Consider the following 112,102-nt stretch of genomic DNA (forward strand, 5'->3'; position numbering starts at 1 on the left):
GGGCGTGAAGGGAAAGATGGAACCAGGAGCGATACGCAGACGCATCGACAGGCATGACACATCCGTCGAACCGGACCGGATCACGGGAAAGCGTTCCGGCTCAACAACTATTTCAGCAGCCTGTTAAATCAATGAACCCATCATCATGATTGTCAGCCTCATCACTGTAGAGATGCTCTTGTAGAGCCTTCAGATCAAAACTTTCGCTGACATCTCCATCAGTTTCCCCCAGACGAAGATAGTCGAGGAATTTGTGATTTTTTACTGCGGTGACCCCAATGGGTTGGCTTGCCATCATCTCTCGAAGATCTTCGTAATCCTCGGGCACATAGAGGTGGCGCGTCGCCGGCCAGGGAGTGAGCCCTGGGAGTTTTCCGACAGGATGTGGTCTGAGGAACGGACGCATTGCTTCAATACCAGGAAAGGTTCCTGGAAGTTCAAGTTCCATCTGAGCCAATTCGGCAAGGCAGTTGAGCGTGTCGTCAAATATGGTTTCCACCTGGTTGGCCAACAATGCGCTGCTGACTTTCATCCATCGCCGAACAATCTGATCAAGACTTGAATCCGGGCCCTTCTTGAAAATGTCGACATGCCCCAGCTTGTGGATGCGGAGGAGAAAAGGAGGAATCCTTTCACCCGAAGAAGGTCCAAAGTTGGGTAAAGGCGATCGAGAATTTGCCAGTGTAGTCTTTCTTTGAAATCGTCTTGATATGGATCTTTGGGATGTTTCCATAGGTTGCCCCCGGATAAAAGGGACATTCTGCGACCGGGATCGGCAAAACGCCAATCAACGACATATGGTTTTGGCTCGGCGCCCTCGCTTGTCGAAGAACCAAGAATGCGGCATCATCAAACACGTGAAGCACGGCTTCACCATCAGGTAGGGACGATTGCTACATATGTGCTACGCGCCGAAATCACCCCTTGAAAATACTTGCAAAACAATAATTTACCTCCAGTCGCACAAATCCATCATCGGCGCAACGCTCAATCGCGCGGCCTGGTGCAGGGGGGCAAAATCTCTCATGCCGCGCCATATAGGCGCTGTGCAGCCCGCTGCCAAGCCGATCTGCTTCGGAGCCGCCTTCGCGTGAGCACAGACAGCCGGGGCCAGGGGACGGGATCAAGGGAAACCGCCGCGGGGCCCCGCCCCAAGGCGGGGATACGGCTGTTTTGCTTGGGGCCGGCAGCTGGAACTGGCAGGAAGGGATCATGTGAAGGCGGGTTTGAAGCGCGTATCTGCTTTGGTGAGCCCTGAGCGCCGATCCCTGTCACACCCTTTCCTACCCGGCCAAGGATGGCAGGTAGAGCACAATCCCCGGAAAGGCGACCAACAGCGCAATTGTTACCGCATCCGCAATGAAGAAAGGCGTCACCCCCCGGAACACGTCCTGCACGCTCAGATCCTCGCGCACGCCCGCCACCACAAAGCAGTTGAGGCCGATGGGCGGGGTGATCAGGCAGAACTCGGCCATTTTCACCACCAGGATACCGAACCAGATCGCGCACATGGTGCCGCTCATGCCAAAGGCGCTGTCCGCCGCGGCAACGCTTTCACCGCCATTGAGCGCCATCACTGCCGGATAGACCACCGGCAGGGTCAAGAGCAGCATGCCAATCGCGTCCATGAACATGCCCAGCACCGCATAGGCCAAAAGGATGCAGATCAGGATCAGCATAGGCGACATTTCCAGAGAGGTGATCCAGTCCGAAAACGCCCCCGGCAGATCCGCAAAGCCGAGGAATCGCACATAGATCAGGACGCCCCAGATGATGGTGAAGATCATCACGGTGAGCTTGGCAGTTTCCAAGAGCGCCGACTTCAGCTCCGCCCATTTCATCCCTTCCTTCAGCGCATAGAGAAACACGATGAAGGCCCCGATGGCGCCGCCTTCGGTCGGGGTGCCCCAGGCATCGCCGCCAAACGGGTTGTAGACAAAGCAGATGATGATCACGACCACCAGCACGATGGGCAATGCACCGGGCAGCGCCGCAAAGCGCTGACCCCAAGTGAACCCCTTGACCGGCGGGCCGACGGATTTGAAGACCACTGCAATGCCCACAATCAGCAGGCCGTAGATTACGGCGGAAAACGCACCGGGGATGAAGCCTGCCAGCAGCAGCTTGCCCACGTCCTGCTCGACGATGATGGCGTAGATCACCAGAATGGCGGAGGGCGGGATCAGCGATGCCAGGGTGCCGCCCGCCGCCACCACACCGGCGGCAAAGCGCTTGTCATAGCCGATTGCCAGCATTTCCGGGATGGCGATCCGGGCAAAAACGGCAGAGGTCGCCACGGAAGCGCCCGACACCGCGGCAAAGCCAGCAGTGGCAAAGACGGTGGAGACCGCCAGCCCGCCAGGCAGCCAGGCGATCCAGCGTTTGGCTGCCACGAACAGGGCGCGGGTCAGGCCTGCGTAATAGGCGAGATAGCCGATCAGAATGAACGTGGGGATCAGTGACAGCGCCTGGCTGGAGACCTTTGAATGCGGCACCTGGCCAGCGGTCTTGACCGCAATGGTCAGCGCTTTGCCAAAGCGCGCCGGATCATAGCCGAACTTGGCCCAGAAGATCCAGATGAGGCCCGCAAGTCCCGCCATGCCGGCAGCAAAGGCGACCCGCATCCCCAGGACCACCATGGCCAGCAAGCCGCCCGTGACCCACAGGCCGATTTCAATCGGTTCCATCTGCCTTACCCCTGCCCGCTGCCATTTGTGTCATGGCCCTGCATCTGGTCTGCTTCAGCCGCCGCCTGCTCTGCCGCGCTCTGGATCAGCGGCACCGCCACCGGCGCCTCCAGCCCCAGCACCAGCGCCCGCCCGTAGCCCCAGACCTGCAGCAACAGCCGCAGGGCCAGCACCGCAAAGGCCACCGGCGCCAGCAGCTTGGCGGGCCAGATCGGCAGGCCAATGTCGATGGAGCTGTCGCGGCTCCAGAGCGGCGCGGCGAAGTCGAAGGAGCGCAGGAAATGCGACCAGCTGCCCCAGACCAGCGCCAGCATCAGCAGCAGAATCAGCACCACCGAGACCAGTTCGAACAGCCAAAGCGCACGGCCCCTCAGGGCGCCGATGAAAATGTCCATGCGGATGTGGCCGCCTTGGCGCTGCACATAGGCGATGCCCATGAAGGCAATCAGCGGCATGATCTGCTCGATCCAGTCGACATAGCCGGGCAAGGGCGCATTGGCCGCGTTGCGCCCACCGACCGAAACCACCGCCAGGATCATCAGGGAGAACACCGCCAAGCCGCTCAGCAGTGCCAGCAGCTGTTCCGCCTTCAGCAATCTTCTGTCCAGCCTGCTGATCAGGCTGCCATCCTCCAGCACCGCCGCGCTGCCTGCCATGCCCTGCCCCCATCATTTCCGTATCGTCAAAGACAAGAAGGGGCCGGTGCTGTTCTGCCCGGCCCCTTCCCGTTCTGTCAGGCTCAGCTGCCCGAGCGCACGTCGCTCAGGGTTTTCTGCACCAGATCATAGAGCTCCTGCGCAGGCAGGCCTTGGGCGCTCATATCCTCGATCCACTTGGCGCGGATCGGGTCGGCGGCCACCTTACGGAACTCGGCCAGCTGGTCGTCGGAGATCATCACCTTTTCGACGCCCTTCTCGGCCAGAACACCGTCCCATTTGGTCAAGAGCGCGCCGTAGTTCTCCAGGTAGTGGGCAATCGCCTCCTCGACCGAGCTGTCCAGCGCTTCGCGCTCGGCGTCGCTCAGGGCGTCATAGGCATCGGTGTTCACCACCACCGGGCAGTTCACTGTGCCGGGGTTCAGGTTCGCGGTCCACCAGTCGGCCTTGTTAATGGTGCCAAAGCTTAGATGCGCATGCTGGGCAAAGGCGACAGTGTCAACGACACCGGATTCCATCGCGTTATAGGCCTCGGTTGCGGTCACGGATGTCGGCACCGCACCCACGGCAGAGAACGCCTGGCCGATGCCGCCGGTGGCGCGCACCCGCATGTCCTTGAACTCCGCCAGCTCGTCGCGCGGCTCACCGGTGCCGACGATATTGTACTGCGGCATCGGCGAGGTCATCAGCAGCTTAGCGTTCCAGCGCGCCAGATCCGCCTGCACAGCCGGGTGGCCATAGACCGCGTGGCTGACCGCGACCTCTTCTTCCAGCGTGTTCACGCCCAGGAACGGCAGTTCCAGCACGGTGATGGTCGGGTTCTTGTCGCGGTGGTAGCCGGCGCAGAACTGCGCCATCTCGAAGGCGCCGATGGAGATACCGTCGAGGTTCTCCTTGTTCTTTGAAAGCCCGCCATAGCTGATGTTCAGGGTGAACTCGCCACCGGTTTTCTCGGAGACCAGCTCCGCCAGCTTCTCCACATGCTCGGTAAAGGCGCGGCGTTTGCCCCACAGGGACACATTCCACTCGGTGGCCGCAGCCTCCCCGGCGATGGCAAAACCCGCAGCAGCCGCCACAGCGGCAGTCAGAAATCTGTTCATGATGTAACTCTCCCGAATTGCGCCCTTGTGGCTGCCGGCAAAAGGAAATCCGGCCTGGACGCTTGTCCGTCAGGCTAGCGGCAGGGATGCGCCCTGCCAAGCCCCCCGGCTGCGAAGGTGACGCAGCGACTCGCGCGCGCCCATCAGCCCGGGATTTTTGCGGCGGAGGCACAATATGCCGCAGGCTGCCGCCCGCCCCGGCCTGCGGCAGGTCGCCGCTCCCGGGCTCTTGCAACACTATGACAGCCCAAATGCTGCCCCGCTCAATTTACAGAAAAAGCCATAAAAACAAGCGGCAGTATGCGCCTGCATGCAAATTTGTTTTCAATTTCAACCGAAGTCTTGAAATTCGTTTACAGATAAATCCTTTGATACCGGCATTTTATTCACAAATTTTCAGGCTGCGGTATTATCTGGCCCCAGGAGGAAACGGTTTGACAGCCACGGCACAGCGTTGTCGTTTGTCTTGCCAATAAAATTCTGGGAGGAAACCGAATGAACGCGTTGCACGCAGACGCTGTCTATCCGCCGTCGGATGAAACCGTTGCCCGCGCGCATGTGAATGCCGCCAAGTATCAGGAGATGTACGAGGCCTCGCTGTCCGATCCCGAAGGGTTCTGGGGCGAACAGGGCAAGCGCATCGACTGGATCAAGCCCTTCACCCAGGTGAAGGACGTGAACTACGGCTTCGGCAACGTCTCGATCAACTGGTACGCGGACGGCACCCTGAACGTGTCTGCCAACTGCATCGACCGCCACCTGGAAACCCGCGGTGACCAGACCGCGATCATCTGGGAGCCGGACAACCCGGAGGACGAGGCCCAGCATATCTCCTATAAGGAGCTGCACCGCCGCACCTGCCGGATGGCCAACATCCTGGAATCTATGGGCGTCCGCAAAGGCGACCGGGTGGTGATCTATCTGCCGATGATCCCCGAAGCGGCCTATGCCATGCTGGCCTGCGCCCGTATCGGCGCCATTCATTCCATCGTCTTTGCCGGCTTCTCCCCCGACGCGCTGGCAGCCCGCATCAACGGCTGCGACGCCAAAGTTCTGATCACCGCTGATGAGGCCCCGCGCGGCGGCCGCAACACACCGCTGAAGTCGAACGCCGATGCCGCGCTGCTGCACACCAAGGACTCCGTGAAATGCCTGGTGGTTAAGCGCACCGGCGGCCAGACCACCTGGGTCGACGGGCGCGACCACGACTACAACGAAATGGCGCTGGAAGCGGATGACTATTGCGCGCCCGCCGAGATGAACGCCGAGGATCCGCTTTTCATCCTCTACACCTCCGGCTCCACCGGCCAGCCCAAGGGCGTGGTCCACACCACCGGCGGCTACCTGACTTATGCCGCGATGACCCATGAGATCACCTTTGATTACCATGACGGCGACATCTACTGGTGCACCGCCGACGTGGGCTGGGTGACCGGCCACAGCTATATCGTCTACGGGCCGCTGGCCAATGGCGCCACCACGCTGATGTTCGAGGGCGTGCCGACCTTCCCGGACGCTTCGCGCTTCTGGCAGGTCTGCGAAAAGCACAAGGTGAACCAGTTCTACACCGCCCCCACCGCGATCCGCGCGCTGATGGGCCAGGGTCCTGAGTTCGTCGAGAAATGCGACCTGTCGTCCTTGCGCACTCTCGGCACCGTGGGTGAGCCGATCAACCCGGAAGCCTGGACCTGGTACAACGAGGTCGTCGGCAAGGGCAAATGCCCGATCGTCGACACCTGGTGGCAGACCGAGACAGGCGGCCACCTGATGACCCCGCTGCCGGGCGCCCACGCGATGAAACCGGGTGCGGCGATGAAGCCATTCTTCGGCATCCAGCCAGTGGTGCTGGACCCGCAGTCGGGCCTCGAGATCGAAGGCAACGGCGTCGAAGGCGTGCTGTGCATCAAGGACAGCTGGCCGGGCCAGATGCGCACCGTCTGGGGCGATCATGAGCGCTTCGAGAAAACCTATTTCTCCGACTACAAGGGCTACTATTTCACCGGCGACGGCTGCCGCCGCGACGAGGATGGCGATTACTGGATCACCGGCCGCGTCGATGACGTGATCAACGTCTCCGGCCACCGCATGGGCACGGCTGAGGTTGAAAGCGCACTGGTGGCCCACGCCGCCGTGGCCGAGGCTGCCGTGGTCGGCTACCCGCATGAGATCAAGGGCCAGGGCATCTACTGCTATGTGACCCTGATGAACGACCGCGAGCCATCGGACGACCTGCTGAAGGAACTGCGCACCTGGGTCCGCACTGAAATCGGCCCGATTGCCTCCCCGGACGTCATTCAATGGGCCCTGGGCCTGCCGAAAACCCGCTCGGGCAAGATCATGCGCCGTATCCTGCGCAAGATCGCCGAGAACGACTTCGGCAGCTTGGGCGACACTTCGACCCTCGCCGATCCGTCGGTGGTCGAAGACCTGATCGAAAACCGTGCGAACAAGGGGTGATTGAACAATGAATATGGCAGTCATGACCCGTCCCGCCGTTCTGATCCTGCTGGGGCCTCCGGGCGCCGGCAAGGGCACCCAGGCGCGGATGCTTGAGGAAAAATTCGGCTATGTGCAGCTGTCGACCGGCGACCTGCTGCGCGAGGCGGTTGCCGCGGGCACCCCTGCAGGCCTTGCCGCCAAAGCGGTGATGGAGGCAGGCCAGCTGGTCAGCGACGAGATCGTGATCAACATCCTGCGCGACCGCCTGGCAGAGCCCGATTGCACCAAGGGCGTGATCCTAGACGGCTTCCCCCGCACCACCGTTCAGGCCGAGGCGCTGGACGGTCTGCTGGCGGAAACCAACCAGAAGATCAACGCCGCGATCAGCCTGGAGGTGGACGACGCGGCCATGGTCGAGCGGATTTCAGGCCGCTACACCTGCGGCGGCTGCGGCGAGGGCTACCACGACAGCTTCAAACAGCCCGCCGAGGCCGGCAAATGCGACAAATGCGGCGGCACCGAAATGAAGCGCCGCGCCGATGACAATGCAGAAACCGTTGCCAGCCGGCTGGTGGCCTATCACGCGCAGACCGCGCCGCTGATTGCCTACTACGGCGGCAAGGACGTTCTGAAGACCACAGATGCCATGGGCGTTATCGACGACATCGCCCAGGACATGGCGGCCATCGTGACCGAGGCCACCAGCTAACGAACAAGAAACGGGGCCTGCGTTTAACCCGCAGGACCCCGTCCCCCGGACATTGGAATACCCATCGGCACCGCCTTGGCGGACCGGAGGAGTCATGCCTGCACGCCCGTGAACCCGGCAGCAGGCAAACGGAGAGAGTCTGCCCGGCAACCCCGCCTGGCAGGCATGGAGGAGAAGGAGGAGCCGCCATGGCGGACCATACCACAAATGCGGCAAGCACCGCCGAAGCCGACAAGGGCTATTGGGCGGCCAACGTGCGCATCATCATCGTCAGCCTGATCATCTGGGCTGTTGTTTCATTCGGCTTCGGCATCCTGCTGCGCCCGATGCTGGCAGGCATCAAGATCGGCGGCAGCGACCTGGGCTTCTGGTTCGCCCAGCAAGGCTCGATCCTGGTGTTCCTGGGGCTGATCTTTTTCTACGCGTTCCGGATGAACAAGCTGGACCGCGAATACGGCGTGGAGGAAGAATAAGATGGACCAGTTTACCATCAACCTGCTGTTTGTGGGCGCATCCTTCGCGCTTTACATCGGCATCGCGATCTGGGCCCGCGCGGGCTCCACATCTGAATTCTATGCCGCCGGCCGGGGGGTTCACCCCGTCACCAACGGCATGGCCACCGCAGCCGACTGGATGTCGGCGGCCTCCTTCATTTCGATGGCGGGCCTCATTGCCTTTACCGGCTATGACAACTCCACCTTCCTGATGGGCTGGACCGGCGGCTACGTTCTGCTGGCACTGCTGCTGGCACCCTACCTGCGCAAGTTCGGCAAATTCACCGTCTCGGAGTTCATCGGCGACCGGTTCTACTCCCCGACCGCGCGCGTGGTGGCTGTGATCTGCCTGATCGTCGCCTCGACCACTTACGTGATCGGCCAGATGACCGGCGTCGGCGTGGCCTTCGGCCGCTTCCTGGAGGTTTCCAACACCGCAGGCCTGCTGATCGGCGCCTGTGTGGTGTTCGCCTACGCCGTGTTCGGCGGCATGAAGGGCGTGACCTACACCCAGGTGGCCCAGTACTGCGTTCTGATCATGGCCTACACCATCCCGGCCATCTTCATCTCGCTGCAGCTGACCGGCAACCCGATCCCGGCGCTCGGCCTGTTCGGCGACCACGCCGCGAGCGGCGAGCCGCTGCTGGCCAAGCTGGACGCCATCGTGACCGAGCTGGGCTTCAACGAATACACCGCGCATCACGCCGATACCTTCAACATGGTGCTCTTCACCCTGTCGCTGATGATCGGCACCGCGGGTCTGCCGCACGTGATCATGCGCTTCTTCACCGTGCCGAAAGTAGCGGATGCACGCTGGTCGGCCGGCTGGGCCCTGGTGTTCATCGCGCTCCTCTACCTGACCGCTCCGGCAGTTGGTGCCATGGCCCGCCTGAACATCACTGAAATGATGTGGCCGAACGGCGGCATCGAAGGCGGCGCCGTGACCGTGCAGCAGATCGAAGAAGATCCCAAGTACGACTGGATGGCGACCTGGCAGCAGACCGGCCTCCTGGGCTGGGAAGACAAGAACGGCGATGGTGCGATCCAGTACTACAACGACAAGAACGCCGATCTGCAGGCCACCGCCGAAGCCAACGGCTGGGCCGGTAATGAGCTGACCAACTTCAACCGCGACATCCTGGTTCTGGCAAACCCTGAGATTGCCAATCTGCCGGGCTGGGTGATTGGTCTGGTGGCCGCAGGCGGCCTGGCGGCTGCGCTGTCCACCGCTGCTGGCCTGCTGCTGGCGATCTCCTCGGCTGTGTCGCACGACCTGATCAAGGGCTCGATCAATCCGAACATCTCGGAAAAAGGCGAGCTGCTGTCGGCCCGTGTCGCAATGGCCGTAGCCATCGCGGTGGCAACCTACCTGGGTCTGAACCCGCCGGGCTTTGCCGCACAGACCGTGGCGCTGGCGTTCGGCCTGGCAGCCGCCTCGATCTTCCCGGCGCTGATGATGGGCATCTTCACCAAGGTGAACAACAAAGGCGCCGTGGCCGGTATGCTGGCAGGCCTGATCGTGACCCTGGTCTACATCTTCCTGCACAAGGGCTGGCTGTTCATCCCGGGCACCAACTCCTTCACCGATGCGGATCCGCTGCTGGGCACCATCAAATCCACCTCCTTTGGTGCAGTTGGCGCGATGGTGAACTTCGCAGTTGCCTTCATCGTCTCCAAGTCGAGCGCGGCCATCCCGGCCGAGATCGAAGAGCTGGTGGAAAGCGTCCGCATCCCGCGCGGCGCAGGCGCGGCACAGGACCACTGACCCCCCCTGGGCGGGCTGCCTCCCAGCGGCCCGCCTCTTCCCTCATGGTCCCGTACGGTGTTTCACTGACGGGGCCATTTTTTTCCTGATCTCATGCAGGTATCCCCATGCCCCTCTCTGAAGCCGCGCTGCTCCGCTTCCTGACATCGGTCCACCCTTACGACAGCCTGGAACCCGCGCTGCTGCAGGAGCTGGCACCCAAGTTCCGCCAGATCGAGGCCGCTGCCGGCAATCCAATCTATGCGCTGAACGAGGAGCTGCAGGGCCTCTACCTGGTCCACACCGGCGAGGTGGAAGTGACCGACGAAAACGGCATTCCCGTTTCCATCCTCGGCCCCCGCAACTCCTTCGGCGAACGCGGCCTGACCCGCGGCGGCAAGGCGGCAACCTCCGCCCGAACCACCACAGACACAATCCTGCTGCTGCTGCCCAAGGCAGACTTCCACGCCCTGATGGCCAACCAGCCGAAAGTGGCGAAATTCTTCGACCGCCGCCGCCCCGGCAGCCGTGAGGACAGCAGCCTCGCCACCACGCGGGTAGAAACCATCATGGCGCGCGATCCCGTCACCTGCTCCAGCGGCCTCACCTGCCAGGGTGCGGCGCAGCTGATGCGCGACCGCCGCATCTCCTCCATCTGCGTAACCGACGGGGACAGCCTGCAAGGCATCCTGACCACCCGCGACCTCACGGCCAAGATCCTCGCCGCCGGCAAACCCATCTCCACCCCGGTCAGCACGGTGATGACCCCGAACCCGCTGACGCTTGCACCCTCCGCCATCGGCTCCGACGTGCTGCACATGATGATGGAGCATGGCATCGGCCACATCCCGGTGGTGGAGGCAGGCAGGCTCGCGGGCATAGTGACCCAAACCGACCTCACCCGGTTTCAGGCCGTCAGCTCCGGCGAGATGGTCTCCAGCATCGCCCGCGCCGGGTCAGCTGAGGAGATGGCAAAAGTCACCGCCGAAATCCCCCGCCTGCTGGTGCAGCTGGTGGCGGGCGGCAACCGGCATGAGGTTGTGACACGGCTGATCACAGACATCGCCGACACCGTCACCCGCCGCCTGCTGGCGCTGGCCGAGGAGCAACTGGGCGCACCGCCCGTGCCCTACCTGTGGCTGGCCTGCGGCTCGCAAGGGCGGCGCGAGCAGACCGGCGTCTCCGACCAGGACAACTGCCTGATCCTGTCCGATGACCTGAAGCCGGAAGACAACGCCTATTTCGAACAGCTTGCGGCGTTTGTCTGCGACGGGCTGAACACCTGCGGCTACGTCTATTGCCCCGGCGACATGATGGCCTCCAACCCGCGCTGGCGGCAGCCGCTGCGCGTCTGGCGCGACTATTTCCGCGGCTGGATCGCCAAGCCGAATCCTGAGGCACAGATGCTGGCCTCGGTGATGTTCGACCTGCGCCCGATCGGCGGCGATGCCGCGCTGTTTGCGGACCTGCAGCAGGAAACCCTGAAGGCCGCCAGCGCCAATTCGATCTTTACTGCGCATATGACCGCCAACTCGCTGAAGCACACGCCGCCGCTGGGGCTGTTGCGTGGGCTGGCCACCATCCGCTCAGGCGAGCACCGCAATACGCTGGATATGAAACACAACGGCGTGGTGCCGGTGGTTGACCTGGGGCGCATCTACGCGCTGCAGGGGCAGCTGGCCGAGGTCAACACCCGCGCCCGGCTGGAGGCGGCAGAGGCCGCGGGCGTGCTGAGCCCCTCAGGCGCCCGCGACCTCATGGACGCCTATGACCTGATCGCCCAGACCCGCCTGGAACACCAGGCGGCGCAGATCCGCGGCACTCAGGCACCGGACAACTACCTCGCGCCTTCGGATCTTTCGGATTTTGAGCGAAGTCATCTGCGCGACGCCTTTGTTGTTGTAAAGACGATGCAATCGGCAGCCGGGCACGGCAAAGGCATGTTAAGCTGACACCTGCGTTCTGCCGTTGGCGCCGGAGCCTCCGGCGGGAATATTTTGAGAAAGATGAAAAGGCCTGGGGTCTTCGGGGAGTTGGGATGTTTCTGGAACTGATTGCGGTGATCTTTGCGGGCATTGCCACGGCGGGCGTGGTGATGCTGTTGAACCGGACGCTCAAGGGCCGCCTGCCGCGCTGGATGGCACCCGTGGCAGCCGGACTGGCCATGATCGGCGTGACAATCGCGTCTGAGTACGGCTGGTACAGCCGCACCAAGGCCGCCCTGCCCGAAGGCGTGGCCGTGGCGGAAACCATCGAGAACCGCAGCCTCTACCGCCCCTGGACGCAGGTGGTGCCCTACGTGGACCGTTTCGCCGCAGTGGATACCGCCACGATGAAAAGCCACAGCGCGCATCCGCAGGTGTTTCTGGCGGATCTCTATTTCTTCGGCCGCTGGGCGCCGGTCAGTAAACAGGCCGCGGTGCTGGACTGCGGCAAGTGGCGCCGCGCGCTGGCCGGAGGCACAGCCGCTTTTTCCGGCGACGGGCTGCCCAAGGGGCTGGACTGGGTCGCGGCAGAATCCGATGATGCCATTCTGACCACCGCCTGCGGAGGATAGCCATGCACACACGCCTGTCACTGCGGCTGCGGATCTTCCTGTTCTTCTGCCTGCTGGCGTTTGGCGGTATCGCCGTGACCGCAGGCGCGCTCTGGGCCGGCTACAGCCGCGCAGAGCAGCCAGAGCTGTCAGATGCCTTCATCTTTTCCGGCCTGCTCAGCACGTTTGCCATTCTCGGCCTCTGCGCCGGTGTCTGGCTGCTGTTCGACGAAAACGTCGCCAAGCCGATCGAGCGGTTGGCCGCAGGCATGCGCGCCCGTGCCCACGCCGGCGTGAGCAAGGACCTGGACACCCATGGCGCCCGCTACCTGGGCGACCTCGCCGCTGCGGCGCAGGGGCTGGCAGGCCAGCTGGGCGCCTCAGCCCTGAACGCGGCAGAGGCGATCGCCCGCGAAACCGAGCATCTGGAAGCTGAGAAGACCCGGCTGGCGGCATTGCTGACCGACATCCCCATCGCCACCGTAATGGCCAGCCCGGCGCATCAGATCGTGCTTTATGACGGCCAGGCCGCCGCGGTGCTGGCGCAGGAGGCTCCGCCGCGCCTGAACGCGCCGCTGTCCGACTATCTGGACCTGACCGGGCTGGAGGCCGCTTACGGCCGCCTGGTGCGCAGCGGCATGGAAGTGCAGGCCGAGGTGAAAAGCGCCAGCGGAACCCAGGTGTTCGACCTGCTCCTGAAACCGCTTGGCGGCGCTCCGGGCTATATCATCCTGTTCGAAGGCGCCCATGCGGGCCTCGCACCTGAAGACGCCCGCCCGCTGACCTATGATTTTGCGCTGCTCGACACAGAGCACGCGGACCTGGACACCCGCAGGCTCAGCTCCCTCAGCTATGTGGTGTTCGATACCGAGACCACCGGCCTGCTGCCGCACAAGGACGAGATCGTTCAGATCGGTGCCCTGCGGGTTGTGCGCAGCCGGATCATCGAAGGCGAAACCTTTGAGACCCTGGTGAACCCCGGCCGCCCTATCCCCGCGGCCTCCTCCAAGGTGCATGGCATCACCGATGCCATGGTGCGCGGACGCCCCGGAATTGCCAGCGCGGCCCGCCATTTCCACCGCTTTGCCTCAGACGCGGTGATCGTGGCCCACAACGCCCCCTTCGACATGGCCTTCCTGCACCGCCACGCCAAACGCACCGGCGTCACCTGGGACCAGCCGGTGCTGGACACGGTATTGCTGAGCGCGGTGCTGTTCGGCGCCTCGCAGGAACACACGCTGGATGCCTTGTGCGACCGGCTGGATGTCACTATCCCGCCGGCCCTGCGCCATACCGCCATGGGCGATGCCCGCGCCACGGCTGAGGTCTTCTGCAAGATGCTGCCGATGCTGGAGGCGCGCGGGCTCAATACCTTTGGTGCGGTGCTTGAGGAAACCCGCAGGCACGGCCGCCTCATTGAAGACATGAACTAGGTAGACAATCGCGGCCATGCGTGGCAGGTCACTGCCCGGAACGAACAAAAGGCGCGCGAGATGGCCGACACCAGCTTTATTCCCGGGCCGGACACCGCCCGGGCCTACCGCGATGCGCTCGGCTGCTTCGGCACCGGGGTGACGGTTGTCACCACTCAGACCCCGCGCGGCCCGCTGGCCATCACCGTCAACAGCTTCACCTCGGTTTCGCTGGAGCCGCCCCTGATGCTGTGGTGCCCGGCCAAGGCCTCGCTGCGCCACGATGCCTTTGTCGCAGCAGAGAACTTTGCAATCCATGTGATGGCGGAGGATCAGCTGCCGCTGGCCAAGCACTTTGCCGCCTTCGGCGAGGATTTCACCGCAGCGGACTGGCAGCCCAATGAACTGGGCGCACCCGCGCTGGAGGGGGTGATCGCCCGTTTCGATTGCCGCCGCCACGCAGCCCATCCGGCAGGCGACCACACTATTGTCATCGGTGAAGTGGCCCGCGTGACCACCCGCCCCGGCAAGGGGCTGATCTTCAAACGCGGCCAGTATGGCGGGTTTCTGGAACAGGGCTGATGACCGTATCGGCAAAGGGCAGACCGGCGCCGGCGGCAGCAACCGGCTCAGCCGGGCTGTTTTCCTTGTCACTCCCGGCGGCCGCGGGGGCAGCCGTCTGCCCGCCGTCTCCGGCCAGCAGGTGCGGCAGCACCGCATAAGCCGTCAGGTCCATACCCGGCGTCATGCTCAGCGCCCGTTGCGGGCAGATCGACACACACAAACCGCATTGCGTGCACAGCGATTCCACGAAGCTCAGTGCGCCGCAGTTCTCCGTCAGGCTCAGCGCATCTGACGGGCAAACCCAGACACAGCTGTTGCAGCTGTTGCACAGGTCCTCATCCAAGCTGACAGAACCGTAAGGCGCCTGATCCGGCAGCTCTGCTTGGCCGGTGCTGGCAGGCAGCAGCGCGGCGGCACTGGCCCGCGCCGTATCCCGGCGGCTGCCCACCGCCAGCACCTCGGGGGCAACGGACGGAAACGGCAGCAGCCGTGCCGCCAGCCGCCGGTCCAGCCCCGCCGCACCGTTGAACAGCAGGATCCGGCCTAAGCCGCCCAGTGCCCGCACCAGATCCACTTCCAGCCGCTGCGGATCCCGCCCCTGCAGCGCCGAACAGGCCTGCAGGTAAATCACATCAAAGCCTGAGGCCAGCGCATGCAGCAGATCGGCATGGGTGATCTTTTCCAGCTTGCAGACAGAAACCGGCACGACATCGCTGTGCTCTTCGCCAGCTTCCGCCAGCCCCGGCGGCTCCAGCTCGTAGAGAACCAGAATCTGCGCCCGTCCAGTCGCCAGTTTCCGCACATGCGCCTCCTTGCACAGCGCCATCAGCGGCAAGGCAGTGCTTCGGCAGCCCACATCCAGCAGGGCAAACCGCCCCTTGACTGAATACTTGGACCGGCATTCGGCGGCATCGGCCGGGGAACAAAGACACAAGTGCTGCTGAGCCTTGCCAGCAGGCCTCCCCCGTTCAGAGATACGTCCGCACATCTCTCCCATGAGGTCACGCTAACACAAATTTGAACAACTCTAGGCTGCATTTTGCCTATCGTGCAATTTTGTTGCAAATTTAACCAATTTAGAGGCAATGAATGCAAAACCCCGCCGGAACACATCCGGCGGGGTTGTGAAGGATTATCCGGCGCTGCGGCTTACTTCAGTGCAGCGTCAGTGATGGCATGGGTCCAAGCGCCTTCCGGCTCCTTGGTGATCACCGGGTCCGAACCGCCGCCCATCAGCGTCGACACGGTCCGCTGGTAGTCCGCTTCATCCAGTGCGCCGTTGCTGCCAGCAGTCAGCTTGGCAATTTCACCCATCATCCGTTTCTGGTGGGTCTCGGTCTGGGCACCGGAGGCATCGTTGTCGAGCACGATCTCTGCCGCCTCGTCCGGGTTTTCCTCGGCGTATTTCCAACCCTTCATTGAGGCCCGCACGAAGCGCTCCATCTTGCCGGTAAAGGCTTCATCGCTCAGGTTCTCTTCCAGCACATACAGGCCGTCTTCCAGTGTCGCGACGCCCTGGTCCTCATACTTGAAGGTGATCAGCTCATCCGGGGACACGCCCGCATCGATGACCTGCCAGTATTCATTATAGGTCATGGTCGAAATGCAGTCCGCCTGCCGCTGCAGCAGCGGATCGACGTTGAAGCCCTGCTTCAGCACTTCCACACCGCTCTCGCCCTTGCCCTCGGTGGAGATGCCCAGCTGGCTCATCCAGCTCATGAAGGGAAACTCGTTGCCGAAGAACCAGACACCCAGAGTGCGGTTGGCCAGATCGGCAGGCGCGGCAATGCCCGTATCCTTCCAGCATGTCAGCATCATGCCGGAGGATTTGAACGGCTGCGCGATATTCACCAGCGGCAAGCCCTTTTCCCGCGCGGCCAGTGCAGCAGGCATCCATTCCACCGTCACATCGGCGCCGCCGCCGGCAATCACCTGGGTCGGCGCGATATCGGGGCCGCCCGGCAGGATGGTGACATTCAGGTCCTCTTCCTCATAGAACCCCTTGTCCAGCGCCACGTAATACCCCGCGAACTGCGCCTGGGTCACCCATTTCAGCTGCAGCGTCACGTCATCCGCAGCCTGCGCCGCCCCCGCAGCCCCCATCATCAGCGCTGCCGCCGTCATCAGATGTTTCATGTCTCGTTCTCCCTATTGATTATGATGTGAAGCTTGCCCGGGTTTGACCATTCGTTCAAAGTTTTTTCTTTATGAGGCCAGCCTTTGCCGGCACCCCGCGCAAGATTTCCGCAAAAACCGCCCCGCAGCCGGCGGGACGGTTCAACTTTCAGCCCCGCTGCGACGGGTGCCAGAAGGTAAAGCTTTTCTCGATCAGCGCCACCAGCCCATAGAAGGCCGACCCGGCCAGCGCGGCCACCACGATCTCGGCCCAGACCATGTCCAGCGCCAGCTGGCCGACGCTGGTCGAAATGCGGAACCCCATGCCGACGGTGGGCGAGCCAAAGAACTCCGCAACAATCGCTCCGATCAGCGCCAGGGTGGTCGAGATCTTCAATCCATTGAAGACAAAGGGCAGCGCCGCCGGCAGCCGCAGCTTGAAAAACGCCTGCCAGTATGTCGCCGCATAGGTCTGCATCAGATCGCGCTGCATGGCCGAGGTCTCGCGCAGCCCTGCCACGGTGTTCACCAGCATCGGAAAGAACACCATGACGACGACCACAGCCGCCTTGGAGTGCCAGTCGAACCCGAACCACATCACCAGGATCGGCGCGGTGCCGACAATCGGCAGCGCCGCCACGAAGTTCCCGACAGGCAAAAGGCCGCGCCGCAGGAAATCGCTGCGGTCCACCAGAATAGCCGTCAGAAATGCCGCGCCGCAGCCGATCACATAGCCGCCAAGCGCGCCTTTCAGGATGGTCTGGGCAAAGTCCTCCCACAGGATCGGCAGGCTGGAGGCAAAACGCGCGGCAATGACCGTGGGCGCAGGCAGGATCACCAGCGACACCGCCAGCCCGCGCACCAGCAGTTCCCAGACCACCAGCACGGTGATGCCGAAGATGGCCGGCACCAGCAGCTGCACCGCGCGGGTCTTCGCAGCCGGACTGTTCGCCAGCCGGCTGTTCAGCCACCACCCGAAACACCAGACCAAACCGGCAAGCACCACCATCACCATGACTGGATCCCCCTGTTCATCTGGCCGAAAATATCCCGGGTGAGCCGCAGCGCGGCGAGGGCAGAGCCCTCACTCCAAACAACACCCATCATGCCCGCACCCCCATCCGGTTCAGCACCAGCTTTTCAATCAGCCCCAAAAGCGCCACCAGCGCCGCAGCCAGGATCGCCGCGGCAAACAGCGCCGACCAGATCTGAACGGTCTGCCCGTAATAGCTGCCCGCCAAGAGCCGCGCGCCAAGGCCTGCAACCGCCCCGGTCGGCAGCTCACCCACGATGGCCCCTACCAGCGAGGCGGCGATGCCGATCTTCAGCGACGCAAACAGGTAAGGCATCGAGGACGGCAGCCGCAGCTTCCAGAACCCCTGGTTGGTGTTGGCGTTGTAGGTTTTCAGAAGATCCAGCTGCATCGCATCCGGCGCCCGCAGCCCCTTCACCATGCCAACAACTACCGGGAAGAAGCTGAGATAGGCTGAGATCACCGCCTTCGGGATAATCCCCTGCACCCCGATGGAATAGAGCACCACGATGATCATCGGCGCCAGCGCGATGATCGGGATGGTCTGGCTGACAATCGCCCAAGGCATCACCGACATGTCCATGACGCGGGAATGCACGATGCCCACCGCCAGCAGAATGCCCAGCCCGGTGCCGATGGCAAACCCCAGCAAAGTGGCGCTCAGCGTCACCTGCGCGTGATAGATCAGGCTGCGCTTGGAGGTGATTTTCTTCTCCACCGTGGTCTCCCACAATTCCACCGCCACCTGATGCGGCGCGGGCAGACGGGGGCGTTCCTGCACCCAGGTGTCGCCGATGGCAAATGTGTTATTCACCACCAGCCCGATCTCACCCCTGTCCCGGCGTTCCTTGGCGGTGGCGGGGGTGACTTCCATCCCTGCCCGTTCCGCCTGATCCAGCACGCCCTTGATGTTCATCGGCACGCAGGCTGCATACCAGAAGGCGATGATGGCAGCGAGCACAGTCAGGACGGCAACAAGGCTCTTCATGGCCCCGCCCTCCTTGATCGGCAGCCGCCCGGTGCACAGGGGGTGTACAGGGGGTGCACAGATGCCACCCCCCAATTCCGGCGGGTCCGGCTGGCAAACTCAATCATCGCCATGCCCCGCTCGCAGCCCCTCGCGTACCCGGTGGGCGATCTCGATGAACTCCGGGCTGTCGCGGATGTCCAGCGGCCGTTCCTTGGGAAGCGTGCTGTCAATCACGTCGTGAATCCGTCCCGGCCGCGGCGACATCACCACGATCTTGGTGGAGAGATACACCGCCTCGGGGATCGAATGGGTGACAAAGCCGATGGTCTTGTTGGTCCGCGCCCACAGCTTCAAAAGTTGCTCGTTCAGATGGTCGCGCACAATCTCATCCAGCGCCCCGAAGGGTTCGTCCATCAACAGGATGTCAGCGTCAAACGCCAGTGCCCGCGCGATGGAGGCCCGCTGCTGCATGCCGCCCGAAAGCTGCCAGGGAAACTTGCCGCCAAAGCCTGACAATTCAACAAGTTCCAGGACTTGGTTAACGCGCCTTTCCTGCTCGGCCTTGGAGTATCCCATGATCTCCAGCGGCAGCTTGATGTTCTTGGCGATGGTCCGCCACGGGTAGAGCCCCGCCGCCTGGAACACATAGCCATAAGCACGGTTACGGCGCGCCTCATCCGGGGTCATGCCGTTGACAGAGATACTTCCGCCAGTTGGTTGCTCAAGTGCCGCCATCACTCTGAGAAAGGTTGTCTTCCCGCAGCCGGACGGCCCGATGAAGCTGACAAAATCCCCTTTGTTAATGGTCAGATTGATGTCTTTCAGAGCATGAACCGGTCCATCATTTGTCTCAAATGTCAGATTGAGATTTCGCGCTTCGACGACGGCGGTTTGTTCTTTCATGTCATACATCGAACATACTTCCGATCAAGGTCTCCACGGCTTGCTTGGCCGTGTTCAAAGAAAGACCGGCACTGGCTTGCAAGTGTTTGATCGCGCTCACGTTATTTCCTTCCCTTAGCAGTGCCAGACACTCCTCCAGAATGTCTGCCGGCACCGCCCTCAGTACTTCAGATTGGGCCTGCGCCTGAGCTATCACAGCCGCGTCGCAGGCCCGGTCTGCCTTCTGCATCACACGCCTGTCGCCGGGATGCCGCTGCGCTCAACGGGGCGCGGCGCGGTCAGCTCTTTCCAGGTCGACAGCGCCTTGTTCACCGTGGTGTTGGCCTCACGCTCGACAAATTTGCCGTGGCCCTCCTGGCAGCGGATCTCGCCGTCATGCACCGCCACATGGCCGCGGGTCAGGGTAAAGCGCGGCAAGCCCTTCACCTCATGGCCCTCGAACACATTGTAGTCGATGGAGGATTGCTGGGTGCCTGCCGAGATGGTCTTGGTCTTGGCCGGGTCCCAGACCACCAGATCTGCATCCGCACCAACCAGAACCGCACCTTTTTTCGGGTAACAATTCAATATCTTGGCGATATTGGTCGAGGTGACGGCAACAAATTCATTCGGCGTGATCCGGCCAGTTTCCACACCATGTGTCCACAGCATCGGCATCCGGTCTTCCAGTCCGCCGGTGCCGTTCGGGATCTTGGTGAAATCCCCGACGCCAAAACGTTTCTGCTCGGTGGTAAAGGCGCAGTGGTCGGTTGCCACCACCGACAGCGAGCCCGATTGCAGACCGGCCCACAAGCTGTCCTGATGCTGCTTATTGCGGAACGGCGGCGACATCACCCGGCGGGCGGCGTGGTCCCAGTCCTTGTTGAAATACTCGCTCTCATCGAGCGTAAGATGCTGGATCAGCGGCTCGCCCCAGACCCGCTTGCCCTGCATCCGGGCGCGGCGGATGGCCTCGTGGCTGTCCTCGCAGGAAGTGTGAACGACATACAGCGGCACACCGGCCATATCGGCAATCATGATGGCGCGGTTGGTCGCCTCGCCCTCCACCTGCGGCGGCCGGGAATAGGCGTGTGCTTCGGGGCCATTATTACCTTCTGCCAAGAGCTTAGCCGACAGTTCCGCCACCACATCGCCGTTCTCGGCATGCACCATGGCGATGCCGCCCAGTTCCGCCAGCCGCTGGAACGACGCATAAAGCTCGTCGTCATTCACCATCAGCGCGCCTTTGTAGGCCATGAAATGCTTGAAGGTGTTGATGCCGCGCTCCTGGATCACGGTCTTGATGTCGTCGAAAACCTGCTCGCCCCACCAGGTGACCGCCATGTGGAAGGAATAGTCGCAGTTGGCGCGGGTCGATTTGTTGTCCCAGCGCTTCAGCGCGTCCAGCAGGCTCTCGCCCGGGTTGGGCAGCGCAAAGTCCACAACCATTGTTGTGCCGCCTGCAAGGCCCGCGCGGGTACCGCTCTCGAAATCATCTGAACTGTAGGTGCCCATAAAAGGCATCTCCAAGTGCGTATGGGGGTCAATCCCGCCTGGCATTACATAACAGCCGGTGGCGTCGAGCTCCTCGTCGCCTGTCAGATTCGGGCCGATCTGGGTGATCACCCCGTTTTCAATAAGCACATCAGCCTTATAGGTCAGGTCGGCGGTCACGATGGTGCCGTTCCGGATGACTTTACTCATGATTATAACTCCCTGAATCGGGGCGCATTTTCACGCCTCCATTTATTCATTAAGAACAAGCTCCCTTGTTCATCTGGCCGGAAATATCCCGGGGGAGCGGCCCAAGGGGCCGCGGGGGCAGCGCCCCCTATTCAACGATCTCCGCTGTCTCAACCACAGCATGAAACAGAACATTGGCGCCCGCCTCAGCCCAGTCCTTGCTGATCTCCTCTGCCTCGTTGTGGCTGAGACCGTCAACGCAAGGGCACATCACCATTGCGGTCGGCGCCACCCGGTTGATCCAGCAGGCGTCATGGCCCGCGCCGGAGATGATATCGAGATGCGAATAGCCCAGCCGGTCCGCCGCATCGCGCACTGCGCCGACACAGCTTTGGTCAAAGGCAACCGGATCAAACCCGCCCACCTTCTCGAATTCAATCCCGACACCCATCGCTTCGGCAATCTGGCTGCCCTTGTCCCGGAGCTGATTTTCCATGTCGGTGATCACGTCCAGGTCCGGACTGCGAAAATCAACGGTAAAGACCACTTTGCCCGGGATCACGTTGCGAGAATTCGGGTAAACATCAATATGGCCCGCTGCACCCACCGCATGCGGGGCGTGGCTCCAGGCGATCTCGTCCACCGTTTCCAGAATCCGTGCCATCGCCAGTCCGGCATTGCGGCGCATCGGCATCGGGGTTGAGCCGGTATGCGCATCCTTGCCTGTGATCGTGACCTGGGTCCAGCTGAGGCCCTGGCCATGCGTAACAACGCCAATATCCTTGCCCTCGGCCTCCAGTATCGGTCCCTGTTCAATATGCAGCTCAAAGAACGCGTGCATCTTACGGGCCCCAACCTCCTCTTCGCCGCGCCAGCCGATGCGCTTCAGTTCATCACCGAATTTCTTGCCCTCCGCATCTTCACGCTCATAGGCCCAGTCCTGGGTGTGTATGCCCGCAAACACGCCTGATGACAGCATGGCCGGCGCATAGCGGGTGCCTTCCTCATTGGTGAAGTTGGTGGCCACAATCGGATGCTTGGTCTTGATGTTCATGTCGTTGAGCGAGCGGATCAGCTCCAGCCCCGCCAGCACCCCCAGAACCCCGTCGTATTTGCCGCCGGTGGGCTGGGTATCGAGATGCGAGCCGACATAAACCGGCAGCGCATCCGGGTCGGTGCCCGCGCGCACCGCAAACATGTTGCCCATCTGGTCCAGCCCCATGGTGCAGCTCGCCTCCTCGCACCATTTCTGGAACAAAGCGCGGCCCTCACCGTCCTCGTCCGTCAGCGTCTGGCGGTTGTTGCCGCCTGCCACGCCAGGGCCGATTTTGGCCATCTCCATCAGGCTGTCCCACAGCCTGTCACCATCAATCTTCAGATTCTGTCCAAGCGACGTCATCAATAGCTTCCTTCCCTGTGCGCCCGTCTGTGCAGGCTTTTCCGGCTTGGCGCCGTGTTAGGTGGCTTGTGCGTGCCGGTCCCATCAATACTCAGGCTGTTAACCGCCAAGCCTTGATTTGACCAACTGGTCAAACTCACGCTATCACGGGTTCACCACCAGTCAAGAAATTGCCGCGTGGCTCTTGAAAAAATCGGTGCTTTTGCCGGAAATAGGTAAAATTCCGCGCTTCCGCTGGCGGCTGCGGCAAAAACAGACAAGGACAGCCATGCCCTCAGACCGCGCGCCCACACGCATTCAGAGAAAGAATCGCGCCGCCATTCTGGAGGCCGCACTGGATGTGTTCTCCAGCCATGGCTTCCGCGGCTCCACCGTGGACCAGATTGCCAAGGCGGCGGGGCTCAGCAAGCCGAACCTGCTCTATTACTTCCCCTCCAAGGAGGCGATCTTCAACGAGCTGATGGCGGGGCTTCTGGACACTTGGCTGGACCCGCTCAGGGCGCTTGACCCGGATGGGGAGCCGCTGGAAGAGATCCTTGCCTATGTGCAGCGCAAGCTGCAGATGAGCCGCGATTACCCGCGCGAAAGCCGGCTTTATGCCAATGAAATCGTGCAGGGCGCGCCGCGGCTGCATGACGTGATCGCGGCGGATCTGAATGTTCTGGTCGAGGAAAAGGCGCATCTCTTGCAGGGCTGGATGGACGCCGGACGGATCAACCGCGCGCACCCCAAGCATCTCTTGTTTTCGATCTGGTCGCTGACCCAGCATTATGCGGATTTTGACGCACAGGTCCGGACACTGATGGGGGATGAAGATCCCTTCGACGCCGCACCGCAATACCTGGAAACCCTGTACCGGCGGATGCTTACGCCCAATATCTGAGCCAATTCTGCCCCACCCCGAAACACTCCCGCGCCCGCAAGGTCCATCAGCAAGGCTGATGCCCTCTTAACGGCCTTGGGCCCGGCACCGCGCAAAGCGCGGTGCCGGGCCCAACGGGAGGTGGTCTCCTGCAAAGGAGGCCGGCGACGGGCGGGAGAGGCCCGCTGCCGGCCATCCGGGCCGGCAGTTTATTCCGCCGCTGTGGCCGACGGGTTGTTCGGATGCGTGGTCCAGTTTGCGTAATCGCCGGAAACAACTTCCCCCGTGCGCTCATCGATCTGGCCCGCGGGAACTTCGACCATAGTGATGCAGTTTTCCACGGGGCAGACGTTCACACAAAGGTTGCAGGCAACGCATTCGTCGTCCTTCACCGTGAACACCCGGTCCTCGCTCATCGCAATCGCCTGGTGCGAGGTGTCCTCGCAGGCCGCAAAGCAGCGGCCGCATTTGATGCAGTCGTCTTGGCTGATCTTGGCCTTGGTCACATAGTTCAGATCCAGATACTGCCAGTCGGTCACATTCGGCACCGCCATGCCGATGAAGTCCTGGGTGGAGGTGTAACCCTTCTCATCCATCCAATTGGACAGACCGGAGATCATCTCCTTCACCACGTTGAAACCATAGGTCATTGCCGCGGTGCAGACCTGCACGTTGCCAGCCCCCATTGCCATGAACTCTGCAGCGTCGCGCCAGGTGGTGACACCGCCTATGGCAGAAATCGGCAGACCGCGGGTCTGCGCATCGCGGGAAATCTCAGCAACCATGTTCAGCGCAATCGGCTTCACCGCCGGGCCGCAATAGCCCCCATGGGTGCCCTTGCCGCCGATGGTCGGCTCAGGCGCCATGCTGTCGAGGTCCACCGAAGTGATCGAATTGATGGTGTTGATCAGGCTGACCGCATCCGCATTGCCCGCATTTGCCGCCCGCGCCGGGTGGCGAATGTCGGTGATATTCGGTGTCAGCTTCACGATCACCGGCTTGGAGTAGTACTTCTTGCACCACTCGGTGACCATCTGGATGTATTCCGGCACCTGCCCGACCGCAGATCCCATGCCGCGTTCGGCCATGCCATGCGGGCAGCCGAAGTTCAGTTCGATCCCGTCAGCGCCGGTGGCTTCCACCTGCGGCAGGATGTCTTTCCAGGCCTGCTCCTCGCAGGGCACCATGATCGAGACGATCACGGCGCGGTCCGGGTAGTCCTTCTTGACCCGGGTGATCTCCTCCAGGTTTGTCTGCAAAGGCCGGTCGGTGATCAGCTCGATGTTGTTAAGCCCCAGGAGGCGGCGGTCAGCCCCCCAGATCGCGCCGTAACGCGGGCCGTTCACATTGACCACCGGCGGTCCTTCGGAACCCAAGGTCTTCCAGACCACACCACCCCAGCCGGCCTCAAAGGCACGGCGGACGTTGTATTCCTTGTCGGTCGGCGGCGCGGAGGCCAGCCAGAACGGGTTGGGGGATTTGATCCCCAGAAATTCTGTTGTCAAATCAGCCATTTGATCTCTCCTCTTAAGGCTAGCTTAGGTGCAGCAGACCTGCACCCGAACTGGCTCAGCCCATCAGGCTGGAGTGAATGTCCATTGCAGCATCGCGGCCTTCGGCCACGGCGGTCACGGTGAGGTCCTCGCCGCCAGAGGCACAGTCGCCACCGGCCCAGACTCCGGCCATCGAGGTGCGCCCGGTTTCTGAGACCTTGATTTTGCGGCCCTCAAGCTCGAGCGCATCCGGCTGACCCTCCAGCGTCTGGCCGATCGCCTTGAACACCTGATCCGCTGCCAAGCGCACAGTCTCGCCGGTGCCGGACACCTTGCCGTCCGTGACATCAGTATACTCCAGCTCGATCTCTGCCGCGGCGCCATTTCCAAGCACGGCCTTGGGCATGACGTTGAACATCAGCTTGACGCCCTTGGAGGCTGCCAGATCCTGTTCAAAGCGGCTCGCGCCCATCTCCTCGCGGCTGCGGCGGTAGGCTATGGTCACGTTTTCAGCGCCCAGCAGCTTGGATTGCACCGCGGCGTCCACTGCAGTCATGCCGCCGCCGATCACCACCACATTGCGGCCCACCGGCAGCGCGGTCAGATCCTCGGCCTGGCGCAGCTCAGCAATGAACTCCACCGCGTCGCGCACGCCGTCCTTGTCTTCGCCCGGCGCACGCAGCGCGTTGACGCCGGCAAGCCCGATGGACAGGAACACCGCGTCATAAGCAGAGGTCAAACCGTCCAGAGACAGCTCCGCGCCGAGCTTCCTGCCGTAATCCATTGTAATGCCGCCGATCTGCAGCAGCCAGTCGACCTCCCGCGCGGCAAAATCATTGGTGGATTTATAGGCGGCAATGCCGAATTCATTGAGGCCGCCCGCTTTGGACCTGGCATCGTAAACCACAACGTCGTGGCCCAGCATTGCAAGCCGGTGCGCGGCTGCAAGGCCCGCCGGACCAGCGCCAACAACTGCGACCTTCTTGCCAGTGGAGGCCGCACGCGTGAAGGGATGCTCCCCTTTTTCCATCAGCGTGTCAGTTGCGTAGCGCTGCAAGCGGCCGATTTCGACGGGCTTGCCCTCTGCGGTTTCGCGCACACAAACTTCCTCGCACAAGGTTTCGGTCGGGCAAACCCGGGCACACATACCGCCAAGAATGTTCTGCTCCAGAATGGTCCTGGCCGCGCTTTCGGGGTGGCCTGCCTGGATCTCCCGGATGAACTGGGGAATGTCGATGCTGGTCGGACAGGCTGTCATGCAGGGCGCGTCGTAGCAAAAATAGCAGCGGTCAGCCGCCACGGCTGCTTCATGCGCGTCATAGGCTGGATGCAGGTCCGAGAAATTCTCAGCAATGCCGGCAGCGTCAAGCCGCGCTGCCTGAATGCCGGATGCCTGATGGCTGGTCGCCATTGGGTGTCTCCCTGATTTTCTGTTGTTCTTGCTATCAGAGTGCCACAGTCTGATTTTTTATCAACTGGTAAAATTTTTCTGCGGGCAAAAAAATTGCCGCCCCTGGAGGAACGGCCTGCAACAGATTGGAAAAGCGTGTTTTTGCCTGGAGGTAATTCGGCCAAATTGCGCCTGAAGCCTCACCAAGACGAGCCGAAACTGGGGTTTCCCGCCTCAAAAGCGCCTTTGGTCAGGCCTTTCGGCAGCCGTGCAGACCCATGAAAGCATCGCTCCGGCTCCCCGCGAAATCTCAGGATGGCAGCACTGCTGTGGCTTCGATTTCCACTTTGGCTTCATCTTCGACCAGGGCGGAAACCACCACCATGGTCATGGCCGGGAAGTGATAGCCCATCACCGCGCGGTAGGCTTTCCCGACCTCCGACTGGTGGGCCAGGTACTCTGCCTTGTCCGTCACATACCAGGTGAGCCTGGTTATATCTTCGGCTGTCCCGCCTGCCGTTTCGACGACGTCCAGAATGTTGCGCAGGGCCTGGCTCATTTGCCCGATGAAGTCCTGAGCCTCAAACACCTGATCTGCGGTCCAGCCGATCTGGCCGCCGACATACAGCTGCCGGCCTTCCGCCACCATGCCATTGGCATAACCTTTTGCGGGCTTCCACCCTTCGGGATGCACGCTGATGGCCGGCATGGCTGAACTCCTTGACTGATGACTGCCTGGGCCGACCATAGCTCCGCATCAGCATTTATTTCAAGCTTAAAATTTATTCTGGATACCCTGAAAAAACAAAAGCCGCGCAGGCCCAGGACGTGCGCGGCTTGGCATTTCAAAACGGAACCGCGGCTTACATGCCAAGCGCTTCCTTGTACATTTCCAGCACCGCCTCTTCTTCAGCGATGTCGTTTTCATCCCGCTTGCGCAGGGCGATTATCTTGCGCATCACCTTGGTGTCGTAACCGCGCCCTTTGGCCTCGGCCATCACCTCTTTCTGCTGCTCGGCAATGGTTTTCTTCTCTTCGTCGAGCCGCTCGAACCGCTCGATGAACTGGCGCAGTTCGCCAGCGGTCACGCGGTAGTTTTCGCTCTTTTCGTCTTCTGTAATGTCCATCTGCGGCTCCGTCGGCAAAGGCTGTCAGTTGCTGTCGGAGCAAGGGGATAGCGCTCTGCCCGCCGCGCTGCAAGCCGGGAAAGCGGCGGAGGTGGCGCGAGCGGCGGAAACCGGCAACGGTCCCGTCCAATCGCTGCCGGAACACTTGCACCTGGAAATCGCATCGGCTACGCGCATCGCAGCACGAAACCCTGCAGGAGCACATATATGTTCGACATGATTGTCTGGACCGGCGCCGCCGTATCCGTTGCCGGCCTGCTGGGATTGATTTGGTGCATCCTCAAGGTCGCACGCGCCCGGCGCCAGAAACTGGACGACGAGGCGCTGCGCGCCGTGGTGCAATCGGTGCTGCCCTACAATCTGGGCGCGCTGCTTCTTTCGGTGCTTGGGCTGATGCTGGTGATGGTGGGCATCTTTCTGGGCTGACGCCCCAGATGCCCCTGCCCCTTCGTCCGGTTAGACCGGCACGTTGTCAAACATATCCTCAACAGCCTCTTCGCACAGAGTTGCCTCAAGGCGGCGCAGGCGGCCCGGGACCTCAGCGCCGGTCTTGCGCATGTAGTCCAGCAGACGGATGAATTCCGGCCGCATGGCCAGCCGGGCAGCGCCGCTTTCCTTGCGGATCCGGGTTTCCAGGCTCTCGACGGTGCTGAGCAGATCTTCACGTGTCATAGCAGTCCTCCCTGTGTCATGATGAGGTTATCCCGGTATTTCACAACAGGCATATGAATACCCGTGCCATTTGAGCGTGCTGCCGCTTATTTGCGCAGATTTACCGGTCCTCGGGTGGTTTTTACGGCCTCATGGCAGCGCAGATAGCCTACCGCAGCGCAGCATCCCGGCGCCTTGACTTGAATCAGATGCAAGCGATGATTCAGTAGCCTTTCAATCCCGCCCGCAGGCAGGCTTGAAACATATTCTTAAATCGTTATATGAATTGCAAACCCAAGGGAGAGCTCCTGATGACCCCCGCCGTCAAAGCCTTTTTCGACGAAGCCACCAACACTGTCTCTTACGTGGTGCGTGAACCGGAGGGATCCGCCTGCGCCATCATCGATTCGGTCCTGGACTACGACCAGGCTGCGGGGCGCACCTGCACCGCATCTGCAGATGCGGTCATCACTTGGATCAAGTCTGAGAACCTGCGTGCTGAGTGGATCCTGGAGAGCCATGTGCATGCCGATCACCTGTCTGCGGCACCATATTTGCAGGAACAGCTGGGCGGTAAGATAGGCATAGGCGAGCAGATCACCGTGGTGCAGGACACTTTCGGCAAAGTGTTCAACGAAGGTACCACGTTTCAGCGCGATGGCAGCCAATTCGACCAGCTGTTCCGCGAGGGCGACAGTTTCATGATCGGGCAGATGCGCGGCGAGGTTCTGCACACGCCCGGCCATACGCCGGCCTGCCTCACTTATGTGATCGGCGATGCGGCCTTTGTCGGCGACACGCTGTTCATGCCGGACTTTGGCACCGCCCGCTGTGATTTCCCCGGCGGCTCCTCTTCGGATCTATACAATTCCATCCAGAAGATCCTGGCGCTGCCCGATGAAACCCGTGTGTTTGTCGGCCACGACTACAAGGCACCGGGGCGTGATGACTATGCATGGGAGACCACTGTTGGCGAGCAGAAGGCGCTGAACGTGCATGTGGGCTCGGGCCGCAGCATCGAGGAGTTTGTTGAGATGCGCGATGCCCGGGACGCGACGCTGGGCATGCCGCGCCTGATTCTGCCGTCGCTGCAGGTCAACATGCGCGCAGGCCAGATGCCGGAGCCGGACGACCAGGGCGATGTGTTCCTGAAGATCCCGGTCAACAAGATTTAGACGGGCAAGGCGGAGCAGGAAAATGGAAGCGGATTGGATCTGGGGTCTGGGCGGCGGGCTGCTGATTGGGCTTGCCGGCGCGGTGTTCCTTCTGGGCAACGGACGCATCATGGGCGCCAGCGGTATCCTGGGCGGACTGCTGGATGGCAGCGGGCGGTCCAATGCAGCAGAGCGCATCACCTTCATTGGCGGCGTCGTACTGGTACCGCTTCTGATCGCATTTTCTACGGGACACGCACCGGAAACCCATGTCACGAACAATGCAGCGGTGCAGATTGGCGCGGGGCTGCTGGTAGGCATCGGCACACGCATTGCCAATGGCTGCACCTCCGGCCACGGCGTCTGCGGCATCTCCCGCTTGTCCCTGCGCGGCATCGCGGCAACTGGCGTCTTCATGCTGGCCGGAATTCTCACGCTGGCGGTTCTGCGCCAGCTTATGGGAGTGATCTGATGCTGCGTATTCTTTTGGCACTTTGCGCTGGCGGGCTGTTCGGCACCGGCCTTATGCTGTCGGGAATGACTGACACAGCCAAGGTACAAGGCTGGCTGGATATCTTCGGCAATTGGGACCCCACCCTGGCCTTCGTAATGGGCGGCGCGCTCATACCGATGACCGTGGCTTGGCGGCTGACTGCCGGGCGCAGGCCTACGGCAGGCGGCAGCTTCCCTGCCGCGCCGCACAAGGAACTGGACCGGCGGCTGATCCTGGGTTCTGTGCTGTTCGGCGCCGGCTGGGGCCTCGCAGGCCTTTGCCCCGGTCCCGCCATGGCGTCACTCAGCTACAACGGCTGGCAGGGCTTGGTTTTCTTTGCCGCAATGGCCTGCGGCATGATGGCCGCGCCCTGGTTCAGCCGGCATCTGGACCGTGCGGCAGCAAACGCGTAAAGACTCAGGACATGGATGCACGCGTAATCACCCCCCGCTATTCGGTCTCGCCGCAGATCTCGGCTGAGGACCTCCCCGCCATTGCTGATGCCGGTTACAAGACAGTGATCTGCAACCGCCCGGACGAGGAAGTCCCGCCCAGCCACCAGGCGGAAGCCATTCGCGCCGCCGCCGAGGCCGCGGGGCTGCGGTTCGAGGTGCTGCCGCTGACCCACCAGACCATGACTCCGGATAACGTTGCCCTCCAGCGTGAACTCTATGAAGGCTGCAACGGTCCCGTGCTGGCCTACTGCGCCTCAGGCACACGCTGCTCAGTGGTTTGGGCTCTCAGTCAAGCCCGGGACATGGCCCCAGACGAGATCCTGCAAAAAACACAAACCGCGGGTTATCAGCTGGATGGTCTGCGCCCGGCCCTTGTGTCTCTGGCGGAAAGCTGAGCAAATTCTGGGGCGGCGGGTCAGACCGCTGCTGGATCGGGCAATTGCAACGCAATTGGTCCAAGAGACAATGGCGAGGCCGTTGTGACGCACCTTTTGGGATTGAAGGCCGCCAGCCCGCCGTTGGTTCGAAGGCAAGGCCGGTCCTGACGGCATTGACCAAGCGGAGAGAGACAGCACTCAGGGCGATGCGGAGCCACGGTATCTCGCAGCGACGGGCCTGCCGGCCAGCCGGTGCCGGCTCCAACACGGTCCGGTGCGAACGCCCGCCAAACTGCCCCGGGATCCGCAGGAAGATGCAGGATATAGCCGGGAAACGGAGCCGCACCGGCGTGCTGCTTGATCGCAAGAGCCTGATCATGATCCACTAGAAGCTGTTGCCTCTAGCGGGAAGCCGAGCTGACAGTAAAGCTTCGGCGCGGCCGCAAGCAGGCCCGGGGACCGCGAACACCGATGCCCGAGGCATTACATCCGAACACGCGCTGGTCGCTCGACTTCCCGTCCGGCAGCTTTGCAGTCGCAGCCAGTTCCGCGTTCTGGCCGTAATCGACGATTGCATCTGCGAGACCCTGTGCCTGATTGCAGATACCAGAATCTCGGGCACGTGTAGTGCCAGTGAGTTGGACGCATTGCAGCGGATCTACGGTAACCCCGCATGCATTGTCAGTGATCGTGCCATTGAGGCGCCATTGGTTCGAGCCCAACGGCGCGGGCACGGATTTCGCCATTCCGGCCATTCTGGGTCGGGCCGGTCAGAACGCAATTCCGTGACACGACATCGCCCCGGTAAGCCGCAGCAGAATGTGTTGATCAAAAGCTTCAACTGCTGCTTGCATGTCGAACTCCTGAATGAGGAGATCTTCGGCACTCTGGACTGTGCCCGGCGGAAGCTGGCGCTCTGGCGCTACGATCACAGCACCGTCTGGCCGCACCCATGGTTCGGAAACAAAACACCGCTCGCAGAAAGCCGGGCGCTAGAGCAGTTTGAGGGCTCCGCGCTAGGCGCCCTCGCCCAGCCCGAAACCGGCGGCTATCAACGCCAAACCAGAAGTCTCTCGCTATGAATGAGGGACCAGCCGGGGGCAGATCATTCCAAAACCATCGCCATGACCCGCGCAACCTCTTGTTCACCTTGCCAATCACACTGGCCGTGACGGCACCTGCCGGAACGAGAAGGACGCCGCACGGTGGCTGAAGCGGAACAGCCCGCCAGCCTCAGCCTTCCGGCAGCGCGTTTTCGAGGCCGGCCAGCTGGGAAATTTCATCTGGGTCTCCGGCGGCAAAGTCACCCAAATCACCCGCAGGCAGATCCGGCAAATCGGACAGATCGGGAAGATCCGGCAAACCGCCTTCCAGCCCATCCATGCTCAGCCCGCCATCCCCGTCAAGCGAGGGCAGGCCCATGGCGTCCATATCCGACCCGAGACCGCCACCAAGCCCGCCATCCAGCCCCTCGCCGCCAAGCGCGGGCAGCCCATCGCCGACGCCTGTGTCCAGAGCCCCGGCATCCATTGCTGATCCAGCGTCCAGCGCCGGGAGGCCCATGTCGTCCATCGGGTCCTGCAACCCTTGCGCAGCGATTCCCATATCCAGATCCAGGCTGGCGGGCGCGTCCGGCAGGGCCTGCATGCCACCGCCTTCCGAAAACGCAGCGGCATCCGCTGAACTGTCTGCAGGCCGGCTGTTCCTCGGCGGGTTCAGGCGCACAGCGCGCGACCCGTTCATCTGGCCAAGACGCCCCTGCGCCACCGACTTTCCGCCGATGGTCAGCAGATCGGTTTCATAGAGAAATGCAGAATCCAGAGGAATGGTATCACCGATTTGCAGGCTGGCGAATTTCTGCACGGGCACCCGCATCCTGCACAGGACCGCTGTCAGCTCCGCCCTGATCGAATCGAGACTTGCCCCAAGCGACGGGCCATTGCTGCTGTTCTGGCCGCCTTGCAGCTCCTCTGCCGAAGGTTCGGGCAGGATCAGCTTCATAACACCCTGCATAGCGCCGCAGGAAAGATCCAGGTTCAGCTCAATCACCCGGTAATCATCAGCTTCCATGCCCAGCACCAGGCTGCGCACGTTTTCGACCTGGGCGCCGAATCTGTATCCGGAAAACAAGGATTGGTCTGCCTGTCCGCCCAGCATCGCCACGACCTTGGCAAAGGTGCGCTCCAGGAAGTCCGCGGTCATGGCGGCATCCGTTGGCGTGTAGTGGCGCTCAGACGGGGCTTTGCCGATGACCGCCCCGATGGTCTGCTGCTGGATCAGCGCCGTAACTGTGGCGGCATCCATGCTGGCAGCCCCAAGCCGCCCTTGCGGGCAATCCAGCACCACCAGAAGATCCTGGTCCGACAGCTGGTTCGCTAGATCTTCGGAAACCCGGTTGGACTGACGCGCAGCCAGAACCGCCATCGGCAGATTGCACAGATCCGCGGCTGCGCGCGCGACCGAACGGCGCAACGCTTTCAGGGTCAGGGAACTGGTGAGCCCCCCGGCGCCCTCCTTGGTCGCCGCCAGCTTGCGTGCAAGCACATTTTGCCTGCCGCTGCCTGCCTCTGCTGCTTCTGTTTCAGACATAGGCTGTTTAACCTGCCCCTTGCGCGTCCCGTTTCTCCGGTTTTAACCGAAAGGGGGTTAACAACTCCTGTATTCCGGCACGGCTTATGCAGCCTTTTCACCCGCGGCAGGTAAGGAAACCCGGAAGGCGCCGCCTTGGCGCCCCGGCAGATAGGACACATCACCGCCCAACCGCTGCATGACCTCGCGGCAGATCGCCAGCCCCAGGCCGGCGCCGCCCGCACGTTCCGGGCTAACCCGCGCAAACTTCTCGAATATCATCTGCTGGGCATCTGCCGGGACACCGCTGCCATTGTCAGTGAAGTCGACATGCAGCCGCCCCCCGGACACAGAGGAGGTGACCGTCAGCTCAGGCTGCTCCGCGTCGCAATACTTCTGGGCGTTGGCGATCAGGTTGATGAACACCTGCGCCAGCCGGTCCAGATCAGAGGACAGACGGAACCCTTCCGCCTCCGGGCTGCGCCGGACCGTCATCGGCGTCTCTGACCCGGCAAGCGCGGTTGCGACAGCGTGGTCCAGCACCTCGGACAGTGTGCCCGCTGTGATATTCAGGCTGACCTTACCGCTTTCAAGCACACTGAGGTCCAGCAGATCATTCAGCAGCCGGGTCAGACGCAATGTTTCGTCATGGATGATCCCAGCGTAGCGGCGCTGCTCCTGCGGGTCGAGCTGCCCGGCATCCCGCAGGATTTCGGAAAACGCACGGATCGACGTCATCGGTGTCCGCAATTCATGGCTGACCTGGCTCAGGAAGGCATCCTTCTGCTCCGAGATCTGAGTGAGCTTTTCGTTTGTTTCCCTGAGCTTGCGCGCCGTTGCAGACAGCTCCGCCGATTGTGTCTCCAGACGGCTGGAGTATTCAAGCATCTGCGCGGTTTCATCCGCCACCGCCAGCAGATCGGCCACCGAAACCGACGAGCCGCCAGCGATCTGTCCGATCATCGCATGCGCGGCGGCAGCCCCGATGGAGGCGCTCAGTTCCCGCTCCAGCCGCTCTAGGAAAGCAGGCGTCGGCTCCGGCAACGGCCCCCGCCCGCCTTGCCGCAACCGCTCGCGCTGGAAGAACACCTGTGCTTCGGCCGCCCCCAGAATCCGTTGCGACATGATCATCAGATCCTCGCATTGAGCCACAGATCCGGTCCAGCCGCGCGGGCCAGCCGAGTGGTCGAAAACGTTGACGAATTGCGCCCCTTGCAGCCGTTCCAGCGGACTGGGGAAGCTCATCAGCGAAACGAGACAGAACACCAGTGCATTGAGGCTCATCGACCACATCACCGCGTGCACGGTGGAATCGAGGCCTTCGATCCCGAACAGCGCCTCAGGACGCAGCCAGCTGAGACCGAACAGGCCCTGGCGCAGGATGTGCTCCGGCAGCAACCCGCCCCCCAAGGCCGGAAGCAGCATCGTGTAAAGCCAGATCCCGAAGCCGACGGACAGCCCTGCAAGCGCACCGCTGCGTGTGGCGCCGCGCCAGAACAGGCCGCCCACCAGCGCGGGCAGAAGCTGTGCAACACCGGCAAAGGAGATGAGGCCGATCGCGGCCAGAGCTGCGGCACCGCCGGAAAGGTGATAGTAAAAATACCCCAGCGCCATAATTGCCGCGATCGACACCCGCCGCGACAACAGCACCACATCGCGCACATCGCCGGAAACCGAAGCCTGCCGGTTCTGCAGCCGCAGCCAGACCGGCATCACGATATGGTTCGATACCATCGTCGACAGCGCCATGGCCGCGACGATCACCATTGAGGTCGCCGAGGAAAACCCGCCCAGAAAGGACAGCATTGCCAGCTCCTGCTGCCCTTGCTGCAGTGGCACAGTCAGCACGAACATGTCGGGGTTTGATCCCGCGGGCAGCAGATCCAGCCCGACCACGGCAATCGGCACGACAAACATAGAAATCAGCAACAGGTAGAGCGGAAACGCCCAGGAGGCGATCCGCAGGTGGCGTTCATCCTCGTTCTCCACCACCATCACCTGAAACATCCGCGGCAGGCAGATAAACGCTGCTGCGGCAAGGAATGTGATCGCGGCCCAGCGGCTGCCATCGACATTCCACTGCCCAATCCGGGAGGCGTCAATGCGGGCCAGTGTTTCGCCGACGCCGCCTGCAACCCCCCAGACGACAAAGATCCCGACCGCCAGCAATGCGGCTAGTTTGACAATCGCCTCGAGAGCGACCGCGGTGACCACGCCGTGGTGGCGCTCGTTGGCATTGAGGTTGCGGGTGCCGAATAGGATCGCAAAGACCGCAAGCCCTGCAGCGACCCAGAACACGATCGAAGTTTCATTATAATCACGCAGCGGATCGGCTTCGGCAAAAATTGCGAAAGACAGTGTAACAGACTGCAATTGCAACGAAATATAGGGAGTTACGCCGATCACCGCCAGAATGGTCGCACCTGCTGCCAGCAGGTTCGACTTGCCATAACGCGACGACAGCAGGTCAGCGATCGATGTGATCCGCTGGCTGCGTCCGATCCGCACAAGTTTGCGCAGGCCCCACCACCAGCAGATCATCACCAGCGAGGGGCCAAGGTAGATGGTCACGAATTCCAGTCCCGAGCGCGCCGCATACCCAACGGCCCCGTAAAACGTCCACGCGGTGCAGTAGATTGACAGCGACAGGGTGTAAATCAGCGGCGAGCGCATCCATGCAGCGCTTCTGCCACGCGTCGCCATACGGTCAGCCCAGAAGGCGATAATAAACAGGAAGGCCACGTAGGCCAGACAGACAAAGGCAAGGACGTTGAGAGAGGCCATCAGCTGTCCTCCGGCCTTCCGGAAGGCCGGCTCGCAGCGCTGCCACCGTCCGCCCCGCCGCCGGTCCAGTGGTCAGCCCACCGCTGCACTGCCAGGCTGAACACGAAGCAGGCTGCGATCAGGGCGATCCAGACGGAAAAGACATAGATAATGGCAGAGGACATGCTGACCCCGCCGCGCGCTGCCGGGTGGGCGGAGGCCTCAGGCCACAGCAGCGGCAGCGCCAGCAAGAGCGCTCCGATCAGCGGCAGCAGCCGTGAAATGTCCATCAGCCGGCGTCGGCGGTAGGTCTGGCGTTCTGTGCGGGTGCCTGCCTGCTCTTCACCGCTTCCCTGCGCCATCGCGCCGCTATCCCTGCCCGGCCTGCGCGTGCAGGTCGCGCACGGCGGTCAGAACCTCGGCGTTGGAGAACGGTTTGGTCATGAAGCGGGTAACACCGGCCTTTTCCGCCATTTCCCGGTCGCGCATCTGGCCGCGTGCAGTCAGCATCAGAACAGGCAGCGACTGCATATCCTGCTCTGCCCGCAACTCGCGCACAATTTCCAGCCCGCTCTTGCCAGGCAGCATCAAATCCAGAATCACCAGATCCGGCCCCGCGTTGCGGATCACCTCCACCGCAGTGGCTCCATCGGTGTGGGCATCCACACTCCAGCCATCGCGCATCAGCAGAAACCGGATCGCCTCTGTGATGTTCGGTTCATCTTCAATCAGAACAACATGCCTGCCCATCAGCAGTCTTTCCTCCCGGCGCGGTCCTGCGGCCTTAACAGCACGGACACGCGGCTATTTTTCCGCAGGTTAGCGCCCTGCCCGCATGAGTGTCAAAACTCTTCCTTCAGGATCGAAGGTTCGCGCCGCGCCGGACAGGCCTGGCGCGGGCAGATCCGGCAACTGGCGCCCACTGGCTGCGGATCCTGCGCATCCTTGGCACCGGGCAGGATCAGCATGACCGCACGGTACAGGGGATCCTCACCGAAATCAGGCTGCTTCTGCATCCAGGCCGTGGCCATGCAGTCAAAGGCCGCAGCGTTGCGGCCGTGCTGAACCACATTGCGCCGGACCGGCACATTGGGGTTCACCAAGGCTGTATAGAGCGGCCACAGCGGGCAAGAGGCGCCAAAGCGCGGCATTGCGAAACCGGTGACCGGTTTACGGAACAACAAGGTGCCAGAGGCATCGCAGACCACCAGCCCGGCCTCCTGCCCCAGCACCTCTTCCGGCACCGCTGCCAGGCGGCGCAGGACCGCAGGCAGCCCGCAATTGAACCTTTCCGCCAGAACAACTGGGTTGATCCCGGCGCCGGTGATTTCGCGGCTCAGCTCTTGCAAAGGCAACGTTTGGGCGTCAGCGAGGTACTGCTCCAGCAGGGCATGGGTCAGACTGCGGGCAGCTTCGCCGGTCAAGGCGCGGGCATCCCGCGCCAGATCTTCCGGCGTGGCGGACCCGTCTTCGAGCGCCGGAAAATGGAAATCGTTTTCCTGAAAGAATGCCTCAGCTTCCTCCTGCGGCATGCCGCGGCGGTCGGCGCCGCTGCCGTCTTCATCGAGAAAACTGACCAGTGCCCGGCTGCTTTCGGACAAGCGCAGCGAATCCTGATTGAGGTTCTTGTGGAACCGGTCCCGCCATTCCGGCTCCAGCTCTCCGGTTTCTGCCAGAATCGATGCGGTGGAGCGGATCGCAGCAGCAGTCGACAGCACCTCATGCACCGAGGCCGCCAGATTGGGGTCATGAGCCAGACGGTCCGACAGGGTTTCCACCGTGCGCTCCAGCGTGGCGATGCGGCGGTGCCCGGCCGCCAAAACCTCTGCCCAGCCCGGAAAGCGGCCGGCGAACTCATCAACCCGGTCCAGTTCCGCCACCGGCACACCGCTGTCCGCCGCCGCCTCCCGCAGGGTGGAAATCAGCGCCGCCTCCGCTCCTTCACTCAGCATCGAGGGCTCGACCCCCAGCACCCCGGCAATACCCACCAGCAGTTTGCCGCCGATTCTGCGCCGGTTGTGCTCAATCAGGTTGAGATAGGAGGCAGAGATCCCAGCCGCCCGCGCCAATTCGGCCTGGCGCATGCCCAGGATCAGCCTGCGTTCGCGGATCCGGCTTCCGGTCAGGGTGTCGCGGGCCATGATGGCGGGCCTCCCAAAATGCTTCCATTTCAACGGCTTTCTGCGATGCAAAATAAGATTATTTACAAAGGCCGCAAATGCACTGTTCAGTTATTTACAGAATTTTCAAGTAATAAAAAGGTTTTATTGCCTGAGTTTACATAGGCCTCTCATACTGATTTTGCACGCAAAGTGCTGGTACCGCGCAGAAGTGAGGAGCTGCAAGGCACCAATCATATAGGGAGGAATACATGTCCAATTTTAATGCTTCGCGCCGCAGAGTCCTTAAGACCGGTGCTATTGCAGGCGCCGGTGTGGCGCTGCCGACCATCTTTACCGCGTCTTCCGCTGCGGCCTTCACCAATGAGCCGACAGGCGGCACCGTCACCCTGGGCTTCAACGTGCCCCAGACCGGTCCCTATGCGGACGAAGGCGCCGACGAGCTGCGCGCCTATGAGCTGGCAGTCGAGCACCTGAACGGCGGCGGCGACGGCGGCATGATGAACACCTTCAGCTCCAAGGCGCTGCAAGGCAACGGCATCCTTGGCAAGAAGGTCGAGTATGTGACCGGCGACACCCAGACCAAATCGGATGCTGCCCGCGCCTCTGCCAAGTCGATGATCGAGAAGGACGGCGCGGTGATGATCACCGGCGGCTCCTCCTCCGGTGTGGCGATTGCCGTTCAGGGTCTCTGCCAGGAAGCAGGCGTGATCTTCATGGCCGGCCTGACCCATTCCAACGACACCACCGGCAAGGACAAGAAAGCCAACGGCTTCCGCCATTTCTTCAACGGCTATATGTCCGGTGCCGCGCTGGCGCCTGTGCTGAAGAATCTCTATGGCACCGACCGCGTCGCCTATCATCTGACCGCCGACTACACTTGGGGCTGGACCCAGGAAGAATCGATTGCAGCCGCCACCGAGGCGCTGGGCTGGCAGACCGTGAACAAGGTCCGCACCCCGCTCGCGGCCACCGACTTCTCCTCCTATATCGCGCCGGTGCTGAATTCGGGCGCAGACGTGCTGGTGCTGAACCACTACGGCGGCAACATGGTGAATTCGCTGACCAATGCGGTGCAGTTCGGCCTGCGCGAAAAGGTCGTGAACGGCAAGAACTTCGAGATCGTCGTGCCGCTGTATTCCCGTCTGATGGCCAAGGGCGCCGGCGAAAACGTGAAGGGCATCCACGGCTCCACCAACTGGCACTGGACGCTGCAAGATGAAGGCTCCATGGCCTTTGTGAAATCCTTCGGCACCAAATACGGCTTCCCGCCGAGCCAGGCCGCACACACCTGCTATGTGCAAACCCTGCTGTATGCAGACGCGGTCGAGCGGGCCGGCAGCTTCAACCCCTGTGCGGTTGCCGAATCTCTGGAAGGATTTGAGTTCGACGGCATGGGCAACGGCCCGACCCTCTACCGTGCCGAAGACCATCAGTGCTTCAAGGACGTCCTGGTGGTGCGCGGCAAGGAGAACCCGACCTCGGAATTCGACCTTCTGGAAGTGGTCGAGGTCACGCCGCGTGCGCAGGTGGAATACGCACCGGACCACCCGATGTTCGCCGGCGGCAACCTGGGCGCCTGCAACCCGGGCGCCTAAGCCAGCCGCAGGGCGCCGGAATTTTCGGAAAATTCCGTGCCGGAGACCGTACCGGCCTCCGGCTGCCCCAACCGGCCCGTCCGCTCCCCCGCCGGGCGGGCCTTCCCCAACCTGACGCACGGTGGGACCCATGGACGCCATTCTCCTGCAAATTCTGAACGGGCTCGACAAGGGCTCGGCCTATGCGCTGATCGCGCTTGGTTTGACACTTATTTTCGGCACGCTGGGCGTGGTGAACTTTGCCCATGGGGCGCTGTTCATGATCGGCGCATTCTGCGCCGTCACCCTGCAGCGCATCCTGAACCTCAGCTTTGAGCTTGTGGACGAAACCCAGAAGGACTTTCTGGGCAACCCGCTCAAGGTAAAAACCCCCTATGTGGAGGCCTGGTTCGGCCCCGACATCGGCGGCTCGATCATCGACTGGGCGGTGCCCCTGGCGATCCTCTTTGCGATCCCGATCATGATCGGTGTCGGCTATGTGATGGAGCGCGGGCTGATCAAGCATTTTTACAAACGCCCCCATGCCGACCAGATCCTGGTGACCTTCGGCCTCGCCATCGTGCTGCAGGAAGTGGTGAAGTACTTCTATGGCGCCAACCCGATCCAGACCCCGGCCCCGGACGCATTGAATGGCGTGGTGAACCTGGGCGCTGCCATCGGCATGGACATCGTCTATCCGGTCTGGCGCGTGGTCTATTTCTTCTTTGCGGTTCTGATCATCGGCGGCATCTTCAGCTTCCTGCAATTCACCACCTTCGGGATGGTGGTGCGGGCCGGCATGGCAGACCGTGAAACCGTGGGCCTGCTGGGCATCAACATCGACCGCCGCTTCACCATCATGTTCGGCATCGCGGCCGCTGTCGCCGGCCTCGCGGGTGTGATGTACACGCCAATCAACTCCCCCAACTACCACATGGGCATGGACTTCCTGGTTCTCAGCTTTGTGGTGGTGGTTGTCGGCGGCATGGGCTCGCTGCCCGGCGCGGTGCTGGCAGGTTTCCTGCTGGGCGTTCTCGAAAGCTTTGCCTCAATGAACGAGGTCAAATCACTGCTGCCCGGCATCGACCAGATCATCATCTACGTGGTCGCAATCATCATTCTGCTGACCCGGCCGCGGGGCCTGATGGGCCGCAAAGGCGTGATGGAGGAATAAGACATGTTCGGACTAGACAAAAAAGACACTTCAAAGCTGATCATCGTCGCCTGCCTCGCACTTCTTGCGCCCTTTATCCTGAACCCGTTCCCGACGGACAGTGCACTGGCGCAGTTCAACGCAGGCTATCCGGACCTGATGCAGCGGTTTGTGATTTTCGGGATCTTTGCCATCGGATTTAATATCCTCTTCGGCCTCACCGGCTACCTCTCCTTCGGCCATGCGGCCTTCCTGGGGGTCGGTTCCTACTCTGCAGTCTGGATGTTCAAGCTGATCGGCATGAACGTGATCCCGGCAATTGTGCTGTCGGTCATCGTTGCGGGCCTGTTTGCACTGCTCATCGGCTTTGTATCCTTGCGCCGTTCCGGCATCTACTTCTCAATCCTGACGCTGGCCTTTGCGCAGATGTCCTTCAACCTCGCCTATTCGGTTCTGACGCCGATCACAAATGGCGAAACCGGCCTGCAGCTGACGCTGGAAGACCCCCGCATCCTGGGCGTCTCCGCCACCACGGATGGCTCGATCCCGGTAACCAACCTGTTCGGCCTGGAAATGCGCTCCACCTTCGAGATGGCTGTTGGCCCCTGGGCCTTCCAGTTCAACGCGGGCTACTACCTCTGCGCGCTGATCATGCTGGCTGCCTTCTACCTGTCGATCCGCATCTTCCGCTCGCCTTTCGGCATGATGCTGCGGGCGGTGAAGTCGAACCAGCAGCGGATGAACTACACCGGCCTCAACACCCGGCCTTACACCCTGGCGGCCTTTGTGATCTCCGGCATGTATGCGGGGCTTGCAGGCGGGCTGATGGCCTCGATGGACCCGCTGGCGGGCGCCGAGCGGATGCAGTGGACAGCCTCCGGCGAGGTGGTGCTGATGACCATCCTCGGCGGTGCCGGCACGCTGATCGGCCCGGTGCTGGGCGCCGGCTTCATCAAATACTTTGAGAACATCTTCTCCAAGATCAACGACAACGTGCTGCACACCTGGTTCAGTTTCCTGCCCGACGGAATGGAGGATGCCGTTGTCTTCATCATCCACCCCTTCATCGGCAAGGGCTGGCACCTGACCCTGGGCATCCTGTTCATGCTTGTGGTGATCTTCCTGCCCGGCGGCCTGGTTGAAGGCGGCCAGCGGATCAAGGGCTGGCTCAGCCGCCGCAAGGCCAAGGGCAGCAACACCTCCGGCGAAACGAACCCCGCGGAATAAGGAGACAGAACAATGGGTATCCTTGAAGTCAAAGACGTGGGGAAACGGTTCGGCGGCCTGCAGGCGCTCTCGAACGTGAACCTCAGCGTTCAGGAAAACTCGGTCCATGCAATCATCGGCCCGAACGGCGCGGGCAAGTCCACCCTTCTGAACTGCCTGGTGGGCAAGCTGATCCCCGACACAGGCTCGGTCATGTTCGACGGACAGTCGGTGCTGGGCCGCGCGCCTTATGAAATCAACCAGATGGGCATTTCCCGCGTGTTCCAGACGCCAGAGATTTTCGGCGACCTGACGGTGCTGGAGAACATGATGATCCCCTGCTTTGCCAAGCGCGACGGCGCGTTTGAACTGAACGCCCTGTCCTCAGTTCTGCGGCAGAAGGACATCCTGCAAAAGGCAGAGCACATGCTGGAAGAGATGAACATGGCGGACAAGCGGCACATGCACGCCGCTGCCATGTCCCGCGGCGACAAACGGCGGCTGGAGATCGGCATGTGCCTGAGCCAGGAACCCCGCCTGTTGCTGCTGGATGAACCGACAGCGGGCATGGCGCGGGCTGACACCAACAACACGATCGACCTGCTGAAACAGATCAGCGACGAGCGCGACATCACCATCGCAATCATCGAGCACGACATGCACGTGGTGTTCAGCCTCGCCAACCGGATCACGGTTCTGGCCCAGGGCACCCCGCTGGTGGAGGACGATCCGCAAAACATCCGCGGCAACCCGAAGGTGCGCGAAGCGTATCTGGGCGAGTCGGCGTAAGGAGGAACCAAGATGAACGTAAAACCCGATTTCTCCAAGAACGCCAATGTGGCAACCACTGCCCCGGCCTTCCTGTCAGTCTGGGATGTGCATGCCTATTACGGCGAGAGTTACATCGTGCAGGGCATCAGCTTCAACGTCCACGAAGGTGAGATCCTGGCACTCTTGGGCCGCAACGGCGCGGGCAAGACATCGACCCTGCGGTCCATCGCCCGCACTGGCTCCCCCATGGTGACCCGCGGCGAAATCTGGCTGGACCACAAGCCGCTGCACAACATGGCCTCGCACGAGGCCGCCGCAGCCGGGCTGGGTCTGGTGCCCGAAGACCGACGCATCATCCCCGGCCTGACGGTCGAGGAAAACCTGCAGCTGGCGCAGATCGCCCCGCCCATCGGCTGGTCGCTGGAGCGTCTCTATGACCTGTTCCCGCGCCTTGGCGAACGCCGCAAGCAGGAAGGCGTGACCTTGTCCGGCGGCGAGCAGCAGATGCTGGCGATAGCCCGGGCGCTGGCCCGCGACATCAAGGTGCTGCTCCTTGACGAACCCTACGAAGGCCTCGCCCCGGTCATCGTGGACGAGATTGAAAAGACCCTCATCCACATCAAGGAACAGGGCATGACAACCATCATTGTCGAGCAGAATGCGGTCCGCGCCCTGGAACTGGCGGACCGTGCGGTGATCCTCGATACCGGCGGCATCGTCTTTGACGGCACCGCCGCCGAGGTTCTGGAAAACGAGGAACTGCGCGCCGAATACCTGGCGATCTGAACCGAACCCAAGAATTCATCTCCGCGGTGCCGGCCATCCATGTGCCGGCACAGGGTCACTGAGGCCGGCTCCGTTTGGGGCTGGCCTCCTCTTTTTTTCTAGAGCTTCAAGGCAACCAAGCATCCCGCTTTGCCACATAAACTCCGGGTATAGGCAGCGGTTTTCCGTCCTTTTCCAACCTGGCGCCTATTCAGCACGTCCGCCCTGCTCCCGATGTCGATGCCACAGCCTGCGCCAGTCCGGTGCGGCAACTGACAAAACTCGGAAAGGACCCTGAAATGCGTAATTCCCTGAAGCTTCTCGCCCTTGCCCTTACCCTTCCTGCGGCGGCGGCTTTTGCCTCTGAAGGCGCCATCGGCACTGAAGCTGAAACCAAAATCCGCGACCTGCTGAAGGGTCAGGGATTTGAAATCACCGAAATCGAAGCCGAAGACGGCATGTTCGAAGCCGAAGCCTCCAAGGAAGGCAAGGAATACGAGGTGTACCTGAACGACCAGTTCGAAATCGTGAAGATCGACGATGACAACGAAGACGACTGATCACCCGTAAAGTCATGTCTCCCGGATGCGATAGCCATCGCATTCGGGATCAACAGGAGAATGACATGCAAAAAGACTATGTCTGGGATCCACTGGTACGGTCGTTCCACTGGCTTCTGGCTGCCGGCTTTGCTGCCAACGCGCTGCTGACCGATCCGGACGGAACGCTTCATCACACTATTGGCTACTTCATTGCGGCACTAGTGGGGCTGCGCATGATCTGGGGGCTGACCGGCAGCCGCTATGCCCGTTTCTCCAGCTTCCCGCCTGATCCCAGTGCCGCAGCCGGTCAACTTACCGATATCGCCACAGGGCGGGTGCGCCATCACAAGGGCCACAGCCCCTTGGGTGCCTTAATGATCTACAACCTGCTGCTGACACTGCTGGCGGTGGCCCTGACCGGCTGGATGGCGGCCTCACCAGCGTTTCAGGGTACCGGCTGGCCGGAAGACCTGCATGAGGCGCTGGTTTCCTGGGCGGAACTCTCGGTTGTCCTGCATGTGGCTGCGGTGCTGTTCGAAAGCCGCCGGACCAAAGTCAATCTGGCGCGAGCCATGGTCACTGGCTACAAAGAGCTGCCTGAGACCGACGCGGAGCCTGCGCCATGAACCCAAACCGGCAAGACCCGGCCAAACCCTGGATCCTGATTGCCGTCATCGCCGTGCAGGCCCTCTGCGCGGCGGTGTTTCTGGGCGATATGGTTGCTGATCTCTCCGGCATGGAAGCCGCAGAAGCTGAGCAAGGCGAAGGCCCGCACGCCTATATCGAGGGGCTGGCGGCGCTGGCGCTGGCGGCAGCCATCGTGATCGAGACCCGTATCCTGATGTGGCTGCTGCGCCGCAAAGCGCATCTGGAGGAAAGCCTGACCTCCGCGCAAGCTGCGGTGCAGGAGGTGATCGACGCCGAGTTTGCCAATTGGAACCTGACGCCCGCAGAGCTTGACGTCGCAACCTTCCTGGTCAAAGGACTCAGCACCGCTGAGATCGCCGCCATGCGCGGCAGTGCCGAAGGCACCATCAAGGCTCAATTGAATGCGATCTACCGCAAGTCCGGCACTGCTAACCGTGCAGAACTGATGAGCCTCCTGATCGACACGATGATGGGGCGGCGTCAGGCTGACCGCAGCGAAGTCGCTGACGCCCGCCCGGCGTGACGCGCGTTCAGACCATCTTCCGCAACTCCGTTTTCAGTACCTTGCCATAGTTGTTCTTGGGCAAGGCTTCGATACGCAAATACGCCTTGGGGCGTTTAAACCGCGCAATCTGGCCGGTGCAAAGATCGTCCAGTTCCGCATCCGGCGCGTCGCCCACAACAAAGGCCACCACTTCCTCGCCCCAATCCGCATGCGGCCGACCCACCACAGACACCTCGCTCACGTGCGGATGCATCAGAAGCACCTCCTCCACCTCGCGCGGGTAGACGTTTGAGCCGCCGGTGATGATCATATCCTTGGAGCGGTCCTGCAGAGTAAGATACCCATCTTCGTCCAGAACCCCCATATCGCCTGTCATCAGCCAGCCGTTGATCAGCGTCTTTGCTGTCGCGTCGGGGTTCTGCCAGTACCCGGGCATCACCGTGTCGCCGCGCACCATGATCTCGCCATGGCTGCCTGGAGGCAGGAACGCGCCCTCCGGCGTACCAATCCGCACTTCCACTACGCTCTGCGCCTTGCCGACGCTGGCCAGCCGCTCTTTCCAGCGCGGATGCGAACGGTCCTGCACGTCATGGCGCGGCAGCGCGGTGATCGCCATCGGGCATTCGCCCTGCCCGTAGACCTGCACAAAGACCGGACCGAATTGCTCCACCGCCTCCATAATGTCGGCGACATACATCGGCCCGCCGGCATAAACGACCGTGCGCAAACCCTCGCCCTTGCGGTCCAGCCGCTTGGCTTCTGAGGCCATGCGCGTGACCATTGTTGGTGCGGCAAACATGTGGACCCGCCCGAAATGCTCGGCAAGCTCAAAGATCTCCGCCTCGTCAAAGCCTTCGGACACCGGGCAGACATGCCGCGCACCTGCCAGAACATGCTGGATTGCATAGATCCCCGCCCCGTGGCTCATCGGCGCCGCGTACAGCGCGTGATCCTCCGCGCTCACTTGATCCACGTCCGCGAAGTAGGCAATGGCCATGGTCATCAGCATCCGGTGAGTGATCACCACCCCCTTGGGCCGGCCCGTGGTGCCAGAGGTGTAAAACAGCCAGGCCAGATCTTCCGGAAGGCGCGGCGCGGTTTCCGCCACCGGATCAGCCTGCAAGGCATCCGCATACTCCGGGCCGGTGATGTCCACACAGAGCACCGCAGCCTCAGCCCGTTGGACCGCCTCCGTCAGGCCTGGCGACGTGAACACCAGCTCTGCACCTGAGTTTTCAAGGATAAACTCGGCTTCCTTGCCGTGCAGCTTGGCATTGATCGGCACCGCCGCTGCCCCGGCATACCAGATACCATAGAGCGCAATCAGATAGTCCGGGCAGTTCTGCATGAAGATGCCAACCCGGTCGCCCGGCACGATGCCCTGCGACCGCAGCCAGCCCGCGAGTGATGCCGCCTTCGCATGAAACCCCGCGTAGTCCGCAACCATATCCTGCCCCAGAAACAACGCCGGCCGTGCCCCTTCTGCCGCGGCCATCCGAGCAAGCCACACCGCTATATTCATCCCAATTGCCTCCCCGTCTTGCCGTTGCGGCCCGAAACTGGCACGCAAGGGCAAAGCCCTTCAATTCCGCGAAAATACCTGCGTAAGAATACCATATGAGCGATCTTGCCTTTGACCATGCCCCTGTTGGCCTTGCGGTTCTGGAACGCCGCGTCATCACCCGGTGCAACCTGCAATTCGCCGCGACCTTCGGCGGCGCGCCCTGCGATTTTTCCGGCATGCTGATTGCTGAGCTGTACCCCAGCCAGGAGGATTTCAACCGTATCGGCGCCCTCCTGCAGCAGCCAGAGGCCCAAGGCGGCAGCTACAGCGACGAGCGCATCATGCGCCGCCGGACGGGGGGATTGTTCTGGTGCCGGGTGCGCGGCCGTTCCGTGACGCCTGAGGCTCCGTTTCAAACCGGCATCTGGTCCTTTGCGGACATCTCCGACGACCGCCCGGTTGTCTCCCTGACCCCGCGGGAACGCGAGGTAGCGATCCTCACCTGCAAGGGGTTGTCAGCCAAGGAAATCGGCAAGCAGCTGGATCTCTCCTACCGCACTGTGGAGAGCCACCGCGCGCACCTGCTGCAGAAATTCGGCGCCCGCAAACTGCCTGAGCTGGTAGCCAAACTGACCGGGATGCCGCTATAGGCAGGAAATTCCCGCAGGCAATTGCGAATCCGCGCCATAGACCTCATGTTACACCGCAGTTCAGGAGTGCTTTCCTTGCGGTAATCCTTGCCCTATAAGCGCCCTAATTTCCTGCCCGCCCCTCCGGCGGGCCTGTCGGAATTGGCTGAGGACAATATGACCAACAAATCTCACGAAGCTGACGTGGCATTCATCAAGGCGCTGGCGGAGCTGCTGCGCGAAAACGACCTGACCGAACTTCAGGTCAAACGCGAATACGGCGAGGATGACAGCCTGAACGTCTGCGTCTCCCGTCAGACTGCAGTTGCAGCCGCCCCGGTTCAGGTCGCAGTGCCTGCCGCTGCCCCCGCACCGATTGCTGCCGCCGCTGCGCCTGCCGCTGCCGCCCCCGCAGCCGCAAATGACGATCCGGCCAGCCACCCCGGCGCCGTGACCTCGCCGATGGTCGGCACCGTTTACCTGCAGCCGGAGCCCGGCGCGCCTTCCTTCATCTCCGTTGGCGCACAGGTCAGCGAAGGCGACACCCTGCTGATCGTCGAAGCCATGAAGACCATGAACCACATCCCGGCGCCGAAATCCGGCACCGTTAAGCGCATCCTGGTCGAAGACGGCGCCGCCGTTGAATTCGGAACCCCCCTGGCCATCATCGAGTAAGGATCTGCCATGTTTGACAAGATCCTGATTGCCAACCGCGGCGAGATCGCCCTGCGCGTGATCCGTGCCTGCCGCGAGATGGGCATCAAGTCCGTCGCGGTGCACTCCACCGCGGATGCCGACGCGATGCACGTCCGAATGGCCGATGAATCGGTCTGCATCGGGCCGCCGTCCGGCACCCAAAGCTACCTGTCGATCCCGGCCATTATCTCCGCCTGTGAGATCACCGGCGCCCAGGCGATCCACCCGGGCTACGGCTTCCTGTCGGAAAACGCCAACTTCGTGCAGATCATCGAAGATCACGGCCTGACCTTCATCGGTCCTTCTGCGGCGCATATCCGCATCATGGGCGACAAGATCACCGCCAAGGAAACTGCCAAGAACCTGGGCATCCCGGTGGTGCCCGGCTCCGACGGCGGCGTACCCGACATCGCGGCAGCCAAGAAGGCCGCCAAGGACATGGGCTACCCGGTGATCATCAAGGCCACCGCCGGCGGCGGCGGCCGCGGCATGAAGGTGGCCAAGGACGAGAAAGAGCTGGTTTCGGCCTTCTCCACCGCCCGCTCCGAGGCTAAGGCCGCCTTTGGCAATGACGAAGTCTACATGGAGAAATACCTCCAGAAGCCGCGTCATATCGAGGTTCAGGTCTTTGGCGACGGCAAGGGCACCGGCATCCATCTGGCCGAACGCGACTGCTCCCTGCAGCGCCGCCACCAGAAGGTCTTCGAGGAGGCCCCCGGCCCCTGCATCACCCCGGAAGAACGCGCCCGCATCGGCAAAATCTGCGCCGACGCCATCGGTAAGATGGGCTATTCGGGCGCCGGCACTGTCGAGTTCCTCTATGAAGACGGCGAGTTCTACTTCATCGAGATGAACACCCGCCTGCAGGTGGAGCACCCGGTGACCGAGGCTATCTTCGGCGTCGACCTGGTGCGCGAGCAGATCCGGGTGGCCGAAGGCCTGCCGATGTCCTTCACCCAGGACGATCTGGAGATCAACGGCCACGCCATCGAGGTGCGGATCAACGCCGAGAAACTGCCGAACTTCTCGCCCTGCCCGGGCAAGATCACCCAGTACCATGCCCCCGGCGGCCTGGGTGTTCGGATGGATTCGGCACTTTATGACGGCTACTCAATCCCGCCCTACTATGACTCGCTGATTGGTAAGCTGATCGTGCACGGCCGCGACCGGACCGAGGCGCTGGCGCGCCTGAACCGGGCCCTGGGAGAGCTGATCATCGACGGTATCGACACCACCGTGCCGCTGTTCCACGCGCTCCTGCAGGAGCAGGACATCCACACCGGCGATTACGGCATCCACTGGCTGGAACGCTGGCTGGAAGAGAACACACCGGGTTAAAATCCTGCGGGGCGCGCCATCAGGTTGCGCCCCGTTTTACTTTTCCCTGCCTTTCCCCTTTATACTGGCGGCATCATGAGCCTGACTGCCGATCTCCTGCTGCACGCCTATTCCGCCGGTGTTTTCCCGATGGCCGAACACCGCGACGACCCGGATGTGTTCTGGGTCGACCCCAAGCGGCGCGGTATCCTGCCGCTGGACGGATTCCGCATCTCACGGTCTCTCGCCAAACGAATCCGCAACGGCGGATTTGAGATCACCGTGAACCGGGATTTTGCGGGCGTGGTAGACGGCTGCGCCGACCGGGCTGAGACCTGGATCAACAGCGAAATCCGCGACCGTTACCTCGACCTGCATATGATGGGCAACGCCCATTCGCTGGAGGTCTGGAAGCAGGGTGATCTGGCAGGCGGCACCTATGGCGTCTCACTGGGCGGGGCGTTTTTCGGCGAAAGCATGTTCTCCCGCCGCCGCGACGCCTCCAAGGTGGCACTGGCGTATCTCGCTGACCGGCTGGTGCAGGCGGGCTTTACCTTGTGCGACACTCAGTTCCTTACACCGCATCTGGCCTCGCTTGGCGGCGTCGAAGTCACCCGCGCGCGCTACCGCGCGCTCTTGCGCGAGGCGCTGGACAAGGATGCCGATTTCATGGGCCCCGCAGTGCCGGACTCTCAGCTGCTTTTGCAGCGGATGACCCAGACGTCATAACGGTTGTGATCCAGCGCGTTCAGCGCCGGGCTGGAGGCAATCATCCAGCCCTGAAAATGCTCGGCCCCGTTCTTGGGATCCCGCACCGACAAATAGGCATAGGCGTCGCCGGTCGGATTATCCGCCGGATAGCGGCAGTCGGAAACCGTCACCAGCAGGCCGAACATCTCGGCGCTGGCGCCGATGGCCACCTCGGCATCCAAAGAATGCCCGTTGACCTTGTCGAGCGCCCGCAGCACCGCCGCGGTTCCTTGACTGGCCTGTTCCTGCGCCAAGGCGGGGAGTGCCAGAAGGGCAGCCGTCAGTACCGCTGCAAAGCGCTTCAAGATTCTTCCCCGCCGCCTGCCACGAATTTCACCAAGAGCGAAATCAGGCTGACTGCACCCTGAGTGTCTTCGATCTCATCACCGGCCTCGAAGGCAAAGGGCGACCCGCCCGGCATGATTTCGACAAAGTTGCCGCCCAGCAAGCCTTCGGAGGAGATCACCACTGCGCTGTCGTCGGGCACCTCAATGCCCTCCTTCACCGAAAACACGGTATCGGCGCGGAAGGTTTCAGGGTTCAGGTCAACACCGGTCACGGTGCCGATCTTGACACCTGCAAGCCGCACATCGGTGCCGACACTGACGCCTTCCAGAGAGCGGAAGGACGCCGTCAGATCATAGGTGGAGCCGCTGCGCGACAGGCCGGCCGCCTGCCCTGCGTAAACGGCAAAGCCGATGGCCGCCGCAAGCACGATGCCGCCAGCAAAAACTTCAGTAGGATTATGGGACATGAAATCAGCCTTTTGGCAGATGTGTTTACTCGGGCACCCAGGCCTCGTAATCGCGGCGTTCCTTCGGTTCGCCGCCTGCACGGATCGACCCGGCTGGGGCATAGGCCATCATGGTACCGGTCAGGTTCTCCTGATGCGGCTTTTCCCAGGCCTTATGTTTCAGCGGCTTCTCGCTCGGCACGTCGTCAAAGGTGCGGTGCAGCCAGCCATGCCAGTCGGGGCTGATGCGGGAGGCTTCCACTTCGCCGTTGAACATCACCCAGCGCTTGCTGTCGTCCGCGTTGCGGTAGAACACGTTGCCCTGGTCATCCTCACCCACCTTGATGCCATTGCGGGCGGTGAAGATCCGGGTGTTCAGGGTGGAACCGTTCCACCAGGTCACAGCGCGCAGAAGAGTGTTCAGGATTCCCATGAGTGCCTCCGGATTTTTCCGACTTCGATATGGCCCAATTTCCCGCCAAGGTCCAGTGGCTTGCGCCTTGGGCTGCCTGTGACTTGGCGGGATTTGGCAGATTTGCCTCAGCGGCGGCTGCGCCGCCTGCCCGGTCAAGCCTCCGCGGGCGCCAGGGCGGTCAATTCGATCTCGATCCGGAACTTGGGGTCAATCAGGTTGCATTCCACCATGGTCGCCGCCGGCGGGTTGGTGCCGAAAGTTTCCGCCAGAATGGGCCAGCAGGGTTCAAACTCGGCTGCATCCGGCAGGTAGTAGTTCACCCGCACCGCATCGGCAAAGCTCGCACCAGCCTTTTCCAGCGCCGAGCCGATGGTGTCCAGCGCAGAGCGGCACTGCGCCACCACGTCATCGCCCTGACCGACCGTTCCGGCCACATGCACGAAACCGCCCGCGACCACGGCACGGCAATAGCCGATCTTGGCCTCGAACTCGCCGCCCGAAGAAATCCGCTTGATCATGTTTTTCTCCTCAACATGAAAGCGGCGCGGAAATCACCGCGCCGCTATATCAGAAACTTTCGATTGTCAGCCTGCTGACGCCGGCTCTTTCTCGGCATCCGCGTGGATCATAAGCGGCTGCGCGTCAGAGGTCACTGCCTCCTCGTTCACAACCACTTTGGTCACGCTGTCCATGCCCGGCAGGTCGAACATGGTATCCAGCAGGATATCTTCCATGATCGAGCGCAGGCCGCGGGCGCCGGTCTTGCGTTCGATTGCTTTCTTGGCAATCGCGCTCAGCGCTTCGTCGGTGAAGTCCAGCTCGGTGTCTTCCAGTTCGAACAGGCGCTGGTACTGCTTGACCAGGGCGTTTTTCGGCATGGTCAGGATGGTAACCAGCGCGTCTTCGTCCAGGTCCTCCAGCGTTGCCAGAACCGGCAGACGGCCGACGAATTCCGGGATCAGACCGAATTTCAGCAGGTCTTCCGGCTCCAGATCCTGGAAGATCTCGCCAACGCCGCGCTCGTCATTGTCACGCACATCGGCGCCAAAGCCCATTGCCGAGCCCTTGCCGCGCTGCGCGATGATCTTGTCGAGGCCGGCAAAGGCGCCGCCGCAGATGAACAGGATGTTGGTGGTGTCCACCTGCAGGAATTCCTGCTGCGGATGCTTGCGCCCGCCCTGCGGCGGAACGGAGGCCACGGTGCCCTCCATCAGCTTCAGCAGTGCCTGCTGCACGCCCTCGCCCGACACGTCGCGGGTGATCGAAGGGTTTTCCGACTTGCGGGTGATCTTGTCGACCTCGTCGATATAGACGATGCCGCGCTGCGCCCGCTCGACGTTGTATTCAGACGCCTGCAGCAGCTTCAGGATGATGTTCTCGACATCCTCGCCAACGTAACCGGCCTCAGTGAGGGTGGTCGCATCCGCCATGGTGAAAGGCACATCCAGGATCCGCGCCAGTGTCTGCGCCAGCAGCGTCTTGCCGCAGCCGGTAGGGCCGATCAGCAGGATGTTCGATTTCGCCAGTTCAATGTCCGAACCCGCCTTCTGGGCATGATTCAGGCGCTTGTAATGGTTGTGCACGGCAACCGACAGCACCCGCTTGGCGGTTGCCTGGCCGATCACGTAATCATCCAGCACCTGGCAGATATCCTTCGGCGTCGGCACGCCGTCGGTGGCCTTGAGGCCCGACGCCTTGGTCTCTTCACGGATGATATCCATGCACAGTTCAACGCATTCATCGCAAATGAATACGGTGGGGCCTGCGATCAGCTTGCGCACTTCATGCTGGCTCTTGCCGCAGAAGCTGCAGTAGAGGGTGTTCTTGCTGTCGCCGCCTGAATTCGTCGCCATGGTCTACCTTTCAGTCCGCCCGGTCCGCTGCCCCCGCACTGCGGGGCATTTCCTCTTTTGGCCAGCTTAAGCCAGTGCTTAGGCCGCCACAATGTGAAAGTGTGCCCCATCTTAACCGCCGGGGCACACGGCTGTTCACAAACTCAGGCGTCAGGCCTGCTCGTCATCGCCCTTGGCGCGGTTCTCGACGATCTCGTCAATCAGGCCGAATTCCTTGGCCTCTTCCGGTGCCATGAAGTTGTCGCGCTCCAGCGCGTCGACAATGGTGTCGTATTCCTGGCCGGTGTGCTTGACGTAGATCTCGTTCAGACGCTTCTTCAGCTTCAGGGTTTCCTCGGCGTGGATCATGATGTCGGTCGCCTGGCCCTGGAAGCCGCCGGAGGGCTGGTGCACCATCACGCGGGAGTTCGGCAGGCTGAAACGCATGCCCGGCTCACCGGCTGTCAGCAGCAGCGAGCCCATCGAGGCCGCCTGGCCGATCACCAGGGTCGAGACCTTCGGCTTGATGTATTGCATGGTGTCATAGATCGACAGGCCAGAGGTCACAACGCCGCCAGGGCTGTTGATATACATAGAGATTTCCTTGGACGGGTTTTCCGCCTCAAGATGCAGCAGCTGCGCCACGATCAACGAGCTCATCCCGTCGTGCACCGGACCGTTCAGAAAGATGATCCGCTCCTTCAGAAGGCGGGAAAAGATGTCATAGGCCCGTTCGCCCCGGCTGGTCTGCTCAACCACCATCGGGACCAGGGTGTTCATGTATGTTTCTCTGGGATCAATCATTGCAACCTGCCTGCGTTGTTTATGTCCGGCACCATACCCGACAGTGTGTTACCCGAGTCTTAGTATCGCCCCTTTTGACCTGCAAGAGGCGGCAGGCATTTTCCCGGTGACGCAAACCTGCATGTGGTGTCGCAATCCGCTGGAACGCTGTCGCTATTCTCCGGCTGCCGGCGGCACCAGCACCTTAGGAAGCAAAATCAAGTCCGAATTCCGCCCGGCGTTTTCTCCGGGTGCAGCGCTGGGGTCCCGCCATGTCCGATGACAGCTTCGTTCAGAAAGGCGCCGCTGCCAATCTCGCCATTCCATTCGAAGGCGAGCCGCAGGATTTCTACTTTCTGCTGCTGCCCAAGGCCACCATGCTGCCCGTGGCCGCCGCTATCGAACCCCTGCGCATTGCCAACCAGGTGACCGGCACCCGGCTTTACCGCTGGTACATCATGACAGAGGACGGCCAGCCTCTGCGCTGTTCCAATGGCATGGTCGTGACCCCGGACACCCAACTGCAGCCGCTGCCCTCAGATTCGCTGGGATTCGTCTGTGCGGGTGTCGAGCCGCACGCCGCCGCCAGCGAGGTCACCCTGAACTGGCTGCGCCGCGAAAGCCGTTTTGGCCGCTCCATCGGCGGCATCTGCACCGGCGCGTTTGCACTGGCCCAGGCCGGCCTGATCAAGAACCACAAGTTCACCCTGCATTGGGAGAACCAGCCGGGCTTCCTGGAGAGCTACCCCAGCCTGGAGCCCTCCCCCAATATCTTTGAAATCTCCGGCCCGCTGATGACATGCGGCGGCGGCAATGCCGCAACCGACATGATGCTGCACCTGATCGAGGAACGCCACGGCAAGCAACTGGCGATTATCGTCGCCGACATGTGCCTGCATGTGCGTTCCGGCGGCCAGGCGGCACCGCAGAAATCGAATTACGCGGTGGCCATCGGCAGCCGCAACCAGCGCTTGCTGAACGCGCTGCAGCTGATGCAGGAATCGATTGAGGAACCGCTGTCGATCGGCGACCTCTGCGACCGGCTCGACATCTCCCGCCGGCAGCTGGAACGGCTGTTCTCGCGCTACCTGAACCAAAGCCCGATGCACGTCTACTTCGACATGCGCCTCAGCCACGCCTTTGCGCTGATGAACGAAACCTCGATGAGCGTCACCGAAATCGCACTGGCCTCCGGATTTAACTCGGCCACGCATTTCTCGCGCCAGTTCAAACGCAAGTTCGGCGCCTCGCCGCATTTCTTCCGCAAGGGCTGGAGCTGACACCCAGCAGCCTGTCTGACCGGTGCTCTCTTCACAAATACCAAATTGGTAACTTTTCTTTTGGCCGTTCCGGGAAGTTCTGCTAAGCGCTTTTGGGTATTCTGTTGATAGTACGCACGGACCGCATGAGTTCGCGGTCTGCGCGAGTTTTTAAAAGGAGTAAGGCGCCCCGGTGCCACCTGGAGACGCAAAATGCCACTACCCGAGTTTTCAGCTGACATGGATCCGGAACAAAAGGAGCAGATGGTCGCAAACGCAACCAGGGCTTCCAGTTTCCTTAAGGCGATCAGCCACCAGGGGCGGCTGATGATCCTGTGCCATTTGGTCTCTGGCGAAAAATCCGTGACAGAACTGGAACAATTGCTGTCAGCCCGCCAGGCTGCCGTCTCTCAGCAACTGTCCCGCTTGCGCCTGGAGGGGCTGGTTGTTCCGCGCCGCGACGGCAAGGCAATCTACTACCGCCTGGCGGATGACAAACCCCGCCGCATTCTCGAAGTGGTCTACGATATTTTCTGCAACGACGGCGATTGACGCCAACGGGCTGCTCAATAATCTGCGTTGCGGAAATACCGCGCAAGACGCCCTGCGCGGCACGCCAACCGGAGTGCAGCCATGAACCGCAGGCAGATTATCAATAATCCTCTGACCGGTAACAAGGCGGAAGCCTTCGAAGCCGCTGACGACTGCCCCGCCAACCCGCAGCCCGGCCGCACCATCGGAGATGTGATCGCCGCCCGCTATGGCCGCCGCACAGTTTTGAAGGGGATGCTAGGCACCTCTGCCGCTGCTGCCCTCTTCGGCTCTGCCGCCCTCACCGGGCCGCAGCAAGCTGCGGCGGCCTCCAGCGTTCAAAGCCGTTTCAAATTCGACGAACCCGCCTGGGGCAACGACGAAACCCACCATGTCGCAGCGGGTTATGACGCCGATATCCTGCTGCGCTGGGGTGATCCCATCACCGCAGATGCGCCCGAGTTTGACGTGAGGAACCAGAGCGCAGCAGCCCAGCTGCAGCAGTTCGGTTACAACAACGACTATGTGGGTTACCTCCCCCTGAACACTGATGGCACCCGCGGGCTCATGTGCGTCAACCATGAATACACAAACGAAGAAATGATGTTCCCCGGCCTTGGCCGCCAGGACAAGGCTGACTTCAGTGGAATGACACGGGAACTGGTGGATATCGAAATGGCTGCCCACGGCGGCTCAGTGGTTGAGGTTGCCCGGAATCCGAACGGCAAATGGGCCGTGATGGGGGACAGCAAGCTGAACCGCCGCATCTCGCCGCTGAACACGGTCATGGCCATTGACGGCCCCGCAGCCGGCCACCCCCGGATGCAAACCAGCGCGGATCCAACGGGGCGAGAGGTCATGGGCACCCTGAACAATTGCGCCGGCGGCATGACCCCCTGGGGCACCTGGCTGATGGCAGAGGAGAACTTTCACGGCTATTTCTGGACCGGTCAACTCGACGCCGGAGGCGAGCCCGATCTTTCAGGCCAGCCGGAAGCCGCACAGATGGCCCGCTATAACGTGCCCGCCATGTGGTACGCTTGGGGCAAATACCACAACCGTTTCAACATCGATAAAGAACCCAATGAAGTGAACCGCTTCGGCTGGGTAGTCGAGGTTGATCCGCTGAATCCGAACTCAGTACCGGTGAAGCACACCGCGCTTGGCCGGTTTGCACATGAGGGCGCGGAAACCACCCTATCGGCAGACGGCCGCCTGGTGATCTACATGGGCGACGATGCCCGGTTTGAATACCTTTATAAATACGTTTCCAATCGAACGGTTTCGCAGGACCGCACCGTCAACACCCGGCTGCTCTCCGACGGCATGCTCTATGCGGCCCGGTTTGACCCGGACGGCACCCTGCACTGGCTGCCGCTGGTGCACGGCCACGGCCCGCTGACGGCCGAAAACGGGTTTTCCAGTCAGGCAGATGTGCTGATTGATGCGCGTCTGGCCGCGGATGCACTGGGCGCGACACCGATGGACCGCCCCGAAGACGTCTCCCCCCGCGGCGACGGCACCGCCTTTGTCATGCTCACCAACAACTCCAGACGCAAGCCCGGCCAGACCGACGCCGCCAACCCGCGGCCCGGCTCTGACTTCGGCCATATCATCGAAATCAAGGAGGAGGGCAGCGACCACGCCGCCACCCGCGGCAGCTGGTCCATCCTGGTGCAATGCGGAGACCCCGCCATTGCGGAAGTCGGCGCACAGTGGAACCCGGAAACCTCGGACAACGGCTGGTTCGGCTCGCCCGACAATTGCGCCATCGACGCCCAAGGCCGCCTGTGGGTCGCCACCGACCAGGGCCGCAAGTGGAACAAGACAGGCAAATCCGACGGGCTTTACGGTTTGGAAACCGAAGGCGGATTGCGCGGCCACTCCAAGCTGTTCTTCCGCTGTCCGGTCGGCGCGGAGCTTTGCGGCCCCTGCTTCACCCCGGACAATGAAACCCTGTTCCTGGCAGTGCAGCACCCCGGCACCGACGGCACCAAAAACCTGAAAGGCTTCGAACGCGAATCCACTTTCGAGGACCCGGCTACCCGCTGGCCGGATTTCGATCCCGCCATGCCGCCGCGGCCATCGGTTGTGGTGGTGACCAAAACAGGCGGCGGCAAGATCGCGGTCTGACCCGCAGCTTCGCTGCGCACACAATTGTGAGCGCCCGGGCCGCTGCAACACTCATATGGTTGCACTGACATTCTGGAGAGACCCATGTATTTCAAACGCCTGACCGCCGCTTTGATCCTCACCGCCGCAACCGCCTCAGCAGGCAGCATTGCCCCGCGCGACGGCTGGGCCGTGCATGAAACCGCCAAACCCTTCGATCATCTGGTTGCGGACATCAAAGCTGCCGCCAAGGAACAGGGTCTGGGCGTCGTCACTCAGGCAGGCCCCACCGGCGCTGCCGCCGCCCGCGGCATCACCATCCCAGGCAACCGCGTGATCGGCCTTTTCAACAACGACTTCGCAGTCAAGATCCTCGCCCTCTCCACTGCCGCGATGATCGAGGCCCCGGTGCGCATGTATGTGACAGAGGAAGCGGACGGCACCGCCACACTGTCCTACAAGCTGCCCTCGCACGTTTTCGCTCCTTACTCGGATGAGGGCGGCGCAGAGCTGTCTGGCCTGGCCGGCCAGCTCGACCAGCGTTTTGCCCTGATCGCTGAAAAGGCACAAAGGTAACCGGGGTTTCCTTCTTGTCATAAATGCTCCCCCATTTGCGCCAAAATCCGCCGCAGCATTTCTCACACTGGCGTGAGAGGGCTTGCGCGCGGGCGCAGCCTTGGCAATCTGGCGCCAAATCAACGGATTGGACGGACAAGATGACAGAACCCTCACGCGCAGCCGATGTTCTGGCCCGGCGGCTCTATGAGGCAGGCTGCCGCCATGCCTTCGGAATGCCCGGCGGCGAGGTGCTGACGCTGGTGGATGCGCTGACACGCGCAGGCATCGCGTTTCACCTGGCCAAACATGAAAACTGCGCGGGCTTCATGGGCGAAGGCATGCATCACGCGGACGGCGCGCCGGTCATCCTGGTTGCCACCCTCGGCCCCGGCGCGCTGAATGGCATCAACGTGGTCGCGAACGCCCATCAGGACCGGGTGCCTATGCTGGTGCTGACCGGCTGCGTCGATGCGGCTGAGGAGCAAAGCTACACGCATCAGGTGCTCGACCACCGCGCGGTCTTCACGCCCATTACCAAGGCCACCTTCCGGCTGGACCCGGATTCCGCGGACCTGATCGCAGACAAGGCAGTTGCCATCGCAACTGAGCCGCGCAACGGGCCGGTGCATATTGACGTGCCAATCTCGGTGGCAGACACGCCGGCCAAAGACCGCGGCATCCGCCGCGCGCCTGCAAGTGCCAGCGCGCCAAGCGGAGAAGCACTGGCGCAGGCGCGTTCCTGGCTGGCGGCAGCCGAGCATCCGGTAGCGGTGATCGGCCTCGACGCGCTGCAAGAGAATGCAGGCCACGCAATCCGCGCCTTTGCCGAAAAACACCAGATCCCATTCGTCACCACCTACAAGGCCAAGGGCATCCTTCCAGAAGACCACCCCCTCTGTCTGGGCGGCGCAGGCCTGTCGCCGCTGGCCGACAAGCATCTGCTGCCGCTGGTGCGCGAGGCCGACCTCGTGCTCTCCATCGGCTATGACCCGATCGAGATGCGCCCCGGATGGCGCAATGCCTGGAACGTGGAAACCCAGAACGTCATCGACATCGCGCCAGAGGCCAACACCCATTACATGCATCAGGCAGGCCTCAACTTCCTGACCGCCATCATCCCTACGCTGGAAGCCCTCTCCGAAGGCTCCGCCCCTCGCGAAACCTGGGCAAATGGCCGCCCGGCTGCGGTCAAGTCCACGCTGGCAGCGGCCTTCCCGCTTGACGAGAAATGGGGCCCTGCCGGCGTCATCGCTGAATGCCGCGCCACGCTGCCGCCGGAAACCCTCGCCACTGCCGACAGCGGGGCCCACCGTATTCTGCTCAGCCAGATGTGGGAGTGTTCCGAACCGCGCGGGCTGATCCAGTCGTCCGGCCTCTGCACCATGGGCTGCGCCGTTCCTATGGCAATCGGGCGCAAGCTGGCGCAGCCGGACCGGCCCGTGGTCAGCTTCTCGGGTGATGCCGGCTTCCTGATGGTGGCGGGCGAGCTCGCCACCGCAGCGGAACTGGGCGTGGCCCCCATCTTTGTGGTCTTCGCCGATGCCAGCCTTGCCCTGATTGAGCTGAAACAGCGCCAGCGCCAGCTTGCCAACGGCGGTGTGGACTTCGCCGAGCATGATTTTGCCGCGATGGGCCGGGCCTTTGGCGGCAACGGCGTGACAGTCACCAGCCGCGCTGACTTGCGAACCGCCCTGCAAGACGCCATGAAAGCAGAAAAATTCACCGTCATCTCGGCAGTGATCGACCGCGGAGGCTACGATGGCCGGATCTGAACTTCTCCCCCACGGCGCGCTGAAGGGGGTCAAGGTGCTCGACCTCTCCCGCATTCTGGCAGGCCCGACCTGCACCCAGCTTCTGGGCGATCTTGGCGCAACAGTGATCAAGGTGGAAAACCCCAAGACTGGCGGCGACGACACCCGCCAGTGGGGACCGCCCTATGTCGTGGATGATGACGGGCAGCAATCCGATCTCTCCGCCTATTTTATGTCCGCCAACCGCAACAAACGCTCCGTTGCCATTGATATTGCAACAGAAGAAGGCCAGCAGGCCATCCGCCGCTTGGCGGCAGAGGCCGACATCCTGATCGAGAATTTCAAACCCGGCGGGCTGGCGAAATACGGGCTGGACTACGCCAGCCTCAAGGACGACCTCCCCGGCCTGATCTACTGCTCCATTTCGGGATACGGCCAGACCGGCCCCAACAGCCACAAGCCCGGCTATGACATCATGGCGCAGGGCTTCGGCGGCATCATGTCGCTGACCGGCGAACCTGAGGGCCAGCCGATGAAGGCCGGTGTCGGTATCGCCGATGTGATGTGCGGCATGTATGCCTGCATCGGCATCCTTTCGGCCCTTCACCACCGCGAAAAAACCGGCGAGGGCCAGCAGATCGACCTGGCACTGGTCGACGCCCAGATCGCCTGGCTGATCAACGAGGGCGTCGCCTATCTGAACACTGGCCAGCCCCCCAAACGCCGCGGCAACGAACATCCCAGCATTATGCCCTACGGGGTTTACGAAACCTCCGGCGGCCATGTGATCCTGGCCGTGGGCAACGACAGCCAGTTCCGCCGCTTCATGGAATTCCTGAAGCTCGAGGGCCTGGCAGAGGATCCGCGCTTCGCCACAAACCCGGCCCGCCTGCAAAACCGCGATGCCCTGAACAGCGTGCTGATTCCCGCGGTGCAGCGGTACACCACGGATGAAGTTCTGGACGCCATGGAAACCCGCAAGGTCCCGGCCGGCCCGGTGCAGACACTGGACACCCTTTTTGCTACCGGTCAGGTTGCAGCACGGAACATGGCAATCGGCATGGAGACCGGAGCAGGCCCGGTAAAGCTGCTGGGCAACCCTCTGAACTTCTCTCGCACGCCAGTCACTTACCGCCACGCGCCGCCCCAATGCGGTGAAGGCACTGAGGAGATTCTGGGCTCGGATGCCCCCTTCGGAGCAGCCTGACCCGCCAATCCCGCGGCAGCATTCCGCCAAGTGTTACAGATTCCGGCAAAACACCGCCAAACCGGCGGTGTTTTTTCTGTTTTCAGTCCAGGTCTCTTGCAGAATTTTCCCGGAAAATCCTACACATCCGGCGAATTTCAAGGCCGAGTGCACACAGCCCATCACCAAACCGCGAGCGGGGTTCGCCCGGACCGTTGCGATGATCTACTCTCCATCGGGACAGGAACCCGCGCTTCATTTGACAAAGATTGGACCCCATGATGCTTGATATTTTCGGCCAGGAGAGCAGCCTGACTGACACCACCGCACTGCAGGACTGGAATGCAGTGCAGCTGGGGGTTCTGGCTCATGCCGCCGCAACCGCAGATCATCTTGGCGCGGTGCTCAAGGCGTCACCGGAGTTTGCCCTGGCACATGCCATCAAGGGATTGTCGCTGCTGATGCTTGGGCGCAGCGAACTGCTGCCTGCCGCGCGCGCGGCGTTGCAGGACGCCAAGGCGGTCTACGAGGCCGCCCTGCCCCGCGAACGGAAATATGTCGACGCGCTGGAAAACTGGCTTGCCGGTCATCCCAGCCTGGCCATCCAGCGGATGGAAGAAGTGCTGGACATCTTTCCGCAGGACACGCTGGCCATGAAACTCAGCCATGGCATCCGTTTCATCATGGGTGATCCCGCAGGCATGCGCGCCTCGATCGAACGGGTGCTGCCGAGCTATTGCCCGGATCATGCTGGCCGCGGCTACCTCCTGGGCTGCCACTCCTTTGCGCTGGAGGAAACCGGCGAATACGAGCGCGCCGCCAATGCAGGCCGTCAGGCGCTGTGGATGGCGCCGGACGATGCATGGGGCCTGCATGCCGTCGCCCATGTCCACGATATGACCGGCAACGCAGCGGCCGGGCTGGAATGGCTGCATGGCCGCGAGGAGGCTTGGGCGCATTGCAACAACTTCCGCTACCACGTCTGGTGGCACAAGGCGCTGATGCATCTGGACCTTGGCCAGATGGATGAGGCCATCGCGCTCTATGACACAGAGGTCCGCAAGGACAAGACCGATGACTACCGCGACATCTCCAACGCAACCTCGCTTTTGATGCGGCTGGAGCTTGAAGGCGTCAGTGTCGGTGCCCGCTGGGAGGAGCTGGCGAATCTCTGCGCCAGCCGGACTGAGGACGGCAGCCTGATTTTTGCCGATCTGCACTACCTCCTGGCTCTGACCGGCCACCGCAAGGAAGACGCGCACAAGCTGGTTCAGCGGATTCACGCCGATGCCAGCGCCGGCGGCAGCGAAGCGAAAGAGCGGATGGCGGCCCCCGGATGCGCCGCCGCAGACGGGCTGGAAGCCTTCGGAGACGGTAATTACAAGGCTGCTTTCGCGCATTTGTCCACAGCCCGCGCCACGCTGCAGCTGGCCGGCGGCAGCCACGCGCAACGCGATGTTTTCGAACGGATAACCATCGACGCGGGCCTGCGCGCAGGACGTCTTGACGAAGCCGAAGCAATCCTTGATGACCGCCGCGTCAAGCGCGGCGGCACCGAGGACAATTACGCCCTGGCCCGGCGCGCTCTGATCGCCCAGGGCCGGAACTCTCCCGACGCCGCAAGCGTTCCCGCCGAATAAGACCCTTCAAGGACCAAAACGACCAATGTCCAGCGTTGCGCCCTTCCCCGGGCCTCAGAAAGACCCCAGTGCTGCCAACCGCGCAGCGCCCCCGCCGCAAGCGGCCCAGCCGCGCGTCCGCGACCCGCGGCTCGACTTCTACCGCGGCATCGCGATGTTCATCATCCTGGTGGCGCATGTCCCGGGCAACCGCTGGGCCAGCTGGATCCCGGCCCGCTTCGGCTTCTCCGACGCAACCGAGATCTTTGTCTTCTGCTCCGGCATGGCCTCGGCCATTGCCTTCGGCGGCTCTTATGCCAAGCAAGGCTGGTTTCTGGGCACCGCCAGGGTGCTGTTTCGCTGCTGGCAGGTGTTCTGGGCCCACATCGGCCTGTTTGTCTTCATTGCTGTCTCCATGGCTGCCATCGACCTCTATGGCGGGTTTGAAAAAAGCTACGTGAACTCGCTGAATCTGGGTCATTTCTTCAAGGATCCGATGACCCAGCTGGTGGGGCTCTTCACCCTCACCTATGTGCCGAACTACTTCGACATCCTGCCGATGTACCTGGTAGTTCTGCTGCTGATGCCACTGATGATGGGGCTGGAGAAGGCGGGCCTGTGGACCGTAGCCGCCGCCAGTGTCCTGATCTGGCTTACTGCCAACCCTTACATCATCGGCCTAGGCCCGGACGGCATCTCCTTCATGGCGGAACCCTGGTCGGAGCGTGAATGGTTTTTCAATCCGCTCGGCTGGCAGCTGCTGTTCTTCACAGGCTTTGCGTTCATGAAAGGCTGGCTGCCTGCACCGCCGGTCTCCAAGGCGCTGGTGATCCTGGCCGCCGCATTCCTGATCCTCTCCGCCCCCTTCGGCTCCTGGAAAGTCTTCCTGTGGGTGGAAGCGGCGAACAAAGATCTGGCCAGCCTGATCCGCCCCACCTGGGAGATCACTGCGGAGTGGCGCGAGAAGACCGACTTCGGCCTGCTGCGCTATGCCCATTTCCTGTCGCTGGCTTATCTGGGCTGGGTGGCCGCGGGCACCGGCGGCAAGCGGCTCATTGCCACCGGCCATTCGCTGGCTGCGCGCATCTGGGCAGTTTTGCTGAAACTGATCACCAAGGTCGGCCAGCAATCGCTTGCGGTGTTTGTTTTTTCAATGGCTCTGGCCCGTTTCATCGGCTTTGCGCTTGACCAGACCGACCGCGCGGTTATGACCACGGCATTCGCCAACCTGGTTGGCTTTTTCCTAATCATTGTCTGCGCTTACACCGCAGCTTGGTTCAAGTCGCAACCTTGGAGAGCCAAGCGATGAGCTATTTTTCCCGCCGCACATTCCTGGCTGCAGCATTGGGCAGCACCGCCCTAGCAGCATTGCCCGGCACGGCCAGTGAAGCCGTGCCGTTCACCCGCGACATCGTGGTTGCCAAGGCCCGCGCCCTGGCCGCCGCGGATTATGCCGAACGCCCCACCGTGCCGAAGGACTGGCTGGATCAGTCCTATGATGATTACAAGGCCCGCTGGTTCCGCACCAAGGATGCGCTTTGGTCCGGGACAGACCGCAGCTACAACGTCGATTTCTTCCTGCCCGGCCTCTATTTCCCGCGCGCCATCCAGATCAACACAGTGGCAAACGGATTGTCTGCCCGGGTGCCCTTCGACCTGTCGCTCTTCGACAAATCCGACAAGGCGCCGGATCTGACCACCGAAGGCGACTTGGGTTACTCCGGCCTGCGCCTGCGCACCGAGCAGTCCGAACCCGGCAAGAAGACCGAATTCTGCGTCTTCCAGGGCGCCAGCTACTTCCGCGCCATCGGCACCGGCAACGCCTACGGTCAGTCGGCCCGCGGCCTGGCGCTCAAGACCGCCGACCCGGAAGGCGAGGAGTTCCCCGAATTCATCGAATTCTGGCTGGAGGCCCCTGCCCCCGGCCAGCGCCACATGGTGGTGCATGCGCTGATGGACTCGCCCTCCGTCACCGGCGCCTACCGCTTTACCATCACCCCCGGCAGCAGCGCCGTGATGGATGTGGAGGCAACGCTGTTTGCCCGCGAAGACCTGACCCACGCAGGCCTCGCGCCGCTCACCTCGATGTTCCTGTTCGACGCCAAGAACCGCCACGACTTCGACGATTTCCGCCCGGCGGTGCACGACACCGACGGCCTGCTGGTGCAAAACGGCAATGGCGAGACCCTGTGGCGGCCGCTCTCCAACCCGAAACGCCTGCAAGTGTCGTCATTCGTTGACGAAAACCCGCGCGGCTTCGGCCTGATGCAGCGTGCCCGCAAGCTGTCGGACTTCAACGACCTCGAAGCCTTTTACCACAAACGCCCCTGCCTGTGGGTCGAACCCAAGCAGGACTGGGGCAAAGGTGCCGTTACCCTGGTGGAAATCCCAGCGGACAAGGAAATTTACGACAACATCGTCGCCTACTGGCGCCCGCGTGAGCCCTATGCAAAGGGAAGCGAGATCAGGCTCGACTACCGCCTCACCTGGGGCAGCGAACCGTCCCTGCCCCTGCCGCGTGTGCTGTCCACCGCCGAGGGCGCCCGCATCTTCGGCGGGCCGGGCCGGATCATCACCATCGACTTCGATTCGCACCCGCTGCTCGACGGCGATCCGGAGGATCTTGACGTTCACATCCACTCTCCCCATGTGGCCGCCAGCGACGGCGTGCTGCAGCGCAATCCGGAAACGGGCGGCATGCGCCTCGCTTTCTACTTCGATCCCGAAGACCGGGATCACATCGAATTTCGCGCCCAGCTCAGGAAAGACGGCAACCCCGCTTCCGAGGTCTGGCTTTACAGGTGGACCGCATGACCGCATGTGATCTGATGCCCCCGGAACAGCCCTTGGCGATGCCGGAACAGGACTTCAGCAAGGACTTCCGTGATGCTGAAGCCCCAGGCGCCGCCGCGCCGCGTCAGGTGGCACTCTGGCGCCTGCTGGCGTTTTCGCCTGCGATGGCCGCAACCGGTGTCCTGACCTGGGTCATGGGCGGCTGGTTCACCGATGGCGGCTTCTCGGTGCTGGAGACGATCCTGCTGGCGCTGATCGCCTTCAACTTCTTCTGGATCGCCTTCACCGTCTCTACCGTGCTCTTGGGCCTCTACAGCCTCTCGCGCCGCGAGCGCACCGCCAGCCGCGGCGCTGCCCGCCCGATGAAGGTGGCACTCCTGATGCCGGTCTACAACGAGGTGCCCTGGTATGTGCTGGGCAACGCCCAGACCATGCTGCAGGAACTGCACGGCCGCGGCGGCCTGCACGAGTACGCAATGTTCATCCTGTCGGATACCCGCGACGACGCCATTGCCGCGCAGGAGCGCGCCAGCGTCGAGGCGCTGCGCACCATGCTGCCGGAAGGCACCGAGCTTTACTACCGCCGCCGCGACGACAACGAGGGCCGCAAAGTCGGCAATATCTCCGACTGGGTGCGCCGCTGGGGCGCAGGCTATGAGGCGATGCTGGTGCTGGACGCCGACAGCCTGATGACCGGCCGCGCCATCGCCCGGCTGGCGGATGCGCTGGCCCGCGACCCCGGCGCCGGCCTGATCCAGAGCTACCCGCAGCTGATTGGCGCCCAATCCGTCTTTGGCCGCATGCAGCAGTTTGCCAATGGCGTCTATGGGCTCGCGCTGGCCGAGGGCCTGGCCCGCTGGGCCGGCCACGAGGGCAACTACTGGGGCCACAACGCCATCATCCGCACCCGCGCCTTTGCCGCCTGCGCCGGCCTGCCGCTGCTGCGCTCGCGCTTCGGCGGCGGCGGGAAGCTGATCATGAGCCACGATTTCGTCGAGGCAGGCCTCTTGCGCCGGGCCGGCTGGTCAGTGCGCTTCCTGCCGCGCATCCGCGGCTCTTATGAGGAAACGCCCGCCACCCTGATCGACCACATCCTGCGCGACCGCCGCTGGTGCCAGGGCAACCTGCAACACCTGAACCTGCTGCACGCCAAGGGCTTTCGCGCGATCTCCCGCTTCCACCTGTTTGCAGGCGCGATCGGTTACCTCATGGCGCCGGTCTGGTTTGCGCTGCTGGTTCTTTGGGCCGTGATCGGCCGCAGCGAAGAGGCGTCTGTGATCAGCTACTTCAGCGAGGCTAACCCCTTCCGCCCCAGCTGGCCGGACATGTCCGAGCCCAAGCATGTGCTGGTGATCATTCTGATCTACGCAATGCTGCTGGCGCCCAAGATGCTGGCCGCAATGGCGCTGCCGCTGACCGGCAGCCGGTTTTCCGAATACGGCGGCCCGGTGCATTTCGCGCTGTCCTTTGTATCCGAGGTGGTGCTGGCCATTCTCTATGCGCCGATCCTGATGGTGCAGCAGATGATCGCGGTGTTCCGCACCGCCCTTGGCCTGCAGCGCGGCTGGGCGCCGCAGGCGCGTGATGGCGGCAGCTACTCGCTGCGCACGCTGGCCACCTGCCACGCGCTGGAAACCGTCAGCGGTGTTGCGCTCTGGGCGGGGATCCTGACCGGAACCGTGTCGCTGTGGCTGGCGCCCATCGCCTTGTCGCTGGTGCTGGCGGTGCCGCTCTCGGCGCTCTCCGGTGTCAAGACCGTGAACCGCATCCGCAACTGGATGGCCACGCGCGAGGAGTTCACTGAACCCCAGATCACCCGCGCCGCCCGTGCCGCCCGCGCCGACCTGAAAGCCCTACTCGACGGCAGCAACGCCCGCGGAACCCCGGCAGAGTAAACGCCGAAAACACGGAACTCCCGCGCCCGCAGGATGCCCCGGCTGTTGCCGGGACCCCTTGGCGGCCTTGGGCCCGGCGCCGCGCTCACGCGCGGCGCGGCCGGCGGCGAACGCAACCGCAGCGCGCCCGGAAGGGCGCGCTGCCCGGCCCAACGCTTTGACCTGCAAATCTCTGATTTCAGGGCCAAAGCGGCGGGAGCCCGCCTCCCCTGCCGGACATGCCATCTGCCTCAGCGCACCGCGGGCTGATCCTCGAACCAGTCTGCCATCAGCGCGGCCCAGCCTTTGGGCACCGAATGTCCGCCGTCAAACAGCACCAGTTCAATATCCGCACCCGGCCCGCAGTCCCAGCGGCGGCGCATCAGGCTATTGGCGCTCCACGCCTTGTCCGGCGCATGAGAGGCGCAAGCATTGGCCTCACGCCAGACCTCCAGCGCGGCAAAGGCATCGCCCTGCTCAAACCGCCCGCCGCCCAGGATGCGCCCCTCCAGCGGCACCACCTCGTCGCGCCATCCATGCACCTGCAGCAGCCGCACCGGCCCCTCGCAGCGCTCCGGCTGCGGCCGCCAGAACGCCCCGGACACCGGCGCATAACCGGCAAAGGCAGCCGGGTCGCGGCAGGCCAGATAATGCACCATGAACGCGCCTGCGGAGAACCCGGCCAGAACAGTCTGCGAACGGGACGTGCCGAACATTTCTGCCGCATCCGCAAGCACCGCAGCAAAGAAGGCGCCCTCATCACGCCCGCCGGTAAAGGGGCCAAAGCCCCAGGACTGCGGACCGCTGCCGTCGCGCTTCAGCCCCTCTGGCGCGATCACCGCATAGCCGCGCTGCGTCAGCCCCGCCACCATGTCCCGGTTGCGAAGAACGCTGCTGCCGCTGCCGCCATAGCCATGCAGGAACATCACCACCGGCACGGCACCGCCTTCAGCTTCCCGTTCCGGCAGCACGATATGGTAGGCGCCCGCCTCCACATTGCAGGCGGTCTGCACATCCCCGCAGCCCGCTGAGGCCGCACTGCCCAGAACCGCGGCGATGACCGCAGCACCGGCTGCCTTTCCCAGCCCCCGCATCATCCGTTCCACCGCGCCACCGGCAGGTTGCCCGCGATCCATCCCGGCCCCGCTGCAGAGCCCAGCATCCCCTCGGGCACGTCGATCACATGGGTAAAGCCTGCCTCCGTCAGGGCCAGCGTCATCCGCGCCGAGCGCACACCACGGGCACAGATCAGCGCCACAGGAACGGACCGGTCGGGCCCCGCAACCTGCTGCAGGGCGGCAATGAAATCCTCCCGCCGCATGTCGATCTGATGGCTGCCCACCGGCACCCCGGACGCCCGCCATTCCTGCGGCGTGCGGACATCCACCAGAAGGATCTCCCCCGCCTGCGCCTGGCCATAGGCCTCAGCCGCGCTCAGCCGCGGATGGCTGTGATCCGGCGGCTGGCGGCGCTGCCACCAGAAGCCAAAACCAGCCGCCGCCGCAGTGCCTCCCAGCAGCATCAGCCGCCGGGTGAGCTTCGGGTTCCCTGGTTCCACGTCTGCCATCCTGCCTCCGCTGCCGCTTGTTCCTCACCGGTCTAGCAGCCCGATGGCCATTGATCACCAGAAACAGGCAGAATCCGCCGGTCAAGTTCTTGTTATTGCGCGCCTGCTGCCCAATTATGCCCGTAACGAGCGTATTCACTCTGCCTTTGGCTGCGGCATTCCCGCCGCAATCGGGGCGGCAGGGGTGGTTCTGAGCAACAAAATTGCTTAGCACTGGTCCAAAAACGACGCGCCAACCCGACAGGAGACTTGCACGTGTCCCTTTTCCTGATTGCGGCCCTGCCCTTTATCGGAGCCGTCTTCCCCGCGCTATTGATCCGCGCCGGACGCAATGCGGCCGCCTCCGCTGCCGGGCTGACCACCCTGCTCGCCTTCATAGGGCTGATGCTGCACATCCCCGCCGTGTTCCGCGGTGAGACGGTTTTTGCCGCTGTGGACTGGCTGCCCGCGCTTGGCCTTAACGCGCATTTCTTCCTTGATGGCCTTGGTTTCCTGTTTGCCGCAATGATCCTGGGCATCGGCCTCCTGATCATCCTTTATGCCCGCTACTACCTGTCGCGCGAAGATCCGATGGGCCAGTTCTATAGCTACCTTCTGCTGTTCCAGGGCGCGATGGTGGGCATCGTTCTGTCCGACAACATCCTGCTGCTGCTGGTGTTCTGGGAACTGACCTCGCTCAGCTCCTTTCTGCTGATCGGTTACTGGAAGCACCTGCCCGAAGGCCGCCAGGGCGCGCGCATGGCGCTGACCGTCACCGGCTCCGGCGGGCTGGCGATGATTGCCGGCATGCTGATGCTGGGCCACATCGCGGGCTCCTACGACCTCAGCGTGATCCTGCAGAACAAGGACACGATCCAATCCTCGGACCTTTACCTGCCGGCGCTGATCCTGATCCTCTTGGGTGCCTTCACCAAATCGGCGCAGTTCCCCTTCCACTTCTGGCTGCCGCACGCAATGGCCGCCCCGACCCCGGTTTCGGCCTATCTTCACTCCGCCACCATGGTAAAGGCCGGGCTGTTCCTGATGGCCCGCCTGTGGCCGGTGCTGGCCGGCACGCCGGAGTGGTTCTATATCGTTGCCACCACCGGCCTTGTGACCATGCTGCTGGGCGCGGTGATTGCGCTCTTCAAGGATGACCTCAAGGCTCTGCTGGCGTTCTCCACCGTCAGCCACCTGGGCCTGATCACCATGCTCCTGGGCTTTGGCACCAAGATCGCCGCGGTGGCTGCAGTGTTCCACATCATCAACCACGCTACTTTCAAGGCCGCGCTGTTCATGACCGCGGGCATCGTCGACCATGAGGCGGGCACCCGTGACATCAAACGCCTTGGCGGCTTGCGCCACCTGATGCCCGTCACCTTCACCATCGGCGCGGTGGCCGCACTGTCAATGGCCGGCATCCCGCCTCTCAACGGCTTCCTTTCCAAAGAAATGATGCTGGAGGAAACCTCCCACACCATCTGGAACGGCTCGCATCTGCTTGTGCCCGCCCTGGCAACTGTGGCGGCGCTGTTCTCCGCTGCCTATTCCTTCCGCTTCATCGCCCATGTCTTCCTCGGGCAAAAGCGCGAGGATTACCCCGCCCACCCGCATGACCCGAACACTGGCATGTGGATCGGCCCGGCCTTCCTGGTGCTTCTGGTGGTGCTGATCGGCCTCGCCTCGGCCAAGATCGCCGGCCCGATGGTCGCCACTGCCGCCGGCGCCGTCATTGGCGGCGGCGAGCTGCCCTATTACTCGCTCAAGCTCTGGCACGGGCTGACCCCGGCGCTTTGTATGTCGGTGGCGGCTGTCATCGGCGGCCTGGTCCTGCTTGCCCTGCACGCCCCCCTGCAGCGGACCTGGAACGCTCTGCCCCGGCCTGAGGCCAAGACCATTTTCGAGGCACTCATCGGCGCCTTCACCCGGCTCAGCCAGTTCGTGACCGAAGGACTGCACAACGGTGTCCTCACCCGTTACGCGGCCATCATGATCACCTTCACCGTGGCGATCAGCTATTTCGCTTACCGCGGCGGGACATTGGGAGCTGAAACCCGACAGATGCAGGACCCGGGCGCGCTGCCGGTTGTCGGCTGGTTCGCCCTGGTGGTCGCAACCCTGTTCATCGTCGCCAAGCACCGCAACCGCCTGCTGTCGCTGGTGCTCATCGGCGTGGTGGGCCTCGTGGTCTCTATGTCCTTCAACTACCTCTCGGCCCCTGACCTGGCGCTGACCCAGATCTCGGTTGAGGTGGTGACGATCATCCTGATGCTGCTGGCCTTGAATTTCATGCCCAAGGAAACCCCGGTTGAGACCCCGGCCCTCACCCGCCTCCGCGACGGCGCAATTGCAGTGGTGGCAGGCCTTGGCGCCGGCGGGCTGATCTATGCGCTCCTGATGCGGGACTTTGCCTTCCCGACCATCTCGGACTTCCACCTCGCCAATTCTTACAAGGGCGGCGGCGGCACCAATGTGGTGAACGTGATCCTGGTCGACTTCCGCGGCTATGACACCTTTGGCGAGATCATCGTGCTGGGCATCGCCGCGATGGTGATCTTTGCCCTGACAGAGGCGGTGCTCGGCTCCAAAGTCCGGGCCTATCTGCTGAACCGCAAGCCCGACCTGCCGCAGGCGGGCGACGCCCATCCGCTGATGATGGTGGTGGCCACCCGGGTGATGATGCCGCTGGCGCTGATGGTCGCCGCCTACATCTTCTTCCGCGGCCACAACCTGCCAGGCGGCGGCTTTATTGCCGGCCTGGTTGCCGCCATCGCCATCATCATGCAGTACATGGCCTCCGGCTTTGCCTGGGCGACCGAGCGGCAGCGCTATCCCTACCACGCCATCATCGGCTCCGGCGTGCTGATCGCCGCCGCCACCGGCATGGGCGCCTGGTTCAACGGAAAGCCGTTCCTGACCAGCGATTTCGGCTACCTGCACTGGCCGCCGCTGGAGGAATTCGAATGGGCCACTGCCGCCCTCTTTGACCTCGGCGTCTTTCTGGCCGTGGTCGGTGCGGTGCTGCTGGCGCTGGAAAGCCTGTCGCGCTTTGCCTGGCAGCCGGGGATCAGTTCTGAGCACGCAATGGACATCAACCCGGCCCGCGACGAAGCGGCCAAGACCGGGACGGAGGGATAACCATGGAACTTCTCGTTGCCTCTGCCGTGGGCATCCTGACGGCGGCAGGTGTCTACCTGATCCTGCGCCGCCGCAGCTTCCCGGTGATCCTGGGCCTGTCGCTGCTGACCTATGCGGTCAATGTGTTCCTGTTTGCCACCGGCAGGCTGGTCACCGGCGCGCCGCCGATCCTCAACAAGTATGAGGAGGTCGCCTATACTGATCCGCTGCCGCAGGCGCTGGTGCTCACGGCCATCGTGATCTCCTTCGGCATGACCGCCGTGGTGGTGATGATCGCGCTGGGGGCGTATCTGTCGTCCCGTGACGACGCTACCGCAATGCCGGTTGAGGCAGACGGCGCCGAGGAGGAGGCATGATGGAACACCTGCTGATCGCACCGGTGGTTCTGCCCGCCCTTGTTGCGCCCTTCATCATCATGGTGCTGCGCCACCACCTGGACCTTCAACGGATCTTCTCGCTGGCGAGTGCGGTGCTGCTGGCAGGCGTCACCCTGGCGCTGGCCGCACAGGCCGCCGATGGCACCGTCAAAGTCTACGAACTCGGCGACTGGCCCGCGCCCTTCGGCATCGTCCTGGTGCTGGACCGGCTGTCGGCGATGATGATCGTTCTGACCTCGCTCCTGGCCCTGCCGGTGCTGCTCTATGCCATCGGATCCGGATGGGACACCCGCGGCAGTAACTTCCACGCGCTGTTCCAGTTCCAGCTGATGGGCATCATGGGCGCCTTCCTGACCGGCGACGCCTTTAACCTGTTTGTCTTCTTCGAAGTGCTGCTCATCGCCTCCTACGGGCTGATGATCCATTCCGGCGGCACCCGGAGGTTTCAGGCAGGCGTGCAGTATGTGGTGTTCAACCTCCTGGGCTCCACCCTGTTCCTGTTTGCGCTCGGCACGCTCTATTCCGTCACCGGCACCCTGAACATGGCCGACCTCGCCGTGAAGGTCGCCCAGATCCCGGCGGAGGACACCGCCCTCCTGCGTGTCGGCGCGGTGATGCTTCTGCTGGTATTTGCCATCAAGGCATCCCTCCTGCCGCTGCACTTCTGGCTGCCCTCGGCCTATGCCAACGCGCCTATGCCAGTGGCGGCGCTCTTTGCCATCATGACCAAGGTCGGCGCCTATTCGATCCTGCGCATCTACACGCTGGTCTTCGGCCCCGAGGTCGAGGCCACCGCAGGCCTGACCGAAAGCTGGCTGCTGCCCGCGGCCCTCCTGACCCTCGGCGCCGGCGCCATCGGTGTCCTCGGCTCCAAAAAGCTGGGCCGCCTCGCCGCCTTTGGCGCCATTGCCTCCATGGGCACGCTGCTGATTGCCATTTCGCTGTTCACCCAGACCGCCGCCGCAGCCGCGCTTTACTATCTGGTGCACTCCACCCTCGCCGCGGCGCTCTTGTTCCTGGTCGCCGATCTGGTGATGGAGCGTCAGGGCCAGTGGATCCTGCCGCAGCTGCCGATGCCGCAGACCGGACTGATCTCGGCCCTGTTCTTTGCCGCCGCAATCGCATTGGCGGGGATGCCGCCGCTGTCGGGCTTCCTGGGCAAACTGCTGGTGCTGGACGCCACCCGCGGCGCCGCGCTGGCCCCTTGGATCTGGGGTGTGATCCTGCTGGGATCGCTTGTCACCATCATCGGCATGGCGCGTGCAGGCTCGCTCCTGTTCTGGAAAGGCCACGGCCTGCCACCTGAGGATACGGACACCAGCGCAGAGCCGCCCGTTGACACTTTGCCCGCCCGGCCGGCACAGCTGCCCTTCGTGGCCTGCTTCGGCCTGCTTGGCGGACTGGTGGCGCTCACCGTTTTTGCAGGTCCCGCCACCCGCTATGCTGAGGCAACGGCGGCGCAGCTCTATGCGCCGTCGGCCTATATCGACACCGTTCTGGGGAGGACCGCGGAATGAAACTGATCTGGCGGCTGTTCCCGCACCCGTTTCTCACCCTTCTGCTGACCCTCACCTGGCTGCTGATGGTGAACCGCTGGTCGCTGAACTCCCTGGTCTTCGGCTTCCTGCTGGGGGTGGTGATCCCCTTCGTGACCCAGCCCTACTGGCCCAACCGCCCCAACCTGCGGCGCCCGCTCAAGATCGCGGAATACATTCTGGTGGTGCTACTGGACATCGTGCAGGCCAATATCATTGTCGCCCGCATCGTGCTGTTCAAACCTAACGCCGACCGCCGCCCCAACTGGATCACCGTCCCGCTGGACCTGAAAACACCGGAGGCAATCACTGCGCTGGCGGGCACCATCACCATGACCCCTGGCACCCTCTCGGCAGATGTCTCGGATGAGGGCCACGCCCTGCTGGTGCACTGCCTCGATGCCCCCAACCCCGACGCGGTCCGGGATGAGATCAAACAGCGCTACGAGCGCCGGCTGATGGAGATTTTCGAATGATCGAAAGCGCTGCCACCTTCGCCTTTGCCTGCTTCGCGCTCGCCATGCTGATGAACCTCTGGAAGGTCGTCACCGCCCCCGATGTGGCCGACCGGATCCTGGCGCTCGATACCATGTTCATCAACGCCATCGCCCTGATGGTGCTTTACGGTATGGCACTGGGAACCGAGATCTTCTTTGAGGCTGCGATGATCATCGCCATGCTCGGCTTTGTCTCCACCGTGGCCTACGCGCGCTTCATCCTGCGCGGCAACATCATCGAGTAAGGGGCAGAAAGATGGAAACCCTGTTTGAATTCCTCGTCGCCGCCTTCCTGGTAACCGCCGGCATATTCGGTATTGTCGGCTCCTACGGGCTGATCAAGCTGAACGACCAGATGTCGCGGCTGCACGCGCCGACCAAGGCCACGACCCTTGGCGTCGGCGGGGTGCTGCTGGCCTCCATGCTGCACGCCGCCGCGTTTGAGAAATACTTCTCCTACCATGAGCTGATGATCACCCTGTTCCTGTTCCTGACCGCACCGATCACGGCAAATTTCATTGCCAAGGTGCATATCCACCGGCAGGAAACCCGCGCCACAATGCCCGAGGCCGGCGGCGATGATCATTGGGCCACCCATGACACGCCCGAGGACGAGGAACGCCGCCACGCGGAACAAACCCCGCCTGCCGAAGACTGAAAGCCCATACCCAGGAAGGCCTGACCCGTGATCGACACTTCCCGCCTGCCGCTGACCCGTGACCTGGTTCTGGTGGGCGGCGGCCATACCCACGCGCTGGTCTTGCGCAAATGGGGGATGAAGCCCCTGCCCGGCGCCCGGCTGACGGTCATCAATCCCGGCCCCTCGGCGCCCTATTCCGGCATGCTGCCCGGCTTCGTTGCAGGCCACTACCAGAGGGACGAACTGGACATCGACCTCGTGCGCCTCGCCCGTTTTGCCGGCGCCCGCGTCGTGCTGGGCGCGGCTGAACACATCGACACAGCTGCCCGGCTGGTGCATGTGCCGGACCGCCCGCCGATTGCCTATGACGTGGCCTCGATCGACATCGGCATCACCTCCGCCATGCCGGATCTGCCGGGCTTTGCTGACCACGGCATCCCGGCCAAGCCGCTGGGCCGCTTCGCCGCCCGCTGGGCCGCCTTCCGCGAAAACGACGGCCCCGCCCATGTCGCGGTGATCGGCGGCGGTGTTGCCGGGGTGGAGCTGATCCTCGCCATGGCCTACGCGCTGCGCGCCCGCGGCCGCCTCGCCCAGGCAACACTGATTGATAGCGACGAGGCATTGCGCGCGATTGGCACAAAGGCGCGCCAGACCCTGCGCCGCGCCCTGGTGGAACACGGTGTGCGGCTGGAGGAAAACGCCAGAATCGATTGCATTGAAGACGGCTACATCACGCTGCAGGACGGCCGCGAGATCCTGTCGGACTTCACCACCGGCGCCGCCGGCGCCCGCCCGTATGACTGGCTGGCGGACAGCGGCCTGGACCTGCAGGACGGCTTCATCCGCGTCGGCGAAACCCTGCAAAGCTCCGCCGCCAATGTCTTTGCCGCCGGCGACTGCGCCCATATGGCGTTTGCCCCGCGCCCCAAGGCGGGCGTCTATGCCGTTAGGCAATCGCCGGTGCTCTATCACAACCTCCGCGCGCTGCTGACCGGCGATCCCCAGCGCAAATACCGTCCGCAGAAGGATTATCTGAAACTGATCTCCATGGGCTCCAAGGAGGCGCTTGGCGAACGTTTCGGCACCCCCCTCTCCGGTTCGCTGATGTGGACGTGGAAGGACAGAATCGATCAGGCTTTCATGGAGAAGTTCCGCGACCTGCCCGCCATGGATGCACCGGACCTGCCCGCCGAGCACACCCTTGATATGGAGCAGGCACTGGGGGACAAGCCCATGTGCGGCGGCTGCGGCGCCAAGGTCGGCCGCGACGCGCTGCTCGGCACGCTTGCAGGAATTGGCAGCACGAACCGAGAGGATATTACGCCTTTGCCCGGCGATGATGCGGCGCTGCTGACCACCGGCGGCGTCAAACAGGTGATCAGCACCGACCACCTGCGCAGCTTCACCAACGACCCTGTGCTGATGACCCGCATCGCCGCCGTGCACGCGCTTGGCGACATCTGGGCCATGGGGGCGGAACCGCAGGCCGCCACCGCCAACCTGATCCTGCCGCGCATGTCGCCGGCCCTGCAGGCCCGCACCCTGGCAGAGATCATGGATGCCGCCTCTGCCGTCATGCAAAACGCCGGCGCCGCTATCATCGGCGGCCACACCTCGCTGGGGGATGAGCTGACCATCGGCTTCACCGTCACCGGCCTCTGCCCCCGCCCCGCCATCACCCTCGCAGGCGCGCAACCCGGCGATGCGCTGATACTGACCAAGCCCCTCGGCTCCGGCGTTCTGATGGCCGCAGAGATGGCCGGCGAGGCCAAGGGAGACTGGGTGGCGGCTGCGCTGGAGCAGATGAGTCAGCCGCAGGGCACCGCCGCCCGCATCCTGCAGGAGGCACATGCAATGACCGATGTGACCGGCTTCGGCCTCCTGGGCCATCTGCTGGGCATCTGCGAAGCGTCCCGCACCGGGGCAGAGCTGTCCGCCGGCAAGATCCCCCTGATGCAAGGCGCGGCGGAACTTGCGGACCGCGGCATCCGCTCCACACTGTTTCCCGCCAACCAGGCCGCCCTGCCGGAGCTGACGACAACCGGCTGGCAGGATCTGCTGTTCGATCCGCAAACCGCCGGCGGCCTGCTGGCAGCTGTGTCCCCCGGTCAGGCAGATGAACTGCTGGCGCAGCTCACCGCAGCCGGATACCCGGCCGCCCTCATCGGCAGGGTCACGGAAATTTCCGGCAAGATCACCCTCAGCACCTGACCGCCGCGCGCCAGCGCGGCGCCACGCCCAACGGGAGCGGGGCCGCGCAGAGGCACCGGCGACGGGCGGGAGAGCCTCTGTCAGAGACCGGACATGACCTCCGCCACCTGCACTGCGGCGGCATTCAGGCCTTCTTCATCCAGCGCATCGGCTTCGACAGTGGCGGCGACCTCCGCGCCAATAGCTGCGCGGGACTTGCGGTAGGCGGGATCGTAATGCTCCACCATCAGCGCCTCGGTCAGGGCCGCCTTGTCGCCTGCCTCGATGCTGGCAAACCAGCCGTCCACCACCGCGCCGGAGCGGTGGGCGCGCAGCGGGCCCAGCTTCTCGCGCAGCCGCTCCGCATCTGACAGGATGTCATCGTAAGCCCGCACCAAGTAGCCGCAGCGCGCGGCCACCGGCACCTGCAGTTCGATCCGCGGGGCCTGCTTCATCGCGTCCCAGACCGCAGGCGGAATGATCCGCTGGCCGATCTTGCTGGATTCTGCCTCCACCAGTACCGGGCGGGCCGGGTCCAGCTTCATCAGCGCACCTGCCAAGGCGGACTCGAACCCCTTCTGGGAGGGCTGAGGCGTCGGCATATCCCCCAGCAAGGAGCCGCGGTGATTGGCCAACCCTTCCAGGTCCAGCACCTGAACACCCAGCTTTCCTGCGCGCTTCAGCACCTCTGTCTTGGCAGATCCGGTATAGCCGTCCAGCGCCACCAGCCTATAAGGCAGCGCGGATTGATAGAGCGCCGCGTTCACCAGACGGCGGTAGCTCTGATAGCCGCCCTCCACCACTTCCGCACGCCAGCCGATCTGCTGCAGCATCCAGGTGAAGGACCCCGACCGCTGGCCGCCGCGCCAGCAGTAGACCAGCGGCTTCCAGCCGCCCTCGAAGTGGCTCAGGCTCTGTTCGATATGATTGGCGGCATTGCGGAACACCAAGGCCGCCCCCAGCTTGCGCGCCTTGAAGGGGCTGTCCTGCACATAAATCGTGCCGACCTCCGCCCGCTCCTCATTGTTCAGCACTGGCAGGCTGATCGCCCCCGGCACATGATCCTCGGCATATTCCGCCGGGCTGCGCACGTCGATCACGGTGTCGAACCCGTGAGCGTAGAAGTCTTGCAATGAGGTGAATTTCAGCGCCATGGCCCATGCCTACCGCGCCCCATGCGCAAGGAAAAGCCGCAAATGCTGCCGCCGCGGCGATAAGTCTTGCGCGCATTGCGCACAGGGCGCTATGGCATGCCTCGCGAACAGACCACTCCCGCGAAATATGCCGGGATCCAGACCGCCAAGGACCAGAAGGCCATGACGACCGACCCGTTGGACATCCACTCCCTGCCCGGCCACCTGATCCGGCGGCTGCACCAGATTTCCGTGGCCCGGTTCATGGACCATATGGCCGCAGAGGGCGTTGACCTCACCCCGGTGCAATTCTCTGCCATGGCCGCAATCCACCGCCACCCCGGCATCGATCAAGCCTCGGTTGCGGGTCTCATTGCCTACGACCGCGCCACCCTGGGCAAAGTGGTGGACCGGCTGGTGGACAAGGGGCTGGTGCAGCGATGCGTCTCCAAGGCCGACCGCCGTGCCCGCGAGGTCAGCCTGACCCGGGACGGCGAGGCCCTGCTGGAGCACATCCTGCCCATCGTGCGGGCCTCCCAGCCCGGCATTCTGACCGGCCTTACGCAAGCCGAGCAGGAAACCTTCGTGGCGCTGCTGCAAAAGGCGACGCTGGCAGGCAACGACCTCAGCCGCGCACCGCAGCGCGACCTGCCCGCCCGTCACGCCGCCGAGTAGTCTTCAGATCAGCTGCCCGCGCGGGATATCCTCCTCTCCGAACGGCTCGATCAGCTCCGGCCCCTCGGCGCGGTTGGAGTTCACCGCCGGATCAACCCGGTGGTAGTCCAGCACGCCCTCCGCCCCCGGCTGCATCAGCCGGGCCGCGCCATGGCCCTCCTCCCCCAGCCATTTGCCCCAATCCCCGGGCTCCAGGATCAGCGGCATCCGGTGGTGGATGCCAGACAGCCCCTGATTGGCGGCCGTGGTGACAATGGCGCAGGTCTTGACCGGATCAGCATCGCCCCAGCTCTGCCACACGGCGGCAAAGGCGATGGGCGCCGCATCGCTGCGATAGATAAACCAGGGCAGCCGGGCGCCCGCCTCCGACTTGGTCCATTCGTAAAACCCGGTGGCCGGGATCAGGCAGCGCCGCTCGCGGGCTGCGGCGGCAAAGGCGGGTTTTTCCGAAATCGTCTCGGCCCGTGCGTTGATCAGCAACGGCCCGGCACTCTCGCTCTTGTACCAATGCGGCAGGAACCCCCAGCGCATGGAGACCAGCTGCCGCCCGGCCCCACCTGCCTGCACAACATGCACCGGGTTTGTCGGGCAGGCGTTGTAATCGGGCACCCGGGGCAGATTATTGGCGGGCTGCGCCGCAAACAGCTGCGCCATTGCATCCGCCGGCAGGGTTATGGCAAATCGTCCGCACATGCTGATTTCTAACCCGGGCTGCGGCGCAGATGCAAAGCCTCCCTGGGCCACCGCTTTCAGCCGCCCTGACAGGATGATAGATAGGCCTCATGACTCTTCAGAACGATCTCCAGTCCGCCCTGGGTTTTCTCAACCAGGGCAAGTTCAAACAGGCGCTGAAACAGTCCAAGGGCGGCATGAAGCGGTACAAGAGTCACCCGGATTTCCCCAATATCGCCGGCATCTGCCTGTCAGGCCTGGGCAAACACCGCGATGCTGTGCCTTACTTCAAGAAGGCGCTGGCGCTGGCCCCAGGATTTCACGACGCCCGCAAGAATATGGCACAGACACTCTTGTTCCTGCAGCAGGGCGACACCGCCATGAAACTGGTCGAACGCGTCCTGAAGGACCAGCCCGGCGATCAGGCGGCCCATTATCTGAAAGCACAGGCCCAATTGGTCCTCAATGATGCCGAAGCGGCCATTGAAACCGCAACTGCAGCCCTCGCACGCGACGCCCGCCAGCCCCGTATGCTGCGCCTGAGGGCAACAGCCTGGAACACCCTTGGCGACGAAAAAGCCATGCTGGCGGATTATCAGGCCGCCCTGAAGATCGACCCGAACGATGCAGACGCCCTGCAAAACATCAGCCTGCCGCTGGCCCGCCTGATGCGCCAGGAAGAGGCCACCGCAGCCGCTGAGAAAGCCGTGGCCGTTGCCCCCCGGAACGTGGAGGCGCGGCGGCGGCTGGCAAGCCAGCTGATTTCCAACGGCGAATCTGATGCGGCGCGCGAGCAGTGCCTGGCCCTGATGGAGCTGGATCCCAAGGACACCCAGGTGCTGGAAATGCTGGCCCGGATCAGCAGCCGAGAGCAGAACGCAGAACTGCTGCCCGTGGCGCAAAAGGCGCTGAAGGCCGCCGCGCCCCGGTCGATGGACCGTGCGAACGTCAGCTTTGCTCTCGCCCGGATCGCCGACCAGGCGGGTGACAAGGACGCCTTCGCCGCCCACAACGACGAGGCCAACGCCTGTATGGCCGCGCAGACCCCCTACGACTACGAAGAGAGCGAGCGCCAGTTCACCCGGATCGTGGCCGCCTTCCCGGATCAGATCACCCCGGCGGATACTGCGCCGGAAGGCCCCCGCCCGATCTATGTGGTTGGGATGCCGCGCTCCGGCACGACCCTGACGGAAACCGTGATCGGCCTGCACCCGGATGTGTTCCCACTGGGCGAGCGCGGCGTGCCGGCCTTCCTGCTGCATCCCTATCTGGACAAGGATCAGGACTTCACGTCTGAGGCCGCCCGCACCTTCGTGGCAGAGGACATCAGCCGCCTGCCAGAGATGCCCGAAAGCACCGCGGCCTATGTCGACAAAATGCCCGACAACTACCGCCTGCTGGGCCACCTTGGCACCGCCTACCCGGATGCACGGTTTGTTCATCTTTGCCGCGACCCGCGCGATGTGGCGCTGTCGATCTGGCGCGGTTATTTCTCCGGCAGCTCGCTCACCTATGCCTATGACCTGAGGGCGATGGCGCACCGCTTCAATCTTTATGGCCAGCTGATGCAGCACTGGCGGCAGGTGATGCCGGGGCGGATCTATGATCTGCGCTATGAGGACTTCGTTGCCGATATTGAGGGCGAAAGCCGCAAGCTGGCGGACTTCTGCGGCCTCACTTGGGTCGAGGACATGGCCCACCCGGAACGGCACGAGGGCCAGGTTCTGACGCTGTCGAACACCCAGGTCCGCCAGACGGCGCACACCCGCTCGATCGGCAAATGGGAGAAATACGCCGATGTCCTGGCGCCGTTCATCGACGGGCTGAACCCGGAAATCTGGCCGGAAATCAAGTGATAACAGGGCCTACTTGCAGTAGGCCTTGCGCGCGATCTCGATCCGCGCGTCCATCATCGACATCTCTTTCAGGATCTCCTGCCGGCGGCTGCGGTCGCCGGCCTCGCGCAGCTCCGTCCGCAGGCGCTGCAATTCGCGCGACAGGCTCACGAACTCCGGCATCCCGCCGCTTTCGCGTACCAGCCGGTTCACCAGCTCATTCTCCGGATCATCGCATTTGGGCAGCGGCTTGCCTGCGCCCTGCAGATTGTCAAAGGCGCCGTCCTTCTCGGCGGCTTCAATGCGGGCGTTGATGAGGTCGATCAGCGGGTGGTCCATGCGCCCATTCTGCCATGTGCGCGCGGCCGACGGAAGCCCTGTGCGGCAGTTAAGGAATTGGCCGTAAAGCTTACCAATCCCTCAAAATAATGCGGCAGCATCCTTGCCCGAATGTTTCGCGCGCGAAACATTCGGGCCGAAACGGACCTATTTAAAGCCACTTATTTCACCTGCGAAATCCGCCCGTCGGTATAGGGCGTATAGGGCCCCTGCGCGGCCAGGTACTCCGCCAGCACATCCGCCAAGTCGGGACCAAAGTCATAGGCGTTCTTGTCGTCGCCCTCGAACATCGCATAGCCGTCGCCGCCGTTGCGGACGTAATCGTTGGTGACAACCACATAGGTCTTGGCCGGGTCAATGGGCACAAAGCTCTCGCCATCTGCCACCATCACCTCGGTGACGCGGCCCGCATTCGGCGCAGCTGAGCTGTCCCAGCTGAACTTGAGCCCCGCCACCTGCGGGAAGCGGCCTTTGACATCCTCTACCTGGCTGACACCATTCTCCAGCGCCGCGACCAGCGTCTTGCCGTCGATCTGGAAGGTCGAGAGCGTGTTCTGGAACGGCAGGATGGTCAGCACCTCGCCCATGGTGACCTCGCCCGCATCCAGGCTCGCCCGGATACCGCCGGAGTTGGCAATGGCAATGGTCACGCCCTGATCCTTCACCCGGTCGAGCATTGCATCGGCCACCAGATTGCCCATCGGACACTCCTGCACCCGGCACACATCACGGCTGCCTTCGATGGGTTCTGCGGCCTCTGCCACCACCTTGTTGCGGATCTCGTCCAGCGGCTGGGCCAGCTCCGCGATCCGGTCAAGGGTGGCCGCATCCTCGTTGACGGCGGCGTCCATGATCAGCGGCTCGCCTGAGGCGCTGACAACTTTGCCTGCATCGTCAAATGTCACATTCAGCTCGCCCAGGAACTTGCCATAGGCATAGGCCTGCACAATCTGCACCCCGTTCACCACGGTCGGATACGGCCCTGCGGCCTTCTCAGAGGTGTTGGAGAGGTAGGTATTCGAGTGCCCGCCGACGATCACATCCACACCCGTGGTTTCCGCCGCCACCCGCTGGTCGACGCCATAGCCGGAATGGCTGAGGACCACGATCTTGTTCACACCCTCGGCAGTCAGCCTGTCGACCTCCGCCTGCACCGCCACCACGGGATCGGAGAAATGAACGTTCTTGCCGGGGCTTGCCAGCTCATGCGTGTCCTCCGGCGTCAGGCCGATCAGGCCAATCTTCTCGCCACCCCGCTCGATCACCGTGGATTTCTTCAGCACATCCGCCAGCGACGGCTCCTGAGACACATCCGCGTTCGACATCAGGACCGGAAAGCCCACCGCATCCATGAACCCGCGCAGCACCTCCGGCCCGTCGTCGAACTCATGGTTGCCGACGGTCATCCCGTCATAGCCCAGCTTGGTCATGAATTCCGCCGCGGCCTTGCCCTTGTAGTAGGTATAAAACAGCGAGCCCTGGAACTGGTCGCCGCCATCCACCAGGATCGCATTCTCCGCCCGCGCCCGCGCGTCCGCGATCGCCGTCACCAGCCGCGCGGTGCCGCCAAAGCACTTGCCCTCAGCCTGATCCTCCGCGTCGCAGGTGCTGTCGTATTTGTTGATCGGCTCAAACCGCGAATGGAAATCGTTGGTGTGCAGGATGGTCAGCTTGTACTCCGCCGCCGCGCTGCCGGCAGTCAGGGCCAGGGCTGCAACCGGTGTGAGAATGCGTGCAATCATGAGGAGCGCTCCCGTTGTTCTGTTTTAAGAGGAGCCTGCGCCCAAACCCCGCGCCGGTCAAAGGGGAAAAGCCGCCCCGTTGCCTCCCCTTGCGTCAGCTTTGCACAGGTGCTGCCGCCAATCCCCCTTGATTCATCTGCCAACGCAGGGCATCAGGCCGATATGCTGATTTACAAGATTTTCCGGGCGGACGAATGGGCCGCGCTGCAGGCCGCGGGCGAGACCAGCGGCGCGCCGATTGATGTTGCGGACGGCTACGTCCATTTCTCCACCGCCACCCAGGCGGCGGAAACCGCGGCCAAGCATTTCGCTGGTGCCGAGGGGCTGACGCTGCTGGCCTGTGACGCACATGCAATGGGCGCGGACCTGAAGTGGGAAGTGTCCCGCGGCGGCGCGGAGTTCCCGCATCTTTACCGCAATATCCGCATGCCGGATGTGGTCTGGGCCAAACCCCTGCCGCTGGTCGAGGGCACCCATCAGTTTCCGGAGGAGATGGCATGAAGCTGACTGAAAAGCTGGCTCTGGCGGCGTTGCACAAGGTGGACCCCGAGGCCGCGCATGGTCTGTCAATCAAAGCGCTGACCATGGGACTGACGCCAACCCCCGGCCCGGTTACCTCTGCGCGGCTCAAAACCACGCTGGCGGGGATCGACCTGCCGAACCCGGTGGGGCTGGCCGCAGGATTTGACAAGAACGCCGATGCGCTGGCGCCGCTGTCAAAATCCGGCTTCGGTTTCATCGAGGTGGGCGCGGCAACGCCCCGCCCGCAGCCCGGCAACCCAAAGCCGCGCCTGTTCCGCCTGACAGAAGACAAGGCAGCGATCAACCGCTTCGGCTTCAACAATGAGGGCATGGAGGCGATTGGCGCCCGGCTGGCGCAGCGCTCGCATGATGCGGTCATTGGCTTGAACCTCGGCGCCAACAAGGACAGCGAAGACCGCGCCGCGGATTTCGCCAAGGTGCTGGCCCATTGCGGCGCGCATCTGGATTTTGCGACCGTCAACGTGTCCTCCCCCAACACCGAGAAACTGCGCGACCTGCAGGGCAAGGCGGCGCTCACGGCGCTGCTGGCCGGTGTGATCGAGACCCGCGAGGGCCTCAGCCACCGGGTGCCAGTGTTCCTAAAGATCGCGCCGGATCTGGACCGTACGGGGATTGAGGATATTGCCGCCGTCGCACTGGAAACCGGCATCGACGCGGTGATTGCCACCAACACCACCCTGTCGCGCGACGGTTTGCGCAGCCCTCATAAGGGTGAGGCCGGCGGCCTCTCCGGCGCGCCGCTGTTTGAGAAATCCACCCGGGTTCTGGCGCAGCTGTCGGAGCTGCTGGAGGGCAAGGTGCCGCTGGTTGGCGTCGGCGGCATCAGCACGGCAGAGCAGGCCTACGCCAAGATCTGCGCCGGGGCCTCAGCCGTGCAACTCTATACCGCGATGGTCTATGGCGGGCTGTCGCTGGCCGGGGACATTGCCCGCGGGCTGGATGGATTGTTGGCGCGCGACGGGTTTGACAACGTCGCGCAAGCGGTTGGGACCAAACGGAAGGATTGGCTGTGATCACCTATTGGCATTACCCGAAATGCTCCAAATCCCGCGCAGGGCTTGCGCTGATCGAAGACCGCGGCGCAGAGGTGCAGACGCGCGTTTACCTGGAAGATGCGCCCTCAGTTGAGGAATTGAAGGCGGTGCAAGCTGCGCTTGGCGTCTCTGCGGCGGAGATGATGCGGAAAGGCGAAAAGGTGTTCAAGGAGCTGGGTCTTTCCAAGGACAGCGCTGAGGAGGAACTGCTGGCCGCGATGGCCGCGCATCCGATCCTGATCGAGCGCCCGATTGCCATCAAGGACGGCAAGGCGGTGATCGGCCGGCCGACCGAGGCAATCGAAGCGCTGCTCTGACCGTTTCCCGGCGCGGGAAACGGCCAAAAATCCTGCGAGGGTTTTTGGGTGCGCAGCACCCGTTTTCCGCGCCGGAAAACGGGCCGGAATTCTCGCAGAATTCCGGCTGGCTCAAGTGCCCACATGCGCCTCCAGCCGCGGGTAGCGCAGGCCCAGCGTCACGCCGCGGGCGATGTTCAGCACAATCAGCGATGCCCAGAGCCCATGGTTGCCAAAGGCCGGCACCAGCACCAGCAGTGCCGTAACGTAGATGGCCACCGATTGCAGCATTGCCCGCCGCATGTCGCGGGTCCAGGTGGCGCCGATGTAGATGCCGTCGAACATGTAGCTGGCCACGCTGAGGATTGGCAGCACCGCAGCCCAGATCAGGAACACCTGCCCCGCCTCGCGAACGTCCGGCGACGTGGACATGAGGTCGATCAGCCAGGGACCTCCGGCAGCGAAGGCGATGCCCAGCAGGACCGCTCCCCCCGCACCCCATTGCGACGTCACCACGGCAGCCCGGCGCACGCGGGCCCGCGCCTTGGCCCCGACGGCACCGCCCACCAAAGCCTCAGCCGAGAAGGCAAAGCCATCGAGTGCAAAGGCGGTGATCTCGACAAATTGCAGCAGGATCTGGTTGGCAGCGAGGTTCACATCGCCGATGCCGGAGCCGATGAACAGAAAGGTGGTGAAAGACCCGGTCAGCAGCACCGAGCGCACCATGATGTCGCCGTTCACCTGCATCATCCGTTTGAGCCGCGCCGGATCAAACACCCGCGCCCAGTCGCGCCACTGGTCGCCGGCAAAGGCATCCCGGCACAGGTACAGCCCCAGCGCCAGCCCGGTCCATTCGGCGATCAGCGTGGCGATGGCGACGCCCTCCACGCCCCAGCCAAAACCCAGCACGAACCACAGGTCCAGCACGATGTTCAGCCCGTTCATCCAGACCTGCAGCAGGAACACGCCGCGGGTGCGCTCCACCGCGATCAGCCAGCCGGTGACCGCATAAAGCGCGATGGTGGCGGGGGCGCCCCAGATGCGGATCTGCAGGTAATCACGGGCCAGGCTTTCAACCCCGGCACTGGCGGGTGCCAGCGCAAAGGCACCCCAGAACACCGCGCCTTGCGCGATGATGAAGACAGCACCGGCGGCAAAGGCCAGGAGCAGCCCGCGCATCAGAAGTGCGCCGGTTTCCCCCCAATCCCCCGCCCCGCGCGCCTGCGCGGCGAGACCTGTGGTGCCCATGCGCAGGAACCCGAAGATCCAGTAGATCGTCGCCAGAATCACCGCGCCGATGCCCACTGCGCCAATCGGCGCAGCCTCGCCCATCTGGCCGACCACGCCGGTGTCCACAGCGCCGAGGATCGGCACCGTGGCGTTCGACAGTACAATCGGCAAAGCAATCTTGAGCACCCGGGAATGGGTGATCTCCGTGTCCGCGCTGGTCATCCGTTCAGCCGTCGCCGTTGTTGTCCTGCGGCATCAGGAAATGGCCCGTGGCCTGGGCAAACAGCTTGTCCTTGTGGTCCTGCCAGGCCTCCACATGCACCGAGGCATAGCGGCGCCCCGACCGGTTCACGCGGGCACGGGCATAGGCATCCCGAGGCAGGCCGGAGCGCAGGTAGTCGACGGTGAAATCGATGGTCTTGGGCTGGCGCGGCAGGTTGCCCTTGGCCATCTCCGCCGGGTCCAGATCGCCGTTTTCGATGCGCTGCCACAGGTGCGACCAGTTGAGCGTGATCATCGCGGTGATTTCCAGGAAAGCTGCCGTCACCCCGCCATGGATGGCGGGCAGGAACGGGTTGCCGATCAGCTTGTCGTCGAAATTCAGCACCGCCGTCAGCTCATCACCGCGGCGTTCGAAGGTGACGTTCAGAAACCGGATGTAGGGCACAGAATCCACCAGCGCTGACAAGGCTGCATCGCGGCGCTGCTTGACCACCTGGATCGGTTCGGGACGGGGGCGGCTCAAAACTTCTTCTCCACGGTAAAGGCGCCGGAGGCGGTGGCGACGGGGCGGTCCGTGTCCTCGTCCATCGCAACGGCGCGGACAAAGGCAACGGTGCGGGTGATGTGGTGGCAGGTGGCACGGGTGGTGATCGCCTGCCCCGGCGTTGCCGGGCGCATATAGTCGATGCGCAGGTCGATGGTGGCGGTGCCGCCGGGGGCGGACGGGTGGCTCATCACCGCTGCGCCGCAGCATGTGTCCATCAGGGCTGAGACCGCACCGCCGTGGATGACGCCGGTGGCGGGATCGCCGATCAGCTTTTCGTCATAGGCCATGCGGATCTCGGCCGTGCCGTCGCCGATCTCCGTCAGCTTCATTCCCAATTGCTTGGCGTGCGGAATCGCTTCGATGAACTGGCGCGCGAGGTCGGTCTTGTCGGCCATGAGGCTGTCCTTTGAAATCTCTGCCCCATCTTTGGCCCTGCGCCGGCAAAAGCGCAAGTGTGCCGCCGCGAAGGTTGCAACGTTCGCTGCAAGTGCATAGGTTCCCGGCGAGGGAGACGACGGATGACCGACAAAAGATTGTCATTCAAGGAAATGTGCGCTGAGTTCGAGGTCACGCCGCGGACGCTGCGCTACTATGAATACATCGAGCTTTTGCAGCCGGACCGCGAAGGCCGGTCCCGGTTTTATGGCGCGCGCGAGCGTGCCCGGATGAAGCTGATCCTGCGCGGGCGCAAGTTCGGCTTTCAGTTGGAAGAGATCCGCCAGTGGCTGCTGATCTATGAAAAAGAGGGCAACGACGCCCAGAACCACGCGTTCATGGAAATGGCCGACCGGCAGCTGGTGGAGCTGGAGAAGCAGCGCGAGCAGATCAACGAGGCGATTGAAGAGCTGAGCGAACTTCGGGAAAGCACCCGGGCGCTGCTGTAGCAGGCAGAACGCATCCCGACGGAATTCAAAACCCCGCCCTTCAGGCGGGGTTTTTCGTTTGCTAACTCAGCCGCCGGATTCGCCTGTTTCCAGGTGTGATCCTTCTCCAGGACCCGCGTGCGGAGCGCACCCCGGCGCATAACGTTACGTCACTTTATGTGCGCTTTGCGAACTTGTAACGCTCTGCAAAGTGACGCAACGTACAACTTACGTAAACGTAAAGTCAGTCTTGATCGAAATCCGAACTGCGCACAGCTTGGGGCTGCACCAAGCCGTAAGAGTGACGATGATGACCGAAGAAACCATGACCATCCGCGAGATGTGCGAGGCCTTTGACGTGACGCCCCGCACGCTCCGGTTCTACGAAGCCAAGGAACTTCTGTTCCCGATCCGCGACGGCCAGAAGCGGCTGTTCACCAAACGCGACCGCGCCCGGCTGAAGCTGATCCTGCGCGGCAAGCGGTTCGGGTTCAGCCTGGAGGAAATCCGCCAGCTGCTGGAGCTGTACCATGTCGGCGACCAGCAGGTGACCCAGCTCACCAAGACCTATGAGGTCGCGCGTGACCGGCTCGCCGATATGGAGCGCCAGCGCGAGGAGCTGACCGAGGCAATCGAGGACCTGAAGGACCAGCTGGCCTGGGGCGAGAAGATGATCGCCTCGATGAGGGCCAAGCAGGAGGCGGCCGAATAGGCTGCCGCCCCGCCCTTTCCCGCCGGCCTGACCGGCACTGACCACGATCACCAAGACCCTGAAGAGGACCGACATGCCATCCTATCGAGCCCCCGCCAAAGACGCCCAGTTCATCCTGCACGACGTGCTGAAGGTCTCCGGCCAGGACATTCCCGGATACAATGAGCTGGAACCGGATTTCACCGGCGCCGTGCTGGAAGAGGCAGGCAAGATCGCAAGCGAGGTGCTGCACCCGCTGAACACGGTGGGCGACCAGGAGGGCTGCCGCCTGGAAAACGGCGTCGTCTACACACCCAAGGGTTTCCTCGAGGCCTTTGAACAGGTGAAGGAAGGCGGCTGGACCGGGCTGGACATGCCGGAAGAGTTTGGCGGCCAGAACATGCCATATGTGATGGGCACCGCGGTGGGCGAGTTCTTCTCTGCCGCGAACCAGGCCTTCACCATGTACCAGGGCCTGACCCATGGGGCGGCCTCTGCCATTCTGGCGCATGGCACCGATGAGCAGAAGGCGACCTATCTGCCCAACATGATAAGCTGCCAGTGGACCGGCACCATGAACCTGACAGAGCCGCATTGCGGCACCGATCTGGGCCTGATGCGCACCAAGGCGGAACCGCAGGGGGACGGCAGTTTCAAGATTTCCGGGCAGAAGATCTTCATCTCCTCCGGCGATCACGACATGGCGGAAAACATCGTGCATCTGGTGCTGGCCAAGATCCCCGGCGGCCCCGAGGGCATCAAGGGTGTTTCCCTGTTCATCGTGCCCAAGTTCCTGGTGAATGCAGACGGCTCACTGGGTGAGCGCAACGGCGTCTCGGTCGGCAAGATCGAGGAGAAGATGGGCATCCACGGCAACTCCACCTGCGTGATGAACTATGACGGCGCGACCGGCTGGCTGCTGGGTGAGGAGCACAAGGGTATGCGCGCCATGTTCACCATGATGAACGAGGCCCGCCTGGGCGTCGGCATGCAGGGCCTGGCGCAGGCTGAGGCGGCCTATCAGAACGCGGTGGAATACGCCAAGGACCGTCTGCAGGGCCGCGATGTGACCGGCGTCAAGAACCCGGACGGCCCGGCGGACCCGCTGATCGTGCACCCGGACATCCGCCGCTCGCTGATGGATCAGAAGAGCTTTGCCGAGGGCGCGCGCGCCTTTCTGCTGTGGGGCGCCACCCTGATCGACCAGGCGCACAGGGCCGGCGACAAGGATGCAGACGGTCTGATCTCGCTGATGACGCCGGTGATCAAGGGCTTCCTGACCGATCAGGGCTATGACATGACGGTGCAGGCGCAGCAGGTCTATGGCGGCCATGGCTACATCGAGGAATGGGGCATGTCGCAATACACCCGCGACGCCCGCATCGCGATGATCTACGAGGGCGCCAACGGCGTGCAGGCGCTGGATCTGGTGGGCCGCAAGCTGGGGCAGCACGGCGGCAAATACGTTCTCGCCTTCTTTGACATGGTGAAAACCTTCTGCCAGGAAAACAAAGAAGTTTCAGAGACTTTCACCAAGGACTTCATCAAACCGCTGCAGGCGGCCTCCAAGGATCTTCAGGCAGCCGGCATGTTCTTCATGCAAAGCGGCATGAAGAACCCGAACCATGCTCTGGCGGGGTCTTATGACTTCATGCACCTGTTCGGACAGGTCTGTCTGGGCCTGATGTGGGCCAGGATGGGCAAGGCGGCGCAGGAAGCGCTTGACGCCGGGGCTGAAGACGCGGCGTTCTATGAGACGAAACTCGCAACCGGCCGGTATTACATGGCACGGCGGCTGCCCGCGACCAAGCTGCACCTCGCCCGCATCGAAAGCGGCGCGGACACGGTGATGGCGCTGGACGCCGACGCCTTCTGATGCCTTCGGGCTCCCCCGCCGGGGGCGCCCTGCCCCAACCCCGGCCGGTGCCTTGATTTGCAAAGGACCGCACTATGCCGAAACGTTTCCGCCTGACCCGCCGCCTGCCGATCGCAATGACGGAGGACGGCTACCGCAGGCTGAAGAGGTTCGCCCAGGAGGCGGGGCTGGACGAGGGAGAAGCGCTGTCATTCCTGTTCGAGAATTTCGACAGCGTGACGGACTACGAGAACCTGAGCCACCGGCTGCGGCTGTTCAACGCCGAGCTGGAGGCGCGAAAGCGCTAGAAAAGCGCAGCAAAGGGAGAGAGATGACCCAGACGCAGTCCGCATGGATGACGGAAGAGCACCAGATGCTTGGGGAGATGACCGCCCAGTTCATCACAAATGAATGGGCTCCCAAATTCGAGACCTGGCGCAAACAGGGCCTGATGGACCGAGAGACCTGGACCCAGGCCGGTGAGCTGGGGCTTCTCCTCCCCTCGATCCCCGAGGAGTACGGCGGCGCCGGCGGCGATTTCGGCCATGAGGCGGTGATCCTGATGGAAACCAGCCGCGCCAATCTGGCCAGCTGGGGCCATGGCATACATTCCGGCATCGTCGGCCACTATATCCTGGCCTATGGCACCGAGGAGCAGAAACAGCGCTGGCTGCCAAAGATGGTGAGCGGCGAGCTGGTCGGGGCGCTGGCGATGACCGAGCCCTCCACCGGTTCCGACGTGCAGGCGATCAAGACCAAGGCGGTGAAGGATGGCAACGCCTACCGGCTGTCGGGGCAGAAGACCTTCATCACCAACGGCCAGCACGCCAACCTGATCCTGGTGGCGGCCAAAACCGATCCCAGTTTGGGTGCCAAGGGCGTTTCGCTGGTCGCGGTGGAAACCGAAGGCGCCGAGGGCTTCAGCCGCGGCCGCAACCTCGACAAAATCGGCTGCCACGCGGCGGACACATCTGAACTGTTCTTCAGCGATGTGGAGATCCCGCCGGAGAACATCCTGGGCAGCACCGAGGGCCAGGGGTTCTACCAGATGATGCAGCAGCTGCCGCAGGAGCGGCTGATCATTGCCTGCGGTGCGGTTGGCGCAATGGAAGGCGCGGTGGCGCGCACGGTGGAATATTGCAAGGAACGCGAAGCCTTTGGCGGGCCGCTGACGCAATTCCAGAACACTCGCTTCAAGCTGGCGGAGTGCCTGACCAAGACCAAGGTCGCGCGCGCTTTCCTGGACGAATGCATCGCCGAACACCTGCAAGGCAAGCTGACAGTCGAAAAGGCGGCGATGGCAAAATACTGGATCACCGACACTCAAGGCGAGGTGCTGGACGAATGCCTTCAGCTGCACGGCGGCTACGGCTACATGCAGGAATACGCCGTGGGCGAGATGTGGGCCGACGCAAGGGTGCAGCGGATCTACGGCGGCACCAACGAGATCATGAAGGAGCTGATTGCGCGGTCGCTGTAGGCGCAAGGGCCGCGGCGGGACCGTGGGAGGCTGATGATGGATTTTGAGTATTTGGACAAAGAAGAAGCTCAAAGTCCACCCTGCCCCCGCCCCGGCAGCGCCGAGCCGGAAGGCAGGGCTTCTCCTTTGGCGGTCATCGGCTCTCCAGCCTGTACCGCCGGACGAGTGCACCGCAACATGGTTAAGGAAGAATGAACCCGCCCCTTCTTCTTTGCCGAAAATACTCCACGGGGGTGCGGGGGTGTGAAACCCCCGCTCCGCCATCCGAAACAGGGAGCAACAAATGACACTCAAACTGCATTGCTTTGGCGAAAGCGGCAACTCCTACAAAGCCGCGCTGGCGCTGGAGCTGGCCGGGCTTAACTGGGAACCGGTCTTTGTCGATTTCTTCGGCGGCGCGGCACGCACTCCGGAATTCCGGGAATTCTCTGCCATGGCCGAGGCGCCGGTTCTGGTAGACGGGGATGTAACACTCAGCCAGTCGGGCGCGATCCAGCAGTATGTCACCGACAAGACCGGCAAATTCGGCGGCCGCCCCGAGGATAAATACGAGGCGCTGCGCTGGGTGCTGTGGGACAATCACAAGATGTCCAGCCAGGCCGGCATGACCCGGTTTCTGATCAACTTCCTGCCGGAACAGCACCGTTCGCAGGAAGTCATCAGCTTCATGCAGGGCCGCCTGAAGGCTGCCTATGCCACGCTGGAACACCATCTGGAGGGCCGCGAATGGATTGTTGGCGATGGCCTCACCAATGCCGACATCAGCTGCTGCAGCTACCTCTATTACCCCGAACCCTTCGGCTTTGACCGGGCCGACTGGCCCCGTATAGACGCCTGGCTCACCCGCATCAGCGCGCAGCCCGGCTGGAAACACCCCTATGATTTGATGCCCGGCAACCCTTCGGACCGGGCCTGAGGAGAGCAAGATGACAGACGCATATATCTATGACGCGCTGCGCACCCCGCGCGGCAAGGGACGCAAGGACGGCTCCTTGCATGAGGTGACCTCGGTCCGCCTCTCTGCCCTGACGCTGAACGCGATCAAGGAACGCAACAACCTGGAAGGCCACGCGGTCGAGGACGTGATCTGGGGCAACGTGACCCAGGTGATGGAACAGGGCGGCTGCCTGGCGCGCTCCGCGGTTCTCGCCTCCGACCTGGATGAGCGCATTCCGGGCCTCGCCATCAACCGCTTCTGCGCCTCCGGCATGGAAGCGGTGAACCTGGCGGCAAACCAGGTGAAGGGCGGCGCGGGCGATGGCTATATCGCGGGCGGTGTCGAGATGATGGGCCGGGTGGCCATGGGGTCGGACGGCGCGGCAATTGCGGTTGATCCCTCGCTGGCGATGGACACCTATTTCGTTCCGCAGGGTATTTCGGCAGATATCATCGCAACCGAGTACGGTTTCACCCGGGACCAGGCGGACGCACTGGCAATGGAGAGCCAGCGCCGGGCCGCCAAGGCCTGGGAAGAGAAGCGTTTCGAGAAGTCGGTGATTACCGTGCGGGATCAGAACGGCCTGCCGATCCTGGACCACGACGAATACATGCGCCCCGGCACCGACATGCAGGCGCTTGGCTCGCTGAACCCGGCCTTCCAGATGATGGGCGAGCAGATGCCGGGCTTTGATAAGGTCGCGATGCTGAAATATCCGCATCTGGAGCGGATCAACCATATCCACCACGCGGGCAACTCCTCCGGCATCGTGGACGGCGCAGCGGCGCTGCTGATCGGCAACAAGGAGTTCGGTGAACGCCATGGCCTGAAGCCGCGCGCCCGGATCAAGGCCACCGCCAAGATCGGCACCGACCCGACCATCATGCTGACCGGCCCGGTGCCGGTGACCGAGAAAATCCTGGCCGACAACGGCATGAAAATCAGCGACCTTGACCTGTTTGAGGTGAACGAAGCCTTTGCCTCTGTCGTGATGCGCTTCCAGCAGGCGTTCGACGTCGATCCGGAGCTGGTGAACGTCAACGGCGGCTCCATCGCCATGGGCCATCCGCTGGGCGCTACCGGCGCGATCATCATCGGCACCCTGCTGGATGAACTGGAGCGGCAGGACAAGGAAATGGGTCTCGCCACCCTGTGCATCGCATCGGGCATGGGCGCCGCAACCATCATCGAGCGTGTCTGATGCCGAAGCTGGACCTTTCCCAACTGCCCTGGCGGACCGGATCGGGCTATCCCGGCAAGCTGGCCGAGCCTTGCGCGGGCCGCAGCGTGCAGCCGCTGGGGGATCCCGGCGGGCTGAGCCAGTTCGGTGTCAACATCGTGCGGCTGGCGCCTGGGGCGGCTTCCTCCCTGCGCCATTACCATATGGAGCAGGACGAGTTCCTGATGGTGACCGAGGGCACCTGCACCCTGATCGACGATCAGGGCGCGCATGAGATGATGCCCGGAGACTGCGCAGCATTCCCGGCGGGGGACGAGAACGGCCACCATCTGGTGAACCGCTCGGACAAGCCTGCCGCCTTTCTGGTGGTGGGCACCCGCACCCCGACAGAGACCGGCTATTACAGCGATTTGGACATGATGGTGAAATTCGCAGGCGGCGAGTTCACCTTTACCCGCAAGGACGGCAGCCCGCTGACGGCTGACCAGACCGGAGAAGACACATGAGCGATTTCAAATACGACGTGGACGCAGACGGCGTCGCAATCATCACCTGGGACGCGGAAGGCAAGTCCATGAACGTCCTCACCCGCGAGGCCTTTGGCCTGGTGGAGGAATACGTGGACCGGGCGCTGGAGGACGATGCCGTCAAGGGCATCGTGATCACCAGCGGCAAGAAGGACTTTGCCGGCGGCATGGACCTGAATGTGCTGGCCACCATCCGCGAGGAGTCAGGTGACAACCCGGCCCAGGGGCTGTTCGACTTCACGATGGGCGGCCACCGCATCCTGCGCAAACTTGAACTCGCAGGCATGGACCCCAAGACCAAGAAGGGCGGCAAGCCGGTGGCCTGTGCGATCAATGGCACCTGCGCCGGCATCGGCACGGAAATTGCGCTGGCCTGCCATCACCGGGTGATGACCTCCAACCCCAAGGCCAAAATCGGCCTGCCGGAGATCATGATCGGCATCTTCCCCGGCGGCGGCGGCACCATGCGCTATTCCCGCATGGTGGGCGCGATGGCGGCGGCCCCTGTCCTGCTGGAAGGCAAGATGATGGATCCGAAGAAAGCCAAGGGCGCGCAGCTGATCGACGCGGTTGCGGATGATGCGCTGGCGGCGGCCAAGGACTGGGTGCTGAACGCCAAGGATGCGGATCTGGTCAAACCCTGGGACGCCAAGGGCTACAAGATGCCGGGCGGCGCGCCGTACCATCCCGCGGGCTTCATGACCTTTGTCGGCGCCTCCGCCATGGTCCACGGCAAGACCCAGGGCGCGTTCCCGGCGGCCAAGGCACTTCTCAGCTCGATCTACGAGGGCGCGCTGGTCGATTTCGACACCGCGCTGAAGATCGAAGCCCGGCACTTTACGTCCGTCCTGATGAACCCGTCGTCCTCTGCCATGATCCGCAGCCTGTTCCTGAACAAGCAGGCGCTGGAAAAAGGCGCGGTGCGGCCCAAGGATGTGCCGGATCAGTCGGTGAAGAAAATCGGCGTGCTGGGTGCGGGCATGATGGGCGCGGGCATCGCGCTGGTCTCGGCTCAGGCCGGCATGGAGGTGGTGCTGATCGACCGTGACCAGGACGCCGCGGACAAGGGCAAGGCCTATTCCGCCGCCTACATGGACAAGGGCATCAAGCGCGGCAAGGCAACCGAGGAGAAGAAAGAGGCGCTGCTGGCGCAGATCACCGCCACCCCGGATCTGGACGCGCTGAAGGGTTGCGATCTGATCATCGAAGCCGTGTTCGAAGACCCGGGCGTCAAGGCCGAGATGACCCAAAAGGTCGAGGCCATCATCCCCGAGGACTGCATTTTTGCCTCCAACACCTCAACCCTGCCGATCACCGAGCTGGCCAAGGCGTCAAGCCGCCCGGAGCAGTTCATCGGCATCCACTTCTTCTCGCCGGTTGAGAAGATGTTCCTGGTGGAGATCATCAAGGGCAAGGAGACCGGCGACCGCGCGGTGGCCAAGGCGCTGGATTATGTGCGCCAGATCCGCAAGACGCCGATTGTGGTGAACGATGCGCGCTTCTTCTACGCCAACCGCTGCATCCTGCCCTACATCAACGAGGGTCTGCGGATGATCACCGAGGGCGTGAGCCCGGTGCTGATCGACAACGCGGCACGGCAGCTGGGCTTCCCGGTGGGACCGGTGCAGCTGACCGATGAGACCTCAATCGATCTGGGCGCCAAGATTGCCCGCGCCACCAAGGCGGCGATGGGCGATGCGTATCCGGAGAGCCCGGCAGATGACCTGATCTTCTGGATGGAAGAACTTGGCCGTCTGGGCCGCAAGTCGAACGCAGGCTTCTTTGAGTACGACGACAAGGGCAAGCGCGTCGAATACTGGAAAGGCCTGCAGGAGAAGTACCCGCTGGCGGCCGAACAGCCCGACCTGATCCAGGTGCAGGAGCGGCTGATGTTCGCGCAGGTGCTTGAGGCCGTGCGCGCGCTGGAGGAAGGCGTGCTGATGGACATCCGCGAGGGCGACGTCGGTGCCATTCTGGCCTGGGGCTTTGCGCCGTGGTCCGGCGGTCCGCTCAGCTGGCTGGACATCCTCGGCACGCCCTATGCGGCAGAGCGCTGCGACAGCCTTACAGAGCAGTTCGGCGACCGCTTCGCCTGCCCGGCATTGCTGCGCGAAATGGCGGAGAAGGGCCAGAGCTTCTATACCCGCTTTGCCCCGGAGACATCCGCCGCTGCCTGAAGACAGGCATGAAATGAGAAAAGGCCAGCGCAGATGCGCTGGCCTTTTTTGCTATACTTCAAAATTTTGAAAGCCGATGTTTATATTCTGATTTCGGGCTGCGCCGCACCGGAAGCGGTGCCTGCGGGCCAGAACGCGTCGTCAGCCATCATCGTCAGAACCAGGCCGCGGGCCTCATCCGGATCCAGAACGCGGTAGGCGCCCAGTTCTGCGAACACCCGGCCGCACATCAGATTTGCCGGGGCAGCCGAATAGCCCAGCATCCCAGCCTCCAGATAGATCACCTGATCCTCCGCGAAACGCGGCATCACCAGTTCCAGCTGGGCGCCCGGATGCATCCGGCGGATGCCGCGGTAGCCTTCCAGCGTGCAGGCCGGGACAACGGCAAAGGGATCGCCCTGAGCATCCTCCACCAGCTCGCTTTCCAGAAGCACACCCTGATCCGGCATCAGCCACATCGGCACCCGGTTCATCAGCGCATCACGCGGCACGAACAGCGGGCAGCGGGCGGGTTCCAAGTCACCCTCCGCCGGGATCAGGACCTCGCGTTGCAGCTCCACCACGGTTTGCATTCCGTGATCGAAGGTCAGCACCTTGTCGCCGGGCGTCAGTGCCTCCACCGGGCGCCAGCCCAGGTTGGAGGCGACATGGGTGCCTGCCAGAAAGCCGCCCTGGCCCGCCGGGACCAGGGGAAAGCCGCTGTTCATGACCCCGCCTGCCGGGGTGCTGGTGCGTTTCAAAAGCCAGTCCAGCATCCGCTTTCCTTTCCTGCCGGCACAGCGGGAATCCCGCCGGCCGGATCGATTTTTTTCCTTGTTCCTTGCCACTTATGGGACAGAACTAAGGCAAAAACCGGACATTGTTCACGTTACTGCGCCAATCTGCCGAACCTTTACCGGAATAGGCCCCGGCCAGGCGCCCTCAGCGCTCTTCACGCTCCCTGGATAGGACAGAATCGTTAAAAGAGTATTCAAATTGCGCGATATCCTGCGCGCAGGCGCTGGCCACAGCCTCCGCCGCGGCATCGTCGTAATAGATACGCCAGTCCCGCTGCCGGGTGCTTTCGTTTTCCAACGGCAGCCTCAGCGAAAACCCGAGGTGATCAAACAGCGGCTGCGCATCACTGCTGAAATGCTCCAGCCGGATATACAGCTGGCATTGCTCGCTCCCGTCCGCATGGCGCATATATGAGGACGCCGGGCTGCCGCGGAACGCCGAGATGATCTGCGGGTGCTGCACAAAGGCACGGAATTCCAATGCCTTCGCCAGAGCGATAGCCGGATGCGCAAAGCTCTGTTCCCGCAGCCAGTGGTAATAGCTGACCGCGCGGTCCCAGGGATTGCGCACCAGCGTGAAGGCAAACAAACTGCGCAGAATGTCCTGCGGCACCAGCCCCTCGATATCGGCCAGGGTTGAATGCTTCCACAGCCGCCCGCGGGCTTCAGCATCCTTCAGGCGGCGGCGGCGCTTCAGCGCCTTGGGCGTATCGCCCAGCATCATGTCATCCGCCATGGCGCGTGCCTCCAGCGCCAGTGCCAGTGCAGTACCGCCGGTCTTGGGGATGTGGATGAAAACGTAGCCGCGGCCTTGGGACAGGATCATGTGCCGACCCTAGGAGATTGATCTGCAATTGCAAATGGCGGAGTTATGCCCGCAGCTGCACGCCGCCCCCTGACGCATTCACCTTTGCGAAAATACTCCGGGGTGAATTGGCCCCGCAGGGCCAAGAGGGGCAGCGCCCCTTCCCTTCACTTCGAACGCAGCGCGATGGTGGTGCCGGCCGCGATAATCAGTCCAATGCCCAGCATCTGCCAGATGTTCAGCAGCTGCCCCCAATAGGCCCAGGCGACACCCGGCCCGACAATCATCACCGAGTATTCGAACACAGCGACATAAGATGCCTCGCCCAGCTGGTAGGCCTTGGTGATCAGGAATACACCGCCCACCGCCGCGCAGCCCTGCAGCAGGATCAGGTGGGAAATGTCCCACAGCGGCCAGACCCAGCCGCGGACGGCAAACCCGTCCGAGCCGGCAGGCACATCCTGCGGCCAGATCTCCAGCCCCGCCAGCAGCATGGCGCCAAGCACCCCCTGCACCAGCAGGTAGATGAACAGCATCGCAACCGTGCTTTCGCCCTGGCAGTACAACCCCGTCGCCAGTGAGCCGAGCGCATAGAACAGCCCGCCTGCCACCGGTACCAGGATCAGCCAATTGAAAGCCGCCGTATCCGGCTGCAGCACCATCAGAACACCAGCAAAGCCGCCCGCAACAGCGGCAACCCGGATCCAGCCGATCCGCATTTTCAGAAACAGAACGGAGATCACCACGATCAGGATCGGCGAGGTGAACAGCCCCGCCAGAGCCTGGGCAATCGGCATCAGCGCCACGGCGGTGAAGTAGAACACCATCGACACCGCCACCAGTACCGCCCGCAAGAGCACCGCGCCGAAGTTGCGGCAGCGCAGCCCGCCCAGTCCAGCGCGCGCCATCAGCCACAGGAACGGCAGTGCGACAAATGTGCGCAACAGATAGAACTGGCCCAGCCCGATGGTCTCCGCCATCAGCGGCACGGCGTTGTCGGTGATGCCGATAATCAGCATTGCCGCCAGCATAGACTGCGCGGCTGCGGTCTGGCTGGTGCCCGGCGCGGAGAGTGCGGCTGTTTGTTTCATACCCTTCCCATTGCCCGCAACTTTCCGCAATATCTGTCCTCTAAGCGACACCAAAGTGATTCAGGGGAGGAAACTGATGGGGTGGATGGCGGATGAAACCGGTCTGGAAAAGACCGCCGCAAATTATGTGCCGCTGTCGCCGCTCAGCCATCTGCTGCGGGCGGCGCAGGTTTTTCCGGACCGCCTCGCGGTCAGCTATGGAAAGCACCGCAAGACCTATGCGGAATACCATGAGCGATGCACCCGGCTGGCCTCCGGCCTGGTCAAGCTGGGGGTGAAGCCCGGCGATGTGGTAGCGACCCTGCTGCCGAACATCCCCGCCCAGGCAGAGGCGCATTTCGGCGTACCCGCCTGCGGTGCGGTGCTGAACACCATCAACACCCGTCTGGACGTGGGCACGGTCGCCTATATCTTTGAGCACGGTGAGGCCAAGGCGGTGCTGGTCGATCCGCAGTTCCTGGAACTGGCCGAGGCCGCCGTCGAGGAGATGGACGGCCCGGCCCCGGTGCTCATTGAAGTGGCTGATGATCAGGCCAGCTGGCACGCCACGGGCCGCCACATGGAATACGAGGCGCTGCTGGCCAGCGGCGACCCGGACTTCCAGTGGATCATGCCCGAGGACGAGTGGGAAAGCCTGGCGCTGAACTATACCTCCGGCACCACCGGGCGGCCCAAGGGCGTGGTCTATCACCATCGCGGCGCCTATCTGATGACCATGGGCACGGTGGTGTCCTGGCGGATGGTGCTGCACCCGGTCTATCTGACCATCGTGCCGCTGTTCCATTGCAACGGCTGGAACCACACCTGGATGATGCCGCTTGTCGGCGGCACCCTGGTTTGCTGCCGCGACATCAGCGCGCAGAACATCTATAATGCCATCCATTACGAGGGCGTCACCCATTTCGGCGGTGCCCCGATCGTGCTGAACATGATCGTCAACGCGCTGGACGAGGAGCGCCGCACCTTCGATCACACGGTGGAGGTCTTCACCGCCGGCGCCCCGCCTGCCCCGGCGACACTGTCGAAGATCGAAAACCTCGGCTTTAACATCACCCATGTTTACGGGCTGACCGAAACCTTCGGCCATGTCACCGAATGCTACTGGAAGGCAGAGGACTGGGACGCGCTGGAAAAGGCGGGCATTGCGGCCAAAAAATCCCGCCAGGGTGTTGCCATGCCGATGCTGGAGCCGGTAGTGGTGCGCGACAGCGAGCACAATGTGCTGCCAATGGACGGCCAAGCCCAAGGCGAGATTGCCCTGCGCGGCAATGTGGTTATGAAAGGCTATCTGAAGAACCCGGAGGCCACGGCCGAAGCGTTCAAGGGCGGCTACTTCAACTCCGGCGACCTCGCGGTGCAGCACCCCGACGGCTACATCCAGATCGCCGACCGGGCCAAGGATATCATCATTTCCGGTGGCGAGAACATTTCCTCGGTCGAGGTGGAGGGCGTGCTGATGGCGCACCCCGATGTGCTGCTGGCCGCCGTTGCAGCGATGCCGGATGAGAAATGGGGCGAAGTGCCCTGCGCCTTTGTCGAGCTGAAGGCCGGCGCAAAGGAAGACGCAGCGGCACTGATCGCCTTCACCCGTGAGACACTCGCAGGCTTCAAGGCACCCAAGAAGGTGGTGTTCCAGGAGCTGCCCAAAACCTCAACCGGCAAGATCCAGAAGTTCGAACTGAGGAAAATCGCCAAGAACCTTTAACTTTTCACGGCGAAACAGCATCCGGGGGCGGCAAAGCAAATTGCCGCCCCTGTTTTATGCGCTTATTCTGGCAACAATGATACGGATGGGGACCGGGCAAGCTGCATGACGGCATTGAAGGAATTTGAGCGGCTGGAGGCTGCGGGCCTGTGGCGCGCGGATCCTGAGGCGCAGCGGCGGGATGTGATCATCTCGCTGGGGGACGCAACACTGACCATTGCCAGCATGAACGACCAGCCGCTGGCGCATTGGTCGCTGGCGGCAGTGGAGCGCGCCAACCCGGGCGCGTTCCCCGCCCTGTTCCACCCGGACGGCGACCCCGGTGAGACACTGGAGCTGGCGGAGGATGAGACCGCCATGCTGGAGGCCATAGCCCGTGTGCAAGACGCCATCGGACGGTCGCGCGCACGGCCCGGCAGGCTGCGGGCGGTCAGTATCCTGGGCACCCTGGCGCTGGTGCTGGCGCTGCTGGTTCTGTGGCTGCCGGGAGCGGTGACGCGCCATGCGGTCGGCGTGGTGCCGGACATCAAACGCAAAGCCATCGGACAGGCGCTGCTGGGCCGGATAGAGCGGGTTTCAGGCCCGGCCTGCGCCACCCCCGAGGCCGCCCCGATACTGCGGGTCCTGGCACAGCGCACCGGCGTGCGGCAGCTGGCAGTGCTGCGGTCCGGCATCCCCGGCAGCCTGCATCTGCCCGGCGGCATTGTTCTGTTGAACCGGTCCTTTGTGGAGGATTTCGAAGATCCGGCGGTAGCTGCCGGGGCCATCCTTGCAGAACGCGCCCGGGCCGGAGCCAGCGACCCGATGCAGGAGCTGCTGGAGGCCGGCGGATTTATGTCGACCTTCAAGCTGCTGACCACCGGCGAACTTGACCGCGCGGCGCTGGACGCCTACTCCGAGGCCACCCTGTCCAGCCCCCGGCCCCAGCTGCCCGACGAGGTGCTGCTGGCGGAGTTTGCCCGCGCCGCGCTGCCCTCCTCACCTTATGCCTATGCGCTGGACATCACCGGCGAAACGGTGCTGGGGCTCATCGAAGCCGACCCGATGGCCGGCCGCGAGCTGGAGCCGGTGCTGAACGACCGAGACTGGGTACAGCTGCAAAACATCTGCGGCTGATCCTGCTTCACGATCCCGCTCCCCTCCCTGCCAATCGCGAAAAGGCGCCGGATCTGCTAAGATCGTCAAATCTGCGCAAACGCATGATGGGGGGACGGGAGACATGCCAGAAAGCTCAGCCAGTTTCACCGGAGACATTCCGAGTTACTATGACAGCGGCCTCGGGCCGGTGGTTTTCTTCAATTATGCTGATGACCTGGCTGCACGCTGCGGTGCCTTCGCAGCCAAGGACGTTCTGGAACTGGCCGCAGGAACCGGCATCGTCTCGCAGCGGCTGCGGCGCAGGCTGCCACCAGACACCAGACTGACCATCACGGATTTGAACGCGCCAATGCTGGCGCTGGCAAAGGCGAAACTCTCTGACACCACAAATGCCGCCTTCCAGCCCGCTGACGCGATGGCGCTGCCCTTTGGCGATGGCAGTTTTGACCTGATTGCCTGCCAGTTCGGGGTCATGTTCTTTCCGGACAAGCCTGCCGCCTTCCGGGAGGCCGCGCGGGTGCTGAAACCCGGCGGGCACTATATCTTCAGCGTCTGGGCGCCGATGGCGCGGAACCCGTTTGCCGGAATTGCCGACGCCGTCGCTGCACAGTTTTTCCCGGATGATCCACCAGGCTTTTACAAGGTGCCGTTCCATTACGGCATCCCGGAATCTGTTACAGCGGATTTGAACACGGAAGACTGGTCAGAGGTCTCTCACGAGACTGCCGCGCTGAACAAGACAATTGAAGATCCCGAGAAATTTGCCGAGGCACTGGTCTATGGCAATCCGATGATTGATGAAATCCGCGGCCGCGGCGGCGTTGATCCTGATGAGGTCGCCAGCGCCATTCTGGACGCGTTGCGCGCGCGTTTCGGGCCGCCACCGCTGCGGATGCCGCTGGAGGCTGTCATTTTCACCTGCCGCCGTCGCTAACCTACACTTGCCAGGCCGCAACAAAAGGCCGGGCAGCGGCCCGGCCTGTCCATCTGGTAATTCAGTATCTTATTTGCTGAGCCTGGCGCCGCTGAAGCCGGCGCGCTGCACTTTGGCCAAAGCTTCGGCAGCCTGGCCGCCATCCTGATATGGCCCTGCCAGAACCACCTTGAAAGGCTGGCCCTTGCGGCTGACGGTGCCCAGACGCACTGTCAGACCACTGGCGGCCAGTTTGCGGGCCGCCGCGCTGGCCTGGGCCGGATCTGCATAGGTGGCTGCCCGGACATAACGGCGGCTGACAGCTGCCTGTTCCGGTGCCGCGGCACCGGGGGCCGAGCGGGTAGACAGGCGCAGGCCCTTCGGCCGGGCCTCAGCCGGGCTGACACGCGCATCGCGCGGCAGCGTGACCGTGGGCCGGTCCAACGGCATCTGAACCAGCTTGCGCGGCACACCGCGGGTCCAGATCTGCGCCATCTGCGCATCGCCGTCAGGCGTGCGCACACCGCGCATCGGGTTCATCCGGCCATCCTCACGCTCCACCAGCTCATAGCCTGCCGGGGCCTGGACGTTGCTGACGATCACCGCCGGACGCACCGTGCGCTCTGCCCGCTGCGGGTTGAGCCGGCCGTCGGTCCAGACCGGCCGGTACCCCTTGGGCACCTGGAAGCTGTTGCTGAGCCGGCGGTCCTGGTAGATATGCGTCTGCACCACGCGGGTGTTGGGCGTGATCCGCACTGAGGATTGCGGTCCGCCAAAGCTGACCGGGGGGTCCTCCTGCGGGCCGCAGCGCACGTCGGCGGAGTTGCTGTACTGGCGGCTGATATCGGACAGACCGTCACAGCCCGCAGTATTCGCAGGCTGCTGCGCCGCAGCTGCGGGTTTTGCTGCGGCCGGCGCGGCCTTCCTGACCGGCTGCTTGGGGGGCACCGGCACTGCCGCAACCGTAGCGGGCTGCACGCTGGAAGGCTGCTGTTTGCGGACAGGCTTGGCGGTTGTCACAACGTTTGGCTGCGCGGCAGCCTGTGCTGCCCCGGAAGGTTTGGCTGCAGCGGCCTGTGCCGGCTGCTGGCCCGGATACAGAGTGATCAGTTCCGGCTTTGACGCAGTCTGCCGCTGCCGCGTGGTCCCGGCCACCCGGGTCGGGGCGTAACCGCAAAGATGCTTGCGGGCGCGGTTGACCCGCGGCACCCAGTTCACTTCCCCGTCAATGCCTGCCCGGATGTAAATGCAGCCCCGGCTGTCCACGTACTGCTTTCCCTTATAAGAAAGCGGCGGATATTCGGCTGGCGGGCTGGCGTTGCGCAGGGTTTGTGCCTGTATCCCTGCTGCGCTGCTAGTCCCCGCGATGATGGCCAGTGCAATAATTCTAGTTATTTTCATTCCTGAGCCCCACAAAATATGGCTACAGGATGCCCGAGTCTCGCCTGTGAGTAAAGTTTCCGCAGCGACAATAGGCCGGCATGGCGGCAATTTTTGCATGAATTGAAACCAATTCAACGCCCGCCGCCGGATACTGCCGCCAGGACGGGCAATCCCCGCCCTGGCGGCGGCAGATTATTTGGTGCCGAACATCCGGTCGCCCGCATCGCCAAGCCCGGGCAGAATATAGCCCTTCTTGTTCAGCTCGCGGTCCAGAGAGGCGGTCACAATCGGAACATCCGGGTGGGCCTGCTTCATCCGCTCGACGCCTTCGGGCGAGGCCAGCAGGCACAGGAAGCGGATGTTGTTGGCGCCGGCTTCTTTCAGCAGGTCAATGGCGGCAGCTGAGCTGTTGCCGGTGGCCAGCATCGGGTCAACGGCGATGACCAGCCGGTCCTTCAGCCCCTCGGGCGCCTTGAAGTAATACTGCACCGGCTCCAGGGTTTCTTCGTCGCGGTAAAGACCGACAAACCCGACGCGGGCGGAGGGGATCAGCTCCAGCACACCGTCCAGCATGCCGTTGCCCGCGCGCAGGATAGACACCAGGGCCAGCTTCTTGCCCGCGAGGATCGGCGCCTCCATCTCCTCCATCGGGGTTTCGATGCTGGTGGTGGTCAGCGGCATTTCGCGGGTGATCTCGTAGGCCAGCAGCTGGGTGATCTCGCGCAGCAGCCGGCGGAAACCGGCCGTGGACGTGCCCTTGTCCCGCATCAGGGTCAGCTTGTGCTGCACAAGCGGGTGATCAACAACGGTCAGGTGGTCGGTCATGGGGCACTCCTAGTGTTTGGCTTTGTGCGCTTTTACGGGCTTGGTCGCGGCAGGCAAGCGTGTTTTGACCATGGGGTCAAAGAAAGCTTTTACCGGGGCCTTGGGCCGGCACATCCAGATGGGCGGCGATTGAGGCCGCAACATCGGCGAATTTGACCTGCCCGATGGGGCCCGCGTCAAGCCCTGCGATCAGCACCGGCACCTGTTCGCGGGTGTGGTCGGTGCCGGGCCAGCTAGGGTCGTTGCCATGGTCGGCGGTCAGCACCAGCATGTCACCCTTGCGCAAACGCGGCAGCAGGCGGCCCAGTTCGGCGTCAAACCACTCCAGTGCCCGGGCATAGCCGGAAATGTCGCGGGTGTGGCCGTAAAGGCTGTCGAACTCGACGAAGTTGGCAAATGTCAGGCTGCCGTCCTCCGCTGTCTCCACCGCGTCGCACAGGTGCTGCATCAGCTGGGCATCCGCCCCCTTTTTCAGGGTGTCGATGCCGGACATGGTGAAGATGTCGCCAATCTTACCGATCGCATGAACCTTGCGGCCTGCGTCCTGCACCCAGTTGGTCAGCACCGGGGCTGGCGGGGTTATGGCATAGTCGCGGCGGTTGGTGGTGCGGGTGAAGCCCGCTTCTGCCGAACCCAGGAACGGGCGCGCGATGACACGGCCCACTTTCATCGCGTGCAGATGCGGGGCAACGGCCTCGCAGAGCTTCAGCAGGCGGTCGAGGCCAAAGGTCTCCTCATGCGCAGCGATCTGGAAGACACTGTCGGCGGAGGTATAGCAGATCGGTTTACCAGTCCGCAGGTGCTCCGACCCGAGGTCATTGATGATCACGGTGCCGGAGGCATGGCAGTTGCCGAGGATACCATCGGTGCCTGCCTGTTCCGCGACAAAAGCAGTCAGGTCCTCGGCGAACGACGGCGCCTGATCGGGGAAGTAATGCCAGTCCCAGGGCACCGGCAGCCCTGCCAGCTCCCAATGGCCCGACGGGGTATCCTTGCCGCGGCTCAGTTCACGGGCACAGCCCCAGCGGCCCTGCGGCGCTGCGTCCAATCCGGGAAACGGCACTGAGGACGACAGCCGCATGGCAGCACCCAGGCCAAGACGCTCCATGGTCGGAACTTGTAAGGGACCGCTGCGTCCTTCCTCCGCCTGACCTGCGGCGCAGGCCTGCGCGATATGGGCCAGCGTGTTGGCGCCCAGATCCGGCAGATCGCCATTGAAGAACGTTCCGGCATCCGGCGCACCGCCGATGCCTACAGAATCCATCACCACAAGAAAGGCGCGGGGCATCAGGAGATCCTTTCGTGAACCAGCGGCGGCAGGCTGCCCGGCGCATCACCGATGGCGATGGCGGCCAGGAAAGCGGCCTCTGCCATATCTGCGGCCTCATCGCTGGCGGCGTGGATGCGGGCTAGGGCCTCCCCTGCCCCGACGGGCTGTCCCAGGCGGACAATGTCCGAGATGCCGACGCCCGGATGAATCTTGTCGCTCTCCACCATCCGGCCGCCGCCAAGGGCGACGACCGCCAGGCCAAGCGCCTCGCCGTTCATGGCGGTGATGTGCCCGGCTGCGGGCGACTTCACATCGCGCACCACTTCCGCGCCCGGCAGATGATCCTGCCATTTCACAGCAAAATCCGCGGGCCCGCCCATGGCAGCAATCATCCTGGCAAACCGCTCTGCCGCGCGGCCATCGCTGAGCGTCGCACTGATCTTGGACGCGCCCTCCTCCGCATCTGCTGCGAGGCCTGCGAGCACCAGCAGCTCGCCACCGAGAATTACCGAGATTTCCGCCAATGGCCCGGATGCGCCGCCGGTCAGCACCCGCATCACCTCTGCCACCTCAAGCGCGTTGCCAAGCGCGGGCGCCAGCGGCTGGTTCATGTCGGTGATCAGCGCCGAGGTCTGGCAGCCTGCAGCATTGGCCGTATCACACAGCGACTGCGCCAGCGCGCGGGCGTCACCCGCGGTTTTCATGAAGGCGCCGGAGCCGATCTTGACGTCCAGCACCAGCGCATCCGGGCTTGCTGCCAGCTTCTTGGACAGGATCGAGGCGGTGATCAGGTCGAGGCTTTCCACCGTCGCAGTCACATCGCGAATTGCGTAAAGGCGTTTATCCGCAGGGGCGATCTGCGCCGTGGCGCCGACAATGGCGCAGCCCATGTCCTGCATCATGCGGCGCAGGTGGTCTTCGCTGACGCTGGTGGAGACGCCGGGGATGGCTTCCAGCTTGTCCAGCGTACCGCCAGTGTGGCCGAGCCCGCGCCCCGAGATCATCGGCACGTATGCGCCGCAGGCCGCCAGCGCGGGTGCCAGCAGCAGCGAAACACAGTCGCCCACACCGCCGGTCGAATGCTTGTCCAGCACCGGACCGTCCAGATCCCACGCCAGCACATCGCCGGTGTCGCGCATCGCCAGCGTCAGGGCGCGGCGGCCCTCGACGCTCAGGCCCTGCAGGCAGACAGCCATGGCAAAGGCGCCCGCCTGCGCATCCGAGACGGCGCCGCTGGCCAGGCCTTGGGCAAACCAGCGCAGCGCCTCCTCACCCGGGGTCTCACCGCGGCGCAGGCAGGTATTGATGGCGCGGGCATCCATCAGCTGCGCTCCATATGGTCCGCGTCAAAGGCGCCCGGCAGCAGGCCGCCGATGGTGGTTTCCTGCTCGGCGCCGTCGGTGGTGGCCATGATGACTTTCACATCGCCGCTGGCGAATTCCTTGATCTTCTGGCGGCAGCCGCCGCAGGGCGTGATCGGGGTCGGGCAGTCGGCAATCACATAAACCTCCGCCAGCTCCGTCTCCCCCGCGGCCACCATCGCGGCGATGGCGCCGGCCTCGGCACATGTGCCCTCCGGGTAGGCGACATTTTCGACGTTGCAGCCCACATAGATCTGACCGGAGGCAGAGCGGACAGCGGCGCCGACTTTGAAGTTGGAATAGGGCGCGTGGGCGTTTTCACGGACAGCAGCAGCGGCGGCTTTGAGGCTCATGGCGATTCCCCGATTTTTGATCATTTGGTCAAGATGCCGCAGGATAGCTGAATTGCTCCGGGAAGCGGAAGCCCCCGGATGCAATTCTTTACGCCGCACCAGGTTCAGACCAGCGTAGTGTTGAACACTCCCGGAAGCGTCACCTCCAGCAACTCCACATCATCAGACGGCGCGCTGAGGCGGGTCTTCATGCCCGGCGGGATCACAAATGCATCACCCTGCTCCAGCTGATACGGCTCGCGGCCCTCGCCCTCCAACGTGACTGCGCCGTTCATCACAAAGGTAAAGTGGATATCGGTGTCATGCGCCGCCCATTGCGGCTCATCCTCGCCCCGGCGCACCACCTGCACGCCCGCGACGCCCTTGGTGTTCTCGGCAATCGTGGTGTCGCGGCAGATATAGCCCGGCAGGCGGAACGGCATCCATTCGGCACCTTCCGCCTTGTTGTAGACAAAGCGCTGGCCCTGCCATTCCCGTTCGGGGCGGTAGTGCGGCGTCGGCAGGGTCATCCCGTGGTCGATCTCCGTCACATGCTCTGCCGGGACGCCAATCTCGATCACCTGCACGTTGTCGCTGGCCTCCAGCACCCGGTGGCGGATTTCCGGCGGCTGGATGAAGCAGTCGCCCGCCGTGAGCCGCATCCTCTCGCCCTGATCCTCATAGACCACATCAACCCAGCCGTGGATGCAGAAGATCAGCTGGAAGCCAACACGGTGGAAATGCACCATATCCGGCACCGGACCGCCGTCGGGGATGCGGATGTGGCTGGCGATGATAGACCCGCCCAGCCGGTCCGGCACCAGATCGCGGTAATGCATACCCGCGCGGCCAATGATCCAGGGCGCCTGATCTTTCAGCCGGCGGACCACGAAGCTGTGCACCGTTTCCGGCATAACCATCGGCGGGTGCCGCTCCTCGATCTCGATCTTCGTTCCGTTGGGCGCGATCAGGCGGCGCTGCCCTTCGGCAAATCCATCAGGATCTTCAGTCAGAATACGGATAGTGCCCGGGGATTCCTCTGCGCCTTTCTCAACCCGGAGCCGCAGCCCGTGGCCGGAGAACACCGCGGTACGGGGATCATCCGCCGGATAGATCATGTCCATCTTCATACCCAACACCTTGGTATAAAACGGAATATCATTGCGCAGCTCATCCGTCGGCAGGCGGATCTCGGCGATTGTTTCGCTCATTTTTTACTCCCTGGTCTGTTGGCAGGACAGTGACCCTGCGGCAAGGTTTATGCAAGAACCCGCCGTCCGCGCTGCCGCCGCGTCCGTTTGCGTCAGTTTGGGCTATGTTTCCGGCAGAAAAAATGGTTTAACGCTAAACAATACCCTTTCCGAGGAGCGCCAGATGTCCGATTCACAGAGCACGCGGCAAGCCGCACTCAACTATCACGAGTTCCCCCGCCCCGGTAAGCTGGAGATCCGCGCGACCAAGCCGATGGCCAACGGCCGCGATCTTTCCCGCGCCTACTCACCCGGTGTGGCGGAGGCCTGCGTGGAGATCAAGGCGGATGAGGCCAACGCAGCGCGCTATACCTCGCGCGGCAATCTGGTTGCGGTTGTGTCCAACGGCTCAGCGGTTCTGGGCCTCGGCAACATCGGCGCACTGGCCTCCAAGCCGGTGATGGAGGGCAAAGCGGTCCTGTTCAAGAACTTCGCAGGCATCGACTGTTTCGACATCGAGGTGAACGAAAGCGACCCTGAGAAACTGGCGGATATCGTCTGTGCGCTGGAGCCGACATTCGGCGCGATCAACCTAGAGGACATCAAGGCGCCCGACTGCTTTGTGGTGGAAAAACTCTGCCGCGAGCGGATGAACATCCCGGTGTTCCATGACGACCAGCACGGCACCGCAATTGTGGTCGGCGCCGCAGCCAAGAACGCACTGCATGTGGCGGGCAAATCGTTTGAGGACATCAAGATCGTCTCCACCGGCGGCGGCGCGGCAGGGATTGCCTGCTTGAACATGCTGCTGAAACTGGGTGTCAAACGCGAGAATATCTGGCTCTGCGACATTCACGGGCTGGTCTACGAGGGCCGCGAAGAAGACATGAACCCGCAGAAGGCAGCCTTTGCCCAGGCCTCGGACCTGCGGACGCTGGACGAGGTGATGGACGGTGCCGACCTGTTCCTGGGCCTCTCCGGGCCTAATGTGCTGAAGCCGGAAATGGTTGCCAAGATGACCAAGCGCCCGATCATCTTTGCGCTCGCCAACCCGACGCCGGAGCTCATGCCCGACCAGGCGCGCAAGGTGGCGCCGGATGCGATCATCGCCACCGGGCGCAGCGATTTCTCCAATCAGGTCAACAACGTGCTGTGCTTCCCCTTCATCTTCCGGGGCGCGCTGGACGTGGGCGCAACAGAGATCAACGACGAGATGCAGATCGCCTGCGTCGACGGTATTGCCGAACTTGCCCGCGCCACCACTTCGGCTGAGGCAGCGGCAGCCTACAAGGGCGAGCAGCTGACCTTTGGCGCCGATTACCTGATCCCGAAACCCTTTGATCCGCGGCTGGTGGCGGTTGTGTCCTCCGCCGTGGCCAAGGCGGCGATGGAAAGCGGCGTGGCGACCCGGCCCATCGAAGATATGAAGGCCTATAAGCAGAAGCTGAACCAGACGGTGTTCAAGTCCGCCCTGCTGATGCGCCCGGTGTTTGAGGCCGCCCGCGCCGCCGCCCGCCGCATCGTGTTCAGCGAGGGCGAGGATGAGCGGGTGCTGCGCGCAGCCCAGGCCATCCTGGAAGAAACCACAGAAACCCCTATCCTGATCGGCCGCCCGGAAGTTATAGAACGCCGCTGCGAACGGCTGGGGCTGGATGTGCGCCCGGGCCGGGATTTCCAGCTGGTGAACCCGGAAAACGACCCGCGCTACCGCGACTACTGGAACAGCTATCACAAGCTGATGCAGCGCCGCGGCGTCACGCCGGATCTGGCCAAAGCAATCATGCGCACCAACACCACCGCAATTGGCGCCATCATGGTGCACCGCGGCGAGGCGGACAGCCTGCTGTGCGGCACATTCGGGGAATACCGCTGGCATCTGAACTATGTGCAGCAGGTCCTGGGCGGCGGCACCTACTCACCGCATGGCGCGCTGTCGATGATGATCCTGGAAGACGGCCCGCTGTTCATTGCCGACACCCATGTGCATGTGGAGCCGACACCGGAACAGATCGCCGAAACCGTGATCGGCGCCGCACGCCACGTGCGCCGCTTTGGCCTTGCGCCGAA

111 protein-coding genes (1 of these 111 cut by a window edge) are annotated in these 112,102 nt (G+C 63.1%); 64 read left to right on the forward strand and 47 right to left on the reverse strand.

The genetic code is table 11. The features are described 5' to 3' along the window. Positions 1-112: 112 nt before the first annotated feature. The 4 genes from N6L27_RS19725 to N6L27_RS19740 all read right to left on the reverse strand — a co-directional run bounded on the left by N6L27_RS19725 (position 113) and on the right by N6L27_RS19740 (position 4,443). Complete coding sequence (locus N6L27_RS19725; protein WP_271909131.1) at positions 113-532, reverse strand: hypothetical protein; 420 nt, start codon at positions 530-532, stop codon at positions 113-115. 751 nt (positions 533-1,283) lie between these two features. Next, a complete protein-coding gene (locus tag N6L27_RS19730) occupies positions 1,284-2,687 on the reverse strand; it encodes a TRAP transporter large permease (protein WP_271909133.1) in 1,404 nt (467 codons plus the stop codon). 5 nt (positions 2,688-2,692) lie between these two features. Then, complete coding sequence (locus N6L27_RS19735) at positions 2,693-3,343, reverse strand: TRAP transporter small permease subunit (RefSeq protein WP_271909135.1); 651 nt, start codon at positions 3,341-3,343, stop codon at positions 2,693-2,695. 83 nt (positions 3,344-3,426) lie between these two features. Then, positions 3,427-4,443: a C4-dicarboxylate TRAP transporter substrate-binding protein gene (locus N6L27_RS19740; RefSeq protein WP_039182416.1), complete on the reverse strand. Its 1,017-nt coding sequence runs from the start codon at positions 4,441-4,443 to the stop codon at positions 3,427-3,429. 495 nt (positions 4,444-4,938) lie between these two features. Between N6L27_RS19740 and acs the strand changes: the two genes are divergently transcribed. From acs to N6L27_RS19780, 8 genes are all read left to right on the forward strand, one after another. Then, positions 4,939-6,900 (forward strand): acetate--CoA ligase, encoded by a 1,962-nt coding sequence (acs, locus tag N6L27_RS19745; protein WP_271909136.1) that lies wholly within the window; start codon positions 4,939-4,941, stop codon positions 6,898-6,900. 7 nt (positions 6,901-6,907) lie between these two features. Then, positions 6,908-7,591, forward strand: a complete 684-nt coding sequence (locus N6L27_RS19750) for an adenylate kinase (RefSeq protein WP_271909138.1) — start codon at positions 6,908-6,910, stop codon at positions 7,589-7,591. Positions 7,592-7,779: 188 nt separating this feature from the next. After that, entirely contained in the window at positions 7,780-8,064 is a 285-nt protein-coding gene (locus N6L27_RS19755; RefSeq protein WP_271909140.1) for a DUF4212 domain-containing protein, read from the forward strand. A 1-nt stretch (position 8,065) separates the two neighbouring features. Beyond that, positions 8,066-9,850 carry a sodium:solute symporter family protein gene (locus N6L27_RS19760; RefSeq protein WP_271909142.1) on the forward strand — a complete coding sequence of 595 codons (1,785 nt, stop codon included), beginning with the start codon at positions 8,066-8,068 and terminating at the stop codon, positions 9,848-9,850. A gap of 107 nt (positions 9,851-9,957) precedes the next feature. Further along, entirely contained in the window at positions 9,958-11,781 is a 1,824-nt protein-coding gene (locus tag N6L27_RS19765; RefSeq protein ID WP_271909144.1) for a DUF294 nucleotidyltransferase-like domain-containing protein, read from the forward strand. Between the two features lie 86 nt (positions 11,782-11,867). Then, positions 11,868-12,386, forward strand: coding sequence for a hypothetical protein (locus tag N6L27_RS19770; RefSeq protein WP_271909145.1), 519 nt, complete (start codon positions 11,868-11,870; stop codon positions 12,384-12,386). A gap of 2 nt (positions 12,387-12,388) precedes the next feature. Next, on the forward strand, positions 12,389-13,798 hold the full coding sequence (locus tag N6L27_RS19775) for a 3'-5' exonuclease (protein ID WP_271909146.1): 1,410 nt from the start codon (positions 12,389-12,391) through the stop codon (positions 13,796-13,798). A gap of 60 nt (positions 13,799-13,858) precedes the next feature. Continuing rightward, the gene (locus N6L27_RS19780) at positions 13,859-14,359 is read left to right on the forward strand and encodes a flavin reductase family protein (protein ID WP_271909148.1); all 501 of its coding nucleotides are present in this window, start codon (positions 13,859-13,861) and stop codon (positions 14,357-14,359) included. On the opposite strand, the gene N6L27_RS19785 is transcribed toward N6L27_RS19780, so the two are convergent. The 8 genes from N6L27_RS19785 to N6L27_RS19820 all read right to left on the reverse strand — a co-directional run bounded on the left by N6L27_RS19785 (position 14,319) and on the right by N6L27_RS19820 (position 22,423). Continuing rightward, the gene (locus N6L27_RS19785; protein WP_271909150.1) at positions 14,319-15,167 is read right to left on the reverse strand and encodes an ATP-binding protein; all 849 of its coding nucleotides are present in this window, start codon (positions 15,165-15,167) and stop codon (positions 14,319-14,321) included. The two genes, N6L27_RS19780 and N6L27_RS19785, sit on opposite strands and share 41 nt — an antisense overlap. 323 nt (positions 15,168-15,490) lie before the next feature. Further along, the gene (locus N6L27_RS19790) at positions 15,491-16,477 is read right to left on the reverse strand and encodes an ABC transporter substrate-binding protein (protein WP_271909152.1); all 987 of its coding nucleotides are present in this window, start codon (positions 16,475-16,477) and stop codon (positions 15,491-15,493) included. A gap of 148 nt (positions 16,478-16,625) precedes the next feature. Further along, positions 16,626-17,471 carry an ABC transporter permease gene (locus tag N6L27_RS19795; RefSeq protein ID WP_271909154.1) on the reverse strand — a complete coding sequence of 282 codons (846 nt, stop codon included), beginning with the start codon at positions 17,469-17,471 and terminating at the stop codon, positions 16,626-16,628. Between the two features lie 88 nt (positions 17,472-17,559). After that, complete coding sequence (locus tag N6L27_RS19800; protein WP_271909156.1) at positions 17,560-18,477, reverse strand: ABC transporter permease; 918 nt, start codon at positions 18,475-18,477, stop codon at positions 17,560-17,562. 99 nt (positions 18,478-18,576) lie between these two features. Beyond that, a complete protein-coding gene (locus N6L27_RS19805) occupies positions 18,577-19,371 on the reverse strand; it encodes an ABC transporter ATP-binding protein (RefSeq protein ID WP_271909158.1) in 795 nt (264 codons plus the stop codon). Next, positions 19,364-19,591 carry a hypothetical protein gene (locus N6L27_RS19810; RefSeq protein ID WP_271909160.1) on the reverse strand — a complete coding sequence of 76 codons (228 nt, stop codon included), beginning with the start codon at positions 19,589-19,591 and terminating at the stop codon, positions 19,364-19,366. The genes N6L27_RS19805 and N6L27_RS19810 overlap by 8 nt, the downstream gene beginning before the upstream one ends. Further along, positions 19,591-21,045, reverse strand: coding sequence for a dihydropyrimidinase (hydA, locus tag N6L27_RS19815; protein WP_271909161.1), 1,455 nt, complete (start codon positions 21,043-21,045; stop codon positions 19,591-19,593). Before hydA ends, N6L27_RS19810 begins: the two co-directional genes overlap by 1 nt. Before the next feature lie 127 nt (positions 21,046-21,172). Beyond that, positions 21,173-22,423 carry a Zn-dependent hydrolase gene (locus tag N6L27_RS19820; RefSeq protein WP_271909163.1) on the reverse strand — a complete coding sequence of 417 codons (1,251 nt, stop codon included), beginning with the start codon at positions 22,421-22,423 and terminating at the stop codon, positions 21,173-21,175. A 268-nt stretch (positions 22,424-22,691) separates the two neighbouring features. On the opposite strand from N6L27_RS19820, the gene N6L27_RS19825 reads away from it, so the two are divergent. Then, positions 22,692-23,306 carry a TetR family transcriptional regulator C-terminal domain-containing protein gene (locus N6L27_RS19825; protein ID WP_271909164.1) on the forward strand — a complete coding sequence of 205 codons (615 nt, stop codon included), beginning with the start codon at positions 22,692-22,694 and terminating at the stop codon, positions 23,304-23,306. A gap of 188 nt (positions 23,307-23,494) precedes the next feature. Here N6L27_RS19825 and preA read toward each other — a convergent pair whose 3' ends face one another. The 4 genes from preA to N6L27_RS19845 all read right to left on the reverse strand — a co-directional run bounded on the left by preA (position 23,495) and on the right by N6L27_RS19845 (position 27,295). Then, positions 23,495-24,799: an NAD-dependent dihydropyrimidine dehydrogenase subunit PreA gene (gene preA / locus N6L27_RS19830; RefSeq protein ID WP_271909166.1), complete on the reverse strand. Its 1,305-nt coding sequence runs from the start codon at positions 24,797-24,799 to the stop codon at positions 23,495-23,497. Between the two features lie 55 nt (positions 24,800-24,854). Beyond that, the gene (locus N6L27_RS19835; RefSeq protein WP_271909167.1) at positions 24,855-26,189 is read right to left on the reverse strand and encodes an NAD(P)-dependent oxidoreductase; all 1,335 of its coding nucleotides are present in this window, start codon (positions 26,187-26,189) and stop codon (positions 24,855-24,857) included. A 289-nt stretch (positions 26,190-26,478) separates the two neighbouring features. Beyond that, complete coding sequence (locus tag N6L27_RS19840) at positions 26,479-26,877, reverse strand: RidA family protein (protein ID WP_271909168.1); 399 nt, start codon at positions 26,875-26,877, stop codon at positions 26,479-26,481. A 154-nt stretch (positions 26,878-27,031) separates the two neighbouring features. Further along, a complete protein-coding gene (locus N6L27_RS19845) occupies positions 27,032-27,295 on the reverse strand; it encodes a DUF2312 domain-containing protein (RefSeq protein ID WP_008553759.1) in 264 nt (87 codons plus the stop codon). 207 nt (positions 27,296-27,502) lie between these two features. On the opposite strand from N6L27_RS19845, the gene N6L27_RS19850 reads away from it, so the two are divergent. After that, on the forward strand, positions 27,503-27,721 hold the full coding sequence (locus N6L27_RS19850; RefSeq protein WP_260015181.1) for a hypothetical protein: 219 nt from the start codon (positions 27,503-27,505) through the stop codon (positions 27,719-27,721). A 30-nt stretch (positions 27,722-27,751) separates the two neighbouring features. Here N6L27_RS19850 and N6L27_RS19855 read toward each other — a convergent pair whose 3' ends face one another. Further along, on the reverse strand, positions 27,752-27,967 hold the full coding sequence (locus tag N6L27_RS19855; protein ID WP_065266423.1) for a hypothetical protein: 216 nt from the start codon (positions 27,965-27,967) through the stop codon (positions 27,752-27,754). A 290-nt stretch (positions 27,968-28,257) separates the two neighbouring features. Between N6L27_RS19855 and N6L27_RS19860 the strand changes: the two genes are divergently transcribed. The 5 genes from N6L27_RS19860 to N6L27_RS23310 all read left to right on the forward strand — a co-directional run bounded on the left by N6L27_RS19860 (position 28,258) and on the right by N6L27_RS23310 (position 31,507). Then, on the forward strand, positions 28,258-29,121 hold the full coding sequence (locus N6L27_RS19860; RefSeq protein WP_271909170.1) for an MBL fold metallo-hydrolase: 864 nt from the start codon (positions 28,258-28,260) through the stop codon (positions 29,119-29,121). Between the two features lie 22 nt (positions 29,122-29,143). After that, entirely contained in the window at positions 29,144-29,572 is a 429-nt protein-coding gene (locus N6L27_RS19865) for a YeeE/YedE family protein (RefSeq protein WP_271909171.1), read from the forward strand. Beyond that, complete coding sequence (locus N6L27_RS19870) at positions 29,572-30,006, forward strand: DUF6691 family protein (protein ID WP_271909172.1); 435 nt, start codon at positions 29,572-29,574, stop codon at positions 30,004-30,006. The genes N6L27_RS19865 and N6L27_RS19870 overlap by 1 nt, the downstream gene beginning before the upstream one ends. Positions 30,007-30,017: 11 nt before the next feature. Continuing rightward, positions 30,018-30,443 carry a TIGR01244 family sulfur transferase gene (locus tag N6L27_RS19875; RefSeq protein ID WP_271909174.1) on the forward strand — a complete coding sequence of 142 codons (426 nt, stop codon included), beginning with the start codon at positions 30,018-30,020 and terminating at the stop codon, positions 30,441-30,443. A gap of 767 nt (positions 30,444-31,210) precedes the next feature. Continuing rightward, entirely contained in the window at positions 31,211-31,507 is a 297-nt protein-coding gene (locus tag N6L27_RS23310; protein ID WP_442915805.1) for an integrase core domain-containing protein, read from the forward strand. A 151-nt stretch (positions 31,508-31,658) separates the two neighbouring features. On the opposite strand, the gene N6L27_RS19885 is transcribed toward N6L27_RS23310, so the two are convergent. From N6L27_RS19885 to N6L27_RS19905, 5 genes are all read right to left on the reverse strand, one after another. Further along, positions 31,659-33,014 carry a FliM/FliN family flagellar motor C-terminal domain-containing protein gene (locus tag N6L27_RS19885; protein ID WP_271909175.1) on the reverse strand — a complete coding sequence of 452 codons (1,356 nt, stop codon included), beginning with the start codon at positions 33,012-33,014 and terminating at the stop codon, positions 31,659-31,661. Positions 33,015-33,098: 84 nt separating this feature from the next. After that, positions 33,099-35,777: an ATP-binding protein gene (locus N6L27_RS19890; RefSeq protein WP_271909176.1), complete on the reverse strand. Its 2,679-nt coding sequence runs from the start codon at positions 35,775-35,777 to the stop codon at positions 33,099-33,101. Continuing rightward, positions 35,777-36,118: a hypothetical protein gene (locus tag N6L27_RS19895; RefSeq protein WP_271909178.1), complete on the reverse strand. Its 342-nt coding sequence runs from the start codon at positions 36,116-36,118 to the stop codon at positions 35,777-35,779. Before N6L27_RS19895 ends, N6L27_RS19890 begins: the two co-directional genes overlap by 1 nt. Before the next feature lie 7 nt (positions 36,119-36,125). Then, positions 36,126-36,506, reverse strand: coding sequence for a response regulator transcription factor (locus tag N6L27_RS19900; protein WP_271909180.1), 381 nt, complete (start codon positions 36,504-36,506; stop codon positions 36,126-36,128). Positions 36,507-36,598: 92 nt separating this feature from the next. Continuing rightward, on the reverse strand, positions 36,599-37,897 hold the full coding sequence (locus tag N6L27_RS19905) for an XRE family transcriptional regulator (protein WP_271909182.1): 1,299 nt from the start codon (positions 37,895-37,897) through the stop codon (positions 36,599-36,601). Between the two features lie 230 nt (positions 37,898-38,127). On the opposite strand from N6L27_RS19905, the gene N6L27_RS19910 reads away from it, so the two are divergent. From N6L27_RS19910 to N6L27_RS19945, 8 genes are all read left to right on the forward strand, one after another. After that, positions 38,128-39,474: a substrate-binding protein gene (locus N6L27_RS19910; protein WP_271909183.1), complete on the forward strand. Its 1,347-nt coding sequence runs from the start codon at positions 38,128-38,130 to the stop codon at positions 39,472-39,474. Positions 39,475-39,604: 130 nt separating this feature from the next. Beyond that, a complete protein-coding gene (locus N6L27_RS19915; protein ID WP_039182337.1) occupies positions 39,605-40,627 on the forward strand; it encodes a branched-chain amino acid ABC transporter permease in 1,023 nt (340 codons plus the stop codon). A 3-nt stretch (positions 40,628-40,630) separates the two neighbouring features. Beyond that, positions 40,631-41,833, forward strand: coding sequence for a branched-chain amino acid ABC transporter permease (locus N6L27_RS19920; RefSeq protein ID WP_271909184.1), 1,203 nt, complete (start codon positions 40,631-40,633; stop codon positions 41,831-41,833). A gap of 12 nt (positions 41,834-41,845) precedes the next feature. Then, positions 41,846-42,601, forward strand: a complete 756-nt coding sequence (locus N6L27_RS19925; RefSeq protein WP_039182332.1) for an ABC transporter ATP-binding protein — start codon at positions 41,846-41,848, stop codon at positions 42,599-42,601. 12 nt (positions 42,602-42,613) lie between these two features. Beyond that, positions 42,614-43,369, forward strand: coding sequence for an ABC transporter ATP-binding protein (locus N6L27_RS19930; protein ID WP_019295845.1), 756 nt, complete (start codon positions 42,614-42,616; stop codon positions 43,367-43,369). Between the two features lie 278 nt (positions 43,370-43,647). Continuing rightward, a complete protein-coding gene (locus N6L27_RS19935; RefSeq protein ID WP_271909185.1) occupies positions 43,648-43,908 on the forward strand; it encodes a PepSY domain-containing protein in 261 nt (86 codons plus the stop codon). A gap of 65 nt (positions 43,909-43,973) precedes the next feature. Further along, entirely contained in the window at positions 43,974-44,516 is a 543-nt protein-coding gene (locus N6L27_RS19940; RefSeq protein ID WP_271909186.1) for a cytochrome b/b6 domain-containing protein, read from the forward strand. Next, positions 44,513-45,061 carry a helix-turn-helix transcriptional regulator gene (locus tag N6L27_RS19945; RefSeq protein ID WP_271909187.1) on the forward strand — a complete coding sequence of 183 codons (549 nt, stop codon included), beginning with the start codon at positions 44,513-44,515 and terminating at the stop codon, positions 45,059-45,061. The genes N6L27_RS19940 and N6L27_RS19945 overlap by 4 nt, the downstream gene beginning before the upstream one ends. 7 nt (positions 45,062-45,068) lie before the next feature. On the opposite strand, the gene N6L27_RS19950 is transcribed toward N6L27_RS19945, so the two are convergent. Next, positions 45,069-46,565 carry a class I adenylate-forming enzyme family protein gene (locus tag N6L27_RS19950; protein WP_271909188.1) on the reverse strand — a complete coding sequence of 499 codons (1,497 nt, stop codon included), beginning with the start codon at positions 46,563-46,565 and terminating at the stop codon, positions 45,069-45,071. A gap of 95 nt (positions 46,566-46,660) precedes the next feature. Here N6L27_RS19950 and N6L27_RS19955 point away from each other — a divergent pair, with 95 nt between their 5' ends. The 4 genes from N6L27_RS19955 to aat all read left to right on the forward strand — a co-directional run bounded on the left by N6L27_RS19955 (position 46,661) and on the right by aat (position 49,918). After that, on the forward strand, positions 46,661-47,197 hold the full coding sequence (locus N6L27_RS19955; protein ID WP_271909189.1) for a LuxR family transcriptional regulator: 537 nt from the start codon (positions 46,661-46,663) through the stop codon (positions 47,195-47,197). A 156-nt stretch (positions 47,198-47,353) separates the two neighbouring features. Further along, positions 47,354-47,851 carry an acetyl-CoA carboxylase biotin carboxyl carrier protein gene (accB, locus tag N6L27_RS19960; RefSeq protein WP_271909191.1) on the forward strand — a complete coding sequence of 166 codons (498 nt, stop codon included), beginning with the start codon at positions 47,354-47,356 and terminating at the stop codon, positions 47,849-47,851. Between the two features lie 9 nt (positions 47,852-47,860). Further along, on the forward strand, positions 47,861-49,210 hold the full coding sequence (gene accC / locus N6L27_RS19965) for an acetyl-CoA carboxylase biotin carboxylase subunit (protein WP_271909192.1): 1,350 nt from the start codon (positions 47,861-47,863) through the stop codon (positions 49,208-49,210). A 75-nt stretch (positions 49,211-49,285) separates the two neighbouring features. Continuing rightward, a complete protein-coding gene (aat, locus tag N6L27_RS19970; RefSeq protein ID WP_271909194.1) occupies positions 49,286-49,918 on the forward strand; it encodes a leucyl/phenylalanyl-tRNA--protein transferase in 633 nt (210 codons plus the stop codon). Here aat and N6L27_RS19975 read toward each other — a convergent pair. The 6 genes from N6L27_RS19975 to N6L27_RS20000 form a co-directional block, all read right to left on the reverse strand. Further along, the gene (locus N6L27_RS19975) at positions 49,882-50,244 is read right to left on the reverse strand and encodes a DUF2155 domain-containing protein (protein ID WP_271909195.1); all 363 of its coding nucleotides are present in this window, start codon (positions 50,242-50,244) and stop codon (positions 49,882-49,884) included. The genes aat and N6L27_RS19975 overlap by 37 nt on opposite strands. After that, a complete protein-coding gene (gene mlaD, locus N6L27_RS19980) occupies positions 50,241-50,693 on the reverse strand; it encodes an outer membrane lipid asymmetry maintenance protein MlaD (protein ID WP_271909196.1) in 453 nt (150 codons plus the stop codon). The genes N6L27_RS19975 and mlaD overlap by 4 nt, the downstream gene beginning before the upstream one ends. 25 nt (positions 50,694-50,718) lie before the next feature. Then, positions 50,719-51,105: an NADH:ubiquinone oxidoreductase subunit NDUFA12 gene (locus N6L27_RS19985; RefSeq protein WP_271909197.1), complete on the reverse strand. Its 387-nt coding sequence runs from the start codon at positions 51,103-51,105 to the stop codon at positions 50,719-50,721. 134 nt (positions 51,106-51,239) lie between these two features. Further along, positions 51,240-51,605, reverse strand: a complete 366-nt coding sequence (locus N6L27_RS19990; RefSeq protein WP_271909198.1) for a RidA family protein — start codon at positions 51,603-51,605, stop codon at positions 51,240-51,242. A 66-nt stretch (positions 51,606-51,671) separates the two neighbouring features. After that, positions 51,672-52,940, reverse strand: coding sequence for an ATP-dependent Clp protease ATP-binding subunit ClpX (gene clpX / locus N6L27_RS19995; RefSeq protein WP_271909199.1), 1,269 nt, complete (start codon positions 52,938-52,940; stop codon positions 51,672-51,674). A gap of 150 nt (positions 52,941-53,090) precedes the next feature. Beyond that, entirely contained in the window at positions 53,091-53,723 is a 633-nt protein-coding gene (locus N6L27_RS20000) for an ATP-dependent Clp protease proteolytic subunit (RefSeq protein WP_271909200.1), read from the reverse strand. A 251-nt stretch (positions 53,724-53,974) separates the two neighbouring features. Between N6L27_RS20000 and N6L27_RS20005 the strand changes: the two genes are divergently transcribed. From N6L27_RS20005 to mdoH, 10 genes are all read left to right on the forward strand, one after another. After that, positions 53,975-54,982: a GlxA family transcriptional regulator gene (locus tag N6L27_RS20005; RefSeq protein WP_271909201.1), complete on the forward strand. Its 1,008-nt coding sequence runs from the start codon at positions 53,975-53,977 to the stop codon at positions 54,980-54,982. A 192-nt stretch (positions 54,983-55,174) separates the two neighbouring features. Next, the gene (locus tag N6L27_RS20010) at positions 55,175-55,513 is read left to right on the forward strand and encodes an ArsR/SmtB family transcription factor (RefSeq protein ID WP_271909202.1); all 339 of its coding nucleotides are present in this window, start codon (positions 55,175-55,177) and stop codon (positions 55,511-55,513) included. Between the two features lie 81 nt (positions 55,514-55,594). Then, a complete protein-coding gene (locus N6L27_RS20015) occupies positions 55,595-57,625 on the forward strand; it encodes a PhoX family protein (RefSeq protein WP_271909203.1) in 2,031 nt (676 codons plus the stop codon). A gap of 84 nt (positions 57,626-57,709) precedes the next feature. Then, positions 57,710-58,180 carry a DUF302 domain-containing protein gene (locus tag N6L27_RS20020; protein ID WP_271909204.1) on the forward strand — a complete coding sequence of 157 codons (471 nt, stop codon included), beginning with the start codon at positions 57,710-57,712 and terminating at the stop codon, positions 58,178-58,180. 140 nt (positions 58,181-58,320) lie between these two features. Beyond that, the gene (locus N6L27_RS20025) at positions 58,321-59,934 is read left to right on the forward strand and encodes a thiamine pyrophosphate-binding protein (protein ID WP_271909205.1); all 1,614 of its coding nucleotides are present in this window, start codon (positions 58,321-58,323) and stop codon (positions 59,932-59,934) included. Next, complete coding sequence (locus tag N6L27_RS20030) at positions 59,921-61,120, forward strand: CaiB/BaiF CoA transferase family protein (protein WP_271909206.1); 1,200 nt, start codon at positions 59,921-59,923, stop codon at positions 61,118-61,120. The genes N6L27_RS20025 and N6L27_RS20030 overlap by 14 nt, the downstream gene beginning before the upstream one ends. Positions 61,121-61,377: 257 nt before the next feature. Continuing rightward, a complete protein-coding gene (locus tag N6L27_RS20035; protein WP_271909207.1) occupies positions 61,378-62,739 on the forward strand; it encodes a tetratricopeptide repeat protein in 1,362 nt (453 codons plus the stop codon). A gap of 25 nt (positions 62,740-62,764) precedes the next feature. Then, entirely contained in the window at positions 62,765-64,027 is a 1,263-nt protein-coding gene (locus N6L27_RS20040; protein WP_271909208.1) for an OpgC family protein, read from the forward strand. Beyond that, a complete protein-coding gene (locus N6L27_RS20045) occupies positions 64,024-65,532 on the forward strand; it encodes a glucan biosynthesis protein (protein ID WP_271909209.1) in 1,509 nt (502 codons plus the stop codon). The genes N6L27_RS20040 and N6L27_RS20045 overlap by 4 nt, the downstream gene beginning before the upstream one ends. Further along, a complete protein-coding gene (mdoH, locus tag N6L27_RS20050) occupies positions 65,529-67,406 on the forward strand; it encodes a glucans biosynthesis glucosyltransferase MdoH (protein WP_271909210.1) in 1,878 nt (625 codons plus the stop codon). Before N6L27_RS20045 ends, mdoH begins: the two co-directional genes overlap by 4 nt. 230 nt (positions 67,407-67,636) lie before the next feature. Here the strand turns inward: mdoH and N6L27_RS20055 are convergent, their stop codons facing one another. Next, positions 67,637-68,482 (reverse strand): alpha/beta fold hydrolase, encoded by an 846-nt coding sequence (locus N6L27_RS20055; protein ID WP_271909249.1) that lies wholly within the window; start codon positions 68,480-68,482, stop codon positions 67,637-67,639. Next, the gene (locus tag N6L27_RS20060; RefSeq protein WP_271909211.1) at positions 68,479-68,952 is read right to left on the reverse strand and encodes a rhodanese-like domain-containing protein; all 474 of its coding nucleotides are present in this window, start codon (positions 68,950-68,952) and stop codon (positions 68,479-68,481) included. Before N6L27_RS20060 ends, N6L27_RS20055 begins: the two co-directional genes overlap by 4 nt. 43 nt (positions 68,953-68,995) lie before the next feature. Between N6L27_RS20060 and N6L27_RS20065 the strand changes: the two genes are divergently transcribed. Genes N6L27_RS20065 through selD form a run of 8 tightly spaced genes read left to right on the forward strand, consistent with a single transcriptional unit; the run spans position 68,996 to position 77,329 of the window. Then, positions 68,996-69,163 carry a hypothetical protein gene (locus tag N6L27_RS20065; RefSeq protein WP_271909212.1) on the forward strand — a complete coding sequence of 56 codons (168 nt, stop codon included), beginning with the start codon at positions 68,996-68,998 and terminating at the stop codon, positions 69,161-69,163. A gap of 44 nt (positions 69,164-69,207) precedes the next feature. Then, on the forward strand, positions 69,208-72,069 hold the full coding sequence (locus N6L27_RS20070; protein ID WP_271909213.1) for a monovalent cation/H+ antiporter subunit A: 2,862 nt from the start codon (positions 69,208-69,210) through the stop codon (positions 72,067-72,069). Positions 72,070-72,071: 2 nt separating this feature from the next. Further along, the gene (locus tag N6L27_RS20075) at positions 72,072-72,425 is read left to right on the forward strand and encodes a Na+/H+ antiporter subunit C (RefSeq protein ID WP_039182262.1); all 354 of its coding nucleotides are present in this window, start codon (positions 72,072-72,074) and stop codon (positions 72,423-72,425) included. Next, positions 72,425-73,963: a monovalent cation/H+ antiporter subunit D gene (locus tag N6L27_RS20080; RefSeq protein WP_271909250.1), complete on the forward strand. Its 1,539-nt coding sequence runs from the start codon at positions 72,425-72,427 to the stop codon at positions 73,961-73,963. Before N6L27_RS20075 ends, N6L27_RS20080 begins: the two co-directional genes overlap by 1 nt. Then, positions 73,960-74,457 carry a Na+/H+ antiporter subunit E gene (locus tag N6L27_RS20085; protein WP_271909214.1) on the forward strand — a complete coding sequence of 166 codons (498 nt, stop codon included), beginning with the start codon at positions 73,960-73,962 and terminating at the stop codon, positions 74,455-74,457. The genes N6L27_RS20080 and N6L27_RS20085 overlap by 4 nt, the downstream gene beginning before the upstream one ends. Then, positions 74,454-74,723 carry a K+/H+ antiporter subunit F gene (locus N6L27_RS20090; protein WP_019295814.1) on the forward strand — a complete coding sequence of 90 codons (270 nt, stop codon included), beginning with the start codon at positions 74,454-74,456 and terminating at the stop codon, positions 74,721-74,723. The genes N6L27_RS20085 and N6L27_RS20090 overlap by 4 nt, the downstream gene beginning before the upstream one ends. An 11-nt stretch (positions 74,724-74,734) precedes the next feature. Further along, the gene (locus N6L27_RS20095; RefSeq protein ID WP_271909215.1) at positions 74,735-75,136 is read left to right on the forward strand and encodes a Na+/H+ antiporter subunit G; all 402 of its coding nucleotides are present in this window, start codon (positions 74,735-74,737) and stop codon (positions 75,134-75,136) included. A 30-nt stretch (positions 75,137-75,166) separates the two neighbouring features. Beyond that, entirely contained in the window at positions 75,167-77,329 is a 2,163-nt protein-coding gene (selD, locus tag N6L27_RS20100; RefSeq protein WP_271909251.1) for a selenide, water dikinase SelD, read from the forward strand. Positions 77,330-77,409: 80 nt separating this feature from the next. On the opposite strand, the gene mnmH is transcribed toward selD, so the two are convergent. Beyond that, complete coding sequence (gene mnmH / locus N6L27_RS20105) at positions 77,410-78,462, reverse strand: tRNA 2-selenouridine(34) synthase MnmH (protein WP_271909216.1); 1,053 nt, start codon at positions 78,460-78,462, stop codon at positions 77,410-77,412. 162 nt (positions 78,463-78,624) lie between these two features. Here mnmH and N6L27_RS20110 point away from each other — a divergent pair, with 162 nt between their 5' ends. Further along, complete coding sequence (locus N6L27_RS20110; protein WP_271909252.1) at positions 78,625-79,116, forward strand: MarR family winged helix-turn-helix transcriptional regulator; 492 nt, start codon at positions 78,625-78,627, stop codon at positions 79,114-79,116. A 3-nt stretch (positions 79,117-79,119) separates the two neighbouring features. Here the strand turns inward: N6L27_RS20110 and N6L27_RS20115 are convergent, their stop codons facing one another. Then, positions 79,120-79,809, reverse strand: coding sequence for an SOS response-associated peptidase (locus N6L27_RS20115; protein WP_271909217.1), 690 nt, complete (start codon positions 79,807-79,809; stop codon positions 79,120-79,122). A gap of 89 nt (positions 79,810-79,898) precedes the next feature. On the opposite strand from N6L27_RS20115, the gene N6L27_RS20120 reads away from it, so the two are divergent. Continuing rightward, entirely contained in the window at positions 79,899-81,644 is a 1,746-nt protein-coding gene (locus N6L27_RS20120; RefSeq protein ID WP_271909218.1) for a tetratricopeptide repeat-containing sulfotransferase family protein, read from the forward strand. Between the two features lie 9 nt (positions 81,645-81,653). On the opposite strand, the gene N6L27_RS20125 is transcribed toward N6L27_RS20120, so the two are convergent. Both N6L27_RS20125 and N6L27_RS20130 read right to left on the reverse strand, forming a co-directional pair. After that, positions 81,654-81,962 carry a J-domain-containing protein gene (locus N6L27_RS20125; protein WP_271909219.1) on the reverse strand — a complete coding sequence of 103 codons (309 nt, stop codon included), beginning with the start codon at positions 81,960-81,962 and terminating at the stop codon, positions 81,654-81,656. 161 nt (positions 81,963-82,123) lie between these two features. Then, complete coding sequence (locus tag N6L27_RS20130) at positions 82,124-83,704, reverse strand: bifunctional metallophosphatase/5'-nucleotidase (RefSeq protein ID WP_271909220.1); 1,581 nt, start codon at positions 83,702-83,704, stop codon at positions 82,124-82,126. A gap of 162 nt (positions 83,705-83,866) precedes the next feature. Here N6L27_RS20130 and N6L27_RS20135 point away from each other — a divergent pair, with 162 nt between their 5' ends. From N6L27_RS20135 to arsC, 3 genes are read left to right on the forward strand one after another with little or no spacing between them, the layout of a single operon-like run. Next, on the forward strand, positions 83,867-84,205 hold the full coding sequence (locus N6L27_RS20135) for a DUF952 domain-containing protein (RefSeq protein WP_271909221.1): 339 nt from the start codon (positions 83,867-83,869) through the stop codon (positions 84,203-84,205). Beyond that, entirely contained in the window at positions 84,202-85,260 is a 1,059-nt protein-coding gene (locus N6L27_RS20140) for a quinone-dependent dihydroorotate dehydrogenase (RefSeq protein WP_271909222.1), read from the forward strand. The genes N6L27_RS20135 and N6L27_RS20140 overlap by 4 nt, the downstream gene beginning before the upstream one ends. After that, positions 85,257-85,598, forward strand: a complete 342-nt coding sequence (arsC, locus tag N6L27_RS20145) for an arsenate reductase (glutaredoxin) (protein ID WP_271909223.1) — start codon at positions 85,257-85,259, stop codon at positions 85,596-85,598. Before N6L27_RS20140 ends, arsC begins: the two co-directional genes overlap by 4 nt. 111 nt (positions 85,599-85,709) lie before the next feature. Here arsC and N6L27_RS20150 read toward each other — a convergent pair whose 3' ends face one another. The 3 genes from N6L27_RS20150 to N6L27_RS20160 are packed head-to-tail and all read right to left on the reverse strand — an operon-like array spanning position 85,710 to position 87,971. Continuing rightward, positions 85,710-87,029, reverse strand: a complete 1,320-nt coding sequence (locus N6L27_RS20150) for an MATE family efflux transporter (protein WP_271909224.1) — start codon at positions 87,027-87,029, stop codon at positions 85,710-85,712. Positions 87,030-87,033: 4 nt separating this feature from the next. Next, on the reverse strand, positions 87,034-87,552 hold the full coding sequence (locus N6L27_RS20155; protein WP_271909225.1) for a PaaI family thioesterase: 519 nt from the start codon (positions 87,550-87,552) through the stop codon (positions 87,034-87,036). Beyond that, positions 87,549-87,971 (reverse strand): PaaI family thioesterase, encoded by a 423-nt coding sequence (locus tag N6L27_RS20160; protein ID WP_019295800.1) that lies wholly within the window; start codon positions 87,969-87,971, stop codon positions 87,549-87,551. The genes N6L27_RS20155 and N6L27_RS20160 overlap by 4 nt, the downstream gene beginning before the upstream one ends. Before the next feature lie 123 nt (positions 87,972-88,094). Here N6L27_RS20160 and N6L27_RS20165 point away from each other — a divergent pair, with 123 nt between their 5' ends. The 10 genes from N6L27_RS20165 (at position 88,095) to N6L27_RS20210 (ending at position 97,286) form a co-directional block, all read left to right on the forward strand. Then, the gene (locus N6L27_RS20165) at positions 88,095-88,460 is read left to right on the forward strand and encodes a MerR family transcriptional regulator (protein WP_271909226.1); all 366 of its coding nucleotides are present in this window, start codon (positions 88,095-88,097) and stop codon (positions 88,458-88,460) included. Positions 88,461-88,749: 289 nt separating this feature from the next. Beyond that, positions 88,750-89,151, forward strand: a complete 402-nt coding sequence (locus N6L27_RS20170; protein WP_271909227.1) for a MerR family transcriptional regulator — start codon at positions 88,750-88,752, stop codon at positions 89,149-89,151. A gap of 73 nt (positions 89,152-89,224) precedes the next feature. Next, on the forward strand, positions 89,225-91,006 hold the full coding sequence (locus tag N6L27_RS20175; RefSeq protein WP_271909228.1) for an acyl-CoA dehydrogenase C-terminal domain-containing protein: 1,782 nt from the start codon (positions 89,225-89,227) through the stop codon (positions 91,004-91,006). Positions 91,007-91,080: 74 nt separating this feature from the next. Then, positions 91,081-91,293 (forward strand): hypothetical protein, encoded by a 213-nt coding sequence (locus N6L27_RS20180; RefSeq protein WP_065266373.1) that lies wholly within the window; start codon positions 91,081-91,083, stop codon positions 91,291-91,293. A 23-nt stretch (positions 91,294-91,316) separates the two neighbouring features. Beyond that, positions 91,317-92,465 (forward strand): acyl-CoA dehydrogenase family protein, encoded by a 1,149-nt coding sequence (locus tag N6L27_RS20185; protein WP_271909229.1) that lies wholly within the window; start codon positions 91,317-91,319, stop codon positions 92,463-92,465. A 36-nt stretch (positions 92,466-92,501) separates the two neighbouring features. Next, positions 92,502-92,660 carry a hypothetical protein gene (locus tag N6L27_RS20190; RefSeq protein WP_271909230.1) on the forward strand — a complete coding sequence of 53 codons (159 nt, stop codon included), beginning with the start codon at positions 92,502-92,504 and terminating at the stop codon, positions 92,658-92,660. 88 nt (positions 92,661-92,748) lie between these two features. Further along, positions 92,749-93,381, forward strand: a complete 633-nt coding sequence (locus N6L27_RS20195; protein WP_271909231.1) for a glutathione S-transferase family protein — start codon at positions 92,749-92,751, stop codon at positions 93,379-93,381. 10 nt (positions 93,382-93,391) lie between these two features. Then, the gene (locus tag N6L27_RS20200; protein WP_271909232.1) at positions 93,392-94,603 is read left to right on the forward strand and encodes an acetyl-CoA C-acetyltransferase; all 1,212 of its coding nucleotides are present in this window, start codon (positions 93,392-93,394) and stop codon (positions 94,601-94,603) included. Further along, a complete protein-coding gene (locus N6L27_RS20205; protein ID WP_271909233.1) occupies positions 94,603-95,088 on the forward strand; it encodes a cupin domain-containing protein in 486 nt (161 codons plus the stop codon). The genes N6L27_RS20200 and N6L27_RS20205 overlap by 1 nt, the downstream gene beginning before the upstream one ends. Continuing rightward, positions 95,085-97,286, forward strand: coding sequence for a 3-hydroxyacyl-CoA dehydrogenase NAD-binding domain-containing protein (locus N6L27_RS20210; protein ID WP_271909234.1), 2,202 nt, complete (start codon positions 95,085-95,087; stop codon positions 97,284-97,286). Before N6L27_RS20205 ends, N6L27_RS20210 begins: the two co-directional genes overlap by 4 nt. A gap of 80 nt (positions 97,287-97,366) precedes the next feature. Here the strand turns inward: N6L27_RS20210 and N6L27_RS20215 are convergent, their stop codons facing one another. The 3 genes from N6L27_RS20215 to N6L27_RS20225 form a co-directional block, all read right to left on the reverse strand. Next, entirely contained in the window at positions 97,367-98,041 is a 675-nt protein-coding gene (locus tag N6L27_RS20215) for a Hint domain-containing protein (RefSeq protein ID WP_271909235.1), read from the reverse strand. A gap of 166 nt (positions 98,042-98,207) precedes the next feature. Then, on the reverse strand, positions 98,208-98,888 hold the full coding sequence (locus N6L27_RS20220; protein ID WP_271909236.1) for a sulfotransferase family 2 domain-containing protein: 681 nt from the start codon (positions 98,886-98,888) through the stop codon (positions 98,208-98,210). A 146-nt stretch (positions 98,889-99,034) separates the two neighbouring features. Continuing rightward, positions 99,035-99,958, reverse strand: coding sequence for a DMT family transporter (locus N6L27_RS20225; RefSeq protein WP_271909237.1), 924 nt, complete (start codon positions 99,956-99,958; stop codon positions 99,035-99,037). Between the two features lie 76 nt (positions 99,959-100,034). Between N6L27_RS20225 and N6L27_RS20230 the strand changes: the two genes are divergently transcribed. From N6L27_RS20230 to N6L27_RS20240, 3 genes are all read left to right on the forward strand, one after another. Continuing rightward, positions 100,035-101,663, forward strand: a complete 1,629-nt coding sequence (locus N6L27_RS20230) for an AMP-binding protein (protein WP_271909238.1) — start codon at positions 100,035-100,037, stop codon at positions 101,661-101,663. A gap of 105 nt (positions 101,664-101,768) precedes the next feature. Further along, positions 101,769-102,779, forward strand: coding sequence for a hypothetical protein (locus N6L27_RS20235; RefSeq protein ID WP_271909239.1), 1,011 nt, complete (start codon positions 101,769-101,771; stop codon positions 102,777-102,779). Positions 102,780-102,882: 103 nt separating this feature from the next. Continuing rightward, on the forward strand, positions 102,883-103,695 hold the full coding sequence (locus N6L27_RS20240) for a class I SAM-dependent methyltransferase (RefSeq protein WP_271909240.1): 813 nt from the start codon (positions 102,883-102,885) through the stop codon (positions 103,693-103,695). Positions 103,696-103,764: 69 nt separating this feature from the next. On the opposite strand, the gene N6L27_RS20245 is transcribed toward N6L27_RS20240, so the two are convergent. From N6L27_RS20245 to N6L27_RS20270, 6 genes are all read right to left on the reverse strand, one after another. Then, positions 103,765-104,940: an SPOR domain-containing protein gene (locus N6L27_RS20245; RefSeq protein WP_271909241.1), complete on the reverse strand. Its 1,176-nt coding sequence runs from the start codon at positions 104,938-104,940 to the stop codon at positions 103,765-103,767. A 309-nt stretch (positions 104,941-105,249) separates the two neighbouring features. Beyond that, positions 105,250-105,882 (reverse strand): uracil phosphoribosyltransferase, encoded by a 633-nt coding sequence (gene upp / locus N6L27_RS20250; protein ID WP_065266360.1) that lies wholly within the window; start codon positions 105,880-105,882, stop codon positions 105,250-105,252. Positions 105,883-105,958: 76 nt separating this feature from the next. Next, positions 105,959-107,170, reverse strand: coding sequence for a phosphopentomutase (locus tag N6L27_RS20255; RefSeq protein WP_271909242.1), 1,212 nt, complete (start codon positions 107,168-107,170; stop codon positions 105,959-105,961). Beyond that, positions 107,170-108,474: a thymidine phosphorylase gene (locus N6L27_RS20260; protein WP_271909243.1), complete on the reverse strand. Its 1,305-nt coding sequence runs from the start codon at positions 108,472-108,474 to the stop codon at positions 107,170-107,172. The genes N6L27_RS20255 and N6L27_RS20260 overlap by 1 nt, the downstream gene beginning before the upstream one ends. Continuing rightward, positions 108,474-108,950 carry a cytidine deaminase gene (locus N6L27_RS20265; RefSeq protein ID WP_271909253.1) on the reverse strand — a complete coding sequence of 159 codons (477 nt, stop codon included), beginning with the start codon at positions 108,948-108,950 and terminating at the stop codon, positions 108,474-108,476. Before N6L27_RS20265 ends, N6L27_RS20260 begins: the two co-directional genes overlap by 1 nt. 20 nt (positions 108,951-108,970) lie before the next feature. Next, the gene (locus tag N6L27_RS20270) at positions 108,971-110,056 is read right to left on the reverse strand and encodes a cupin domain-containing protein (protein ID WP_271909244.1); all 1,086 of its coding nucleotides are present in this window, start codon (positions 110,054-110,056) and stop codon (positions 108,971-108,973) included. A 163-nt stretch (positions 110,057-110,219) separates the two neighbouring features. On the opposite strand from N6L27_RS20270, the gene N6L27_RS20275 reads away from it, so the two are divergent. Continuing rightward, positions 110,220-112,102, forward strand: the 5' portion of a protein-coding gene (locus tag N6L27_RS20275) for an NADP-dependent malic enzyme (RefSeq protein ID WP_271909245.1). The gene runs 391 nt beyond the window's last position; 1,883 of the gene's 2,274 nt are visible here — the first part of the coding sequence; it begins with the start codon at positions 110,220-110,222; the stop codon falls past the right edge of the window.

This window comes from Leisingera sp. SS27 (assembly GCF_028368855.1).
Lineage (GTDB): Bacteria > Pseudomonadota > Alphaproteobacteria > Rhodobacterales > Rhodobacteraceae > Leisingera.

Bases quoted from the DNA above. Each gene is read 5' to 3' on its own strand.
- N6L27_RS19725 (WP_271909131.1), bottom strand. From the start codon at position 532: ATGAAAGTCAGCAGCGCATTGTTGGCCAACCAGGTGGAAACCATATTT.
- N6L27_RS19730 (WP_271909133.1), bottom strand. From the start codon at position 2,687: ATGGAACCGATTGAAATCGGCCTGTGGGTCACGGGCGGCTTGCTGGCC.
- N6L27_RS19735 (WP_271909135.1), bottom strand. From the start codon at position 3,343: ATGGCAGGCAGCGCGGCGGTGCTGGAGGATGGCAGCCTGATCAGCAGG.
- N6L27_RS19740 (WP_039182416.1), bottom strand. From the start codon at position 4,443: ATGAACAGATTTCTGACTGCCGCTGTGGCGGCTGCTGCGGGTTTTGCC.
- acs (WP_271909136.1), top strand. From the start codon at position 4,939: ATGAACGCGTTGCACGCAGACGCTGTCTATCCGCCGTCGGATGAAACC.
- N6L27_RS19750 (WP_271909138.1), top strand. From the start codon at position 6,908: ATGAATATGGCAGTCATGACCCGTCCCGCCGTTCTGATCCTGCTGGGG.
- N6L27_RS19755 (WP_271909140.1), top strand. From the start codon at position 7,780: ATGGCGGACCATACCACAAATGCGGCAAGCACCGCCGAAGCCGACAAG.
- N6L27_RS19760 (WP_271909142.1), top strand. From the start codon at position 8,066: ATGGACCAGTTTACCATCAACCTGCTGTTTGTGGGCGCATCCTTCGCG.
- N6L27_RS19765 (WP_271909144.1), top strand. From the start codon at position 9,958: ATGCCCCTCTCTGAAGCCGCGCTGCTCCGCTTCCTGACATCGGTCCAC.
- N6L27_RS19770 (WP_271909145.1), top strand. From the start codon at position 11,868: ATGTTTCTGGAACTGATTGCGGTGATCTTTGCGGGCATTGCCACGGCG.
- N6L27_RS19775 (WP_271909146.1), top strand. From the start codon at position 12,389: ATGCACACACGCCTGTCACTGCGGCTGCGGATCTTCCTGTTCTTCTGC.
- N6L27_RS19780 (WP_271909148.1), top strand. From the start codon at position 13,859: ATGGCCGACACCAGCTTTATTCCCGGGCCGGACACCGCCCGGGCCTAC.
- N6L27_RS19785 (WP_271909150.1), bottom strand. From the start codon at position 15,167: ATGGCGCTGTGCAAGGAGGCGCATGTGCGGAAACTGGCGACTGGACGG.
- N6L27_RS19790 (WP_271909152.1), bottom strand. From the start codon at position 16,477: ATGAAACATCTGATGACGGCGGCAGCGCTGATGATGGGGGCTGCGGGG.
- N6L27_RS19795 (WP_271909154.1), bottom strand. From the start codon at position 17,471: ATGGTGATGGTGGTGCTTGCCGGTTTGGTCTGGTGTTTCGGGTGGTGG.
- N6L27_RS19800 (WP_271909156.1), bottom strand. From the start codon at position 18,477: ATGAAGAGCCTTGTTGCCGTCCTGACTGTGCTCGCTGCCATCATCGCC.
- N6L27_RS19805 (WP_271909158.1), bottom strand. From the start codon at position 19,371: ATGTATGACATGAAAGAACAAACCGCCGTCGTCGAAGCGCGAAATCTC.
- N6L27_RS19810 (WP_271909160.1), bottom strand. From the start codon at position 19,591: ATGCAGAAGGCAGACCGGGCCTGCGACGCGGCTGTGATAGCTCAGGCG.
- hydA (WP_271909161.1), bottom strand. From the start codon at position 21,045: ATGAGTAAAGTCATCCGGAACGGCACCATCGTGACCGCCGACCTGACC.
- N6L27_RS19820 (WP_271909163.1), bottom strand. From the start codon at position 22,423: ATGACGTCGCTTGGACAGAATCTGAAGATTGATGGTGACAGGCTGTGG.
- N6L27_RS19825 (WP_271909164.1), top strand. From the start codon at position 22,692: ATGCCCTCAGACCGCGCGCCCACACGCATTCAGAGAAAGAATCGCGCC.
- preA (WP_271909166.1), bottom strand. From the start codon at position 24,799: ATGGCTGATTTGACAACAGAATTTCTGGGGATCAAATCCCCCAACCCG.
- N6L27_RS19835 (WP_271909167.1), bottom strand. From the start codon at position 26,189: ATGGCGACCAGCCATCAGGCATCCGGCATTCAGGCAGCGCGGCTTGAC.
- N6L27_RS19840 (WP_271909168.1), bottom strand. From the start codon at position 26,877: ATGCCGGCCATCAGCGTGCATCCCGAAGGGTGGAAGCCCGCAAAAGGT.
- N6L27_RS19845 (WP_008553759.1), bottom strand. From the start codon at position 27,295: ATGGACATTACAGAAGACGAAAAGAGCGAAAACTACCGCGTGACCGCT.
- N6L27_RS19850 (WP_260015181.1), top strand. From the start codon at position 27,503: ATGTTCGACATGATTGTCTGGACCGGCGCCGCCGTATCCGTTGCCGGC.
- N6L27_RS19855 (WP_065266423.1), bottom strand. From the start codon at position 27,967: ATGACACGTGAAGATCTGCTCAGCACCGTCGAGAGCCTGGAAACCCGG.
- N6L27_RS19860 (WP_271909170.1), top strand. From the start codon at position 28,258: ATGACCCCCGCCGTCAAAGCCTTTTTCGACGAAGCCACCAACACTGTC.
- N6L27_RS19865 (WP_271909171.1), top strand. From the start codon at position 29,144: ATGGAAGCGGATTGGATCTGGGGTCTGGGCGGCGGGCTGCTGATTGGG.
- N6L27_RS19870 (WP_271909172.1), top strand. From the start codon at position 29,572: ATGCTGCGTATTCTTTTGGCACTTTGCGCTGGCGGGCTGTTCGGCACC.
- N6L27_RS19875 (WP_271909174.1), top strand. From the start codon at position 30,018: ATGGATGCACGCGTAATCACCCCCCGCTATTCGGTCTCGCCGCAGATC.
- N6L27_RS19885 (WP_271909175.1), bottom strand. From the start codon at position 33,014: ATGTCTGAAACAGAAGCAGCAGAGGCAGGCAGCGGCAGGCAAAATGTG.
- N6L27_RS19890 (WP_271909176.1), bottom strand. From the start codon at position 35,777: ATGGCCTCTCTCAACGTCCTTGCCTTTGTCTGTCTGGCCTACGTGGCC.
- N6L27_RS19895 (WP_271909178.1), bottom strand. From the start codon at position 36,118: ATGGCGCAGGGAAGCGGTGAAGAGCAGGCAGGCACCCGCACAGAACGC.
- N6L27_RS19900 (WP_271909180.1), bottom strand. From the start codon at position 36,506: ATGGGCAGGCATGTTGTTCTGATTGAAGATGAACCGAACATCACAGAG.
- N6L27_RS19905 (WP_271909182.1), bottom strand. From the start codon at position 37,897: ATGGCCCGCGACACCCTGACCGGAAGCCGGATCCGCGAACGCAGGCTG.
- N6L27_RS19910 (WP_271909183.1), top strand. From the start codon at position 38,128: ATGTCCAATTTTAATGCTTCGCGCCGCAGAGTCCTTAAGACCGGTGCT.
- N6L27_RS19915 (WP_039182337.1), top strand. From the start codon at position 39,605: ATGGACGCCATTCTCCTGCAAATTCTGAACGGGCTCGACAAGGGCTCG.
- N6L27_RS19920 (WP_271909184.1), top strand. From the start codon at position 40,631: ATGTTCGGACTAGACAAAAAAGACACTTCAAAGCTGATCATCGTCGCC.
- N6L27_RS19925 (WP_039182332.1), top strand. From the start codon at position 41,846: ATGGGTATCCTTGAAGTCAAAGACGTGGGGAAACGGTTCGGCGGCCTG.
- N6L27_RS19930 (WP_019295845.1), top strand. From the start codon at position 42,614: ATGAACGTAAAACCCGATTTCTCCAAGAACGCCAATGTGGCAACCACT.
- N6L27_RS19935 (WP_271909185.1), top strand. From the start codon at position 43,648: ATGCGTAATTCCCTGAAGCTTCTCGCCCTTGCCCTTACCCTTCCTGCG.
- N6L27_RS19940 (WP_271909186.1), top strand. From the start codon at position 43,974: ATGCAAAAAGACTATGTCTGGGATCCACTGGTACGGTCGTTCCACTGG.
- N6L27_RS19945 (WP_271909187.1), top strand. From the start codon at position 44,513: ATGAACCCAAACCGGCAAGACCCGGCCAAACCCTGGATCCTGATTGCC.
- N6L27_RS19950 (WP_271909188.1), bottom strand. From the start codon at position 46,565: ATGAATATAGCGGTGTGGCTTGCTCGGATGGCCGCGGCAGAAGGGGCA.
- N6L27_RS19955 (WP_271909189.1), top strand. From the start codon at position 46,661: ATGAGCGATCTTGCCTTTGACCATGCCCCTGTTGGCCTTGCGGTTCTG.
- accB (WP_271909191.1), top strand. From the start codon at position 47,354: ATGACCAACAAATCTCACGAAGCTGACGTGGCATTCATCAAGGCGCTG.
- accC (WP_271909192.1), top strand. From the start codon at position 47,861: ATGTTTGACAAGATCCTGATTGCCAACCGCGGCGAGATCGCCCTGCGC.
- aat (WP_271909194.1), top strand. From the start codon at position 49,286: ATGAGCCTGACTGCCGATCTCCTGCTGCACGCCTATTCCGCCGGTGTT.
- mlaD (WP_271909196.1), bottom strand. From the start codon at position 50,693: ATGTCCCATAATCCTACTGAAGTTTTTGCTGGCGGCATCGTGCTTGCG.
- N6L27_RS19985 (WP_271909197.1), bottom strand. From the start codon at position 51,105: ATGGGAATCCTGAACACTCTTCTGCGCGCTGTGACCTGGTGGAACGGT.
- N6L27_RS19990 (WP_271909198.1), bottom strand. From the start codon at position 51,605: ATGATCAAGCGGATTTCTTCGGGCGGCGAGTTCGAGGCCAAGATCGGC.
- clpX (WP_271909199.1), bottom strand. From the start codon at position 52,940: ATGGCGACGAATTCAGGCGGCGACAGCAAGAACACCCTCTACTGCAGC.
- N6L27_RS20000 (WP_271909200.1), bottom strand. From the start codon at position 53,723: ATGATTGATCCCAGAGAAACATACATGAACACCCTGGTCCCGATGGTG.
- N6L27_RS20005 (WP_271909201.1), top strand. From the start codon at position 53,975: ATGTCCGATGACAGCTTCGTTCAGAAAGGCGCCGCTGCCAATCTCGCC.
- N6L27_RS20010 (WP_271909202.1), top strand. From the start codon at position 55,175: ATGCCACTACCCGAGTTTTCAGCTGACATGGATCCGGAACAAAAGGAG.
- N6L27_RS20015 (WP_271909203.1), top strand. From the start codon at position 55,595: ATGAACCGCAGGCAGATTATCAATAATCCTCTGACCGGTAACAAGGCG.
- N6L27_RS20020 (WP_271909204.1), top strand. From the start codon at position 57,710: ATGTATTTCAAACGCCTGACCGCCGCTTTGATCCTCACCGCCGCAACC.
- N6L27_RS20025 (WP_271909205.1), top strand. From the start codon at position 58,321: ATGACAGAACCCTCACGCGCAGCCGATGTTCTGGCCCGGCGGCTCTAT.
- N6L27_RS20030 (WP_271909206.1), top strand. From the start codon at position 59,921: ATGGCCGGATCTGAACTTCTCCCCCACGGCGCGCTGAAGGGGGTCAAG.
- N6L27_RS20035 (WP_271909207.1), top strand. From the start codon at position 61,378: ATGATGCTTGATATTTTCGGCCAGGAGAGCAGCCTGACTGACACCACC.
- N6L27_RS20040 (WP_271909208.1), top strand. From the start codon at position 62,765: ATGTCCAGCGTTGCGCCCTTCCCCGGGCCTCAGAAAGACCCCAGTGCT.
- N6L27_RS20045 (WP_271909209.1), top strand. From the start codon at position 64,024: ATGAGCTATTTTTCCCGCCGCACATTCCTGGCTGCAGCATTGGGCAGC.
- mdoH (WP_271909210.1), top strand. From the start codon at position 65,529: ATGACCGCATGTGATCTGATGCCCCCGGAACAGCCCTTGGCGATGCCG.
- N6L27_RS20055 (WP_271909249.1), bottom strand. From the start codon at position 68,482: ATGATGCGGGGGCTGGGAAAGGCAGCCGGTGCTGCGGTCATCGCCGCG.
- N6L27_RS20060 (WP_271909211.1), bottom strand. From the start codon at position 68,952: ATGGCAGACGTGGAACCAGGGAACCCGAAGCTCACCCGGCGGCTGATG.
- N6L27_RS20065 (WP_271909212.1), top strand. From the start codon at position 68,996: ATGGCCATTGATCACCAGAAACAGGCAGAATCCGCCGGTCAAGTTCTT.
- N6L27_RS20075 (WP_039182262.1), top strand. From the start codon at position 72,072: ATGGAACTTCTCGTTGCCTCTGCCGTGGGCATCCTGACGGCGGCAGGT.
- N6L27_RS20080 (WP_271909250.1), top strand. From the start codon at position 72,425: ATGGAACACCTGCTGATCGCACCGGTGGTTCTGCCCGCCCTTGTTGCG.
- N6L27_RS20085 (WP_271909214.1), top strand. From the start codon at position 73,960: ATGAAACTGATCTGGCGGCTGTTCCCGCACCCGTTTCTCACCCTTCTG.
- N6L27_RS20090 (WP_019295814.1), top strand. From the start codon at position 74,454: ATGATCGAAAGCGCTGCCACCTTCGCCTTTGCCTGCTTCGCGCTCGCC.
- N6L27_RS20095 (WP_271909215.1), top strand. From the start codon at position 74,735: ATGGAAACCCTGTTTGAATTCCTCGTCGCCGCCTTCCTGGTAACCGCC.
- mnmH (WP_271909216.1), bottom strand. From the start codon at position 78,462: ATGGCGCTGAAATTCACCTCATTGCAAGACTTCTACGCTCACGGGTTC.
- N6L27_RS20110 (WP_271909252.1), top strand. From the start codon at position 78,625: ATGACGACCGACCCGTTGGACATCCACTCCCTGCCCGGCCACCTGATC.
- N6L27_RS20115 (WP_271909217.1), bottom strand. From the start codon at position 79,809: ATGTGCGGACGATTTGCCATAACCCTGCCGGCGGATGCAATGGCGCAG.
- N6L27_RS20120 (WP_271909218.1), top strand. From the start codon at position 79,899: ATGACTCTTCAGAACGATCTCCAGTCCGCCCTGGGTTTTCTCAACCAG.
- N6L27_RS20125 (WP_271909219.1), bottom strand. From the start codon at position 81,962: ATGGACCACCCGCTGATCGACCTCATCAACGCCCGCATTGAAGCCGCC.
- N6L27_RS20130 (WP_271909220.1), bottom strand. From the start codon at position 83,704: ATGATTGCACGCATTCTCACACCGGTTGCAGCCCTGGCCCTGACTGCC.
- N6L27_RS20135 (WP_271909221.1), top strand. From the start codon at position 83,867: ATGCTGATTTACAAGATTTTCCGGGCGGACGAATGGGCCGCGCTGCAG.
- N6L27_RS20140 (WP_271909222.1), top strand. From the start codon at position 84,202: ATGAAGCTGACTGAAAAGCTGGCTCTGGCGGCGTTGCACAAGGTGGAC.
- N6L27_RS20150 (WP_271909224.1), bottom strand. From the start codon at position 87,029: ATGACCAGCGCGGACACGGAGATCACCCATTCCCGGGTGCTCAAGATT.
- N6L27_RS20160 (WP_019295800.1), bottom strand. From the start codon at position 87,971: ATGGCCGACAAGACCGACCTCGCGCGCCAGTTCATCGAAGCGATTCCG.
- N6L27_RS20165 (WP_271909226.1), top strand. From the start codon at position 88,095: ATGACCGACAAAAGATTGTCATTCAAGGAAATGTGCGCTGAGTTCGAG.
- N6L27_RS20170 (WP_271909227.1), top strand. From the start codon at position 88,750: ATGACCGAAGAAACCATGACCATCCGCGAGATGTGCGAGGCCTTTGAC.
- N6L27_RS20175 (WP_271909228.1), top strand. From the start codon at position 89,225: ATGCCATCCTATCGAGCCCCCGCCAAAGACGCCCAGTTCATCCTGCAC.
- N6L27_RS20180 (WP_065266373.1), top strand. From the start codon at position 91,081: ATGCCGAAACGTTTCCGCCTGACCCGCCGCCTGCCGATCGCAATGACG.
- N6L27_RS20185 (WP_271909229.1), top strand. From the start codon at position 91,317: ATGACCCAGACGCAGTCCGCATGGATGACGGAAGAGCACCAGATGCTT.
- N6L27_RS20190 (WP_271909230.1), top strand. From the start codon at position 92,502: ATGGATTTTGAGTATTTGGACAAAGAAGAAGCTCAAAGTCCACCCTGC.
- N6L27_RS20195 (WP_271909231.1), top strand. From the start codon at position 92,749: ATGACACTCAAACTGCATTGCTTTGGCGAAAGCGGCAACTCCTACAAA.
- N6L27_RS20200 (WP_271909232.1), top strand. From the start codon at position 93,392: ATGACAGACGCATATATCTATGACGCGCTGCGCACCCCGCGCGGCAAG.
- N6L27_RS20205 (WP_271909233.1), top strand. From the start codon at position 94,603: ATGCCGAAGCTGGACCTTTCCCAACTGCCCTGGCGGACCGGATCGGGC.
- N6L27_RS20210 (WP_271909234.1), top strand. From the start codon at position 95,085: ATGAGCGATTTCAAATACGACGTGGACGCAGACGGCGTCGCAATCATC.
- N6L27_RS20215 (WP_271909235.1), bottom strand. From the start codon at position 98,041: ATGCTGGACTGGCTTTTGAAACGCACCAGCACCCCGGCAGGCGGGGTC.
- N6L27_RS20220 (WP_271909236.1), bottom strand. From the start codon at position 98,888: ATGATCCTGTCCCAAGGCCGCGGCTACGTTTTCATCCACATCCCCAAG.
- N6L27_RS20225 (WP_271909237.1), bottom strand. From the start codon at position 99,958: ATGAAACAAACAGCCGCACTCTCCGCGCCGGGCACCAGCCAGACCGCA.
- N6L27_RS20230 (WP_271909238.1), top strand. From the start codon at position 100,035: ATGGGGTGGATGGCGGATGAAACCGGTCTGGAAAAGACCGCCGCAAAT.
- N6L27_RS20235 (WP_271909239.1), top strand. From the start codon at position 101,769: ATGACGGCATTGAAGGAATTTGAGCGGCTGGAGGCTGCGGGCCTGTGG.
- N6L27_RS20240 (WP_271909240.1), top strand. From the start codon at position 102,883: ATGCCAGAAAGCTCAGCCAGTTTCACCGGAGACATTCCGAGTTACTAT.
- upp (WP_065266360.1), bottom strand. From the start codon at position 105,882: ATGACCGACCACCTGACCGTTGTTGATCACCCGCTTGTGCAGCACAAG.
- N6L27_RS20255 (WP_271909242.1), bottom strand. From the start codon at position 107,170: ATGCCCCGCGCCTTTCTTGTGGTGATGGATTCTGTAGGCATCGGCGGT.
- N6L27_RS20260 (WP_271909243.1), bottom strand. From the start codon at position 108,474: ATGGATGCCCGCGCCATCAATACCTGCCTGCGCCGCGGTGAGACCCCG.
- N6L27_RS20270 (WP_271909244.1), bottom strand. From the start codon at position 110,056: ATGAGCGAAACAATCGCCGAGATCCGCCTGCCGACGGATGAGCTGCGC.